General features: G+C 69.9%; 93 protein-coding genes and 2 pseudogenes (2 of these 95 only partly in view). 34 read left to right on the forward strand and 61 right to left on the reverse strand.

The features are described 5' to 3' along the window. From IE245_RS14285 to IE245_RS14300, 4 genes are all read right to left on the reverse strand, one after another. Positions 1-1776, reverse strand: partial view of an ABC transporter transmembrane domain-containing protein gene (locus tag IE245_RS14285; protein ID WP_189947243.1) — the 5' portion only. It extends 72 nt beyond the left edge of the window; the window shows 1776 of its 1848 coding nt (coding positions 1-1776); its start codon is at positions 1774-1776; its stop codon lies off the left edge, out of view. A 184-nt stretch (positions 1777-1960) separates the two neighbouring features. Then, positions 1961-3352, reverse strand: a complete 1392-nt coding sequence (locus tag IE245_RS14290; protein WP_189947244.1) for a Gfo/Idh/MocA family protein — start codon at positions 3350-3352, stop codon at positions 1961-1963. Positions 3353-3637: 285 nt separating this feature from the next. Beyond that, the gene (locus IE245_RS14295) at positions 3638-6562 is read right to left on the reverse strand and encodes an FAD-binding and (Fe-S)-binding domain-containing protein (protein WP_189947246.1); all 2925 of its coding nucleotides are present in this window, start codon (positions 6560-6562) and stop codon (positions 3638-3640) included. Between the two features lie 34 nt (positions 6563-6596). After that, positions 6597-7058 (reverse strand): MarR family winged helix-turn-helix transcriptional regulator, encoded by a 462-nt coding sequence (locus tag IE245_RS14300; protein WP_189947248.1) that lies wholly within the window; start codon positions 7056-7058, stop codon positions 6597-6599. A gap of 98 nt (positions 7059-7156) precedes the next feature. On the opposite strand from IE245_RS14300, the gene IE245_RS14305 reads away from it, so the two are divergent. The 3 genes from IE245_RS14305 (at position 7157) to IE245_RS14315 (ending at position 10504) form a co-directional block, all read left to right on the forward strand. Next, a complete protein-coding gene (locus tag IE245_RS14305; RefSeq protein WP_189947250.1) occupies positions 7157-8989 on the forward strand; it encodes an ABC transporter ATP-binding protein in 1833 nt (610 codons plus the stop codon). 287 nt (positions 8990-9276) lie between these two features. Beyond that, positions 9277-10152, forward strand: a complete 876-nt coding sequence (mltG, locus tag IE245_RS14310) for an endolytic transglycosylase MltG (RefSeq protein ID WP_189947252.1) — start codon at positions 9277-9279, stop codon at positions 10150-10152. 73 nt (positions 10153-10225) lie between these two features. Continuing rightward, on the forward strand, positions 10226-10504 hold the full coding sequence (locus IE245_RS14315) for a hypothetical protein (protein ID WP_189947254.1): 279 nt from the start codon (positions 10226-10228) through the stop codon (positions 10502-10504). Here the strand turns inward: IE245_RS14315 and IE245_RS14320 are convergent. Then, complete coding sequence (locus IE245_RS14320; protein ID WP_229851267.1) at positions 10494-11585, reverse strand: NAD(P)-binding domain-containing protein; 1092 nt, start codon at positions 11583-11585, stop codon at positions 10494-10496. The two genes, IE245_RS14315 and IE245_RS14320, sit on opposite strands and share 11 nt — an antisense overlap. Before the next feature lie 101 nt (positions 11586-11686). Here IE245_RS14320 and IE245_RS14325 point away from each other — a divergent pair, with 101 nt between their 5' ends. From IE245_RS14325 to IE245_RS14335, 3 genes are all read left to right on the forward strand, one after another. Next, positions 11687-12109 carry a secondary thiamine-phosphate synthase enzyme YjbQ gene (locus IE245_RS14325; protein ID WP_189947256.1) on the forward strand — a complete coding sequence of 141 codons (423 nt, stop codon included), beginning with the start codon at positions 11687-11689 and terminating at the stop codon, positions 12107-12109. An 84-nt stretch (positions 12110-12193) separates the two neighbouring features. Continuing rightward, complete coding sequence (locus tag IE245_RS14330; RefSeq protein ID WP_229851268.1) at positions 12194-13747, forward strand: recombinase family protein; 1554 nt, start codon at positions 12194-12196, stop codon at positions 13745-13747. Between the two features lie 88 nt (positions 13748-13835). Continuing rightward, entirely contained in the window at positions 13836-14486 is a 651-nt protein-coding gene (locus tag IE245_RS14335; protein ID WP_189947261.1) for a hypothetical protein, read from the forward strand. Positions 14487-14566: 80 nt separating this feature from the next. On the opposite strand, the gene IE245_RS14340 is transcribed toward IE245_RS14335, so the two are convergent. The 11 genes from IE245_RS14340 to IE245_RS36900 all read right to left on the reverse strand — a co-directional run bounded on the left by IE245_RS14340 (position 14567) and on the right by IE245_RS36900 (position 23620). Further along, positions 14567-15457 (reverse strand): aKG-HExxH-type peptide beta-hydroxylase, encoded by an 891-nt coding sequence (locus IE245_RS14340; protein ID WP_189947263.1) that lies wholly within the window; start codon positions 15455-15457, stop codon positions 14567-14569. 57 nt (positions 15458-15514) lie between these two features. After that, positions 15515-15676: a hypothetical protein gene (locus tag IE245_RS14345; protein ID WP_158718651.1), complete on the reverse strand. Its 162-nt coding sequence runs from the start codon at positions 15674-15676 to the stop codon at positions 15515-15517. Positions 15677-15768: 92 nt separating this feature from the next. After that, on the reverse strand, positions 15769-16488 hold the full coding sequence (locus IE245_RS14350; protein WP_189947265.1) for a 2OG-Fe(II) oxygenase: 720 nt from the start codon (positions 16486-16488) through the stop codon (positions 15769-15771). Beyond that, positions 16485-18368, reverse strand: a complete 1884-nt coding sequence (locus tag IE245_RS14355) for a radical SAM protein (protein WP_189947267.1) — start codon at positions 18366-18368, stop codon at positions 16485-16487. Before IE245_RS14355 ends, IE245_RS14350 begins: the two co-directional genes overlap by 4 nt. Positions 18369-18398: 30 nt before the next feature. Further along, positions 18399-19265, reverse strand: a complete 867-nt coding sequence (locus IE245_RS14360) for a nucleotidyltransferase domain-containing protein (RefSeq protein ID WP_189947269.1) — start codon at positions 19263-19265, stop codon at positions 18399-18401. After that, positions 19262-20185 (reverse strand): NAD(P)-dependent oxidoreductase, encoded by a 924-nt coding sequence (locus IE245_RS14365; protein WP_189947271.1) that lies wholly within the window; start codon positions 20183-20185, stop codon positions 19262-19264. The genes IE245_RS14360 and IE245_RS14365 overlap by 4 nt, the downstream gene beginning before the upstream one ends. Beyond that, on the reverse strand, positions 20182-20847 hold the full coding sequence (locus IE245_RS14370) for a TylF/MycF/NovP-related O-methyltransferase (protein ID WP_189947273.1): 666 nt from the start codon (positions 20845-20847) through the stop codon (positions 20182-20184). The genes IE245_RS14365 and IE245_RS14370 overlap by 4 nt, the downstream gene beginning before the upstream one ends. Positions 20848-20852: 5 nt before the next feature. Beyond that, positions 20853-21284 carry an NUDIX domain-containing protein gene (locus tag IE245_RS14375; RefSeq protein WP_229851269.1) on the reverse strand — a complete coding sequence of 144 codons (432 nt, stop codon included), beginning with the start codon at positions 21282-21284 and terminating at the stop codon, positions 20853-20855. Between the two features lie 29 nt (positions 21285-21313). After that, the gene (locus tag IE245_RS14380; RefSeq protein ID WP_189947277.1) at positions 21314-22183 is read right to left on the reverse strand and encodes an isocitrate lyase/phosphoenolpyruvate mutase family protein; all 870 of its coding nucleotides are present in this window, start codon (positions 22181-22183) and stop codon (positions 21314-21316) included. Further along, on the reverse strand, positions 22176-22862 hold the full coding sequence (locus IE245_RS14385) for a dTMP kinase (RefSeq protein WP_189947279.1): 687 nt from the start codon (positions 22860-22862) through the stop codon (positions 22176-22178). Before IE245_RS14385 ends, IE245_RS14380 begins: the two co-directional genes overlap by 8 nt. Beyond that, positions 22859-23620 carry a hypothetical protein gene (locus IE245_RS36900; RefSeq protein ID WP_229851270.1) on the reverse strand — a complete coding sequence of 254 codons (762 nt, stop codon included), beginning with the start codon at positions 23618-23620 and terminating at the stop codon, positions 22859-22861. The genes IE245_RS14385 and IE245_RS36900 overlap by 4 nt, the downstream gene beginning before the upstream one ends. Positions 23621-23926: 306 nt before the next feature. Here IE245_RS36900 and IE245_RS14395 point away from each other — a divergent pair, with 306 nt between their 5' ends. The 3 genes from IE245_RS14395 to IE245_RS14405 are packed head-to-tail and all read left to right on the forward strand — an operon-like array spanning position 23927 to position 26886. After that, positions 23927-25339 (forward strand): helix-turn-helix domain-containing protein, encoded by a 1413-nt coding sequence (locus tag IE245_RS14395; protein ID WP_189947281.1) that lies wholly within the window; start codon positions 23927-23929, stop codon positions 25337-25339. A gap of 59 nt (positions 25340-25398) precedes the next feature. Beyond that, the gene (locus IE245_RS14400; protein ID WP_189947283.1) at positions 25399-26400 is read left to right on the forward strand and encodes an asparaginase; all 1002 of its coding nucleotides are present in this window, start codon (positions 25399-25401) and stop codon (positions 26398-26400) included. A gap of 27 nt (positions 26401-26427) precedes the next feature. Continuing rightward, a complete protein-coding gene (locus IE245_RS14405; protein ID WP_189947285.1) occupies positions 26428-26886 on the forward strand; it encodes a PPC domain-containing DNA-binding protein in 459 nt (152 codons plus the stop codon). Here IE245_RS14405 and IE245_RS14410 read toward each other — a convergent pair. Beyond that, positions 26873-27448, reverse strand: a complete 576-nt coding sequence (locus IE245_RS14410) for a nucleotidyltransferase domain-containing protein (protein ID WP_189947492.1) — start codon at positions 27446-27448, stop codon at positions 26873-26875. The genes IE245_RS14405 and IE245_RS14410 overlap by 14 nt on opposite strands. A 378-nt stretch (positions 27449-27826) precedes the next feature. On the opposite strand from IE245_RS14410, the gene IE245_RS14415 reads away from it, so the two are divergent. The 7 genes from IE245_RS14415 (at position 27827) to IE245_RS14450 (ending at position 36202) form a co-directional block, all read left to right on the forward strand. Beyond that, a complete protein-coding gene (locus IE245_RS14415; RefSeq protein ID WP_189947287.1) occupies positions 27827-28513 on the forward strand; it encodes an ATP-binding protein in 687 nt (228 codons plus the stop codon). Continuing rightward, on the forward strand, positions 28510-30051 hold the full coding sequence (locus IE245_RS36905) for a restriction endonuclease fold toxin-2 domain-containing protein (RefSeq protein WP_229851271.1): 1542 nt from the start codon (positions 28510-28512) through the stop codon (positions 30049-30051). The genes IE245_RS14415 and IE245_RS36905 overlap by 4 nt, the downstream gene beginning before the upstream one ends. 32 nt (positions 30052-30083) lie before the next feature. Then, entirely contained in the window at positions 30084-30527 is a 444-nt protein-coding gene (locus tag IE245_RS14425) for a hypothetical protein (RefSeq protein ID WP_189947289.1), read from the forward strand. A gap of 60 nt (positions 30528-30587) precedes the next feature. Then, entirely contained in the window at positions 30588-31808 is a 1221-nt protein-coding gene (locus IE245_RS14430; protein WP_189947291.1) for a damage-control phosphatase ARMT1 family protein, read from the forward strand. Positions 31809-33298: 1490 nt separating this feature from the next. Continuing rightward, entirely contained in the window at positions 33299-33874 is a 576-nt protein-coding gene (locus IE245_RS14440; RefSeq protein WP_229851272.1) for a hypothetical protein, read from the forward strand. A gap of 2 nt (positions 33875-33876) precedes the next feature. Continuing rightward, complete coding sequence (locus IE245_RS14445) at positions 33877-34992, forward strand: MAB_1171c family putative transporter (RefSeq protein WP_189947295.1); 1116 nt, start codon at positions 33877-33879, stop codon at positions 34990-34992. A gap of 22 nt (positions 34993-35014) precedes the next feature. After that, positions 35015-36202, forward strand: coding sequence for an amidohydrolase family protein (locus tag IE245_RS14450; protein WP_189717058.1), 1188 nt, complete (start codon positions 35015-35017; stop codon positions 36200-36202). A gap of 54 nt (positions 36203-36256) precedes the next feature. Here IE245_RS14450 and IE245_RS14455 read toward each other — a convergent pair whose 3' ends face one another. After that, positions 36257-37117, reverse strand: coding sequence for a helix-turn-helix transcriptional regulator (locus tag IE245_RS14455; RefSeq protein ID WP_229851273.1), 861 nt, complete (start codon positions 37115-37117; stop codon positions 36257-36259). Positions 37118-37471: 354 nt separating this feature from the next. Between IE245_RS14455 and IE245_RS14460 the strand changes: the two genes are divergently transcribed. The 9 genes from IE245_RS14460 (at position 37472) to IE245_RS14500 (ending at position 44509) form a co-directional block, all read left to right on the forward strand. Further along, entirely contained in the window at positions 37472-37798 is a 327-nt protein-coding gene (locus tag IE245_RS14460) for a transcriptional regulator (protein WP_189947299.1), read from the forward strand. A gap of 1 nt (position 37799) precedes the next feature. Beyond that, complete coding sequence (locus IE245_RS14465) at positions 37800-38819, forward strand: hypothetical protein (protein WP_189947301.1); 1020 nt, start codon at positions 37800-37802, stop codon at positions 38817-38819. Next, positions 38819-39523, forward strand: a complete 705-nt coding sequence (locus tag IE245_RS14470) for an ATP-binding protein (RefSeq protein ID WP_189947303.1) — start codon at positions 38819-38821, stop codon at positions 39521-39523. Before IE245_RS14465 ends, IE245_RS14470 begins: the two co-directional genes overlap by 1 nt. Positions 39524-39641: 118 nt before the next feature. Continuing rightward, positions 39642-40208 (forward strand): WhiB family transcriptional regulator, encoded by a 567-nt coding sequence (locus IE245_RS14475; protein WP_189947305.1) that lies wholly within the window; start codon positions 39642-39644, stop codon positions 40206-40208. Then, positions 40205-41251, forward strand: coding sequence for a DUF2637 domain-containing protein (locus IE245_RS14480; protein WP_189947307.1), 1047 nt, complete (start codon positions 40205-40207; stop codon positions 41249-41251). Before IE245_RS14475 ends, IE245_RS14480 begins: the two co-directional genes overlap by 4 nt. A gap of 90 nt (positions 41252-41341) precedes the next feature. Further along, positions 41342-41566, forward strand: a complete 225-nt coding sequence (locus tag IE245_RS14485) for a hypothetical protein (RefSeq protein WP_189947309.1) — start codon at positions 41342-41344, stop codon at positions 41564-41566. After that, positions 41563-42240, forward strand: a complete 678-nt coding sequence (locus IE245_RS14490) for a plasmid mobilization protein (protein ID WP_189947311.1) — start codon at positions 41563-41565, stop codon at positions 42238-42240. The genes IE245_RS14485 and IE245_RS14490 overlap by 4 nt, the downstream gene beginning before the upstream one ends. Then, positions 42240-43997, forward strand: a complete 1758-nt coding sequence (locus tag IE245_RS14495) for a relaxase/mobilization nuclease domain-containing protein (RefSeq protein ID WP_189947313.1) — start codon at positions 42240-42242, stop codon at positions 43995-43997. The genes IE245_RS14490 and IE245_RS14495 overlap by 1 nt, the downstream gene beginning before the upstream one ends. Positions 43998-44104: 107 nt before the next feature. Next, complete coding sequence (locus IE245_RS14500) at positions 44105-44509, forward strand: hypothetical protein (protein ID WP_189947316.1); 405 nt, start codon at positions 44105-44107, stop codon at positions 44507-44509. A gap of 192 nt (positions 44510-44701) precedes the next feature. Here the strand turns inward: IE245_RS14500 and IE245_RS14505 are convergent, their stop codons facing one another. The 7 genes from IE245_RS14505 to IE245_RS36910 form a co-directional block, all read right to left on the reverse strand. Further along, on the reverse strand, positions 44702-45076 hold the full coding sequence (locus IE245_RS14505; protein ID WP_189947318.1) for an Imm10 family immunity protein: 375 nt from the start codon (positions 45074-45076) through the stop codon (positions 44702-44704). 35 nt (positions 45077-45111) lie between these two features. Continuing rightward, positions 45112-51594: an RHS repeat-associated core domain-containing protein gene (locus tag IE245_RS14510; protein ID WP_229851274.1), complete on the reverse strand. Its 6483-nt coding sequence runs from the start codon at positions 51592-51594 to the stop codon at positions 45112-45114. A gap of 220 nt (positions 51595-51814) precedes the next feature. Beyond that, positions 51815-55498: a LamG-like jellyroll fold domain-containing protein gene (locus tag IE245_RS14515; protein ID WP_189947323.1), complete on the reverse strand. Its 3684-nt coding sequence runs from the start codon at positions 55496-55498 to the stop codon at positions 51815-51817. A gap of 183 nt (positions 55499-55681) precedes the next feature. Next, a complete protein-coding gene (locus IE245_RS14520) occupies positions 55682-56422 on the reverse strand; it encodes an FG-GAP repeat domain-containing protein (RefSeq protein ID WP_189947325.1) in 741 nt (246 codons plus the stop codon). A gap of 888 nt (positions 56423-57310) precedes the next feature. Further along, positions 57311-57640: an esterase gene (locus tag IE245_RS14525; protein ID WP_189947327.1), complete on the reverse strand. Its 330-nt coding sequence runs from the start codon at positions 57638-57640 to the stop codon at positions 57311-57313. Between the two features lie 75 nt (positions 57641-57715). Continuing rightward, on the reverse strand, positions 57716-57928 hold the full coding sequence (locus tag IE245_RS14530; protein WP_189947329.1) for a hypothetical protein: 213 nt from the start codon (positions 57926-57928) through the stop codon (positions 57716-57718). 41 nt (positions 57929-57969) lie between these two features. Next, the gene (locus tag IE245_RS36910; RefSeq protein ID WP_229851275.1) at positions 57970-58668 is read right to left on the reverse strand and encodes an SPDY domain-containing protein; all 699 of its coding nucleotides are present in this window, start codon (positions 58666-58668) and stop codon (positions 57970-57972) included. A gap of 312 nt (positions 58669-58980) precedes the next feature. Between IE245_RS36910 and IE245_RS14545 the strand changes: the two genes are divergently transcribed. Then, complete coding sequence (locus IE245_RS14545; protein ID WP_229851276.1) at positions 58981-59157, forward strand: hypothetical protein; 177 nt, start codon at positions 58981-58983, stop codon at positions 59155-59157. A gap of 4 nt (positions 59158-59161) precedes the next feature. Here IE245_RS14545 and IE245_RS14550 read toward each other — a convergent pair whose 3' ends face one another. The 8 genes from IE245_RS14550 to IE245_RS14585 form a co-directional block, all read right to left on the reverse strand. Beyond that, the gene (locus IE245_RS14550; protein ID WP_189947334.1) at positions 59162-59650 is read right to left on the reverse strand and encodes a hypothetical protein; all 489 of its coding nucleotides are present in this window, start codon (positions 59648-59650) and stop codon (positions 59162-59164) included. Between the two features lie 60 nt (positions 59651-59710). Further along, positions 59711-60649, reverse strand: coding sequence for an SPDY domain-containing protein (locus IE245_RS14555; RefSeq protein ID WP_189947336.1), 939 nt, complete (start codon positions 60647-60649; stop codon positions 59711-59713). 120 nt (positions 60650-60769) lie between these two features. Beyond that, the gene (locus tag IE245_RS14560; RefSeq protein WP_189947338.1) at positions 60770-61612 is read right to left on the reverse strand and encodes a winged helix-turn-helix transcriptional regulator; all 843 of its coding nucleotides are present in this window, start codon (positions 61610-61612) and stop codon (positions 60770-60772) included. 23 nt (positions 61613-61635) lie between these two features. After that, positions 61636-62460 carry a large ATP-binding protein gene (locus IE245_RS14565; protein ID WP_189947340.1) on the reverse strand — a complete coding sequence of 275 codons (825 nt, stop codon included), beginning with the start codon at positions 62458-62460 and terminating at the stop codon, positions 61636-61638. Continuing rightward, positions 62457-63125, reverse strand: a complete 669-nt coding sequence (locus tag IE245_RS14570) for a hypothetical protein (protein ID WP_189947342.1) — start codon at positions 63123-63125, stop codon at positions 62457-62459. The genes IE245_RS14565 and IE245_RS14570 overlap by 4 nt, the downstream gene beginning before the upstream one ends. Beyond that, positions 63122-63598 (reverse strand): nucleoside-diphosphate kinase, encoded by a 477-nt coding sequence (locus IE245_RS14575; protein ID WP_189947345.1) that lies wholly within the window; start codon positions 63596-63598, stop codon positions 63122-63124. Before IE245_RS14575 ends, IE245_RS14570 begins: the two co-directional genes overlap by 4 nt. Beyond that, positions 63595-64371, reverse strand: a complete 777-nt coding sequence (locus IE245_RS14580) for a glycosyl hydrolase (RefSeq protein WP_189947347.1) — start codon at positions 64369-64371, stop codon at positions 63595-63597. The genes IE245_RS14575 and IE245_RS14580 overlap by 4 nt, the downstream gene beginning before the upstream one ends. Next, positions 64368-64985 carry a DUF4913 domain-containing protein gene (locus IE245_RS14585; RefSeq protein ID WP_189947348.1) on the reverse strand — a complete coding sequence of 206 codons (618 nt, stop codon included), beginning with the start codon at positions 64983-64985 and terminating at the stop codon, positions 64368-64370. The genes IE245_RS14580 and IE245_RS14585 overlap by 4 nt, the downstream gene beginning before the upstream one ends. A 236-nt stretch (positions 64986-65221) precedes the next feature. Between IE245_RS14585 and IE245_RS14590 the strand changes: the two genes are divergently transcribed. Then, on the forward strand, positions 65222-65893 hold the full coding sequence (locus IE245_RS14590; protein WP_189947350.1) for a uracil-DNA glycosylase: 672 nt from the start codon (positions 65222-65224) through the stop codon (positions 65891-65893). A 166-nt stretch (positions 65894-66059) separates the two neighbouring features. Beyond that, positions 66060-66836, forward strand: coding sequence for a hypothetical protein (locus IE245_RS14595; protein WP_189947353.1), 777 nt, complete (start codon positions 66060-66062; stop codon positions 66834-66836). Positions 66837-67030: 194 nt separating this feature from the next. Here IE245_RS14595 and IE245_RS14600 read toward each other — a convergent pair whose 3' ends face one another. The 14 genes and pseudogenes from IE245_RS14600 to IE245_RS14660 form a co-directional block, all read right to left on the reverse strand. Further along, positions 67031-67930, reverse strand: coding sequence for a DNA cytosine methyltransferase (locus IE245_RS14600; protein WP_373305330.1), 900 nt, complete (start codon positions 67928-67930; stop codon positions 67031-67033). A 115-nt stretch (positions 67931-68045) separates the two neighbouring features. After that, positions 68046-68225, reverse strand: a pseudogene (locus IE245_RS37935) (DNA cytosine methyltransferase); the annotation flags it as partial. 1 nt (position 68226) lies between these two features. Continuing rightward, positions 68227-68811 carry a hypothetical protein gene (locus IE245_RS14605; RefSeq protein WP_189947354.1) on the reverse strand — a complete coding sequence of 195 codons (585 nt, stop codon included), beginning with the start codon at positions 68809-68811 and terminating at the stop codon, positions 68227-68229. A 29-nt stretch (positions 68812-68840) separates the two neighbouring features. Beyond that, a complete protein-coding gene (locus IE245_RS14610; protein WP_189947356.1) occupies positions 68841-70013 on the reverse strand; it encodes a DnaB-like helicase N-terminal domain-containing protein in 1173 nt (390 codons plus the stop codon). After that, positions 70010-70240 carry a hypothetical protein gene (locus IE245_RS14615; RefSeq protein ID WP_189947357.1) on the reverse strand — a complete coding sequence of 77 codons (231 nt, stop codon included), beginning with the start codon at positions 70238-70240 and terminating at the stop codon, positions 70010-70012. Before IE245_RS14615 ends, IE245_RS14610 begins: the two co-directional genes overlap by 4 nt. Further along, positions 70237-72024 carry a type IV secretory system conjugative DNA transfer family protein gene (locus IE245_RS14620; protein WP_189947360.1) on the reverse strand — a complete coding sequence of 596 codons (1788 nt, stop codon included), beginning with the start codon at positions 72022-72024 and terminating at the stop codon, positions 70237-70239. Before IE245_RS14620 ends, IE245_RS14615 begins: the two co-directional genes overlap by 4 nt. 95 nt (positions 72025-72119) lie before the next feature. Beyond that, the gene (locus tag IE245_RS14625; RefSeq protein ID WP_189947363.1) at positions 72120-73184 is read right to left on the reverse strand and encodes a hypothetical protein; all 1065 of its coding nucleotides are present in this window, start codon (positions 73182-73184) and stop codon (positions 72120-72122) included. 99 nt (positions 73185-73283) lie between these two features. Continuing rightward, entirely contained in the window at positions 73284-74516 is a 1233-nt protein-coding gene (locus IE245_RS14630) for an ATP-grasp domain-containing protein (protein ID WP_189947366.1), read from the reverse strand. A 75-nt stretch (positions 74517-74591) separates the two neighbouring features. After that, a complete protein-coding gene (locus IE245_RS14635) occupies positions 74592-75854 on the reverse strand; it encodes an MFS transporter (RefSeq protein ID WP_189947367.1) in 1263 nt (420 codons plus the stop codon). A 5-nt stretch (positions 75855-75859) separates the two neighbouring features. Continuing rightward, a complete protein-coding gene (locus tag IE245_RS14640) occupies positions 75860-76603 on the reverse strand; it encodes a hypothetical protein (protein WP_189947369.1) in 744 nt (247 codons plus the stop codon). A gap of 168 nt (positions 76604-76771) precedes the next feature. Beyond that, positions 76772-77269 carry a hypothetical protein gene (locus IE245_RS14645; protein WP_189947371.1) on the reverse strand — a complete coding sequence of 166 codons (498 nt, stop codon included), beginning with the start codon at positions 77267-77269 and terminating at the stop codon, positions 76772-76774. 26 nt (positions 77270-77295) lie between these two features. After that, positions 77296-78072 (reverse strand): hypothetical protein, encoded by a 777-nt coding sequence (locus IE245_RS14650; protein WP_229851277.1) that lies wholly within the window; start codon positions 78070-78072, stop codon positions 77296-77298. Between the two features lie 99 nt (positions 78073-78171). Continuing rightward, positions 78172-78753: a hypothetical protein gene (locus IE245_RS14655; protein WP_189947374.1), complete on the reverse strand. Its 582-nt coding sequence runs from the start codon at positions 78751-78753 to the stop codon at positions 78172-78174. 137 nt (positions 78754-78890) lie between these two features. Next, the gene (locus IE245_RS14660) at positions 78891-79175 is read right to left on the reverse strand and encodes a hypothetical protein (RefSeq protein WP_189947376.1); all 285 of its coding nucleotides are present in this window, start codon (positions 79173-79175) and stop codon (positions 78891-78893) included. 259 nt (positions 79176-79434) lie between these two features. On the opposite strand from IE245_RS14660, the gene IE245_RS14665 reads away from it, so the two are divergent. The 4 genes from IE245_RS14665 to IE245_RS14680 all read left to right on the forward strand — a co-directional run bounded on the left by IE245_RS14665 (position 79435) and on the right by IE245_RS14680 (position 85520). Then, positions 79435-82467, forward strand: coding sequence for a Tn3 family transposase (locus IE245_RS14665; RefSeq protein ID WP_229851278.1), 3033 nt, complete (start codon positions 79435-79437; stop codon positions 82465-82467). 114 nt (positions 82468-82581) lie between these two features. Further along, positions 82582-83226 carry an ArsR/SmtB family transcription factor gene (locus tag IE245_RS14670; protein WP_189947380.1) on the forward strand — a complete coding sequence of 215 codons (645 nt, stop codon included), beginning with the start codon at positions 82582-82584 and terminating at the stop codon, positions 83224-83226. After that, positions 83223-84599, forward strand: coding sequence for an MFS transporter (locus IE245_RS14675; protein WP_229851279.1), 1377 nt, complete (start codon positions 83223-83225; stop codon positions 84597-84599). Before IE245_RS14670 ends, IE245_RS14675 begins: the two co-directional genes overlap by 4 nt. A 231-nt stretch (positions 84600-84830) precedes the next feature. Next, entirely contained in the window at positions 84831-85520 is a 690-nt protein-coding gene (locus IE245_RS14680; RefSeq protein WP_189947382.1) for a recombinase family protein, read from the forward strand. 48 nt (positions 85521-85568) lie between these two features. On the opposite strand, the pseudogene IE245_RS14685 reads toward IE245_RS14680, so the two are convergent. The 8 genes and pseudogenes from IE245_RS14685 to IE245_RS14720 form a co-directional block, all read right to left on the reverse strand. After that, positions 85569-85871, reverse strand: a pseudogene (locus IE245_RS14685) (hypothetical protein); the annotation flags it as partial. A gap of 21 nt (positions 85872-85892) precedes the next feature. After that, positions 85893-87398 carry a putative type IV secretion/conjugal transfer ATPase gene (locus IE245_RS14690; protein ID WP_189947384.1) on the reverse strand — a complete coding sequence of 502 codons (1506 nt, stop codon included), beginning with the start codon at positions 87396-87398 and terminating at the stop codon, positions 85893-85895. 25 nt (positions 87399-87423) lie between these two features. Further along, the gene (locus tag IE245_RS14695) at positions 87424-87876 is read right to left on the reverse strand and encodes a DUF6238 family protein (protein WP_189947387.1); all 453 of its coding nucleotides are present in this window, start codon (positions 87874-87876) and stop codon (positions 87424-87426) included. Positions 87877-87912: 36 nt separating this feature from the next. Next, positions 87913-89385 carry an SCO6880 family protein gene (locus IE245_RS14700; RefSeq protein WP_189947389.1) on the reverse strand — a complete coding sequence of 491 codons (1473 nt, stop codon included), beginning with the start codon at positions 89383-89385 and terminating at the stop codon, positions 87913-87915. A 135-nt stretch (positions 89386-89520) separates the two neighbouring features. Further along, positions 89521-90903 (reverse strand): SCO6881 family protein, encoded by a 1383-nt coding sequence (locus IE245_RS14705; RefSeq protein WP_189947392.1) that lies wholly within the window; start codon positions 90901-90903, stop codon positions 89521-89523. 27 nt (positions 90904-90930) lie between these two features. Further along, positions 90931-91620 (reverse strand): hypothetical protein, encoded by a 690-nt coding sequence (locus IE245_RS14710; RefSeq protein ID WP_189947394.1) that lies wholly within the window; start codon positions 91618-91620, stop codon positions 90931-90933. Then, positions 91620-91928 carry a DUF6112 family protein gene (locus tag IE245_RS14715; RefSeq protein WP_189947396.1) on the reverse strand — a complete coding sequence of 103 codons (309 nt, stop codon included), beginning with the start codon at positions 91926-91928 and terminating at the stop codon, positions 91620-91622. The genes IE245_RS14710 and IE245_RS14715 overlap by 1 nt, the downstream gene beginning before the upstream one ends. An 84-nt stretch (positions 91929-92012) precedes the next feature. Next, a complete protein-coding gene (locus IE245_RS14720; RefSeq protein WP_189947399.1) occupies positions 92013-93146 on the reverse strand; it encodes a C40 family peptidase in 1134 nt (377 codons plus the stop codon). 583 nt (positions 93147-93729) lie between these two features. Here IE245_RS14720 and IE245_RS14725 point away from each other — a divergent pair. Beyond that, the gene (locus IE245_RS14725) at positions 93730-94476 is read left to right on the forward strand and encodes a DNA-methyltransferase (protein ID WP_189947401.1); all 747 of its coding nucleotides are present in this window, start codon (positions 93730-93732) and stop codon (positions 94474-94476) included. Between the two features lie 94 nt (positions 94477-94570). On the opposite strand, the gene IE245_RS14730 is transcribed toward IE245_RS14725, so the two are convergent. Then, complete coding sequence (locus tag IE245_RS14730) at positions 94571-95503, reverse strand: DUF5655 domain-containing protein (RefSeq protein WP_189947403.1); 933 nt, start codon at positions 95501-95503, stop codon at positions 94571-94573. A gap of 179 nt (positions 95504-95682) precedes the next feature. Here IE245_RS14730 and IE245_RS14735 point away from each other — a divergent pair, with 179 nt between their 5' ends. Beyond that, positions 95683-96741: a PDDEXK family nuclease gene (locus IE245_RS14735; RefSeq protein ID WP_189947406.1), complete on the forward strand. Its 1059-nt coding sequence runs from the start codon at positions 95683-95685 to the stop codon at positions 96739-96741. Positions 96742-96798: 57 nt separating this feature from the next. On the opposite strand, the gene IE245_RS14740 is transcribed toward IE245_RS14735, so the two are convergent. From IE245_RS14740 to IE245_RS14760, 5 genes are all read right to left on the reverse strand, one after another. Next, positions 96799-99123: a UvrD-helicase domain-containing protein gene (locus IE245_RS14740; protein WP_189947408.1), complete on the reverse strand. Its 2325-nt coding sequence runs from the start codon at positions 99121-99123 to the stop codon at positions 96799-96801. Continuing rightward, positions 99120-105851: a DEAD/DEAH box helicase family protein gene (locus tag IE245_RS14745; RefSeq protein ID WP_189947411.1), complete on the reverse strand. Its 6732-nt coding sequence runs from the start codon at positions 105849-105851 to the stop codon at positions 99120-99122. The genes IE245_RS14740 and IE245_RS14745 overlap by 4 nt, the downstream gene beginning before the upstream one ends. Beyond that, positions 105848-111298 (reverse strand): hypothetical protein, encoded by a 5451-nt coding sequence (locus IE245_RS14750; protein ID WP_189947413.1) that lies wholly within the window; start codon positions 111296-111298, stop codon positions 105848-105850. Before IE245_RS14750 ends, IE245_RS14745 begins: the two co-directional genes overlap by 4 nt. Then, complete coding sequence (locus IE245_RS14755; RefSeq protein ID WP_229851280.1) at positions 111295-114354, reverse strand: SNF2-related protein; 3060 nt, start codon at positions 114352-114354, stop codon at positions 111295-111297. The genes IE245_RS14750 and IE245_RS14755 overlap by 4 nt, the downstream gene beginning before the upstream one ends. Positions 114355-114484: 130 nt before the next feature. Further along, positions 114485-115343, reverse strand: partial view of a serine/threonine-protein kinase gene (locus tag IE245_RS14760; protein ID WP_189947415.1) — the 3' portion only. It continues 317 nt past the right edge of the window; the window shows 859 of its 1176 coding nt (coding positions 318-1176); the start codon falls outside the window, past its right edge; the stop codon is at positions 114485-114487.

Consider the following 115343-nt stretch of genomic DNA (forward strand, 5'->3'; position numbering starts at 1 on the left):
GGCCGTTCCGTCGGTCGATCCGTCCGCCGATCCGTCGCCCGTCTCCCGGGTGACGACCGCCCGGTAGCGCGGATCGCCGGTGAGCAGTTCGCGGTGGGTGCCGTGGGCGACGGCCCGGCCCCCGTGGACCAGGACCACCCGGTCCGCCAGGTCCAGGAGCAGCGGCGAGGAGGCCAGCACCACGGTGGTGCGGCCCGCGCGCAGCTTGCGCACGCCCGCCGCGACCCGCGCCTCGGTGTGCGAGTCGACCGCCGAGGTCGGCTCGTCGAGGACGAGCACCTCCGGGTCCGTCACCAGCGAGCGGGCCAGCGCGAGACGCTGCCGCTGGCCGCCGGAGAGCGAGCGGCCCCGCTCGGTGATCCGGGTCCGCATCGGGTCGCCGTCGGTGTCCACCGACGCCTGCGCGAGTGCGTCGAGGACGTCCCCGCACTGGGCCGCGGCGAGCGCCTCCTCCGGCCGGACCGCGTCGGACGACGGCACGTCGAGCAGCTCGTGGAGGGTGCCGGACAGCAGGACCGGCTCCTTGTCCTGGACCAGGACGGCCGTCCTGGCCGCGTCCAGCGACAGCTCGTCGAGCGGCACCCCGCCGAGACGCACCGAGACGTGGTCGTCGCCCGGTTCGGCTGGATGCCCGCCGAGCCGCTCGGCGAGCCGGCCGGCCGCGTCCGGGTCCCCGCACACCACGGCGGTGAACTGCCCGGCGGGCGCGATGACCCCGCTCACCGGGTCGTACAGGTCGCCGGCCGCCCGCCGGCCCCGGGAGCCCCCGGCCGGTCCGGTCGTCCGGCTGAGGGCGAGCACCCGCGCGGCGCGCTTCGCGGAGGGCCGGGAGAAGGCGTACGCCATCGCGATCTCCTCCACGTTCCGCAGAGGATGATGGGTGAGCGCCACCGCGCCGTAGACGGTGACCAGCGCGCCGACCGTGATCCGCCCGTCGAGCGCGAGCCCCGCCCCGTACGCCACCACGGCGATCAGCAGCAGCCCCGGAAGGAGCACCTGGACGGCGGCGATCAGCGCCCACATCCGGGCGCTGCGCACGGCGGCGCGGCGGACCTCCTGCGAGGCGGCCCGGTAGCGGCCGAGGAACAGCTCCTCGCCGCCGATCCCGCGCAGCACGCGCAGCCCGGCGACGGTGTCGGCGGCGAGTTCGGTGGCCTTGCCGGCCTTCTCGCGCTGCTCGTCCGCCCGCCGGGTGGCGCGCGGCAGCAGCGGCAGTGCGGCCAGGGCGAGCGCCGGGACGCCCACCGCGACGACGACGCCGAGCGCCGGCTCGTACACGATCAGCCCGACGCAGACGGCGAGGAGGGTGAGGACGGCGGCGGCGAACCGCGAGAACGCCTCCACGAACCAGCCGATCTTCTCGACGTCGGCCGTCGACACGGAGACGACCTCTCCGGCCGCGACCCGCCGGGTCAGCAGCGAGCCGAGCTCGGCGGTCCTGCGGGCGAGGAGCTGCTGGACCCGCGCGGCGGCGGTGATCCAGTTGGTGACGGCCGTGCGGTGCAGCATGGTGTCACCCACGGCGATCCCGGCGCCGAGCGCCGCGACCGTCCCGCAGCCGGCCGCGAGCCGTCCGCCGTCGCCGTCGACGACGGCCTGCACGGCGATGCCGACACCGACCGGCAGCCCGGCGATCGACAGCTGGAGCAGCAGCCCCCACAGCAGCGACCTCACCTGCCCGCCGAGCTGCATGCGCCCCAGCCAGAGCAGGAGGCGGGTGCCCGAACGGACGTCGGGCACCCCCGGGTCGGCATACGGAAGGTCTTGGATCTGCATGGCGTCCCACGGTCTCCGGGGGTGGCTGGGGGCGGGCCGTCGGTCTGCGGCGCCGCCGGGGAAACCGTTCCAGCCTGGCCCCCTCCGCCGGAGAGGGGCAATCGATTTTCGTGCCGGTGGATCCATAGGTCCATCGGTCCATCGGCCCGGTGGTCCAGGGGCAAGGGGTCCGCGGGCCGGCGGCTCAGGCGGGCCGGGGCGAGTCCATCCCCGAGCGGGCCCGGCGCCATTCGCCGCGCGTGAAGTCGGGGATCTGCTGCGGCGCGCCGTTCGCCCGGATGGAGGCGTGGCTCAGCGGCACCGGCGCGGTCCACGTCGCCGCGTCGTACACGTCGAAGTCGGGCACGAGCCCCAGCCGCATGCACTGCATCAGCCGGAAGACCATGATGTAGTCCATGCCGCCGTGCCCGCCGGGCGGGTTGGCGTGCTCCTTCCACAGCCAGTGGTCGAACTCGTCGGCGTACGCGGAGAAGTCGGCCCACCGGTCGTCCGTGTGGTCCGGCTCGATGTAGATCCGGGCCGGGTAGTCCTCGAAGACGCCCTTCGTGCCGCCCAGGCTGTTGATCCTGCTGTACGGGTGCGGGGTGGACACGTCGTGTTCGAGCCGGATGACCCGGCCCTTGGCCGTCTGCACCATGCTGATGGTCCGGTCGGCCCCGATGTACGACTCCTTCCAGCTCGGGTCGCCGGCCGGCACGTGGGCGGCGCGGTACTCGGCGAGCCCGAGCGCCGGCGTGCCGAAGCTGCTGATGCTGACCACGCGGTCGCCCCGGTTGACGTCCATGTAGTTGGCGACCGGGCCGAAGCCGTGGTTGGGGTAGAGGTCGCCGCGCAGCCGGGTGTGCCACCGCCGCCGCCAGGGCCCCTCGTAGTACGTCGGCGAGAACATCAGGCCCCGCAGGTCGTGGTTGTACGCCCCGGCGCCGTGCAGCAGCTGCCCGAACTTCCCGGCGTGCGCCATCCGCAGGACCCGCAGCTCGTTCCGCCCGTAGCAGCAGTTCTCCAGCTGCATGCAGTGGCGCCGCGTCCGCTCGGAGAGGTCGACCAGGTCCCACAGCTCCTGCAGCTCCATGGCGACGGGACATTCGACGCCGACGTGCTTGCCGTTGAGCATCGCCGCCCGGGCCATCGGGAAGTGCAGCTCCCAGGGCGTGGCCACGTACACGAAGTCCAGGTCGGTGCGGGCGCACAGCTTCTCGTAGTCGTCCTCGCCGTTGGTGTAGACGGCGGGGGCGGGCTGCCCGGAGGCGGTGACCTTGGCGGCGGCCCGTTCGGCCTTGGCGCGCACCGGGTCGCAGACGGCGACCACCCGGACGCCCGGGACGACGAGGAAGTTGTCGATCATGCTGCTGCCGCGGTTGCCGAGGCCGATGATGCCGACCCGGACGGTGGAGCGGCCCTCGAAGGGCACGCCGGCCATGGTGGCGCCCTGGCGCTTCGGCGCCGCGGCGGCCCCGGCCGCGGCGTGGGCGGTACCGGCGGCGAAGGCACCGAGGCCGAGGCTCGCGCCGGCGGCTCCCGCCGTGGTCCTGAGGACCGACCGGCGGCTCGGGTCGTGGGGAGACTGCTCGTTCATGGAACCTCCAGAGGCTGTCCGGGCGGCTGGTTCATGAATCCCGCTCAGGACCCTGGCCCCTGTGACCTGTGGCGCGCAAGGATGCCTGTTTGGACTCCTGCGGCGGGTCGTTGGACTTTACTGTTCCGGATCTCCCGCCGATGCGCGGCACCGGACGGTCGGTAATCGAACATGGGGAGGGCCCCTCACCTGTGAGGGTGAGGGGCCCTGTTCCCGTTGACGGCCGGGTCTGACGTCCGGGTCTGACGTCCGGGCCTGACGGCCGGGTTCGACGGCCGGGACGGCTCAGGGGCGGGTCGCCTCCTCCAGGGCGAGCAGCGCCGAGCGGTAACGGCGGCCGGTGGCCCGGTCCATGCCGATCTCGCACATGCGGTTGGCCGAGAGGTGGGCGTCGAAGGGGCGGGCCGTGACCTCGGCGGCCTCCCGGGCCGTCGCCGAGGCCGTCAGCTCCGGATGGAGCATGCCCCGGTCGCCGGCGAAGGCGCAGCAGCCCGCGTCGACCGGCACGACGACCTCGTCGGCGCAGAACTCCGCGAGCTCGGTGAGCCGGTCGGCGTCCCCGAGGTGCAGCATCGAGCAGGTGGGGTGGACGACCGCCGAGCCCACCGTCCGGCGGGCCTCCAGGCGGGGGAGGAGTTCCCCGGCGGCCCACACCAGGGAGTCCACCACGGTCAGTTCCGCGTGCAGCGCGCGGTTGTCGTCGGTGAGGTACGGGACGACCTCGCGGGCGATCCCGAGGGTGCAGGAGGAGGCGTCCACCACCAGCGGGAGCCGTCCCCCGGCGGTCCAGCCCCAGGCGGCTTCGACGATCCGGTTGGCCATCACCTCGTTGCCCCGCGCGTACCCCTTGGAGTGCCAGATCGTGGCGCAGCAGGTGCCGACCACGTCGTCCGGGATCCACACGGGCTTCCCGGCCCGGGCCGAGACGGCGACGACGGCCTCGGGGAGGGAGGGGCCGGGCGTGCCGTCCGGCGGGCCGAAGACGCGGTTGACGCAGGCCGGGTAGTAGACGGCGACGGCCGCCGGCCGGTGGGTGCGGGGCAGCCGGCGGGGCGCCGCGCCGGGGATCTCCGGCAGCCACTCCGGTACGAGGTCGGGCCGGACGGCCTTGCGGGCGAGTCCGGTCACCCGCTCCAGGAGGCCGTCCCCGACCCGGTCGGCGGCACCCACCGCGAGCCGCGCGGAGGCCTCCACGGCCCGGAAGTGCCGCGCGGCGAGGGCGGCGATCCGCTCTTCGCGCGGGGAGTGCCGCTCGTGCCGGAACCCCTTCATCAGCGCGCCGGTGTCGATGCCGACCGGGCAGGCCAGCTTGCAGGTGGAGTCGCCGGCGCAGGTGTCGACGGCGTCGTGACCGTACGCCTCCAGGAGCCGGCGCTCCACGGGGGAGTCGTCGGCCTGCCGCAGCATCTCCCGGCGCAGCACGATCCGCTGCCGCGGGGTGGTCGTCAGGTCGCGGCTGGGGCAGACCGGTTCGCAGAACCCGCACTCGATGCAGGGGTCGGCGACGCGCTCCACGGACGGGATGGTCTTCAGGCCGCGCAGATGGGCCTGCGGGTCGCGGTCGAGGACGATCCGGGGGGCGAGGACCCCGTCGGGGTCGATGAGTTCCTTGGTCCGCCACATCAGCTCGGTCGCCTTCGGGCCCCACTCCAGCTCCAGGAAGGGGGCGATGTTGCGGCCGGTGGCGTGTTCGGCCTTCAGCGAGCCGTCGAACCGCTCGACGGTGAGCTTGCAGAAGTCGTCCATGAAGGAGGCGTACCGCTCGACGTCCGCGGGGTCCGCGGCGTCGAAGGCGAGCAGGAAGTGGAGGTTGCCGTGGGCGGCGTGACCGGCGACGGCGGCGTCGAAGCCGTGCCGGGCCTGCAGGTCGAGCAGCTCGGCGCAGGCCTCGGCGAGCCGTGCCGGGGGCACCGCGAAGTCCTCGGTGATCAGGGTCGTCCCCGAGGGGCGGGAGCCGCCGACGGCCGTCACGAAGGCCTTCCGGGCCTTCCAGTAGCCGCCGATGGTGCCCGCGTCCCGGGTGAAGGCGTTGGCGGCGGAGGCCACCGGGGCGATCAGGCCGAGCCCGGCCAGGACCTCGTCCGCCGCCTCCTCGTACGCGGCGAGCGCCGCCTCGTCCGGCGCCCGGAACTCCACGAGCAGCGCGGTGGTGTCCTTCGGCAGCTCCGCCCAGTCGGCGGGGACGCCGGGCACGCTCACCGAGGCCCGCAGGGTGTTGCCGTCCATCAGCTCGACGGCGAGCGCCCCGGCCTCGGTGAAGCGCGGCACGGCCGCCGCGGCGGCGGGCAGCGAGGGGAAGAAGAGCAGCGCGGTGGAGACCAAGCGGTCGAGCGGCAGGGTGTCGAAGACGACCTCGGAGAGGAAACCGAAGGTGCCCTCCGAGCCGATCATCAGGCCGCGCAGGATCTCCACGGGGGTGGCCCCGTCCAGGAAGGCGTCGAGGCGGTAGCCGTTGGTGTTCTTGATCCGGTACTTGGCGCGGATCCGGTCCGTCAGCTCCGCGTCGGCCTCGATCTCGGCCTTCAGCGCGAGCAGCCCCGCGCAGAGCCGGGGCTCGGCCCGGGCCAGCTCCTCGTCGGCGGCCGGATCGGCCGTGTCGACGACCGTGCCGCTCGGCAGCACGAAGGTGAGCGAGGCGACCGTCCGGTAGGAGTTCCGGGTGGTCCCGGCGGTCATCCCGGAGGCGTTGTTGGCGACGACCCCGCCGATCGTGCAGGCGACCGCGCTGGCCGGGTCGGGCCCGAGCACCCTGCCGTACGGCGCGAGGGCCGCGTTGGCGCGGACGACGGTGGTGCCGGGGCGGATCCGGGCGCGGGCGCCGCCGTCCAGGACCTCCACGCCGACCCAGTGCCGGCGGACGTCGACGAGGATGTCCTCGCCCTGCGCCTGCCCGTTGAGACTGGTCCCGGCGGCCCGGAAGACCACCTCGCGGCCCTTGCCGTGCGCGTAGGACAGCACGGTCGAGACGTCGTCGACGTCCTCGGCGACCACGACCACCTGCGGCAGGAACCGGTAGGGACTGGCGTCGGACGCGTACCGCACCAGGTCGGAGACGCCGGACAGGATCTTCTCGGGCCCGAGGAGCGCCCCCAGCTCCTCCCGCAGCCGCCGCGGCGTGCCGCGCGCCTGGAGGTCCGGGACCCGGTCGGGGGCCGGGGTCCGCTTCCGGCCCGGGCGGAGGGCCCGCGGGTTCGGTTCCAGCAGCGGCATGGCACGGCTCCCCTCGGCGCGGGCTCCGGCGGCGTCAGCAGCCGCCCTCCGGGACGGGCCCGGCCAGGGCGGTCAGCAGGCCTCCGAGCACCTCGCGCTGTTCGACGGTCAATGGGGCCAGGATGTCCTCTGCGGCCGCCCGGCGCGCGCTGCGCAGCTCCCGCAGCGTGGCGCGCCCCTCGTCGGTGAGCTCGATCCGGATCACCCGGCGGTTGCTCGGATCGGGCACCCGGCGCACCCGCCCGGCCGCCTCCAGGCCGTCGACGAGGCTGGTCACGGCGCGGGGGACCACTTCGAGGCGGGCGGCGAGGTCGGCCATCCGGGGCGGGGCGTCCCCGTAGTGGGCGACCGTCCGCAGCAGCCGGGACTGGGCCGGGGTGATGCCGACCGGCTCCAGGTGGCGCTTCTGGATGCGGTGCAGTCGGCGGGTGAGCCGCAGCAGCTGCTCGGCGAGGAGCCCGTCGGGGTCGGGGGCGGACGGGGCGGGGGTGTTCATGCGGGAACACTATCAGGACCACGCTCATTGTGAACATAGGTAAGTGTGAGCTACAGTCCGAAGTGCACACCCTCGCACCCGATCCTGCGAAGGAGCCCATGCGTCCCCACGACGAGTCCACCTGGACACCACCGCCGCGCGATCCCGCGCAGCCGAAGGAGCCCGCCCAGCTGCGGCGCATCCTCGGCCTCTTCCGTCCCTACCGCGTCCGCCTCGGGCTCGTCGGCCTCCTGGTCGCCGCCGCCTCGCTGGTCTCGGTCGCCTCCCCGTTCCTCCTCAAGGAGATCCTCGACACCGCGATCCCCCAGGGGCGCACCGGGCTGCTCAGCCTGCTCGTCCTCGGCATGATCGGCACCGCCGTGCTCACCGGCGTCTTCGGCGTGCTCCAGACCCTGATCTCCACCACGGTGGGCCAGCGGGTCATGCACGACCTGCGCACCGCCGTCTACGGCCGGCTCCAGCGGATGCCGCTGGCCTTCTTCACCCGGACGAGGACCGGCGAGGTCCAGTCCCGGATCGCCAACGACATCGGCGGCATGCAGGCCACCGTGACCTCCACGGCCACCTCCCTGGTCTCCAACCTCACCGCCGTCGTCGCCACCGTCGTCGCCATGCTCGCGCTCGACTGGCGGCTCACCCTCTTCTCCCTGCTCCTGCTCCCCGTCTTCGTCTGGATCAGCCGCCGGGTCGGCGACGAGCGGAAGCGGATCACCACCCAGCGCCAGAAGCAGATGGCCGCCATGGCCGCGACCGTCACCGAGTCGCTCTCCGTCAGCGGCATCCTGCTCGGCCGCACCATGGGCCGCGCCGACTCGCTGACCGAGTCCTTCTCCCGGGAGTCCGAGCGCCTCGTCGACCTCGAGGTGCGCTCCTCCATGGCCGGACGCTGGCGGATGTCCGTCATCGGCATCGTCATGGCCGCCATGCCCGCCCTGCTCTACTGGGCAGCCGGCTTCGCCGCGCAGGCCGGCGGCGCGATCTCCCTCGGCACCCTGGTCGCCTTCGTCTCGCTCCAGCAGGGCCTCTTCCGGCCCACCGTGAGCCTGCTGTCCACCGGCGTCCAGATCCAGACCTCGCTCGCGCTCTTCCAGCGCATCTTCGAGTACCTCGACCTCCCGGTCGACATCACCGAGCCCGAAGAGCCCGTCCGCCCCGACGCCGTCCGGGGCGAGATCGGCTTCGAGGGGGTCCGCTTCCACTACGACCCCGAGGGCGCGGGCCGCCCCACCCTGGACGGCATCGACCTCACCGTGCCGGCCGGGGGCAGCCTCGCCGTCGTCGGCCCCACCGGCTCCGGCAAGTCCACCCTCGGCCACCTCGTGCCCCGGCTCTACGACGTCACCGACGGCCGGGTCACCCTCGACGGCGTCGACGTCCGCGACCTCGGCTTCGACACCCTCGCCGGCGCGATCGGCCTGGTCTCCCAGGAGACGTACCTCTTCCACGCCTCCGTCGCCGACAACCTCCGCTTCGCCAAGCCCGACGCCACCGACGAGGAGATCGAGGCCGCGGCCCGCGCCGCCCAGATCCACGACCACATCGCCTCGCTGCCCGACGGGTACGACACCCTGGTCGGCGAGCGGGGCCACCGCTTCTCCGGCGGCGAGAAGCAGCGCCTGGCGATTGCCCGCACCATCCTGCGCGACCCGCCGGTGCTCATCCTCGACGAGGCGACCAGTGCCCTCGACACCCGTACCGAGCGCGCGGTCCAGCAGGCCATCGACGCCCTCTCCGCGGGCCGCACCACCCTCACCATCGCCCACCGTCTCTCCACCGTCCGCGACGCGGACCGGATCGTCGTCCTGGAGGCGGGCCGGATCGCGGAGAGCGGCACCCACGAGGAGCTGATGGCGAAGGACGGCACGTACGCCGCCCTGGTCCGCCGCGACGAACAGGCGAACGCACGAGCGGTTGTTCCCGCGAACGTGTGATCGTCCCCGGATTCATTGCTCAACTCCCGTGCGGCGTCGGATGATTACGGTGCGCAAGCGACGGGCTGCAGACCGCGACTGCGCTGTCCCACGAAACACCTGTACGAGGAGAAGCACCACCATGAACGTCATCACCGATCTGCTCGCCGGCGTCCTCCACTTCCTTGGCTGGCTCGTCTGACGCACGCAGCTCCCGGCGCCGCCGGCTCCCCGTCCCAGGGGGCCGGCGGCGCCGCCGTGTGCGCGGGCTCCCCGGAATCCCCGGACCGCCGGGTTACGGTGCGCCCATGCCGTACCGGCCGACCTCCCCGTACGCACCCCGCCGCCGCCCCCGGCTCACCCGCCGCGGACGGCTGGCCGTCATCGCCGGGGCGCTGCTGGCGCTCGCCGTCGCGACCGCCGTCCCCCTCCTGCTGCTCCTCCCGCGCGACGAGCCCGCCACGCCGCCCGTCCCGCCCGCGCCGCCCACGCTGCTCGTCCCCGAGGGCTGGCGCTCCACCCAGGTGTACGAGGCCGTCGACCGCGCCCTCGCCCTGCCCGACGGCACCGCCCGCAAGGCCGCCACCGCCCCCGCCGCGGCCCTCGGACTCCCGCGCGAGGCGGCGGGAAACCCCGAGGGCTACCTCTTCCCCGCCACGTATCCGCTCCCCGAGGGCACCACCGCCGAGGGGCTGCTCCGCTACATGGTCGCCACCGCCGATCGCCGCTTCGGCACCCCGGCCACCGCCGAGGCCGCCCGGGCCCAGGGCCTCACCGCCCACCAGGCGCTGATCGTCGCGAGCATCGTCCAGGCCGAGGCGGACACCCCCGAGGACATGGCCAAGGTCGCCCGCGTCGTCCACAACCGCCTCGCCCGCGGCATGCCCCTCCAGATGGATTCGACCCTCAACTACGCCCTGGACCGCAGCACGGTCGACACCACCGTCGAGGACACCCGCAACACCAGTCCCTACAACACCTACGCCCACAAGGGCCTCCCGCCCGCCCCCATCGGCAACCCCGGCGAGCAGGCCATGGCCGCCGCACTCCGCCCACCGGCGGGCGACTGGCTCTACTTCGTCACCGTCACCCCCGGCGACACCCGCTTCACCGCCGACTACGCGACCCATCAGGCGAACGTCACCGAGTTCAACGAGAGGCGACGACAGGAAGGCGGCGACTGACCGGCGGTGGAATTGCCCCGATATCGTCCGATTCCCATCGCATCGAGAGGGCGGCCGGCTCGTTGGGCAGCGCATGAAGCAGCTCAGACGACTCAGGCGGCGTCGCTGGATCTGGTCTCCCATCACCTCCTGGCAGGCGAGGCGGGTGGCCCGGGTCAGCGGGGTGGACTTCGACGACGCCTGGGTGGAGATCCGGCTGACCACCCACCCGGACGAACGTCACCTCGCCCTCGCCCACGACGTCCTCACCCAGGTCCTCCTCAGCCGGAGCGCCGTCCTCCTGGAGGAGGGGCCCGGGTACGCGCCCGAGCGCGAGTGGCGGCGCCCGCGCGACGGCTCGCTCAGACCGTGACGGTCTCCCGCGCGCGCTCCGGCCCGCGCGCCAGCAGGCGGCGGATCTCGGTCACGGCGGCGCGACCGGCCCGGTTGGCGCCGATCGTCGAGGCGGAGGGGCCGTAGCCCACCAGGTGGACGCGCTCGTCGAGGACGGCGCGGGTCCCCTCCAGCCGGATGCCTCCGCCCGGACCCCGCAGCCGCAGCGGGGCCAGGTGGTCGATGGCCGGCCGGAAGCCGGTCGCCCACAGGATCACGTCCGCGTCGACCGTACGGCCGTCCGCCCAGACCGCTCCGGTCGGCGTGATCCGCTCGAACATGGGCTGCCGGTCGAGCACGCCGCTCGCCAGACCGGCCCGGACGGCGTCGTTGAGGGGCAGCCCGGTCACCGACACCACGCTCCGCGGCGGCAGCCCCTGCCGGACCCGCTCCTCGACGAGGGCGACGGCCGCCCGCCCCTCGGCCTCGCCGAACGACCCTTCCCGGAAGACCGGCTCGCGCCGCGTCACCCAGGTCGTCCCGGCGGCGTGTTCCGCGATCTCCAGGAGGTGCTGCGTCGCCGAGGCGCCGCCCCCCACCACGATCACCCGCCGCCCGGCGAAGGCCTCGGGGCCCGGGTACCGCGCGGTGTGCAGCTGGCGGCCGAGGAAGGTCTCCTGCCCGGGATACCGGGGCCAGAAGGGCCGGTCCCACGTCCCGGTGGCGCTGATCAGCGCCCGGGTCGCGTACGCCCCCTCCGAACTCTCCACCCGCAGCAGCCCGCCGGCGCCCTCCCGGACGGCGGTCACGTCGACCGGCCGGTGCACCCGCAGCCCGAACCGCCGCTCGTACGCGTCGAAATACCCCGCGATCACCTCGGACGAGGGCCGGGCGGCGTCGGCGCCCACCAGCTCCATCCCCGGCAGCGCGTGCATCCCGTGCACCTTCCCGTACGTCAGGGACGGCCACCGGAACTGCCACGCCCCGCCCGGGCGCGGCGCGTGGTCGAGCACCACGAAGTCCCGCTCCGGCTCCAGCCCCACCCGCCGCAGATGGAACGCGGCGGACAGCCCCGCCTGACCGGCCCCGACCACCACCACGTCCACCCAAGATTCGTTCACGCTTCTACCAACTGTGCCGGGGTGCGGGATCTTCCCCACCAGCCGCCGACACCCCGCCCCGAGGCCGCGCGCCACCGCCGTCCGGACGGCAGGATGGCCCCATGTCCCAGTCCTTCACCACCCGCGTCCTCAGCCTCACCACCGGCCCCCGGGAGACGGTCACCGACCTGACCCGCGCCTGCGAGGACTTCCTGACGGAGACGGCCATCGGCCGCGACGGCCTCCTCAACCTCTTCGTCCCCCACGCCACCGCCGGCCTCGCCGTCCTGGAGACCGGCGCCGGCAGCGACAGCGACCTCCTGGCGACCCTCCACCACCTGCTCCCCGCCGACGACCGCTGGCAGCACCGCCACGGCAGCCCCGGCCACGGCCGCGACCACGTCCTCCCCGCCTTCCTCCCGCCCCACGCCACCCTCCCCGTCATCGCGGGCCGCCTCAGCCTCGGCACCTGGCAGTCGATCTGCCTCGTCGACACCAATAAAGACAAAGACAACCGTCAAGTGCGGTTGAGCTTCCTGGGCTGATCGAGCTGATCAAGATCGTCCTGGGTGTGGCCGCCGATTCTCCTTACGCTCCGGCGAAACGGGAGAAAGATGCGCGATACCACCATGGACGAGATCGAGCGGCCGTACGACGGCTGCGGAAAGTGCCTGCTCGGAGTACGCCGGCTGTCGCGGGTCAAGGCTGCCACGACCTCGCCGGAGCGGCAGCGGGAGGACGTGCTGACGGCTGCCGCCGCCATCGGCGGGCACATCATCGACTGGGCGGACGACTGGGAGGTGTCCGGCGCCACCGACCCGATGACCCGACCGAAGCTCGGTCCGTGGCTCCGCGACGAGCGGGGCAAGTACGACGGGCTCGTCGCCGCAGCCGTCGACCGGCTCGGCCGCAACGTGGTCGACTGCCTCAACACCGGCTACAAGATGCGTGACGAGGGCAAGCTCCTCGTCACGTACGGGCACGAGGGAGTCTGGAACCTCGACGACCCGAACGACGAGAACCGCTTCACCATGGAGGCGTGGGGCGCGCAGATGGAGCTGCGCGCCATCCAGCGGCGCAACCGCGACGCGACCAAGAAGATGCGCGCCGCGGGCCGCCCGAAGGGCAAGCCGTCGTACGGCTTCCAGTACGTCCGCAACGTGCCGAACGGCCGGGTCGACCGCGTCGAGCTCCACCCGCACGCGGCCGGGGTCCTTCGCACCGTCGCCCACCGCATCCTCGCCGACCCCGCGAACGTGTCGGTGAGCAGCGAGACCGCTCGCCTCAACCGTCTTGGCGAGCTCTCGCCGACCGATCACCTCGCCGTCATGTACGGCAAGCCGGCCGGTGGGCGCCCCTGGTACCCCACGAGCCTGCGCAACATGCTGCTGTCTGAGGCGGCCATGGGCTACCTCGTCCACCAGGGCAAGCCCGTCATCGACCGGACGGGAAACCCGGTGCGCCTGAGCGAGGGTTTGTGGAACCGCACCACGCACAACGCTTTGAAGGAGGTGCTCCGTGCCAGGGACACCCCGTATCGGGGTCGCAAGACCAACCGGTCGTACCTCCTGACGGAAGTGGCGCTGTGCGGCCAGTGCCACAACCGTCTCTTCACCCAGACGTCCGCCGATGCTCCGCCCCGCTACGCGTGCACCGCCCGGAACAAGGGCTGGAAGCGCGCGCAGCATTGCCGCCCGGCTCCCAATATGCGCGTCGCGAATCTCGACGCCCTGGTCGAGGGGTGGTTCCTGGAGAAGTTCGGGCACGGTGCGATCGTGGAGACGGTCTACGATTCCGGAAACGGCGTTGCCGATCGCATCGCCGAGGTCAAGGCCAGCCAGCAGCGCCTGCGCGCCGACCGTGAGGCCGGCCTCTACGACCAGTCCGACGACGCCGAGTGGTATCGCGAGCGCTACATCGAGCTCTCCCGCGAGCTGAAGGAGCTGGAGAGCGAGCCTCAGCGACCGCCCGGCATGGTGCAGCGCCCCACTGGCGAAACGGTGGAGGACCGATGGATGAAGGCCCCGGATGTCCAAGGCCGCAAGGAGATTCTGCTGGACTTCGGGGTCAGGGTGACGATGTTCTCGGCATCTGCCCCGGTGCGGTGGGTGCCGGGAATCCTGCACGGTCCCGAGCAGGACCCCCTGAGCCTGAGCGGCAGTTTCCGGACTGCAGGCCTCTGAAGGCCTCTGACGGATCGCGCGGCACTGTCAAGTCCGGGCATCGGGCGCATCCTGGTGGTCCTCAATCGAGCGAACGCCAGGAGCTCAAATGTCGAACCCGGAAACCGCACTGATCACGGGTGAGTTGCACATTGCCTACCAGCACGGTCGGTCTACCGACGAGCCCACATGGGCGATCCTGACCAACGACGAGGCGAAGGCTGCGGACCTGGCCGCCCGGCTCGGAGGAAGGATGAGGGAAGCGCAGGGGCAGGCCGGAGCCACCGAGGTGCTTCTGGGCCGGAGTGCCGTCGAAGCGACACTCGCCGGCCCGACTCCACTCGTTCGCAACTCTGTCCGACGGCGGGGGCCCGCTACCGTCCGAATGGACCAGGCGGGTTCCGCGGTTTTGACTCGGTCGGAGGCTAGCAAGGCCAAAGGGCGCATAAGGACTTGCGACGAGATGGTCAAGGCGCGGGCAGGCACCGGCTCGCGCCCTGCAGTGTCGCTGATGCTCAGCATCGCAGGAGCGGAAGACCTTGGTGTATTCCGACTGACCTCGGAATCCTGGGACTTTTCCGAGGCCGTGCGAACGCTGTCGGCTGAGGTAGTTCCTCCCGGTGGTCGGGTGCGCGTCGCGGTGCGTATTCAAACGAGTCGCATGACGACCCGGTCGGGAATGTCGGTGGTGTTCGTCCAACCTCAGCTTGCCGTTCTCGATCCGTTCTCGGAGAACGTTCATTGGTCGCTGGCGGCGTGACGCGGTCCGGGCCCCGTTCCCCTGGGAACGGGGCCCGTGGCCAGTCGAGCTGGAGGCATTGCCGGAACAACCGATGGCGGTTACGCCGGTGACACGACCCCGCCCACGGCCCGGTTGATGCGATCACGGATTGCTTCAGTGGGAACGAACGAGAGTGCCCCCGCGAGCGAATCGAGTACGGAGACGAACCGGCCCTCCTGTTGGCGCAGGTGGGTGTCAAGGAAGCAAGCCACAGCACCCGTGGCGCCGCAGCAGGCCCGCCGCGCGTACAGCACTGTGAGGGAGAAGGCCCAGCAGGCATGCAGGAAGCCGTATACGGGACGAGGGGTTCCTCGCCAGGGGGAGAAGAAACTGACGTCGGCGGGGAGGCGCACGTCGTGTGCGGCCAGGGCGTCGTTGAGCCAGTTGTGGGCGGCCTCGTGGATCAGGTCGCGGGCCAGGACCTCGGGGTGGGTGGTGTAGTCGGTGAAGACGGTTCCGGGGAGGCGGGTGAGGGCCCAGCTGTGGAGGGTCTCGTCGAGCCGGCGGCGGTTGAGCAGGCAGATGACGGGGGCGTGCTGGGTGAGCAGGGTGCCGAAGCCGTGCTCGGTCGCGGAGGCGAGGGCGGCACGCACGAGGGCAAGGGCCTCGGGTGGGGCTGGGCGGGTGTCGGGGCCGAGGAGGTAGTACGCGGTTTCGGAGATCTCCGAGCGGAGCAGGTCCGCGGGGTGCGGGTTGAGCACGATGTGCGGGCCGGTCGACAGGTGGGTCAGGTCTCGCACCGTCGTACGGCGGGACCAGGCGAGGCGGTCCGCGTCCCGGGCGCGCGCCGCGTGTTCGGCGCCTTCGAGGAGGTGGTGGGCGACGGCGTAGTCGAGAGCGGACGAGCCGAGGCGGTTGCCGAGCACGGAGGCGATGCGGTTGGTCCGTTGGCGCTGGTGGTGGGCGATGCCACCGAGGGCGACCAGGGCTTCCGGGAAGAGAGCGCTCATCTGGGGCTCCGGGAGTGGAACGGGGCCGGACCGGGACGGGCCCGGCCCCGTGGCGGGTCAGGACTCGGTGGTGGGCTCAGCGGCGTCAGGCTGCACCGTGGTGGCCAGCCAGGTCTCGGTGGCCGCGTTGGAGGTGTGCGCGGTGGTGCGCACGGGGTCGCTGTCACGCAGGGACGCGACCGCCTCCAGGAACTCGTCGAACGTCTTGTCGTCTGCCACTGCTCGCTCTCTCTCCTCAGGTAGGGGCGGTGGGTCGGGGCGAAGGGCTGGTGCGGGCGGGCCGCGGGGGCCGGTCACGGATGCACGGCTCCTTACTCGGAGACGAAGAGCGTCAGGAACTTGCGAACGCGGCCGGCGCGGACCGGTTCGGTGCCGTGGACGAGTTGGCTGCCGAAGACCACGAGAGTGCCGGGAGCGGGTGCGACGCTCCATCGGGTGCGGGGCATGGCGCGAAACCAGGGGGAGGACATGTCCGTTCCGTCGTGTGCGAAGAGCATCCCTGGGGCGTAACCCAACCCGGTCGGCGCCTCGTCGGTGGTCCAGACCGAGTCGCTGCCTGTGGTCTCCACGTAGAACGCCCCGCCTGTGTCCTGGATGTCCGTGAGCGTGACTGTCGCGGCGGCGATCTGCCGAGGATGGGTGAGGGGATCGGGGGCGATGCCGTCCGCATGCGGGGTGATGTACTGGCCGGCGCCGTACTCGAGGTAGATCCACGGCCGGTGGCCGGTGACCGACGGCAGGGTGCGCGTGATGGCGGCCATGTGGAGCTTGAGGGCCTGGTCGAGGAGGGAGATGGCCTCGTACGGGATGTCGGTCATCTCGATCCGACCGACTGGCTCGTAGACGTCCTGCGCCTCGGCGGGGGAATGACCGGGGATCTCATGGATGGTCGTATGGCGATCCGCGCCGTACCGGTCGCGCCCGAGGGAGCCGAGCGCGTCGTCCATGACGTCGTTGAGGCGCTCGATCTCGTTCGACTTGAGGAAGCTCTCCACGGTCCGGATGGACAGCGTCTCGGCGATGTGGATCACTGCGCGCCTCCATCGCTGGAGTGGGCTTCGGTCGCGCAGGCGCAGAGGGTGGACGGCGGGGCAGAGGCGGCTTCGGCCAGGGCCTCCGTGAGTACGTGCACGGCGTCGGTAAGGTTCTCGAAGTACTCGGCAGGCGTGGTGCCGGCAGAGGGTACGAGATGGAGGTCGAGCGTCGGATACACCCGGCCAGTGGTGCGGCACGTGAGCTCGTTGCGGCCGAGGACCAGCGAACACGCTCCGGGCAGGGAGGACTCGGCTCGGCTGGCGGCGCGGCACAGGCGCGCGGCTGTTCGGGCGTACTCGGCGCGGTCGCGCGGCAGGATGCCGACCGAGAGGAATCGGGGCTCGGCTGCGGGGAGGTCGGCGTAGGCGTGGCCCTGGCAGCTGTCATAGGTGACGGTGTTCCAGCCTGCGGTGAGCGCGTCGACGACCGGACGGACGCCGGGCTCGATGCCCTCGTACCACTGGGGGTGTCGCGGGTCGAGATCGTCCGCCTCGTGCACGCCGGGGAGGCCGACCGTGTTGATGTTGCCGTGGGCGCTGACCTGGAGGCGCGCGGGCGGGCGCGGTGCGGCGGGGTCATCCCAGCGGGCCAGGAACGCCCCGACGTGGTGCATGTCGTTGGGGCGGACGGGACGCCAGTGCAGCCGGGAACAGGAGGCACCGGGCGGGAGATCCGGCTGGGCGAGCAGGGCGGCGACGCCGTCGATCAGGCGCATACGGTGGTCGCAGTACGCGTCCTCGTCGCCCGCGGCGGCGAAGCGGAGGCGGACCGCGGGGCAGCCCGCGCCGCAGGTGTCGCGGTAGCCGCAGGTCGTGCATTTCGTGATCAGGGAGCGTGCCTGCCGGAGCAGGGGAGAGCTGCCCTGGGCGCCGGCCACGTCCGCCTCAGCGTGTACGGCACCGAGCGCGGCGAGGCCGGCCTGCGGCCAGGGCAGCTCATCACAGCTTCCCAGGCGGTCATCGGGATAGAGGGTGAGGACGTGGGCGCACTTCAAGTCGGAGAAGTGACAGGAACGGGTCTGCAGACCCCGCAGGCGGCGGATGACGGAGACGACGGGCTCCAGCTTGAAGCGGCGGAACAGGCCGTCGGCGACCCAGTGGTGGGCGGCCTCCAGCACGAAGTCGGCGTACTGACGCGGCGTGACGGCCCAGGCCGGGCCGGTGGGGCCGACGGCCCGTCGCTGGAGTGCCCGGCTGGTCGGCGTACGGGATCCCGCCACTGTGGTCGAACGGGTGACCGCCGCGTCGAAGCACGGCACCAGGCTGACCGTCGTCACAGCGGGAAAGGAGGCGAGATGCTCCATGACCTCGGAGGCCCGGCCGAGGACGTACGGGGTGACGGCGCAGATGACGCCGACGCGGCGTTCCCGACGGCCGAGGAGTTCCAGGGCTTCGATCACTCGGGGGTATGTGGGGCTGCCGTCGTAACCGACGCGCCACGAGTTCCCGAGCGCGTCCCCGTCGAGGGAGATGCCGATCTCCAGCTGGGGGCAGTGCCGCTCGAACAGGTCCAGCCAGGCGTCGTCGAGCTGGAGGCCGTTGGTCTGGAGGCTCACGCGGATGACGTTCGGCTGTGCGGCGAGCGCGTCCAGGATCTCTGCGATCCGTTCCCGGCCGGCGGTCAGGGGCTCCCCGCCGTGGAGTTCGACGCTGAGCGGACGCCCGGAAAAGATCGAACCGAGGCGGTGGACCTGTTCTGCGCTGATCCGGGCGCCGCCCGGTGACTCCTTGCGCTTCTCGAAGCAGTACAGGCAGTCGATGTCGCAGGTCTCCCCGCGGAGCTTGAGGATGACGGAGACGGCAGTGTCCGGCCCGGTGCTCGACAGCGGGGCGTAGAGACTCTCCAGGTCGATGGAGGCGGTGGGGGTGACGGGCATCAGAGGACTCCGGAGGAGGAGAGGCGCGGTCTACGCGCCATCGGTGGAGACCGTGGACAGCCACCCGAGAAGCTGTCCGCCGGTGATGGGGATGTGGACGTCGCCATGGCGAAGGAACCATCCGTCGGCATACCGCTGGGGCAGCCAACCGGCGTCAGGGGCATTCAGACTGGGAGGCTTCTGTAGCGGGTCGTCGACGGGCCAGCAGTCCAGGAGCGCTCTCGTCACGCTTCGCTGAACCGGACGGAACCACTCCCACCTCTCTGCGCGGGCCGGGTCGATCGACGGGCGGGGCTGCGCGCCGGCAAGCAGCGGCAGCCACTTGTCGCCAAGGACCGGGTGGCCGGCCGCCGCGCAGCCGAGCGCGGTGAGGCAGGTCTCCAGCTTCCGGCACACGACGCCGGCCGATTCGGTCAGGCCGTCTTCGACGAGGCCGGTCAGGTCCTCCGCGAGACTCGCCGCGACTTCGGCTTGGTCGGCGACCGCCCAGTGTCGGTAGCCCTGGCGCTCCTCGGGAGCGAGTACCGGATCCCAGCCCCCGGAGCCGTATGAGAGGGCGGTGCGCAGACACATGAGGTCGTGCATCGAGGCGCGTACCCGGCGGAACGATCCGAGGTCGTCGCGGCGCACGTCGAAGGAGCGGAGCAGGTGCCGGAGTTCCTCCGCCCGCTGCGGCGCCGTCGCCTGGAGGTCGACGCGGACGCCGTCCACGATGCGTGACTCCCACGTCGGAAGGTCGCCGTCCACGATGCCACGCAGGTCGATGTCGCTTGCCGCGTGGGCGAAGCCGCAGGCGAGGGCTCCCTCCAGCCAGACCTCGCCGGCCTCGCCGGACGCGACCAGCGCCTGGGCGACTCTGTCGGCGATCTCCCGGCGCAGTCGAGCCGATGGGTTCACTGGTGGCCTCCTTCGATCAGGATCTTGTCGTCAGCGGTGATCTCCTTGAGGAGATCTATGGCCCATATGTCGAGCGCGCCGCGCACGTCGGAGCGCTGGGCCCCGATGTGGGGTGAGGCCAGGAGGTTGAGCGGTGTCGTGGAGCCGGTGAGGAGCGGCAGGTGCTTCCGCTCGACCGGATCGAGTGCAAGGCCCGAGAGCCTTCCGTCCGCCAGTGCCCGCAGGCAGGCGGCGACGTCGAGGGTCTCCAGCCGCCCTGCGCAGATGAGTAGAGGCCGCTGCGGTGTGACGCGTGCGAGGAAGTCCTCGCCGATGAGCTGTTCGGTCGTGGGGCGCAGTGGCAGAGCGATCACGTGTACCTGCGACTGTTCCACGAGGGCTGTCGGCGACAGCTCCCGCAGACCGGGCGGGTTCGACGGCCACGCGGCGAAGGCCGTCCCGCCCATGAAGGGGGCCAGGGCCCAGTCGGCGGCCAGCCCCACCGGGCCTGCGCCCCAGATACCCGCGGCCAGGGTGCCGAGTGACGCTCCCATGCACGCCTGCTTCTCGTGCCGGCCGAGCAGGAGCGCGTGCTGCCCCAAAGGGATCCGTCGGGCCAGGGAGAGGGCAGCGGCGAGAACCCACTCGCCCACGGCGTCCGCGCCGGCCTCGGCGTTGCGGTGCAGCGTGATGCCACGGTGCCGGAGGGCGTTCACGTCGATGTGGTCGATGCCGGAGCCGGTCCGTACGATGTGCCGCAGGCGGGGGAGCGCGTCCAGCTCTCTCTCGCCGAGACGGACGCCGGAACGCAGGACGAGCACGGCCGTGTCGGCGGGTGGAGGCGAGTCCAGGTCCGGCAACTCGTGTACGAGGACATCGGGCAGGGCGCGGCGGATCGCGCTCGCGTCCGCCGCACCGCGCAGCACCAGGACAGCGCTCATCCGGGGAACTCCGGCTTCTCGTACCGGCCGAAGGCGAGATCGCCCTCGCCGACGACGACGGTCACGGGCGAAGGCGCGCCGAAGTACACGTCGCAGGCGCGCTTCACTCCCGGGAGCCCGTCCCAGGCCCGTGGATTGACCGCCGTGTCCGCGTAGTCGTCGACGAGCAGCACACCCGTCGGCATCAGGCGGGTGACGCAGTGCGTGAGTCCCGTGAGGGTCGAGTCGTAGAAGTCGCCGTCCAGGTAGGCGAACGCGATCTCCTTAGGCAGCTCATCGGGAAGGGTCTTGTCGAACCATCCCGGATGGATGACCGGTGCCGGCCTGCCCCAGGCCGTGTGCGTGGCCCGCACGTCGTCCGGGGACGACCGGAGCTCGCCCGCCGCCAGGTGGCCCGAGTCCTCGGCGCCGGGCGCGGGCATGCCCTGGAAGGAGTCGTAGACGTGGATCTCGCGGTCACGGTCGCCCAGCGAGTCGAGCACGCTACGCATCCAGAGGGCCATCGCGCCCCTGTAACAGCCGAGTTCCACCACGGCGCCCGGCACGCCGCGGACGGTCAGGTTGGCGAGCTCGTCGGCGATCACGCGGAGCCGGTCGGCACAGACCGTCCCGGCGTGCTCCCGCAGCAGCCACTCCCGCAGATCCTTCAGCCTCGGATCCATGAAGGTCACCACCTGTCCACGAAGGGGTCGGCAAGCTCCCCGTTCAATGCCGCCGACAGCGGGCGGTTGATCCGGGGCAACAGGTACACGTCGCCCAGACGTTCCAGCGGAACCCACTCGAAGCCCACCTGGATGGGGTCCGGCGGTTCCGGCATGCGCGGCTCTGCGTCGTCCACCTGCTCCGCGAGGAAGTTGAACTGAACCTTCTGTACGTCTCCGAACTCGCCCTGCCACGACTCGGGGACGTACTCGACGACGCACAACAGACGCCGCGCCACGACCTGCAGGCCGGTCTCCTGCGCGACCTTGCGGTTCACGGCCTGGCGCAGGTCCTCGCCGACCTGGGCCTTGCCGCCGGGAAGGTTGTAGTGGAACCCGGCCTCGTCGTCGTACGACAGCAGTAGGACGGCGCCGTCGCGCACGACCGCCGCCTTCACGGAGACACTGATCCGAGGCAGCTCGGGTGTCAGACGCACGACAGCGCCTCCGGCTCGCCGACGCGCATCAGGTCGCCGACCTCCGCCAGAGACCCCGCGACGGTGGAGCGGAAACTCCCTCCGCGTCGGAACTGACGGGCGGCGGCGCGCATACCCGCGAGGGCGGCACGGCTGAGCTGGTTCGCGTAGATGCAGAGGTGGAAGCCGGCCTCGCCGAGTTCGGCGGCGCTCAGGTCGGGGAACGCCGTGGGCACGCTGACCAGCGGCACGCCGTGACTCCACGCCCGCCCGATGGCCCGTGCCTGATCACCGGTCGCGTCCTTGGAGTGGATGAGTACCGCATCCGCTCCGGCCTCGGCGTACGCCTCGGCACGGGCGATCGCCGTGGCCATGTCCTCGCCGGCGATCAGGGCCTCGGTGCGGGCCACGACCACGAGGCCGTCACCGGCGATCTTCCGTATGCGCCCCACCTGCTCGCACAGCAGGTCCCGGTCGGCGAGGCTCTGGGCCCGGTGGGCGGCGAAGCTGTTGCACTTCGGGTACGCGCTGTCCTCGACACACACCGCCGCGGCTCCGGCGCGCATCAGGTCGTACGCGAACCGCTCCGCCGTGCGCCCCGAGCCGCCCGCGTTGTCGATGTCCACGACGACGGGCAGTTCGGTGACACGGCCGAGCGAGGCGACCACGTCGGACAGGTCCCGGGGGCCTAGGACGTTGGCGTCCGGCAGCCCGGAGGCCGCGGACACCTCCAGACCGCTCACCCACAGGGCGTCGAAGCCCGCTTCCGCCGCGACGTGCGCGGCGAGCGCGTTCACTGCACCGATCGCCAGGAGCGGGTGCTTCCGCTCGCTGTCGGCGAGGGCCCTGCGCAGATGCATCGCCTTCGTGCCGTCAGCCATGGTTCTCTCCTCCTTCCGTGCGGGCGGCGACCGGCGGCACCAGCTGCCGTTCACGCAGTACGTCCCAGGCGGCGAGCAGCACCTCGGACCTGGGCCGGCGGGCGTCCAGGCGGACCACGTCGCCGAGGAGCGGGAACTCGTCGGGCTTCGTGACCACGGCCTCGTAGGTCTCGCGGACCCGGCTCTGGACGTCGTGCACGTCCCAGTCGGCCCGGACGGCGTCACCCTGCCGGGCCTGCGCCCGGCTCATCGAGGCGTCGGTCTCCAGGTCCAGTACGAACGTGAGATCGGGGGCCGCGGTGAGCTGCGCGGCCAGCGCCTCGTACGTCTCCGACACCCTCATGTCGTGCTTCACGGCGAAGAAGGCCAGCTCGCTGAGGAGCCAGCGATCCGCGATCACGGGCCGTGCCGGCCGCTGGGGGAGCACGAGGCGATCCAGCGTGGCCCGCTTGTCCGCCGCGATCGCGGACAGGTAGGCGTCACGGTTCCCGGCGTTCGGCTGGTACTTGCCGGTGACGATTGCGGTGGCCTGGTTGGCGGCGAGGAAGTTGGTGGTGAGCATGCACAGCGGGGTGACGCCGTAGAGCCCCTCCCAGAGCCGGAACAGACCCTTGCGCAGCGTCGTCTTGCCGGTGCCGTCGAGCCCCTCGATGACGATGAACGGATAGCGGTGGTTCATTCGACCTGCCCCGCTCCCGTGCCGCCGGCGTACTTGGTGAAGCGACCACGCCAGCGGGCCGTGGTGGACACCAGGTCCACCAGCCGCAGCTCCGCCAACTCGTCGATGAGGCGGGGCAGCTCGGGCTCGACGCAGATTCCGGCCTCGATGGCCCGGCAATACGCGGCGCGGACGTCCGGGTCGTCGTCGGAGTTACGCAGCGCCTCCTCCAGCACCCGCGTGGCCATGCCGTGGGCCACGACGCTCACCGCGGTACCCAGGGCCTGTTCATGGAGCGGGCTCGGGTGCGGCTCCAGCGTGATGTGGTGCACCCCGCGGTGGCGGATGACCGTGAAGAAGCCCACCCACCACGCGGCGGCGTCGCTGACAGCGGTCACGGCGTCGGACCAGGCCATCCCGGACTGCTCCGCGAGGATGTTCTGGGCGGCGGTGTTGGCGGCGCGGTGAAGCGCCCCGTGCTGGTTCCGCGACTCCGCTCCGTGCCGCTGGGGCAGCTCCCACCAGAAGCCGAGCCCGGCGGCCTCCAGCAGCGCCATCGCGGACCCTTCGGTTGCCGGCAGCGGAGACGGGCGCTGGGCCGGCACGGAGACATCGGCGCCCGGCACGTCCGGCAGCACCTTTCCCTCGGCGACGGCAGCCCGCCATTCGTCGAGGTGGAGATGGAGCCGCTGGGTCAGCAGCCCGTCCGCCAGCGTCTGCCAGGCATGGGCCAGAGGCGGCGAACCGGGTGGCCGGGGCGGCAGGGTCCAGGAGGTCACAGGTCGGATCCTCACGTCCGGGGAGTCGCGGCACGCGGCTCCGGTCGGTGGTGCTCCACCACGATGGCCGCCACGAAGGCCCACGCTCATGAGTGTTTATGAGCGCCACCAGCGGAACGTGTCCGGGTGGTCGCAGAGCGAGGGAGAATGCCGACCATGGTCGACAGCGGACAGCGGCGGTGTACGCGTTGCGGTGCCCTTCTCAGTCGCTTCAACGCCGGTACACGATGCGCCTCGTGCCAGGACGGGTCGGCCGCCCGACGGGCCGACCCGGCCTTCTGGCGTGATCCGACGGTCCGGCGAGCCGTGGCCGCATGGGAACTCGGCACCGTCGTCAAGCTGTTCAGGAAGCACACGGGCCTCTCCCAGGCCGGCGTGGCGCGGATGGTCAGCATCGACCAGGCCGAAGTCAGCAGACTCGAGCGTGGGCTCAAACAGATCCGCGACCGACGGCAGTTCGTTCAATGGACCGATGCATTGGGAGTTCCGGAGGAACTGCTCGGGCTCCTCCCCACAGCCGATCCGCACACCCCAGATGCCACGAGCCGGCCAGGAACGGCGGACACCGGAGCCCGTGGGTACGTGGCGCTGCCCGAAGGCCCAGGCCAGCTTCTGTTACCCGCTGGCCGGTCCGTCTCGACGACGGCGCTGCCAGTGCTGACCCTTCCCGCGGCCTCCTTCATCGGGGACAGCCTGCGACTCGACTCCCGCCCGGAACTGAACGCCTGGCGCACCATGCCGATGCGCGCGCTCGTCGTCGCGAACCGCACGGTGGACGGGGCGGTCCGGCAGTTCGTTACCGACGCCAGGCCGAGCGGCGTACGCGGCATCGCCTCCGATCCGGTCGACGTCCCGGCCGCGTACGAACTGGACGACCTGACTTACGGCATCCTGTGGGCCATGTCGGGATTCGAGGCGGCCCTGCTCGGCGACGACCAGGCCCTGCACACCTCGCTGGCTTCGCTCACCGCTTCCCCAGGCTCGCCGCTCGCCTCCGACCACGGCCTGACCGAAGTGTCCACGATGCTGATCGGCTCGGAGACCGCAGCCCGGTACATCCTGGGTCACCGTGACCACCTGGGCGACGCGCCCGTCTTCTGGACCAGGGAACAGCGCGGCGAGGAGGCCGCCACCTGGCTGTTCTTCCGGCACAAGTACCGCTACCTCGAACGAATGGCGCCCCGGCGTCCAGGCGGTACCAGCGGCCGGGGGTTCTGCGTCCCCGAGACGGCGGTCGCCTCCTCGCCGGCGTACGAGCGCGTCCTGATGTTCCTTGCCATCGCGCTCATGGAGTCCTTCGGTATCCGTACCTGGGTGACGGACGACGGAGGCTTCGCACACACCGACGGTTTCGTCCTCTCTCACGGGCGCCGAGCTGTCATCGCCTCATGGGTACGGACCGAGGGGGCGTCCCACCTCGCGGTCACCGCGCGGCCGGGGGCTTTGCGGACGTTCGCCGACGTGACCGGCCACGTCAGCCACCACTCGGCCACGGCGGCCGAGCAGGCCGGACAGCGCCTCGCGGCAACGGCGGAGTACCTCGGTCTCGACGCCTCCTGGCTCGGACGCCGGTGCGCGCAGTTGTCGGCCGCCAGCACGGAGCGGCTGGCCCGGCCGCGCAGCCGGCTGCTGGGCCTCGAAGGGCTGGAGGCTGCCTGCCGGTTCGTGGCTGAACAGCTGGTGATCATTCCGCGTACCCGTACGGCGCCGACCCGATAGCCTGCGTGAACCACTCGCGAGGCCGCGCTCGGCGGCGTCCGGACAGGGGAGCAGGGGACATGACGGAGTCGGTCAGGAACGTGGCGGTCTTCTCTCTCGGCGGCACGATCGCCATGACCACCGATCCCACCACCGGAGGCGTCGTACCCGCGCTCTCCGCCCACGAACTCCTCGCCGCGGTACCCGCCCTGGCCACGAGCGGCATCGGCCTCAAGGTGCGGGACTTCCGACGCCTACCCGGAGCCTCCCTGACCTTCGAGGACCTCACCGCACTGTCGGCCGCGATCACGGCGGAGCTGGAGACCGGAGACGTCCACGGCGTCGTCATCACCCAGGGCACCGACACCATCGAGGAGACAGTCTTCCTCCTCGACCTCTACCACGGCCACGAGCAGCCGGTCGTCGTCACCGGCGCGATGCGCAACCCCACCCTCCCCGGCGCCGACGGCCCGGCCAACCTCTATGCCGCTGTTCTGGCAGCCGCCGCCCCTGGACTCAGGGGCGCCGGCTGCCTCGTCGTCCTCGGCGACGAGATCCACTCGGCCCGGACCGTCCGCAAGTCCCACACCACCAGCCCAGCCGCCTTCACCTCCCCGTCGTGCGGACCGATCGCGCGGGTCGCGGAGAACCGGGTGCGGATGGCGGGCGGCCTACCGCCCCGCGGACCGCTGGTCGGCGCCCCCGACCGGGAGGCGCGTGTCGGGCTCTACGTCGTCACCCTTGGCGACGACGGTGCACTGCTCGACCTGTGGGACGGCAACTGCGACGGGCTCGTGGTCGCGGCCTTCGGCGTGGGCCACGTCCCGGAGCGTCTTGTGGAAGGGCTCACCAAGCTCGCGTCCCGCGTCCCCGTGGTCCTCGCCTCCCGTATCGGCAACGGCCCCGTCCTGTCCGACACGTACGGCTTCCCCGGCTCCGAGAAGGACCTCCTCGGACGAGGACTCATCGGCGCCGGCGACCTCGGCCCGTACCAGGCCCGGCTCCTGCTCCAGGCCCTGCTCGCCCAGGGCGCCGACGGGGCGGCGGTCCGAGAGACCTTCACTACCGCCTTCGCCCGCTGACCCCACCTCTTCAGGAGACACCCACACATGCGTGCTCACGAGCTGACCGTAGGCCGTACCTTCGGCGTCACCTTCGACCACGGGGAGGACTTCTTCGAGGCGCTGTCCACCTTCTGCCAGGACAACGGCGTACGGCAGGGCTACATCCCCTCGTTCATCGGCGCCTTCGCGGAGGCCGAGATCGTAGGCGCCTGCGAAAAACTCGCCGACCCGGACGCACCGGTCTGGGCCAAGACGTACGTCACCAACGTCGAGGCGTTCGGCGCCGGCACGCTCGCCCACGACCCGGTCACCGGCGGGATACTCCCGCACATCCACGTCTCCGCCGGCCTGAAGGCCCAGTCGGCCGACGGCAGGACGAGCCACCTCCTCAGCGCCAAGGTCCAGTTCCTCAGCGAACTGATGGTCGTGGAGGTCACGTCGCCCACAATGACCCGGCCCCGGAATCCCGACCTCTACGACGTCCCGCTGCTCACGTTCGGCTGACTGGCAGGAGCCGGCGGAGCCAGTGGTGGCCAGGCGTGATCACCCTGATCGCGTCCGCCAGCCAGGCGCGTGCCGGAGCATCGAGCAGCGGCAGCACTGCGGCGAAGTCGGTCTCGTCCTTGTCCCGGGTCGCCTTCGCCTTGTAGAAGAGCTGCACCTCGGGCGCGAGAAACGGGATGCCCGTCTCGGTCGTGCGTCCGAGCCGGTCGATCGGGAGACGGATCTCCGGGTCACGCCGCGAGACCCACTGGGTGCCCTCGGCCTCGTCCAGCATGAGCTGCACCGACCAGGGCGCCTTGGGCGTGCGGCGGCACCAGATGTCGTGGAGCGGCGGCCGAAGGACCTCGCCAGGACGCCACGGTCGAAGCTCCCCCTGGCCGGGCGGGTCCGCCACGTACAGGTCCCAGTCGGCCAGCAGGGCACGTACGAGGGCCTGGTCGCGCCGGAGGACGAGGACATCGAGATCGCCGTGTGCGCGCAGCTCGCGGCCGACCGCGAGTTCGATCGCGTAGCCACCAGCGATCCACCACGGGAAGTCCGCCTTGGCGAACAGCGTGGCCATATCCTCGGGACGATTCGGCACCCAGCGTCCCAACACGTCAGCACTCACCCGCCCATACTCCCAGCGATCAGAGGGGCGGAGGCGAAGGCCGGCGGCGGGTCGGCCGTCTCGCTGGAGGGCCATGTCGCCCGTTCGCACCCCCTGCGCTCATAAACGCCCATGAGCATCAGGAACACCAGCATCCATCGTTGAGTGCGTGACTCGCGACCGGCCTCGTGGCCGGTGCTTGAGCCACGATCCTTCCGGGGCCGCGTTCCCGAAGCCAGGTGCTTCCTGCGGCCATATGCCTCTCAGCGGCGTACTGGCCGTACTTCCGCGACCGCGTCGCAGCCCCCGGGAGAAGGCCATCGCTGTCACCCATAGGAGGTCCGTCGCCCGATGATCAGCGCGCCATCCGCCGCTCTCGGCCTCGTGTACCGCTGGACCGACCGCACGCCCAACCCGACGGGCGAAGCCCGCGTGGTCCTGCGACGTGTCCTCAGGGACCTGGGGCTGTCCGGGGACGTCGTCAGTGACGGCGTCCTGGCCGTCTCGGAGCTCGTGGCGAACGCGCACGAGCACGCGTACGGCCCCTACGAGGTACACGTCCGCTCGGCCGCCGGGCGGTACATCTGCGAGATCCATGACGGAGACCCGGTCCTTCCCGGGGGCCTCTACCGCAGTGCCACGTCGTCGTCGGACGACGAACCGGCCGAGGAGGAGGGCGGGTTGCTCGTCGAGCGTGGCCGGGGTCTGCGCATCGTGAACGAGCTGGCCCAGGGGCAGTGGGGGTTCCACGTCACGGAACGTGGCGCCAAGGCCGCCTGGATCGTGCTGGCCCCGGCGTTGCCGGACCCGCCCGACGGGAGTGACGCGGACGGCACTCGGGCATCCCGGTCCGGGAACGAGTCGAAGCTCCGGCAGCTTGACAACACATCAGAATCCCACGATGGCAGCGGTCAGGCCCGCTTCCGGCAGGAATCGGACACAGATGCTCCACGTGCCCGGTGTGGCGGAGCTCCTCCCCTCGCCGACATGTACGGTCCATCGAACAGCCTGGTGGCCAAGGGCACAGGGGAGTCTTGAATCTTCAGCACAAGGCAGGGAACTACGTCAACGCTTCGTGGACCATGGTGCGGCTGCGGGACCTGATCTACGACATGCTGGGTCTGCTGTTCACGGAGCTCAGCTCCCATGGCGGGATGGCGGGTGACGACAACGCCGGCCGGGCCTTCGCCGCCGTCTACAAGCCGGCCGTGAAGACCGTCTTCGAGGCGGCCGGGCTTGCCCACCAAGTGATGGCGAACGGAGCGGGCGCCATGCTCAAGGCCACCGAGGAGTTCCTCAAGCAGGAGAGCGCGATCGCCGCGTCCCTGCTCGGCCAGAGCGTGGCGCCCGACATCGGGGCGCAGCCGGCGAGGCCGGACTGCAATCCGCGCGCCAGCCACAACGCCGAGGATCTGCCCGAGGTCGTCGGCGAGACCAGCTGGACCGACCAGTACCTGCTCAGCTCGCGCTTCCACGGTCAGCGGGACAAGCTCCGCAAGACGGCCAACGCCTGGCGTTCGGCGGCGGGCATCCTGGACGACGCCTACTGGGACTCCGAAAGCGCCTGGCGCATTGCGACCGCCCAGCAGCTCGGCGAGACCACCGCAGCCGTCCAGACCTTCTTCACCGTGTTCGTCGGTAAGACCCCGCCTCCCTCCGCGGTCGGCGAGGACGAGACCCTGATGGCGAACCTGCCGTCCGCCTGCCGGATGATCGCCCATGCCTGCGACGCGTACGCGGATCACATCGAAACGGCGCTGAAGCGGATCCCGGACGAGGAAAGCCCGCTCTTCGGCGAGCCGCTTGCCATCTGGGAGCGGCCGCTGTTCGGCGGCGAGGGACACGACGGCGGCCTGCACGAGCTCGTCACCGGCGACATGCGCATCGCGCGCCTGGGCAACATCCCGCCGGCGCTCGACAGCTCACAGGCCAAGGTCCCCATGCCGCAGCCGGACGGGGGCGGCTTCCTGCCCCTTCCGTCCCTGCCGCCCTTCCTCGCGCCGCTGATCCGGGTGCCCCTCGTGGTCCCCGTGGGCTACCGTCCACCGAACGGCCCCCGCGTACAGCCGATGCCTCCGCCGACGCCGCCGGACCCGCGCTTCCCGCTCCTCACCGCCCCCGAGCAGCAGAACTTCCAGACGTGGTTGAACTCGCTGCGTGCCGGAGACGTGTCCGGCGGGAAGCCCGCCGAGGTCGCCTACCAGAGGCGGGTCGCTGGATACCCCGAGTACGAGGTCCCCATCCCGCTCGGCATCAGCGCCAACAGCACCCTGATGGTCGACGGCTTCCGTGACCGCGACGGCATGGCGATCGAGGCCAAGTACGTCAACAACCCGAACAAGCCGTGCTACCGCTCGCTCGACGAACTCCGCGCGAACCACCAGTCCGGCAAGAAGGACTTTCTGTACGACAAGGACCGCAAGGAGCTCACGAAGTACAACGCCGCTCTCAACGACCCGCGCAACAAGGAGATGCGGGGCGTGGAGACGGTCACCAACAACGCTGATTCCGTGGCCTACTGGCGCGTGATGATGGCGGCCTACGGCGTCAAGGGCTACGCCCGGTACGTACCCTGACCAACGGCAGCACACGATGAGGGAGCGAACGCGTGGACGCGTCCGAACTGGCCGAACTCCGCACCATGTACGTCTTCGGCCCTGCCGAGGGCTCCACATGGGGCCTGACCTACGAGGGGATCGAGACCAAGCTGCGCGAACGGAAGACGGACACGTTCGTCCGTATCGACGAGGCGGACGAAGGTCCCGCGCGCGGGTCCATCATGCACTTCGGCATCACCGTCGGCGAAGACGAGCTGGAGGGCATGGCCAAGCTGTCCCCGGAAGGCATCGCCATCGAGGACTGCACGGCCCATGCCGCAGCGGAGTTCGTCAAGTGGATGTGGGGCGTCGTCCCGGACGGCAGCAGCATCACCTTCAACACGGAGTGGGGCCTGGAAGCCGACCTGCCCGACGCGCTCGTCCCCCACGTGCCCCGCCCCCGCCTCGTGGCCACCTTCCTCGCTCATCTCGAAGCCACCGGCGGGCTGGACTGACAGCGAGCACACCCCTGGGGATCACGGCCACGTGAGTGACATGCGAAGGGCTTGGACACCATGAATGAGAAGACCTCCCGCGCCTTGGACGACGAGTCAAGTCGCGACGTCGGTCCTATGGGTGCGCCGGTCATCCTGAGCAACGAGCCCGGCTCGTTCGCCTGGAGTGTGCTGGCCAAGCGCCACCCTGCCCTCATCCAGCAGATGCGAGACGCCTTCCCGTACGGCCGCCGGCAGCACGAGGCCCTCGACGCCCTGCTGGACGAGACCACCAACGGCGTCATCGAACCTCTCGCCGCCGCGGATCACGATCGTGAGTGCTGGGCGGACTGGGGGAAGGAGTACTTCGGGCGCTCGTGGTACGACGCCCCGTTCCTGTGGGCGGAGGGCTACTTCTACCGCAGGCTCCTCGGCGCGGTCGGGTACTTCGGCACCGGCCCATGGCAGGGAGTCGATCCGTTCGCGCCGTTCAAGCGGGCCGAACTGCGCGGCGAGGCCGTGGAGGAGGAGCTGCGGGCCTTGGACCCCCTCGCCGATGCTTCGGTCGAGGAGCGGGCTACGGCGCTGCTGTACGCCTCGCTCTGGGGCAACCGCGCGGACCTCGGCTTCAGCATCTCGGCGGGGGAGCCCGGACCGAGTGACTTCACGACCTCTGCGCTGGTCGCCGACGAGAGCGCCACGCTGTGGCAGCTCATGCCCGCCGGCACCTCGGCCACCGTGGCAGTGGTGGCCGACAACGCGGGTCGTGAGCTGATTCCCGACCTCGTCCTCATCGACCACCTCCTCGAGCACGGGCGTGCCGAGCGGGTCGTGCTGCACGTCAAGCCCTACCCGTACTACGTCTCCGACGCGATGACCGCGGACGTGGTCGATTGCCTCCGACGCCTCACCGAGGCACCCGGAGAAGCCGGCCGGATCGGCGGCCGACTCTGGAAGGCCATGGCGGCAGGAAGCCTCGAGGTCCGCACCCACCCGTTCTTCTGCGCTCCACTGCCGTACGAGGAGATGCCCGAAGACCTACGCGTCGAGTTCGCGAGCGCCACGCTCACCATCCTGAAGGGCGATCTCAACTACCGCCGACTGGTGGGCGACCAGCTGTGGCGCCCCACGACCCCCTTCGCCGAACGCACCGCGTACTTCCCGGGGGCCGTCGCTGTGCTCCGGACCTTGAAGTCCGACGTCATCGTCGGCTTGGAGCAGGAAACCGTGGATACTCTCGAACTGGCCGGGGACGCCTGGCGTACGAGCGGTACCCACGCGTTGGTCCAGGTGCGATCGTAGATCTGGGCGAGGGCTTCGGGCGCTGCGGTCGGTTCCGCCCTACCTCGGCGTCGCGGCCGTCAGGCCATCCGTGCGGCAGGCGTGCATGAACGAGATCCAGGACGAGGCACGGAATGCGATTGCCTGACGATCTGGATTCTTCGAGTCACGGATGACGGCCTGATCCGGCGGGGGTGAGGAATTCGACGCAGTTGTTGTTGTGGCCGCTGGGACGAGGAGTGGGACGCCGAGACGGGCGGCGTCCATGACGATCCCCGACTCCTTGCCCACGCCCGGCCGGCGGGCGACGAGAGCCGCGCCGGCGGCGCCGTAGAGGAGCCGCAGGACCTGGTCGGCGACCGGACCGGGCACGGTGCGGAGGCGGACCTGGGGCCGGTGCCAGCGGGCGAGGACGGCGTCGCCTCCATCCCCGTCGAGCAGTACCGCCGCAGCCCTTGAGGCGGCCCCATGGCGCCGGGCGGAAACCTTGCCCCAGAGCTCTCTCCACGGCGATCTGGATGACAACGCGCTCGGGGTCTGAGCTGGTGTGCGCCCATATCGCCCTGCGTAACCGGCAACGGTGTCTGCGACTTCGGCAGCATTGGTGCTGCGACTTCGAGTGCGGCCTACCGACCTCCGTCCACCTGGCATACCGCAACGCGCACTTGGTCGCCGCCGGCCAGGATATCGGCGACTTTCCTGCTTGATTTGCGATCAGTTAGTTAGACGATGCCAGTGGCAGGGTCGATGGTCACTCCGACCGGGGCCATGTGCGGTCCGCCGACAGGCCGCAGTGTAGTGAGCGTGCACGGCTGGTATTCGATCCACAACTTCTTGTAGTCATCGGTTTGCTCAGGGAGGGCCTTCGGTGTGCCGGAAAGCGCAATGACCATGACTGCCCGATACGCCCCGGAGCGACCGGCGCCACACGTGGTCATCGGGTGAGTGTTTCATGAAAGTGTGGGCTATTTGTCTGATTCCATCCAGGCGTAAACATCTCGGATTCGTAACAGCTCGCTATTGCTGCTCAGCGTCTGAGGTGCACGCGGCGAGATCGTAAAACGCCAGGTCGGGGGTGCTTGATGGCATATTGATGGCCGTTTTGAGCGATTTACGCCGACTGAGTGGATCGCGAGTTGGGGTTCGTGGTTCGTCCCCGCGATCACGTACCGTCCATCAGGTTCCCGAGACCTGGCCGAAGGTGCCTCATCCGTAGGTTCGTGGTGTTCGCGTATGCGATATCGGCATGAGGTGGAGTGGTCTGGCGGCCGGGGCGGCCGAGGTCCGTTGGGGCCTCTTGGCGCTTGCAGGCGTATACGACCAAGGTCGGTTGGGCTCAGAGATCAAACGTCAACAAGGGGGATTCACCCCTGCTCGGGGGAGCGATCACCAGACGGTTGGAGGATTACCCAGTGTGGTCAGAGAGTCGTGCCCGAGGCACGGTGGAGCAGTCGGTTCCTTCGCAAGGCGGAGGCGGTCGAGCCGGGCGACTCAGTCGTTGGCGGCCGGCCGTGAACCGCACCGTGGAAGGTGACCTGCATCGGCTGGTTCGGCGTGAGCTGCAGGACCTTGGGATCGCGCCGCCACTCGATATCGAGGAGCTGTGCCAGGCGCTCAGCCGACGCCGGGGCCGACCTCTGTACCTGCGGGAAGCCCCTCTGCCGAAGCCGGGTCCTTCGGGAATGTGGGTCGAGTACGACGACTACGACGTGATCCTGTACCAGCAGGAAACGACCCGTATGCACCAAGAGCACATCATCCTCCATGAAGTAGGCCACATCTTCGTCGCGGAGAACGAAGAAGCCGTCAAGGCTCGGCCGGAGGCGGATCCTGCGGTCGCCGCCGAGGAGGAGACCGCCGTCTTCGTCGAAGGCTGGGCCGCCATGCTGCCCGTCTTCGCGCCCGAGACCATCAAGCGCGTGGCGCGTCGCTGCTCGTACGGCGACAGCGAGGAGTGCTCCGTCGAGCTGGTGGCCACGATCATTCTGGAATGGTCGTCCCTGCTGGCCGGCGCAACGCCGCTGTCTACCGACCCCTCGCTGCGCCGTGTCGAGGCGGCGCTCGGTGACCGGCGAGGGTGGCTGTAGTCGTGGAACTGCTCCTTCTGGTGCTTGTCGCCGCCCTCGGCTGGAAGGTCTACCAGCTGAAACGCTCTCCCCACGACGCACCCCTGCGCTCCGTCACGCTCTGTCTTCTCTGCGCCACGCTCTCGTACCCCGTCGCCATGCCGGGAGGCGCCTCCGGCGTCGACACGGTCGCCGGCCACGGAGCGGCCAAGCTGATCCAGAACGTCCTGCTGCTCCTGACGGTCTACTTCCTGATGTGCTTCTACCTCTTCTCGGCTGCCGACGAAGAGGCGGGGCGCCGGCGGGCGCGCAAGGAAGCGGTCGCCGTCGGCCTCGTCGTGATCGCGATCAGCGCGGCGGCGCTGACGGTCCCGCACGAGGTCTTCGCCGGCAGTTTCAGCACGGCCGACATGACGGTCCCGCAGATCGCCTTCTTCTACGCCGGCGCCGGCCTCTACCTCATGTACGCCCTGGGCATGGCGTACCGCTGGACGACCCAGTACGCGCGCATGTCTCGTCGGCCGCATTCCACCGGGCTGTGGATGACGGCCGTCGGCTTGGGCGCGATGGCCGTCGCCTGCGCGATCCGCGCCGTCATCGTCGCCGTTCGATGGGGCGGCGGCGAGGTGCCTCATCCCGTGATGGCAGCCGTCGCCTTCCTCCTGGTCGCATCCATCCTGCTGTTCGCGGCCGGTATCACCTACTCCGGCGCGCGAGCACGGCTCTCCTCCCTGCGGCTCTGGCTCCGGCATCGACGTGACCACCGCCGCCTCACCCCCCTGTGGGAACTGCTGACGGAGGCGTATCCCGACACTGTGCTGCGGCCGGCCTCCCCGGCGGCGCTCGACCGCTGGCGTGCCCGCGGTGTGCACCGCCGCTACCACCGTCGCATCGTCGAATGCCGCGACGGCCTGGTGGACATCAGCCCGTACCTTCTGGACGACGGCGACGACAGCGCGATGCTCGACCTCGACACCGACGAACTCGCGGCCCGACTCTGGAGGGCCGCCGGACGAATCGAGGAAGGGATTCCGGCGCCGCGCCGTGCCGTCCCTCTCGCGATGGCGCTGGGAAGCGACCGCGAGTCGGATGTGAAACAACTGATAGAGGTGTCCGACGCTCTGAGGAACGCCGTATGACCCCCACGCCCAAGGAGCCAGCATGCTGATCACCGGCGGACGAGTCCTCGTCGGATCGGGGACGTACCTCGAAGACGGGGCCGTCCTCGTCAAGGACGGCTTGATCGCTGCTGTAGGACCGCGCAAGGAGGTCGAGGAGCAGGCCGGCGCCGACACACCTCGGTTCGCGTTCGACGGGACGATCATGCCGGGCCTGATCGACGCTCACGTCCACTTGGTCTTTGACGGCAGCCCCGACCCGGTGGCCGGCCTCCAGACCTCGACGGACGAAGTCCTGCTCGAAGACATGCGCCATCGCGCGGAGCAGCTTCTGCGCAGCGGCGTCACCACGGCCCGCGACCTCGGCGACCGCGGCGGGCTGGCCCTCAGGCTGGCCGCCGAGATCAGCGAGGGCCGAACTCCGGGGCCGCGGATCGTGTCCGCAGGCACGCCGGCGACCACAGTGGGCGGGCACTGCCACTTCCTCGGAGGCGAGATCACCGGTGAAGCCGAGGCCCGCGACCTTGTCCGTCGCAATCTCGCGGCCGGCGCCGGAGTCATCAAGGCCATGGTCACCGGCGGCGGCCTGACGAAGGACGGTCCCAAGAGCCACGAGTCCCAGTTCACCAAGGAAGAACTGGGCGCCCTCGTCGACGAGGCCCATCGGGCAGGCGTTCCCGTCGCTGCCCACGCGCACGGAGCCGATGGCATTGCCGCCGCCGTAGAGGCGGGGGTGGACACCATCGAGCACTGCACCTGGATGACCGGCGGCGGCCTCGACTTCCGGCAGGACGTGGTGCAGCAGATCATCGACCGGGGGATCGCCGTCTGCCCGGCGGTCAGCCCTCACTGGCAGATGCTTCCCCGAATCTTCGGAGAGGAGCGAGCCGCCGCGATGTTCGACATGGTGCGCCGGATGGCCGACGCGGGCGTACGCCTGGTGGCCGGCACGGACGCCGGCGTGCAGCGTGCCGGATTCGACGGACTGGTCCCGGCTCTCTCGTTCTACGCCCACCTGGGCCTGACGCCCGCCGCGATCATCGACATGGCGACGTCCGAAGCGGCCACGGCGCTGGGGCTGGACACCACGACCGGGCGGATCACTCCCGGGCACCGTGCCGACCTACTCCTCGTCGACGGCGATCCGCTTTCGGACCTGGGCGCGCTGAAGAACGTCCGTGCCGTGTTCGTCGGCGGAGAGCACTACGAGCCGACGTCGGCGGCCGAGTAGGGGACGCCTGCCCAAGTGCCCTGCCTCCCAAGCTGAGAAGCCGGAGTCAGGGCACTACTCGTTGTCGGTGGGGCCGGCCTTCTTCTCGAACTCGGTCGCGAATTCGTTCAGGATGGAAAGGACCTCTGCGGGTAGACCCTCGGAGCCGAGGCCGCGGGCGCGGACGCGACCCACCTTCCCGCGCTTGGCGGCTGACATCAGGCGCAGCCCTTCATAGACCTGGCGCACGACGGCATCGTCAGGCTCGAAGTACAAACGCGCGACACCGAAGAAGTCGGCGAGCCCCTCCAGAACAACGGGAGCAGGGGTTCCGGCAGAGCCCGTCCGGAGGGCTGCCATCATCTCGGGGCTGGAGACCTCCGCCCCGGCGTACGCGTTCACGGCCTTGGCGATCTCCGCGTCCCCTGGCGCCGTTCCCTCGGGATACGAGCGTTCGAGCAGCAAGGTGATCTTCCCGGCCAGCGTACGAGGGGGCTCCTCGGTCTCGGGAACGAAAGCGGCCTCCCGCTGTACTTCCTCGCCGCGAGCCTTGGCCATGGAACGTTCCTGCGCCCGTCTCACCTCGTCCACGGTGACGCCGTACGCCTCGGCCAAAGAGGGGAGGTACTTGTCCTTGAGGCGCCGCACTCCTTGTTCCGCGCCGGCCACTGGGCCGTCGCTCTTGGTGCCGATGACCGCCGCCATCTCGTACCGGTGCAGGCCGGCGTCGCACCGCAGGTCGGTGAGGTCGGGCAGGCCGTCCCGGGGGAACAGAGAGTCCACCGGTTGCTTGAGCACCTGGGCCAGGGCGGACAGCTTCTCCTGATCCGGCGTGGACGAGCCGAGCTCCCACCCTGCCACCGTCGAATCCGCGACACCCAGGGCGGACGCCACGTCGGACTGAGAGATCTCGGCAGCCCGGCGCACCGAGCGCATGCGAGTTCTGTCGAAGCGGCGAGCTGGCATCAGACCTCGTTTTCGGGAGAGCCGAAGAAATTTCGAGACGTTGACCTTTCGAGCTGGTCAAGATAGCTTCAGGCTACCGAAAAACGCAGGGATGCGCACCCCTGCCCTCAAGGGCAGGCGTGCGCAGAGGCAGAGCACAGGAGAGGTGGACGATGCAGGCGAACGACCCGTGATGAACGCCAGCAATAAAGAACCGGCGCCCGGGAGCTGCTAACTCCCAAGCGCCGGGCCGACACCTCAAGAGGTGTCCAACACATCACGCGGGCGGCGGGGCTTTTGCACGAGAACCACCGCACCGCGCTCCTACGAACAACGGAGTATCGCATGCTCGCCATGCCGAGTGGAACTCTGGCCTGTCCGGAAACCGGCCGCCAGCACCGCCTCGCCACCCAGCTCGCCCACATGATCCCGGGCGCGGCCACGGTCCGGGTCGGTCTCGACGACCCGAAGCAGAGGTGGCCCCATCTGCACGCCGTCGTCAGGAACGAGTCCGGGAGGATCCTGACGCCGAACCGTACGACCGCCAGGGTCGCCGCCCGCTGGATCCTGCGGGCCTGGCCCGAGGCGGACTGGACCAGGCCGCACGTCTTCGACCTCGCCGACGCCACCCTCACCCGCAGCGACTCGGTCGCCGCCGGCCGGGGCCGCTGACATGGCGCGGATACGAACCATCAAGCCGGAGGCTTTCGTCTCCGAATCGCTCGCCGAAGTGAGCGTCGAGGCCGAGCGGACCTTCTTCGGACTCCTCACCCAGTCCGACGACCACGGCCGCCACCGCGACAACGCCGCGATCATCGCCGGGCTCCTCTGGCCCCTCCGGGCCGAGCACACCTCGGTCCATGTCGAGGACGACCTCCACCAGCTCGCGAACGCCGGCCTGATCTGCCGGTACACCGGCTGTGACGGTCGCCGCTATCTCCACATCGTGACCTGGTCCGAGCACCAGAAGATCGACAAGCCGAGCCAGTCGCGCATCCCGACCTGCCCGGCGCACCAGGCCGCTGCCCGGTGCGCCCCCTGCAAGGGCACCTGCAGCAAGCGGACCGAGGACTCGTCCATCACTCGCCGAGGGCTCGCCGAGGGTTCGCCGAATACTCCTCGAACCCTCGATTCGGGTGCTCCGGCCACCGCGTCCCCTCAAGACCGCGCAGGCGAGGCTCCCGCTGCCCACCAGGACGCCCTCGACGGCATGATCGGAGCCTCACAGCACGAGGCGGAGAAAAGCTCAGGTCAGAGCGCATTCACCGAGGGTTCTCCGAACCTTCCCCGAAGCGTCGGGGAGGGCTCGGCGCCTGGATCTAGGATCTTGGATCCTGGATCCCTTGTCCCTACGGGGCGCACGGCGCCCGCAGCTGGCGTCTCGGCCAACCAGCTCGTCGGCGAGTACGTCGCCGCCTGCGACGAGCGCCCGCCCAGCGACGTGATCGGACACCTCGGCCGGATCACCAAGAAGCTCCTGGGCGAAGGCATCGCCCCGGAGCACATCCGCGCCGGACTGGCGAACTTCGCGGCCAACCCCAAGCACCCCAGCGTGCTGGCCAGCATGGTCAACGAGGCCATGAACGCACGCCTCAGCGGTTTGGCACGGCCGGGAATCCGGCCTAACGTCCCCGCCCACCAGGCGTGGACCAACCCGACCGACGCCGCTGCCGCCTACGCCGAGGAGCTGTGATGCGCACCCGTCACCGCGAACCGCAGACCCTCGGCGAGGGAACCTTGGACCGGATGGCCCGGATTCTGGCCGCCCGCAACATCGACTCCGCCACCGTTGCCGCACCGGCCCCGGAGCCCGAGACCGTCTCCCCGCTGGAGGCCCTGTCGGCCGGTGTGCCCCCGCGCTATCGAGCAGCCGTCGCCGACCACCCCCAGGTCCTGAACTGGGTCCGGACCGTCGCCGAGGCTGCCGTGGCCCCCAACCAGGGAGCCCGACGGCAGGTCACCACCGGACCCAGCCTGCTGATGGCCGGCGTCGTTGGCGCGGGCAAGACGCACCAGGCGTACGGCGCGGTCCGGGCTCTGGTGCAGAGCGGGGTCGGTGTGCGCTGGCGCGCGACCACCGCCGCCGACCTGTACGCCGACCTGCGGCCCCGGCCCGGAGCCGACAGCGAGCGCGAGTTGGCCGCCGTCAGCCGCTGCCCGCTGCTGATCATCGACGACCTCGGCGCCGCCAAGGCCAGCGACTGGACCGAGGAAGTGACGTACCGGCTGTTCAACCGCCGGTACAACTACGAGCTCCCGACCCTGATCACCACCAACCTGCGCATCAGCGATCTCCGGGCCCAGCTCGGCGACCGCGTCGCCTCCCGGCTCGCCCAGATGACCACCCGGGTCGAGTTCGAGCAGGTCGACCGCAGACGGCACCGCCTCGCGGCCTGACCAGCCCCAAGTCACCACGCCGGGCCGCGCCCGCTGCGCGCCGCCCCGAGCCCTTCCCCGACCCAGCGCACCTCTCCGCCGACGCCCCTGCGCGCGGAGAGCGATCGGAGCACTCCGCATGACCCCCACGACGAACAGCCCCACTCGCCACCGCCTCCTCGGTGACCAGACCTGGCGGGCCGACGCCGTCTGCCAGAGCACCGAGTACAACCCGGTGGACCCCGAGATCTTCTTCCCCGAGCCGGACGAGACCGACAAGATCACCGAAGCGAAGGCGCTGTGCAACCAGTGCCCGGTCCGCCGCACCTGCCTGGACGCGGCGCTGGAAGGCGGCGATGCCGACGGCATCCGAGGCGGACTGACCGAGGAGGAGCGCCAGCCGCTCCACGAGAAGATCGCCGACCGCCTCGACTACAGCCGGGTCAACGACACCATCGCCGGTCGCGACATCCACCTCACCAAGGCCGAGCGCCGCGCGGTCATCCGCGCCGCCTTCCGCCACGGGGTGCCCGAGCAGCGCCTGGCCCGACTCCTGAAGATCAGCGAGGAGCATGCCCAGAAGCGGTACCGCGAACTTCGCCGCGCCCTGCGCAACCGAGATCTGAAGCAGACCGAGACGGCCACCGCCACGCCCGAGGCCGGCGGTGAGCGCCTGGGCCGCGACGACTTCGGGACGGCGGCGTGAGCGCCACGACCGCGCCGAAGACGGCGCACATATCCGGCTGGGACCGCGCGGTCGTCATCGCCCTCGGCGGCGCGGGCTGCGCCCTGTCGTACGACGCCCTGCAGCAGATGGCCGTCGCCATCCACATCCGTGGCTTCCTGACCTACCTCTTCCCCCTGGTGATCGACGGGTTCATCGCCTACGGCGTCCGGGCGCTCCTGGTCCTGCGCGACGCGCCGCTGCGCGCCCGGCTCTACGTCTGGACGCTCTTCGGCACGGCCACCGCCGCCAGCATCTGGGCCAACGCCCTCCACGCCGTCCGGCTCAACGAGGACGCGGTTGCCGGCACCGGCCTCCGGCTAGGCGACACGGTGGTCGCGGCGCTGTCCACCATCGCCCCGCTCGCCCTGGCCGGAGCGGTCCACCTCTACATCCTCATCGCCCGGAGGCCGGTCAAGGGCAGTGACCGCGGGGACCTCGGTCAGGCCGGTCAGCCGGGTCAGGTCAACCGGGGTGAGGCCGTTGAGGCCACCCGGACTGACCGGGTCGGTCGGCAGCAGCCGGTGGCCGGTCAGGTCACCCCCGGTCAGCCGGTCACCACACTGACCGACCGACCCCCGCTGCCCCTGGACAAGAAGGCCCCCGCCCCCCGGTCACTGACCGGGGACACGACCCCGGCGGACAGCCCGACGCCGGTCACCGGTCACCCCGGTCACCCCGGTCAGCCGGACATGGCGCGGCCGGTCACTGACCGCGCCGAAGACACTGACCCGGTCACCGGTGACCAGAACAGCCTGGCGGTGGATTCCGGTCAGCCGGTCACCCAGCCGCCGGTCACTGACCGGGGTACCCGGACACCCGGTGACCGGCGGCCCGACCCGGACACCGAGGAGCTGCTGAAGATCGCCCGGTCGGCGGTCAGGACCCAGGACAAGCTGACCCGCAAGGTGGTCGCCGAGGCGATCCGCGGTCAGCAGATCCCGCTCTCCAGCGACACCCTGACCACCCTGATGGCCCAGCTCCGCGCCCAGCACGGACAGCCGGTCACCTCCACCCGCCCCTGACCGAACCTCCACGGAGCGGGTGACCGAGCCGGTCACCGACCGGTCACCCGCTCCGGACACCCCTCCCGAACAGAAGGTGGAGCACACCTGATGCGCACTCACCCGGCCACGTCCGCCGAAGTCGAGTCCTGGCTGACCGTCCTGCACCAGCGCGGCCACCTCCACCGCGCCCAATCCGGCCCCGATACCACCTGGATCGTGCAGCGCGGGCAGCACGACCGCCCTTGGACCCTCCACCACCCGGTCCTCGCCATGGACTGGATCGAGGAACTCGTCCGCGAAATCCAGCAGCAGAACCCCGAGACGAGCCGGTGACCACCGACGACCCGGCAGCGACCCCGGCCGGAGAGCAGCGTGACCCCACGACGGCTCCTGGCGGAGCAAGCTATCGCGTACGACGGTCCTACGGCCCGTCGTACGCACTTGCCCCCGCTCCGGAGGGCGGGGGAAGCCCGGCTGGTCCCCGAGCGAGGGCGCACGGGGACCAGCCGGGCAACCGGCACCAGGGGGCGCCGGTCACCGAGGGAGAAGCCGACCACGACGACCACCGCGAGCAGCCGCGCCCGCGTCCGAGCCCGCGCCCGCCGGCCTTCCCCGACCGCACACCGCGCCGCCGCCCCCGTAACCCGAGCGAGCGCACCCGCAAGACGACCACCCGCCTCTCCGACGACGAGAAAGACGAGATCGACGCCGCCGCCGCACAGCGCAACGTCACCGTCGCCCGCTTCCTCGCCGCCGCCGGCCTCGCCGCCGCCCGCGGTTCGACCGCCCTGCACACCAACGAACAACTCGACGCGGCCATCGACGAACTCGCCGCCCTGCGCACCGCCCTGGCCCGGATCGGCAACAACATCAACCAGATCGCCTACATCCTCAACAGCGGCAGCCGCCCGCGGGTCGGCGAACTCGACCACGCCCTCATGGCCCTCATCCGGCTTCTCGCACGTCTCGACGACGCGGCGAACGACCTGGTGACCAGGAGGCTGTGATGGTCCCCGACATCGGACGCGGCTCCCGCACCCACGGACTCCTCGTCTATCTCTACGGCCCCGGCCGACGCGAGGAGCACACCGACGCACACCTCGTCGGCTCCTGGGACGGCTTCGCCCCTGACCCCGGCCGCGACCCCGACCCGCAGGTCACCCTCGCCCGTCTCACCGCCGCCCTCGACCTCCGGGTCAAGCAGGCCGGCGACCGTGCGCCCGCCCAGCACGTGTGGCACTGCTCGGTCCGCACCGCCCCTGGCGACCAGCGGCTCTCCGACGAGGAATGGAACGCCGTCGCCCAGCGCATCGTCCACGCCACCGGCATCGCCCCGGACGGTGACCCCGACGGCTGCCGGTGGATCGCCGTCCGCCACGCGGAAGACCACATCCACATCGTCGCCACTCTGGTCCGAGGAGACCTGCGCAACCCGCGGTTGAACTACGACTTCAACAAGGCCCAGACCGAGTGCCGGCGCATCGAGAAGGAGATGGGCCTGCGCCGCCTCAACGCCGGCGACGGCACCGCAGCGAAGAACCCCACCAGCGCGGAGAAGTTCAAGGCCGAACGCACCGGCCGCCCCGAGACCTCCCGCGAGACGCTCCGCGAAGCCGTCCGCCAAGCCCTCGCCGGAGCCGCCACCGAAGAGGAGTTCTTCACCCGCCTTCACGAGGCGGGCCTGCGCGTGAAGATGCGCCACGCACCGTCCGGTGACGCCCTCGGCTACAACGTCGCCCTCCCCGGCGACCGCAACCGCCACGGCGACCCGATCTGGTACCCCGGCTCCAAGCTCGCCCCCGACCTGTCCCTTCCGAAGATCCGCCACCACCTGGCCGACGGCCTCACCGACCAGGCCGCGCCCCCCGCTGCCGAAGGCCGACCGGACTGGCCCCCACCCGCCCGAGCGCGCCGCAGCGCCACCGGTACCGCCGAGCACGCCGCCAGCCTCCTCGACCGCGACGACGACGAAGCCGCCGCCCACCTCGTCGGCGTCGGAGAACTCCTCGACGCCCTCGCCCAGACCTCCCCCGCCGCCACCCGCGCCGAGCTGGCCGCCGCCGCCCGATCCTTCGAACGTGCGACCCGCAGCCACGTGCGAGCAGAGCGCGCCGACACCCGAGCCATCCGCTCCGCCGCCCGAGGCGTCATCCAGGCCGGCGGCGCCCTCGGGCGCGGCGAAGACGGCGGCACCACCGCCATGCTCGTCTCTACCCTCGTCCTGGTCGCCCTCGCCGCTGCCCGCTGGCACTCCGCCCACGGCCACGCCCAGCAGGCCCACGCCGCCCGGCAGACAGCCCAACACCTCCGCACCGCCTACCGCCTCGCCGCCAACATCCCCATGCGAGCACTCCACGACCAAGGCCGCGCCCTGCCCGAGGCCGACCGGCGGAAGTACGAGAGCACCATCCGAACAGTCCTGAAGGAACAGGACGTCCGCACAGAAGGCGCTTCGACGAAGACGGACGCCTTGGCCGCCACCCTCGCCCAGGCCGAAGCAGCAGGACACGATCCCGAGGTCCTCCTCCAGCAGGCCATCGACATGCGCGAACTCGACACCGCCGCGGACGTGAACGACGTCCTGGTCTGGCGCCTGCGCCGGATCGCCCAGCTCCCCGCCCACCCAGGGGAAGCTACTCATCGCCAGCAGGCCAGCACCCGGCCGAACAGGCTCTCGGCCAGCCCCACCAGCGGGCGGAACGTATCCGCAGCGGCGCCGCGCCCTGCCGTCCCTGCCCCGCGCAGTCGCCCGCCGCGCCGCTGACCAGTGCGCCCGGAAGGCCGGTCACCGGCCGCCGGATGCCTCGAAATGCCTGGGCAGGCGGTTCCACCGGCTGTTACGGCTGAAAACAGCAAGCCCTCGACCGGGAGATGACGCTCGTGCTCAGAACCACCGACCACACCACCGAGCCGGCACCCGTGCTGCCCGCCCTCCTCGCCGGCACCGACCCCCTGCTGCACCTCCAGAACGAGACGCAGCCGGCCGACGGCCCCGGCGCGACCCGCTGCCTCAGCCACCCGCACGAGCTGGCCCTCGGCGGCATCCCCACGATGTGCTCGGGCTGTGAGGCCCGACGCGACTGGCTGCTCATCAATCACGGCCGCAACGTCTGGGTCTGCTGCCGGTGCGGTGACCAGTGGCTCGAACCCGAGATCAGCCGCGCCGACTTCGACGCCTTGATCGGCGCCCCGGACGTCACGAACTACCCCACCGTCGAGCAGGCCCTCACCGCGCTCGGCTTCGACGGCGCCTTCGCGGGCATCTACCTGAAGTAGACGAGCGAGAGGGCAAACGCCGAGGGGCGCCACCGATACGTCGGTGGCGCCCCTCGGCGTTCAAGGTGGTCAGCCGCGCCGGGTGCTTTTCGGCAGCCCGCCCCGGAAATCCGCCAAGAGCGCGCTGATTCTGCTGGCCGGCTACCAAACCCCCGCAGCCCTGCGAAGGATCGGCCGGTCGCGGCGAGGAGGCTAGAAGTTCATCCTTGGAACCTTCACGGGATTTCCGTATGTAAGTACCTTTTTGAGGCCTTCTCGCAGGGAATCGACATCGATTTTCGAGTCAATGCCCAAGGTGATTACATTCGAAGGCAATTCCAGCTCGTCGATCGACTCCTCCCTGAAGATGAGAGTAAGCCTCTCCGGGAGGAGTTCTACTTCCTCGAGGCTGCCGTAGTCAACCACTTCCTCGCCGGTAACTACGCAGTAGCTGTCTAGCTCGAGATCGATTTCCTGCCGACCCGGCTCTTCCAGCATCCGCTGCAGATCAAAATACTGCCCATCTTCACCGACGCCTTCCGAGATGTAGACGGTAAACGTCTGGCCAGGAATCCCCAAGAACTCCATATGCCGAATGATCCAGTCAGGAGTTTGCGGGTTGCTCATTCGCTCGTGCTCCAACTCTTCTTGCCCCACCTGTAATCGAAGGTAACGCCAAGCTCTTTTGATGCTACCTTCATAGCGCCCCGACAGTTGCTGCAAGGACGTCTCAAGCCGTAGATCGTGATTGTATCCCCCGGCTTCACTCGAGCCAGGTTGGCGTAGGGGTCGTTGTTGATTTGAAGGGCTTTGCCCCCTGCCATACGAATCACGCGGCGCTCCGTGTGCACCGCCTGTCTGGCCATGCCTTCACCCAGAGCAGATTCCGCAGCTGTAGTGGCACCACTCCTCACCGTGTATGCAAGTGTAATCACACCATCGTGACTCACTTCCACTCTCGCCCAATGGGTCGTAGGGGAAGTGGGGCCAGTCAGGGTGCCTTTTCTGTTTTGCGCTGCCTTGCCTGTCCATGTGGGCTTCCCGGATTTGCTAGCTATTTTCGCCGCGAAAACCAGGCCAAGACCAGTGCCTACATCAGCCATGCCGGCCGAATTGGGCGCTCCGAGCGATTCTACAAACCCCGGGGGGCTGTAGAACAGGGTGAAAACGAAGTAGTCGTGCTGCTCATCCGTGCATTCTACGAGTTCCTCGCAAACTCCTGCACCTGCGACCGCGATGTGCTGACTGGGCCATAGGCCGTCGTACATCCGGTTGTTCAATACTTCGTCGTACGTCTTGGAGAATGCTTCTTCGAAGCCCTCCGGTTCGGCGCCGGGGGCTCCAACAGTGTTGAACCAGCTGGTCTCAGCAGGGGCGGAAGAGGCCACGACGTGGTCAGAACTTTCGGGCGCATCTTCGTGACCGCCCAGCATGCCACCGTAAGGCGCCTTGCTGCCACTATTCCCCGGGCTTCCCGGGTTGCCGCCGCTTACTGTGTTGTTGGGTGGCGGTGCGCAGGATCCTCCGTTTTCATGGCACATTTCCCTCAGGCCCGTGGGGTCGGAGGAGGTGGCCGGATGCTGGTTGGCGTAGCTGTAGCCGTTGAGGGACTGGTGCTGGTCAGCCGACAGAAGCGGGTCGATGCTGATGAACTGGCCGATCCCAGGATCGTATTGGCGTGCTCCGACGTGTGTGAGACCTGTGGTCTTGTCGTCGATCTTGCCGAGGAAGCCCTTATCGTCGGGCCACGCAGCGCCTGTCGGAGTACCGCGTTCGGACCCGAAGGGACTCATATAGCGCTTGCTGAAGGACTGGGTGGCGTCGGCAGAGACGGCCAAGCTCTGGGTGCCGTGATGGTCGCCGGCGAGGTAGGTGAGTTTCTGGGTCCCGCTTGCGTTGGATCGGAGAGCGATGCTGACACCACTGGCCGTGTAGTAACGCTGTGCCCATGTGGTGCCGTTGGCCCTGAGGTGCAGTTCCGTGGCTCCGGCGTACAGGATCCGTTCGCCGCCCTGGGTGGTGCGGGTCAGGAGGTTACCTTCGGCGTCATACAGGTAGTCGGTGCTCTTGCCGGACTCGGTGAGCTTGCTGAGCTTGCCCTCTGGGGACCAGGTGAGGTCCTGGGTTCCGGTCTTGCCCGGACGTTTGGTGGTGTTCCCGGCTGTGTCGTAGGTATAGGTGCGTGTGGGGGTGATGCAGTTGGCCGTGGTACTGGTGCCGGTGAGGGTATGGGGCTGGGTGCCTGTGTAGCAGTACTTGGTGTTGGTGTCGCCAGTGGTCTTGTGGACCGTCTCGGTGTCGCGCTGGCCGGCCTGGTTGTAGGTGTAGCTGGTCCAGTACGGGGCCGGGCCGGACAGGCCCGAGGCGCTGCGCGGGTCAGAGCAGTTGCGGGAGCTGGGGGTCCATGCGTGGGTGAGGCGGCGGTGGCCGTCGTAGGTGAAGCACTGGGTCTCGGCCGCTGAGGTGCCCCCGAGGGTGGTGGGGTCGGCGATTGCGGTGACGTTGCCAGCCTGGTCGAAGGTGTAGTTGAGGTCCTGCAGCATGTACGGGTGGGTCTGGTCCGTCACGCGGCTGCGGGTCAGGCGGCCGGTTCCTTCCTCGAAGGTCTGCGTGACGTACAGCTTCTTGTGTTCCTCGGAGTCGGCCGTACCCATGATCAGTTGCTGGGCCTGGCCGAGGGCGGAGTAGTCAACCCCCAGGAGGTACCCAGTGGAGCCGCCTATCGATGTGAGATTGCCGAGGGTGTCGTAGTCATAGCCGATGACCTCGGCCTGCAGACCGCCCAGAGCCGGTTCCTTGGTGTTCTGCAGGGTCCCGTCGATGTTGTAGTAACTGGAGTACTCCAGCGTGGTTGGTGTGCCTGCCTGGACGAACGGATCGTTCGCGGGGAGCTGGAGCTTGCTTCCGACTGGACGGGCGAGGGTGTCGTAGGCAGTGATGCTCTTGATGTACGCCTGCCCCGTTTTGCCACCGACGTAGCGTATCGAGGATGTGGGCAAGCCCTTGAGTAGGGTGTCGTACGTGTAAGCGGTGAGCTGGGTGGCGTCACTCTTCGTGCCAGACCAAGTACCCACCAGTCGGCCGAGCTCGTCATAGTCGGTCAGGACGGACTGGCCTCGCGAGTCAGTGGTCCTGATGACCTGGTCGAGCGTGTTGTAGACGGTGGTGGACTTACCCTTGTCCGGGTCGTTAGACGTCGTCTGCCTGCCGAACAGGTCGAACCCGTAGGACCACGTCGCTCCGTCCGGCCCGGTGATCGACGTTTGCTGGCCGTCCAATGTGTAGGTGAACTTGGTGGACGTGTGCGAGACGCCGAGACTGGCGCCATAGTCTTTATCGGCGGGATCGGGGCCGGCATATTCGCGGGTCTCGATGGTCTGGCCGCGGATGTCGGTGATGGCTCGGGTCGCGGAGCCGCCCTGGAGTGCTGTGGTGGCGGTGGAGTCGCCGGTGTAGCTGGTGGACGTGGACCACTTCGGCTTGCCGTACACGTAGAGCGTGCTGGTGGTCGCCCGGCCGGCGCCGTCGAAGACCATTTCGGTCTGGTTGGGAGCCTCGCCATACTCGGCGCGGGCGTACGTGCCGGTTGGGGTCGTTGCGGTGTCGAAGATGTCGGCGTGGGTTTGATACGCCAGGCCGCGGGTGTCGTAGCGGGTGTCGGTCAGCAGCCGGCCTCCGTGGGGGGTCGGCGACTGGGTCTGTAGCGGACGCAGCAGGGAGTCGAAGATCGCGTAGGTGGTGTTGTAGGTGGTGCCGTCCTTCTTCAGCGTCGCGGTCGACACCCAGGACTGCTCGGTGTTACTGAGGGAGTAGGTGAACTTACTGTTGGGGCTGTAGCCGGCGGTCCTGTTCCGGTTGGGCAGCCACACGTCGGTGAGCCGCCCGAGAGCGTCGTAGGCCAGCTCTGTCTTCTTCACATTCGCGTCGAAGACCTGCTGCGGCTTTCCACGCCTCGGATCCAGGAAGGTGGCCGACCGATAACCCTTGGGGTCCGTGGTGATGGTCTTGGTCAGCGGGCCGGCAGCAACGGGAGTGAAGGCTGTGCTCGTGGTCTTACCGTCGGCGTCGGTCACGCTGAGCGGTCGACCGAGTTCGTCATAGGCGGTGGTGCGTGTCTTCTGCCAGGTCACAGCCCCTTCGGGCCCGTAGCCCTGTGCGCGGCCGGTCCATGTTGCAAGGCCTTTGGTCGGCTTCATCGTCGCCGACCAGGTGGTGGCGCCGTCGTAGGCGGCGGCCTCGTCTGTCAATACGTCGCCGCGGCGGGTGGAGTCCGTCGGCAGGTCGATATCAGCGTCGGCCACACTGCACGTCCGGCCTACTACGCGGGTCCGCGAGACCAGAGAGGTCAGTCCGAGGGTGTCGTTGCGGGCGTACCAAGTGCGGGCACAGGTCTCGTCACCAGCGGTGCTGTAAAGGCCCGAGTCGTATTGAGTTATTGGCATCCCGTAGGCGTCGTAGCTGGTCGCAACGGCCCGGTGGCGCCAGGTGCCCGGCACGGTCAGGTACGTGTACGTGGTGGACTGCTTGGTGCGGACATACCGGGCGGCGTGGTCGCCCGAATCCGGTACCCCGGTCTGGCGCGCGGTCTCCTTCGACCACGGCTGGTGGGCGGTGACCGAGATCGGCTGGGTGCCGTTGTAGACGACCTGCTCGCGCAGCTGACCTGCGTACGGGTCGCTGTCGGTGAGGTTGGCGATGCCGACGGTGGGCTGGGCCAGTGGAGTGACCGTTACCGACTTCGTGGTGCCGTCCTTCTTCTTGTCTCCGTCCATGCCCTGCATGTAGAGCGAGACCGTCTTGGAGCGGGTCCTCTGCAGGGCGCCGGTGTAGACGGTGACCTGGCGGTAACCACGCCAGTCGGACCAGGTTCGCTCGTCCTTCGGCGTGAACGGCTCGTCGCTGTAGTGCCAGGCCGCACCTGTGTACTCGTAGGCGTTCTCCACGGCCTCGTTGTGTCCGGCGGGGTCGGAGACGGAGACCGCGAGCACGCGGTACTTGTGGAACCAGTCCACCGACGCCTCCGAGGAGCCGTTGATGTTCCAGTACTGCGGATAGCAACTGCGGGTGTTGGTGTCCTGAGCCGCGCCCAGCACCTCGCTGCGGACGCACTCGGGCGACGAGAGCGTGACCGTGGTGATCGCCCCGGTCTCCGACGTGATGGTGGAGATACGGGGACGGGTCAGCGGCAGGATGTCATCGGTCGCGTCGACCCGGTTGGGTCGCATCTGGTACGTGAACGAGATCGGGTCCAGCCCGATGGAGGTGGTGCCGGCCTTGCCCGTCCGCTTGATCGACTGCAGCGTGAGGACCTGATCGCTGGTGTCGCCAATGTCGCCACCATCCAGGTACTGCTGGGTCAGCGCCCAGGAATCCACCGGGTCGTAGGCACTGGCTGCGGCAGTCCAGGAGTAGGTGTTCACCGCGGTGAGACGCTTGCGGGAGAAGAACGCCGGTGCCGTTGCCAGGCACTCGTCGTCCCCCTTGGAGCAGATTGAATCGAAGGGAACGTCGGGCCAGTTGTCGGACGTCTCCTTCGTCAACGAACCACAGTCCGACGCGGTGCACCGCTCGGCGTACCCGAAAGTCACCTTGGCGTCAGCGTCATCGGTGAACAGCGCGCCCTTGCGCAGACCGTACTTGATCTCTTTCAGGTAGCCGCCGCGGACGTAGGAGGCCTCTGCGGTGGTGGCTTTGTTCTTTTTGTAGTAGTTGCTGTCCTTGGCGTACCAGTAGGTGGAGGCGTTGCCGTTGACGTCCTCGACGTAGTCGAGGTTCCAGCGCCATGCCTGCGTCAGGGACCGGTCCGCGAAGCTGCTGCCGCCCGAGTAGCCGGGTTCACCGGAGTCGTCACCGAAGACTGGCACCGTCCAGGTGGAGTTGGTCCGCTCGGTTGTGGCGCCGTCGAGCTTGTCCAGACCGAAGATGTACTTCGTGCCGTCACCAGTGGTGACAGTCCAGTACTCGCCGTCGTCGTCGCTGTTGTCGGCGCCGATGGACCGGGTCACCTTCGAGGCGTCGTCGTTCTCCAGACGCCAGGTGCCCGTGGCGGTGTCCTTCACCAGGCGGGAGGACTTGCCATTGAGGACGAGCCTGGCGTTGTCGTACTTCCAGCACAGGTCGAAGACATCCGCCTGGCCGTCGTCGTCACAGGAGCCGTAGCTGCGCTCGATGTAGGACTCGGTCAGGGAGAAGCCCTCACCGACCGAGGTTCCCTGATTGTTCGTCGTCGCCGTACGCCCATCGATGCTCCCCGAGTCGTACGACAGCGACAGCGACGGCGCCGGGCCGGCCGCAGCGGGCGGCATCGTGAAACCGTACGACCACGTGAACGACCCCGAGCTGCCGCCTGCCTCCCACGAAGAGGACTCCGCCAGCCCCGTCGCCGAGTAGTCGCCCGTGCCCGACGGTGACTGGCCCCCGCCGCCCCCAGCCGTCGTGACCGCCAGCACCGTCGCGCTGGAGGCTTCGGAAGCCAGCTGCGTCGAGACGCCACCGGCAGTCTCGGGCAGTGCGACCTGGGCCGAGACGGACTGCTCACGCACATCGTTCGCCGACTTCAACGGGGTCTGCTCACGGCACTCCGCCTTCTCCGGAGTCGTCAGCACACAAGCTGGCAGCTGGACCAACTGCAGACGCTGCGCCCAGCCGCCGCCCACCTTCGAAGCGAAGCCGGAGTAGTCGACGGAGACGCTGACCCGGCCGGCGGCGTTCGCCTCTACAGTCAGCAGGACACCGGTGATGCCGGCCGTGTCCGCCTCCTTCTGGTCCAAGACCGTGAGCCGGGCCGTAGAAGCTGCCGCTCCGGCCCGATTCCCGGCCTCCGACTTGACGGTCACCGGCATCCCACCCGGTGCAGCCTTGCCTGCCCCGCCCTTGGCAAGCGCGATGGTTGCCTCACCGGGGGCGGGCCAGGCGCCCCTCTGCTCCGCCAGGGCACGGCGGGCCTGCTCGGTGTTGGTCGCCAGATCCTGCGCGACCTTCGCCCGGGCCTTCTTTGCCCCCGGCGAGTCGACCGCCTTGACCTTGCTCACCCGCTGATCAGGCAGTCCTGGACGGCCCAGCCCCCCATTGCCGTCCGCGGCCTGCGCTATCGGCACCAGCCCCATCGGAACCATCAGTGCCAGAGCCAGCGAGTGGACAAGGAGCCGTTTGCGGCCCCGTCTCTCACCACCAGCCTGGATTCTTGTAGTGCCTATGTCAAAAGCCATCTGCTCCGCCCCTGCTCGTCCAGAATTAATTTCGTCACACGTCATAGCCGAGGCCGCACACGGCCGCGGCTGCGGGCAGCAGCAGGGACGCCCGCCGCTGCCCGCACGCTCAATTCGTTCAGTCCCTCACGGTGTTACTGATTTGGTCGGAGCTGGCCATCGCCCCGGCCCACACCCGCACTTCCGCGATCTTGGCAGGTAGGTAATGTGCCCAGCCGCCCGAGGTGTAGCCCTTGCCGAGTGTGAAATCACCTGAACCGAGCTGCGCGGTGAACTGCGTCTCACCGTTCTCGTTATGGCCCAGGTAGAGGCTGATGGTGCCCGACTGTGCGTCGTGAACACCGGTCAGACGGACCAGACCATTCAGCTTTGCTTCATCTGTGGAGACGACCGAGGAAAACGTGCCATTGGCGTTCAGTCGTCCGAAGTGCCACTTGCCGACCAAAGTGACGCTGTCCTCATAGGGGTTGACATCCTTGCCGACCATCTCGAACCAGAGTCCCCATGCCGAGCCGTCCGCCGTACGCTGTCCCAGTACCTGGCCCACAAAAGGGTTCTCCAGGCTGGCGTCCTTGGTGGCCAGCTTGTCTTCGTCCAGTTCCACCTGGGTGGTGACCGTGAACGAACCCGTGTCGTCCACCAGTGGGCCGGCGGCTGTGGCGGAGTCATCCACACCGTCGAGGACGATCTCACCGTTCACCACCGCCGCACCGCCGGCCAGGGTCAGCGGCCTGCCGTAGCCAGAGGTGGTGTCCGGGATCGTGGTCCCGGAAGCGGCGTCGGCAGACCAGTTCGCCACCAGTTCGGCGCCCGCGTACTGCTGCGAGATCAGAGCCCGCGCCTGCACGGGGATCTCTTCGTCGATCAGTACACGCTGCCAGGCGGACACCTCGTCAATCGAACCCTTGAAGGGTGCGGTGCGGGTACCTGCCCAGAGGTGCCGGCCCATGTTGAACGGACCGGTGGCGGACCAGGAGCCGGCCACCACCTTCGTGCCCTGTAGCTTGCCGTTGACGTAGAAGCGGACTTCCTTCGTGGCAGGGTCGTAGCTGCCCGCCAGGTGCGTCCACATCCCGATAAGCGCAGCGTCCTTGCTTGCCACACCGATGTGTGCAGCGCCGTTGTCCGCGTCCTTCTCCTTCACTCCGAACGCCCAACGGTCGCTCGTCTTGTCGTAGGAGAGGAGGAACGGGCTGTACTGTGCGCCGTCCTGGGAGAGGACGGCACTGTTCTGGGACTTGCCGTCCAGACGCACCCACGCTGCCACGGTGTACGCCAGCCCGGTGTTTACCACGGGCGTGGTGGTCGTCGCGTACGCTCCGGTGCCGTTCAGCAGCAGCCCCAGGTCGTTCTTCGGGGTTGCCAGCGGCGTTCCCTGTGCGTTGTGCGTGACCATCCCGAGCCGTCCGCGACCGTCACGCACAGCGCCGCCGGCAAGGGTTGCGTCCTGGCGTATCCCGCCACCACCGAGAGCACTGTCGAGCGCAGCACCGCCATCGGTCTCGTCGAAGTGCCAGCGTGCAACCGGGTCCTCGCCCCGGGCCACCTTGAAGATGAGCGTGCCCTCCCCGCCCCAGCGGCCGAGGCTGTCCTTGGCACGGACGTAGATCGTGTAATCGCCAGACTTCGTAGGTCGGTAGCTGGCGGTGAAGAGACAGGGCATACCCGGTTGACACGTGTTCGTCCAGGCAACCGACTGGCTCAGCCGGTACTGGAAGTCCGTGACGTTGTCATCACCGGCCGCGGGCGCGAAGAGGAAGTTGGCCCTGACTCCCGGTCCGCCGGAATCCTTACAAGGCTCCTCCGGGTCGACTCCGGGATCGTCTTCGGACAGGCACTCGTTATATGGGCCGCGCAGCAGGATCTTCGGCGGCTTGGGAGCCGAGGAATCAACCTTGAAGTAGCAGAACCCCGACGTGCTACTGGACCGGTATTTTGCCCCTCCGTTGTAGAAGGAGTGCGTCCATGCCTGGTACCGGTACAACTTCCCGTCGGTGAGGGCGGACCACACGAGCGCGGCGCGCTGCCCGTCCTGGAGGTAGCTGGTCGAGGGCGCCACGGAGCCGTTCCCGGCAGGCGTTTCGCTCCATGTACCGTCGGAGTTCTTGTGGTCCAGGTCGAAGTAGATCCGCAGCTGGGCCTCCTGCTCACCGCCGGCCTTCGTCTGCGCGACCGCGTTGAGCGTCGGCTTCGGATCGGACACCACCGCCGGGTCGGCCTCGGACCTGTTGCAGACCGTGCCCGAACCCGCCTTCACACCCACTCCTGTGGGCCTGTCGGGAATACCGACGAAATCCACCGCGAGAACAGCGTCGTTCCGGAACCGCTTCCACGCCGAGGCGTCAGACTCGTCCTGCGCCCTCAGCTGCAGGGTGAGCCGGGAGATGCTGCCCGCCGCGAAAGCCCGGACGGTCGGGGTGAGATTCTCGTTGGGCTCCTCGGGGTTGTCGTGGAACTCGATGGGAGCGGTGGGCGAATTGGGGTCGCACAGGGAACCACGGCCAGCCGAAATGTTCCTGTCGACCATCCAGTCGAGTTCCTTGGGCCGGGAGGACCATGTGGTGGCGGAGGAGATGTTGTTCGTCCGGACCAGGTCCACCCAGCGGGGGTCGCACTGGAAGGCCCACGGCTCGGTGACGCGGAAAGTCGCGTCCAGGACATGCTTGCCCTTGAGCTTTTCCGGCGAGAACTCGAAGTACAGCCGCTGGACGTAGCCGGGACCGCAGTAGTAGCCGTTCCAGCTGCCGCACTTGCCGACGCCCTGGCCCCGGTCCTGGTCGCCGTTTTCCCAGTTGTACGACTCGTAGCCGTCCGAACGCAGCAGAGTCCGCTCCGCCCCTCCCCAGGTCACCGTGGGGTCGATGTACAGAGGGAAATGCTCTGCCTCCGTTCCACGGAGCATGTCCGCGTCCGGCACGACGGACAACAAGTCAGAAGTGACCTTCACGTCCATCGTCGTCACCGTGTCACCACTCGAAGGCATCCCGTTCGACGGCTCTTCGGCGTCGCCGCCAGAGGCGGGCTCCGGCGACGTTGGCTCTGTTTCGGATCCGAGGACGGCTGCGGACTGGCTGACCGGGGCCTCGGTGCTCTCTGTGGCATCGCGGGTGCCCGCCGAGTCCCACATCTGAGCCGGCGGTGCACGGAAGACACGGTTGCCGTCCACGTCCACCGCGGCCAGGTTGCCCGCCTGCCCCTTCACGATCTGCAGGCCCTCGGCCTTCAGGGAGTAGTCGATCTGCTGAAGCTTCGGATTGGCCGCAGCTTCGGGGGTCTTCACGACAAGGAGGTGACGGAAGCCTTCCGTCGAAGCGATCACCTGAAGGTCGACCCCCTCCAGGACCTCTCTGTAGACCGCGCTTGCTCCGTCCAGCTCCGGTACCGGAAGCTCCTCCAGCCAACCAAGGGCCAGAGAACGGCCTTCCTCCTCGATCCTCACCAGCGGCTCATCAGCCCCACCACCGGAGAACTCCATGTCCACGGCCGACGCCTTGGGCGCGACCGTCCCATCGGTTCTCCGCTCCAGCGTCGCGTCGGGAGCCTGCCATCCGCCACCAGGCGCGGCGGCGCGGACAGGTACGGCGGACTCCTCCAGGGTGAAGCTGTAACCGTCCGGGTTCGCGTAGACCGTCGTACGTTCAGAACGCTCGCCTGCCACCTCGACCCGGACGCCCGTCCCCTTGGCATCTGCCAGGGCCCGCTGCGCCTCCGTCAGCTCCCCCGTGGCCGTCGTGGCCGCAGGCGCGGTGGCTGACGCCGCCGTCGCGTCACTATCCAGTGCCGGTACAACCGACAGAACCATGGCCGCGGCAACGCCTGCTACCGCATAGGTTCTCCCTCTGCCGCGCACGGAGCCAGCAGCCAGTCTCCATCTCACACTCATCCCCACCCCAAAAACAGTTCGATCAAGGCATATGGCATATCGTGGACGTTCAGCACATCCGCGTTCCCGCGCAGTGTGGAATGCGGAGCGTCCCCGCAGCGGTCACCAGTCCGCGGTGCCGATCTGCATGCGCCCGTCCAGCCCCGTCGTCTTGCCGGGGTAGAGGAACAACTTGCCGCTGGCCGTCTCGACGCCCACGAGGTCGTCGTCCGCGCTCCCGACGACGGCTCCTCCGGCGAGGTCGCGCATGCTGTTCCAGCCCCCGTTACCGATTTCGACCCGAGGACTAAGGCCTGTGCCGGTGCCCTTGTACCACCAGAGTTTGCCGGTCGAGGTCTCCGCCGTGACGACGTCGCTCCTGCCGTCGGCACCGAGATCCATGGCGACCAGATCGTGCATGCCGTTCCAGCCACCAGTGCCGATCTCCACGCGACCGCCGCCGCCGATCGATCCGGCACCGTTACCCGGGTAGAGCCAGAGCTTTCCCGTGGAGTGCTCGACACCGACGACGTCAGCCTTGCCGTCCCCGGTGAACTCACCACTCACCAGGTCATGCATGCCGTTCCAGCCACCACTCCCCATCTCGACCCGGGTCGTAAGCCCCTTGCCCACACTCGGGTACAACCAGAGCTTCCCGGTGGCCTGCTCCACGGCAATGAGGTCCACCTTGGTGTCGCCGTTGAAGTCACCACCCGCCAGGTCATGCATACCGTTCCAACCGCCGGTACCGATCTCCGCCCGGGCGGCACCCGCATACATCCACAACTTGCCGGTGGACCGCTCGACTGCCACCACGTCGTCGACCCTGTCACCGTCGACGTCAGCGACCACGACCTCAGCCATGTTCACGGTCGCCGCACTCGCCGCAGCCGCCACAGTGTCAGGATGTGCGACGCCGGGCATCGGCCCTGCCTCGGCTGCAGCTCCGGAGGCCACAACGGCAGGCACGGCCATACCCACAGCCAAGGCTGCGCCACCTGCGATAAGGGTCGCCTGCAGGCCCCTCAATGCCATACGGCCAAATCTAGATCTCCGAGCCACACCACACTCCATTTCCACATCACAGAAGAGAAAGTCGATATCGACACAAGGAGAGATACAAACGCTTGATCGAATCACTCATGGATGACGCTCGTCCACAGAACTGAGCACTTGCCGGGCAGAGTTAGTCATGTCAGGGAACGGACCTACTCCAGCGCCCTGTCATTCCCGCGGTCGATGGCGGAACGATCGCGTGAGCCGGAGGTCAGCAGCCGGCCGGGCGCCAACCCCGGCCATGACAATCCGGCATGGCTATCACGGACAGCCGACCTTGCTCGGCAGTCAGCAGGCGTCCCGCCTTCCACGAGTCCCCAGACTGGCGCGAATGCAACGCCGCGCTGACTCCACCGCCAAGTCCTGAACCGGCAGGCCCACCCGTTCGGGGCCACCGTACGCGGCAGCAACAGGCCTCAACGGACAAGATCGTGAGACAGAAGCAACGTGTCCCCCGAATGAGATCGGCGGGAAAGCCCAGGTCATCGCATCAGAATGGGACATTCCGAATGGGGCCTACAGCGGCCTGGACGCTGATGCCCAGGTGGGCGGCGACCTCCGGGTACCCCCAGAGCGGCTGGTCGGCCACGATGTCCTCCTTGTTCCTCGGGGATGAGCGTACGCACGCGCGGGCGGGACGGCATGACGAAGCCGCCCCTGCCTGGTCGGCGAGAGGCGGCCTGGTGCGCTTGTCGGTCAGACCTCGGCAAGGCGGTTCGAGAGGTCGAGGGCGTCGGTCGCGAGCGTGAGGGCTGCGCAGAGGCCGGTCACCTCGTGGAGGGTCGGGCGGACCAGGCGCGGCCAGTCGTCCGGGGCGGCGGGCCAGGAGGCGAGGTGCACCTCGGTGGTAGCCAGGCCCAGGTGGGCGCTGACGTTCCAACCGGCGCGGGAAGCGGGCTCCCAGTGGAGGCGGATGCGGCCGAGGGGGAGCTTCGGCGCGTCGGCGGGAAGCCAGGTGACGTCGAGAGGGCCGTTGCAGTGGGGAGAGACGCGCTGGATGAGCGCGCCGCGGACGCCGTCCGGCATGGGGCATACGGCGAGGCCGTGCAGCGGGTGTGTGTGGCGAGATGGAAGCCTCCGAGGGGTAGGGGAGGAGAGAGGTCAGGACCAGGAGAGGGCGTTGCGCACCGACGGGGGGAGGTAGTCCTCCTGGCCGTCGTCGACGATGAACGCCTTGCCGTCCCGGACGGCGACCTCGGCCGCCACGTAGTGGGCGAAGGGCCAGTCAGGGTTGACGGCGAGGCGGATCGGCAGCGTGGGGTCGAGGTCCTGGAGCTGGCTCAGCAGGTGGCCGACGGTCAGGTGCTGGGGCACGGAAGCCTCCGGGGGAAGTACGGGCGTACGGGGTGGGAGCGTCAGGAGGCGTCGAGACGGAGCAGGTCCCGGAGGACCTTCGGCCCCTGGGCGTGGCTGGCGAGGTGCCGCTGGCGGCATTCGGCGACGTAGACCTTGCCGGGCTGCTTCATCTCCCAGCCGCAGGAGCAGACGGCCTGGGTGTACGCGCGGCCCGAACAGTCGTCGTGGAGCGGTTTGCCGGAGCTGGTGTGTTTGTGGTCCGCCGGGCAGAGGGTGCCGTCGGCATGGTGGTTGGTGAGCGGAGCGTGGAATGCCATGTTGAGGCCCTTGGGCGGAGTAGGAGGTCCGGGCCTCCGCAGGTGGAGGCCGGGAGCTTGGTCATTCGAAGGGTCGGCGCCGCCATGCCACCGGTTCAGCGGGAGGAGTGGGCGACGAGGGGAGATGAATCCGGCCACCGCTTCGGCGGGGGTATGGGTGCGGAACTCCTGGTTCCACGCGTCGCCTTCGGCGGGCAGCACCTGGACGGGCCAGACGATGTCGCGCGTCCAGGCGGCGGGGTCCTCGGGGAGCCAGCCGACGTAGACGCGACCGTCCGGGCTCGTCGCGTGGACGTTGGCCTCCGGGGTTTCGACGACCACCCAGTCGAGGCCGTGGAGGAGTTCGAGGACCGGGGTGGCGCAGTGGTCCGAGGAGAGCCAGTGGCGGTCTTCCACGGAGGGGCGGACGACAGAGGGCAGGAGGGTGGCGGAGACGTTCACGGTTGGAGGATCCCTTCGTTGACCTGCGGTTTTTCCGACACCCGTACGTTGACATGGGGTGTGCCGAAGTCCGTAGTCGTTTCCGGGAGTGACCCGTCTGCCGTGGGCGAACTGGTCACGGGCAGCAGTCCAGGACGCCGGCGGCGCGGGAATGGAACGGCGGCCGGAGTTGTCGTAACCGGGTTACGGCAGCGAGCCGTACAGGACCGGAGGGGGAGCAGGGATGACGGAGCCGATCAGACACTGGATGGGGCCGGGCTGGAGCGCAAGATCCGCGCCGCCGGGCGGCCGTGGACCGTCGGCGACATCGCGATGGTCGCCGACGGTCAGTGGGGCGTCGGAGCGCAGTCCGACCGGTGGCCGGACGAGGAGATGATGGTGGGGCACCGGGTCGCGGACGGCCGGCGCGTCGAGCTGACGGTGGAGGAGTTGGCCCGCGCGGTGGGCGTCCGTACCGAGGACGCCGACCGCGACGAGGGCCTCGCCTGACCGGTCAGCGACGCGGCCCCGAGGTGGGCGCCGACGGCACGGCGGCAGCCGCAGGAACGGGCTGGTCGGGCAGCCGGCCCGGGGCGTGCGGGGCGAGCCCCGATCGGGCGATGGCGGCCCGGGACAGGCTCGCAGCCGGGCCACGGTCCGCCGTCGAGGAGGCTTCACGTGCCTCGACCACGCGCCGGATCGCCTGCACGTGCGCACCGCTCTCCGCGAGCGCGACGCGAAGGTCGGCGGCCGAGCTGACGATCCGGTCCAGCTCGTAGTACGCCGGCACGTACCCGGGCTGGGTCAGGGCGTGCAGCCGTTCCTGGTGAACGGCCGCCGTGTTGTCGGTGATGGCCAGGGCCGTACGGATGTGCATGGCGGAGCGCAGGAGCGGGACGTCGCAGGGGCGGCGGACCGCGAGGACCTCCAGGACTTCGATGGGCTGGGCCCAGGCTTTCTCGATCATGGAGGTGGCCTGGTCGAGCGCGGTGGTGTCGGGCATGAGAGGGCTCCTGGCGTGCGGAGGGGCGAAGGGGGGCGTCTGGGTGGGGCCGGGTGGGAGTCAGCGGCTGTGTCGGCGCGGCGGCGAAGCGACCGGCGGCCGGGCTGCGGCGGCGGGCGCAAGGGTGGAGGACCGCATGCGGGCCGAGGACGTGGTGCGGCTCTGAGCCGCCATCACGCGGAGGTCGGCGGCTGTCCGTGGAGCGCGCGCGGCGCGGCGGACGGCCTCGGTGACGGCGGTACGTCGCACGTCGAGCGGGGTCGGAGCACGAGAGCCCTGAGGAGCGGCAGCCGGGGCGACCGGGGTCAGCGTGACCAGGTGTTCCACTTCGCGGTGGATCATGTGCCGCTCGCGGATCACCGGGGCCGAACTCGCCATGGCCGCAGCCGTCGCAGCGATCAGATGGGACGGAGTACGGGACGTGAACACCGCCTCCGCCCGCGTACCCCAGCCCCGGGGACCGGCCCACAACGTGACGGTCTCGTCGCCCCAGCGGGGATGGCTGGTTCGGATCAGAGCGCCTGCTTGTCCGTCGGGAGCCCTGACGGTGACGGTGCCGTGCATGGCAGGCTCACGGCGCCAGCCGTCGTCGAGGAGCAGTTGGAGGGAATCGGTCCAGTAGACCGACGGGTCTGCCAGGAAGCGGCCGTTGGTTTCGTACGGGTCGGACGCGGCGTAGTCCTCAGCAAGGGCGGCGGTGAAGGCACCCACCAGCTCGGGCGGGGTGACGTGGTTGAAAGTGGCCGTCCAGCGGGGCAGGGCGACGGCCTCCTCGGAGGCGGTGATCTTCCACAGCTCGAAGTCGTCGCCGAACCAGCCGATCCGGATCCGCTGGTCGGGCGAGGTGACGAGGAGCTGGCAGGGGCCGTCGTCGAGGTAATGGTGCGGCCAGTGGGCCACGGGGGCGAAGCCGGCGTCACCGGCCCCGTTGGAGCCGGCAAGGTACAGGGGACTGACCAGTACCTCTTCATAGCGGGACGGGTCGGAAAAGGGGGACATAGTCGAAGCTCCAGGCGCGGAGGGAGGAGGGAGGGGCCCGCGCGCGCAGCGAGTTGGACGGCAGGAGCGCGCGGACGCCGTGTCGACGGAGGGGCGCCGCGGTTCTCGGCACCACCCGGCTCACCGTGACCGCCCCGGAGTGGACTGGGCGGTCACGTAGGACGGCACCCGCGGTTGCGGCTGGGGGGCGTGGCTGAACAGGGAGGCCGGCACAGCGGTGCTCCGGCGCAGGGCCGCTGCGGTCCGGGCACCGTCCGCCCCCAACGGGACGCTGGGGTGGGTTCGCTGGGCTGCTGCGACGGGGGCGGGAGGCGGCGGGGCCCATTGTGTGGGCAGGGCAGCGCTCCAGTGGCCGACGACCGCGTAGACGGGGCCCAGTGCCCGGCCTGCGTCGGTCAGGACGTAGGGGGCGCCGTGGCGCGGGTCCGTGCGGGTGACCAGGCCGTCGGCCTGGAGCCGGAGCAGGCGCTGCTGGGTGTGGCTGTAGTCCAGGCCGGTCTGCTCGGCGACGTGGACGAACCGCATCGGGCCGTTCACGTCGAGAGCCTGGACCATGGCGGTGGTGTGCCGCAGCCGCAGGCGCTGCACGGCGTCCTCGACGCGCTCGGCTTCGGCCATCGCGCCGGGTGACAGGTAGGCGCGGGACCAGTCGGCCAGCGTGCGGTAGACCGGTATCAGGGACTCGCCGAGCGCGCTGAGCCGGTACGGGGCTCCACGACGTTCGTCGGCCCGGACGACCAGCCCGTTGGAGTGCATCGTGGCCAGCCGCCTGCCGACGTACTGCTCGCTGATGAAGGGGAGCCGGGCGGCGGCATCCCGTACACGCAGGGGGCTGCGCTCCTGGGCCAGGGTCATCACCATCCAGGTGGTCCAATTCGGCCCCATCAGGGCGAGTGCGTCCTCGACGTGCTGCGCGTCGATCGATGCGAAGGAGAAGGCGGGGGGCTGAGCGGGAGTGGGCATGGAAGCGTCCTGTCGGGATGGAGTCAGCGAGAGCGGGAGGCCGTGCTGGCCGTCCCGGCGACGGGCGCGGCGGTCGAGTCGGCGACGAGACCGGGGCCGGCCGGAGGGCTGCTGCGGATGAGGGCGGCGTTCACGCGCGGTGCCGCCGTACGCGCTTCCCGCAGGGCGACTTCGCCTCGCGGAGTGAGTGAGAGGAGCTGTCCGGGCCGGTACAGGCTCTCGCTGGTGTCCTGGTGCAGCAGTCCGTCGGCGACCAGCCGCTGAACGGTCTCGGGCCAGACCCGAGGGGCGGCGCTCGGGCGTCGACTGTTCGAGAGGTAGGCGTAGCCGTAGAGCGCGCTCTCGTGGAATCGGAGGCCGCCGGCCTCGGCGGCTTCGAGAGCCCTGAGCCGGCGATCACCCGCGATGGCCCAGTCGTCGTCCCGGCCGGCATCCTGCTCCCGGTCCGCCTCGCGGGCCTTCACCGTCGAGCGCTCGGTGCCGGCTTCGGGCAGAAGACGCCGGTACGCGGAGACGGCCTCGACGAGACGGTCGTAGGCCCGATCCTGCTGAGCGATGAGGTCTCCGAGCCTCGGGATCGAACTCCGCAGGCTCGCGTACGAGACGCGTGCACCGCTGAGCTTGCCGTCCCCGACGGGTCCGAGTAGCCGGAGAGCGTCCTTGGCGGCGTCCGTCACCTGGTCGTGCCGGGCATCAAGTTCGTACGCGGCCCCGATCACCCGTGTCGCAGCCCGGTACAGCGGACTGCCGGGGCGGTACGTGGTGTTGAGCGTGGTGACTTCCGAGACGCCGAGCGTCTCGGCGACGAGGTGGAGACCGGGCTCCTCGTTCGGGTCGTAGGAGTTCACCGGGCCGTCTCCATCCGGGCGAGCAGGGAACGGACCAGGGTGGGCAGGTTGTTCGGTCCGTCGTCGGTCCGGACGTGGTCGCTCGCCTCGTCCAGGACGTACGCGGCGTCTTCGAGCAGGCCGCTGGAGATCTCCGTGCAGGCGTCGGTGATCCGGGAGGCGGCGAGCAGCGACTGGGAGAGGACCTCGACGTAGTCGTTCGGTGAGAGGCCGGCGGCCTCGGCGGCGGTCCGGATCGCCGCCAGCTCCAGCGCGTTGAACGCGAGATCGAACTCGCCGTCCTGGCCGGCATCGCCGGACACGGCGAAGGCCGGGTCCCGGGGCTCGGAGGGGATGCCCACGCGGGTGCATATCTGGTCGACCGAGGCGGTCAGCTCGGTGAAGGACTCGGTGAGCCAGCCCAGCGCGGCGGCGTAGGAGGCAAGGGTGAACAGTCCTGCCGGCGTGGCCGGGCGGGGCACGGCGGCCACCAGCCCTTCGAGCCGGTCGTTCAGCTCACCGACCACCCGGGGTCCGGCGGACAGCGGGCCCAGCACAGGGTGCAGGTAGGAGCGGCTGGCGGCCGTCGGGTACTCGGCGGTCACGATGCCCGAGACGCTCTGCGCGGCCTCGGTGAGAAGGCCCGCGAGTTCGTTACGGGACAGGGGGGCGCGGTCGTCGGTCATCGCGAGGGGGCCTTTCGGGAGGCGGCGGCCGTGGCGGGGACCGCCGGGACGGGAGTTGCCGGGGAGGCTGGCGGGCGGCCGGCGGTGAGGGAGGAGCGGGACCGGGCGGCCTGGACGCGGGCCTCGGCGGCGGAGGCCGCCGCGGTGTCCTGCGTCGGGGCGGTGCGTAGGTGGGCCGTGCGGTAGACCGCGTAGTCCTTCCGGCTCCCGGCGGCGACCAGGTAGATCTCGCGCTTGTGGTTCGAGGTCGGAGGGGCCGGGCGGAACTGGATGACCAGCCGGTAGGACACGGACGGGTCGACGTAGACCTTGTGGTAGCCGGCGAGGCGGCCCTTCAACGGCAGGCAGTCGTCGCTTCCGTGGACCAGGTTCTGCAGTTCCAGCAGCGCCAGGTCGCGGATGGTGTCCGGGAGTTCCCGCAGGTCCGCGATGGCGTCGGGGTGCGCGGCGAAGGCGAAGCGGGCACGGCTCACAGCAGCTGTCCTTGGGCCGGGCGGCGGCCTGGTGCGGCTGGCGGTGTGCGGGGGGCGGCGACGCCGGCCTTCGGTATCGCGGGGGTGTCGGCCGACCGGGAGAGGGCGGCGCGGGCCCGGAGTACGGCGCCGTCGGCGTAGCGGTACTCCGGTGGCTCGGGCAGCGGGCCGTCTCGGTCGTCCAGCCAGGCGTGGGCGGCGTCCTCGTCTGCGAACGCGCCCTCGCGCATCGTGTACGTGCCGGCGGCGTGGTCCCACATTTCGTGGAAGACCCGGATCGGCGCTTCGGAAGGCTGGGTGTCCCGGGTCAGTGTCCACGTCTCGCTCGGGTCGAAGTCCGAGGTGTGGGTGTCGAGGACCTCGTACCGGGTGCCCGATCCCCGGATCTGTTGCTCGACCTGGAGAGTGAGATCGTCGGCAGGCTTCACGGCGTCGCCGTGGATCTTGGCGATCTTCTCGGGCGGGCAGCCGCGCTCGACCAGCCACGCCTGGGCGAAGGACACCGTGGCGTGGTAGCTCGTTTCCAGGGTGAACGTGAACCGGCTCAGGTCTCGCGCGACCGCGATCGCCATGATCTGTGGCTCGCCGGGCACCCCCCACGTAACGGACTGATCGTGGGCGACGACGAAGCTGTGGGAGCCGTTGGGCGTGGTGTGGTGCTGGGACAGCGCCCTCAGGTCGCCGGACCAGAATCGCTCCACTGCGTCCGCGGAGGCGGGATCGGCGGGGGCGAGTTCGTCGAGATCGAAGTCGAAGTCGAAGTCGTCGTTCATGCCTCCGCCTCCGTGTGCTCGGGAGCGGGAGTGGACAGGACCCGGTGGTTGGGCCGGGTCGGGCTCGTCGTGCACGCGGCGAACGGACCGTCCGGGGCGCGCAGGTGCACCAGGGCCTGGTCCAGGTGGTCGCGGTGCCACGTGGAGGGGCCTGCCAGGCCGGCCTGCGTGTCGGTGAGCTGCTGCCATGCGAGCCAGAGGGCGTGGAGGCGGGCGACGGCCTCGGGGTGGTCGTGCCACTGCGCGCACCACGGGCGCGTTGTGCTGATCTCCCGGCCGTACACCGGCAGGAGGAGGTGGTTCACCCAGTTGCTGAGGGCGGCGAGTTCGACGGCGTACGCCTCGCCGCCCAGGGCGACGATGAACACTGAGGCAGGGCCGTCGGTCTGTTCCGGGTCGTCCGCCTCGGCTTCCGCAGCTCCGTCCTCCTGCTGGTCGGCAGGAGGCACGGGGTCGGGTTCGGAGCCGAGGCGGTCGAGGATGACGCCGTGCCGCTTGACCTCCGCGATGGTCTGGGCGAGGGCGCTGGCGAGGTCGTCGAGGTCTTCGTCGGAGACCCGGAACGGCTCAGGACCGGAACCGGGGGCAGGGGTGGTCGGGCTGGTGTCGGACATGAGAGCGTGCTCCATCTGTGAGACGGCGACATGCCCGACAGGATCTGGAGAAACCGCGGTTTGGCCCGGCCGGAAAAACCCGGTAGAGCGCTACTATTCGGCCGCTGGTGAGGCATTTTGAAAACGGCCGGAGCTGTTTCCCTTCCGCGCTTGATCCGGTTTCGGATGGGGGAGGGACAGGTGGGGTGTTTGGAGGCCGGCTACTGATGTCAGATGGGCCTGGCACACTGCGGTCCATGACGTCACGCGATCATCTTCGTTCCACGGCTCCTCGGGCTCTGCGCGATCCCGAAGCCCTGCAGGCACGGCTGGAGGCTGTGCGGACCGTACCTGCCGTACGTCCTTTGAACGACTGGGTGGAGAATTTGCGCGAACGTCTCGGGGACGGCGAGTCCGTGCCGTGGTTCGATCCCGCGTCCGGGGGCGTTGAAGCGCGCAGCTTGTTCCTTCTGGAGGCGCCCGGCCAGAAGTCCATGGGGGCGGAAGCTGCCCTGCGCCGTACGGGCAGCGGCATGATCTCCATCGACAACGACGATCCGACCGCGCAGAACTGCTGGACACTGCGAGACGAGGCGGGTCTGCCCTATGAGCTGTCTGTGCACTGGAACGTCGTGCCGTGGTACCTGGGCACCGCGGACCGGATTGCCGCACCCGGGCGGACGGAGATACAGCGCGCGGCGCCGTTCCTGCATGAGGTGATCTCGATGCTTCCCGCGCTGGAGGTGGTCGTCCTGATGGGGCGCAAGGCGCAAGCCGGCTGGGCTGCCTATCAGGAGCAGTACGCGCCCAAGGTCCACACTCTCGCCACATGGCATCCCAGTCCGCGGGTGTTTGCCTCCCGGCCTGCGGCCCGCCAGGAGATCCTGGACACGTTGCGTCAGGCGGCTGATCTGCTGCGTTCCGCCTGAGACCGAACGGCGCAACCCGTGAACGCTCACGGGGCGCGCGAGCCCTGGGCGGGGACGTCGGTCTTCCCCTCCCCGGGCGCGGTGCTCTGGCGCTGGGTGCGGTCCGTGAGGTGAGGCTCGCTGGCCTGGGGGCAGTTGTCAGTCGGGGGTGGCAGGATGCCCGGTCATGGGAACGAGAGATGATAGTGACGAGGCATACGTCGTCGATCTGTGCAACCGGATCCTCCACGAGAGCGCCTTGACGCAGCACAAGTTCGACTGGCTGCTGGGAGATCCTGGAACCAACGGCCGCCGGGTCAAGCTGCCCGTCGACGCCTACTGGCCCGGTCACGAGCTCGTTGTCGAGTACCGCGAACTGCAGCACGACCAGCCGATGCCTCACTTCGACAAGCCGGACCGGCTGACCGTGAGCGGTGTCCACCGGGGCGAGCAGCGGGCCCTGTACGACGCCCGACGTGACACGGAGATCCCCGCACACGGGCTACGGCTGATCGTCGTCCGCCCGGCCGACCTCGACGCGGACAGCCGCGGACGGCTGCGCCGCAACGAGAAGGCCGACCTGGAGTCGCTGCGGAAGCTCCTGGCCCGCGACAGCGACGAGGACCGCGTCACCGACGCCTTCCGCACGTGGCTGTTGGCCGAGGGCTGGACCCCGGTCGACCCCACGGACCGCTGGACCGACCTGGAGGCCGTACGCGACCACGAGCGGCTGATCTGCGAAGCCAAAGGCCGCACCAGCGAGAAAGGCATCGACGCCGACATCGCCTACGGCCAGCTGCTACGCCGCATGACGAGCCAGGACCCTCACATACGCTATGCGCTCGTCGTGCCCTCGCCGTCAGTCAAGGCTGCCGAACGAGTCCCGCTCCATGTCCGCGAGCTGCTGCGCATCGATGTGTACGAGGTGATGGACGACAACAGGGTGTGCCAGGTGATTCGGTAGGCGGTCGCCGGGACGTGTCTGCCTGCGCAGCCAGGTGCCCCACGTCGGGTTGCTGGGCATCGATGAGGCCAGTCTCGTGTCCGCCACGGTGCCGGAAACGTCTGGTGCTCTGTGCTGCGTGCGTTCTCCCGTCTTCATCGATGCCGACAGCAACCGTTGGCACACCGGACAAGAACAGTCATTGAGTGGGGGATTCAACAGGCTCCATCGCCCGTGCAGCGTGGGCAGCGCGGGAACGGCGGGGCCAGCAGCTGCAGGGCCCGTGCCGCCTGTTGGGGAACGACGCCGTTGCCGAGCGCGGTGAGCTGCGCCGGACGTCCGAGTCCCGGGGTGGCGGTGACCCAGCCGCTGGGAAGGCCCTGCATCCACTCGACGAAGTCGGCGCGCAGCCGACCAGCCGCGTCGGTGGGCGCCGGCGCGGGACGGGTGAGCCTCTCCCATCGGGTGATGGCGGCTGCGTACGGTCCCCATCGCCGCTCGTTTCCCCGGCTTCCGGGCACGGCTCCGCCCACAGCGGCAGGAACACCGTCGGCAGGGGCGGGCGCCGTTCCTTGCCGGATCGACGGCCCGTGCCGGTCATCCGCCGGGCGGGGGAGAGCGAGGCCGCCGCACTGGGCAGAGTCATGTCCCCGTTGCCGTGCCGCTGGTTGGGCGAGCCCTTGACGCCGTCCGACGCCTTCGGGGTCGGCAGGAGCCACTCGACCTCGTCGGCCAGGTTCGGACCATGCCCCCCGCTCTTCCTCTTCGCGGGATGCTGGGAGCCGCCGTTCCTGCCGATGTTGCTGGTCGGCGTCTTGAGCAGGGTCTCCGGCGGGCCAGGCCGCCAGGAAGGTCCGCTCGCGCCGGTGCGGGGCTCCGACGTCGGAGGCGCGAAGCACGAGCCACTTCGCGTCGTACCCGAGTTCGGCCAGGGATCCGAGTACGGCACCGAGTGCCCGCAGAGGAGGCTGACCTGCGGTGTCTCCCAGACACCACGGGCAGGGTTCCACGTCGCCAGGGGAACCGGCGGGCGAGGTGAGGAGGCCGCGCACATTCTCGATCACTACCAAGCAGGGTCGGAGGGCCTCGACCGCACGGGCGACGTGCAGCCACAGCCCCGAGCGGGTGTGGGAGTTGAGTCCGGCCCGGCGGCCGGCGACCGAGACGTCTTTGACAGGGGAAGCCGGCCGTCAGGACGCACACCCGGGGGACGGTGGACCAGTCGACGGTCGTGATGTCACCCAGGTTGGGGACGCCGGGCCAGTGGCGGGCCAGGACGCGCGAGGCGTTCGGATCGACCTCCGCGTGCCAGGCCAGGGTGCCGCCGAGAACGGCCTGCACCCCCAGGTCGAGGCCCCCGTACCCGGAACAGAGAGACCCGATCAGCGGAGGGGACGGGACGGGGGCCACGTCACCGGCTCCGCACGATCCGGGCCGCAGGGACAGTGGGCGTCGTCGCTCGTGCGGTGACAGCCAGCGCGGTTGGGCGCGAGGGGGTGGTGGTCCGGCCGAGGGCGGCTCGGAATCGCGAGGACGGCGGCGAGAGCGCCGTCGAGGCGGCGTGCAGGGAGTCACCTGCCTCTCGTAGGGCCGTGTACGCCGTCTCGAGCATCTCGTCGATCACCCGCCCTGCTGCCTTTCGGGCGTCCTGGGCGTCGGGCCGATCCTGCAGGTGCTCGGTCTGCTCCAGGAACACGAGCTGCTCCGCCACTTCCCCGAGGGCGGACGCCGCTTCCCCAGCAGGCCGTACGGCGGCAGAGAAGCTGGAGACGGTCCGGGAGGTGGCCGAGCCGGGCGAGTTATTGACGGTGCGGAAGAGGACCTCGTCCCCCAGCTCGGAGATCAGCTTGCCGAGTTCGGAGATCTGCTGGGCGACGGCGACATTGCTGGGGAGGCGGTGAGGGTCGCCGGGGACCGGGAGCTTGCCGCGCTGGGCGTCGAAAGCCCAGGCCATGGCACGTACGGCCAGGGCATCGGCGAGGGCATCTTTGTTCATGAGGTGCTCCATGCGTAGAAGGGAGGGCTTCAGCGGTGGCCGCGAGAAGTCGGCCGAGCGGTGGTCGATGCGGAGACCGGGCTGGCGCGGGCGGAGGACGAGGGGGTTGGGTGTGGTGCGCTGCGGCTGCGGGCGGCCTGCACCCGGGCCGTCGGCGGTCCCTCGGGGGAAGCTGCGGAGGCCGGCGGTCGGGGGACCGGCAGGCCGTTCGCGGCCTCCCAGCGGGTGCGGACCTCGCCGAACGGGACGAGCGCGTGCAGGGCGTGGTTGATCAGCCGCCCGGGACCGAGGGCTTCATCCTCGGCCAGAGCCTGGACGGCACGCGCGGAGACGGCGGCGGTCCGGGCGAGCGAGGAGCGCATCACCTGCTGGCCGAGCCATTCGGCGTCGCCGGCCCCCACACCGCCGCAGATGAGGGCGAACCGGTCCCGCGTCAGCGTGCCGTCGGCCAGCAGCCCGCGCCGCTGGGCCTCCCACAGCAGGGTGAGGCGATCGACGGGCTCGCCCCGGTGGTGCAACGCCCCCAGGCACCGGTAGAGCTGCCCGTGGGCCGGGTCGGCGAAATCCCCCGACCGCAGCCAGTCCACCACCTCGCCCATGGCCCCCGGCCGCTCGACGAGGACGGCCAGGAGGAACGTCTCGTCCTCGGCCACCCGAGCGGCCTGAGCCGACGGAACGGCGGACGGGACGACAGCCGGCGGGGCGGCGGGCGCGACCGGCCGCGGTTCGGTGCCCCACCGCCGGGCGAGATCGGTGAGCACCTCCGTCAGGACGTCCGCGTGGTGCAGTGTGCCTTCGACCTCGCCGCGCAGCGCACCCGTGCGCGCCTCCTGGTGAAGTCGAACCGCGTGCTCGGTGACGGTGCGGTGGATCGCCCCCTCCAGCACCATGCGGCCATACACCGGAGCGTGCGCCGGACGCGGACAGGCCGAGATCAGCAGGTGGGCGTACGACGCGGTCAGCCCCCTGACATGGAGGCCGGCCTTGGCGACCGCGTCGGTCACCCACGACAGCGGCACCGGCCCCTCGCCCTCCACCGCGGGGTGGCCGTCGCCCCGGAGCTTGCGCAGCGCGGCGAACAGGGCCTGGTGAACCGGCCGGTAGAAGTGGTCAGGCGCGAGCCACTCCAGGTGCGCGAGCTGGCCGGGGTCGAGGAGCACCGCGCCGAGGACCGCCTGCTCAGCGTCCATCAGCGGGTTCACCGTCGGCCTCCCGCACGAGGGCCGACCGGCTCGTCCGACCGGGCACGCAGAGCGGCGACCGCATGGTCGGCGGCGGCCAGCGCCTCGGCGAAGCCGTCCAGCACGGCGACGAAGGACGGATCGGAGAGCGGCACCGAACCGGTCTCGCCGACCAGCCACCACCGCCCGTCGTACAGGGCGGCCGGCGACTGCGCAAGCCGCGCGGAGGGAAGCGGGGACGCCTTCATGCCGCACGCCCGAAGTCGTCGTGGCCGACGGTCTTCGCCAGGGCCCGCTCGGTGATCGCCTTCGTGGCGCGGGCGGAGGCCGGCCCGACCACCTTGGCGGAGGGCTCCTTGTACCAGGGCCGGATGCTGAGCATGGCGATGCGCAGACCGGTGGCCAGTAGCAGCACCTTGCCCTTGGGCAGGGCGCGGATCGCGTCCGGGGGCAGGATCCGCTCGGTGCGCATGCTGACCGAGGTGGACTTGCCTCCCTCGCTCGTGGAGACCGAGACGGTCTGGACGTCGTGGTCGCCGACCTGTCGGCTGAGGCGGTCGGCGAAGTCGGCGTCGTCGATGCCCGATCCGACGATCTTGACGGTGGCGGCGGACCAGAGGGCGTCCATCCCGGCCTCGCCCCAGCACCGCTGGCCCTGCCGGTAGGACTGCAGGATCGTCACCGGGATGACACCCCGGCTGCCCAGGTGCGAGTACAGGTCCGGCAGATCGCTGATGCGGCACACGTTCGCCGCCTCGTCGAGGACACACAGGGCGGGCGGGTCGAGCCGTCCGCCGGAGCGCTCGGCGACGATCACGGCCGCGCGCATCACGGCGTCGGCCGCCGCTGCGATGATCGCCGACGCGCTGCCGCCGCCGTCCTTGCTCAGCAGGTACAGCGTGTCGCGGGAGGTGGCGAAGGCGAGGGGCTTGAACTCGGGGAGGTCCTCGTTCGGAGTGACCCAGGCGGCGACGTCCGGGTCGAGCAGGCAGCTCGCGTACTGCCTCGCCGTCTCATAGATGCCGTCGCGGGTCTCGGTCGCACCGGAGACGGTGCCCTGGAGCTGGGCGGCGACCGCGTCGTGGCCGGCGTCGGTGAGCAGGTCGACCGGGGTCCGGTCAGCGGGGGAGGCGAGCCAGGCCAGCACGTCGGTGATCGGCCACCGGTGGCTTGCGGCGGCGAGGAACAGGGCGCCGAGCGTGTTGGACGCGGCGGTGGACCAGAAGTCGGAGCCGCTCGACTCGTCCACGCTCGCCGCGACGAAGTGCCCGGCAAGGCGTTTCGCCCCGGCCAGGTCGCGGGCGTCGGCGAGGATGTCCCACCACATCTCGCGCGGGTGGTGGGCGATCTGCTGGGGGTCGAGCGTCCAGACCGTGCCGACCTCGGCGCGGGAGTCCACCGTCGCGGTGAACGCGTCGTTCGCCGCCTTGTTGGAGGTGAGCAGGACCGGGCCGGGGGCCGCGAGGATCGCGGGGATCGCCAGGCCGGACGTCTTGCCGGAACGCGGGGCCATGATCGCGACGATCACGTCCTCCCACGAGGCCCGGACCTCGGCACGGCCCGGGTCGAGGGTGCCGAGCAGGATGCCGCGGTCGGCGGGAGCGACCTCCTTGTCGTCCCGGTCGCCGAGGGACGGCCGCAGGCTCTTGGCCTTGGCGGTGATCTCCTTGTCCAGCAGCGGCGCCAGGTCGCCCTTGCGGGCGAGACCGGTCTTGGCGCCGGCACGTCGGCGCAGCCACAGCACCAGGCCGGTGGTGAGCAGGGCCAGGGTGAGCAGGGCGGGAACGACGCGGGCGCCGGCCAGCAGCGCGGTGGTACTCAGGGCCGGCCACAGCATGTCCGGGTGGAGCAGGGCGTCGGTGGCGCGGAACGGGGCCCACGGGCCGCTGCCGACGAGGGAGTTGGTGAGGTTGCCGGTCAGCCAGGCCAGCGAGCCGAAGGCCATGGCGGCGCCGAGGACGCCGAACAGGAGGTAAAGGAGCGCGTCGGAGCCGGTGGTCGTCGACGGCGCGCTGGTGCGCGTGGAAGGCACGGGCGGTTCCTTGGGGTGCGAGCGGGCGGGGGCGGGGCGCGCTCGGCTCTCGTGCAGGCCACGGGACTACTCCTTACGGATTGGGCGGGAACGTTTCAGCGGGAACGAGGGGAGGTGCGGCCCGCGGACGGAGGCGATGCGGCGGGCGGCGGGGTACTGGTGCCGGGGCGGACCTTCGCCGCGACGGGCGAGGTCTGGCAGGCGGCGGCCTGGCGCCGGGCGTCGGTGTCGACGGTCTCGCCGACGTAGCCGACGGCCAGGCCCGGGTCGATCGCGATCCGGTGCCCCAGGTCGGTCAGCTGGCTCGCGGCAGCGGAAGCGGCCAGCTGCCGGTCCGGGCCGGTGATGTGCGACGCGAGGCTGTAGGAGGCGGGGTTGCCCGGGTCGGCCGGGGCGGTGAACCCGCAGGAGCGCAGGACGCGGTGCGCCGATTCGGGCAGGTCGGTGCGTCCGTCGGCCCAGACCAGGCCGTCGGCCCAGGTGTAGATCTCGACGTCGGTGCCGTAGGTGTCGGCCAAGTTGCCCATCGGGGATCCTTCCGCAGAACGGGGCGGGGTAAGAGAAGTGGAGGAGGGCACCGGCACCGATGCTGTGCTCGCGGAGAGCCGTCGGTCCGGTTCCGGGACATGGGCAGGGCGAGGCGAGGCAGCCGGGCCGGCACCGAGAACGTCGTCGAGCAGTTCCCGCGTCCGAAGGACGCTGATCATCTTGTGGTGCCGGGGATCGGTGCGCTCGGCCGGGAACGCGGCGACGCCGTCTTCCGCGGCCTCCAGCTGTTCCCGTACGTCTTCGAGTAGGCCGTGGGCGGCGGCCAGCCGGGTCCAGGTCTCCATGGCGGGGTTGTGGTGCGGGTCGTCGAAGGCCAGGCGGACGCGGACCCAGTCGGCGGCAGCGGCGACGAGTTCGGTCAGCTGGGGCAGAGCACCGACGAGCGCGCCGTTGACCTCTTCGATGATCCCGGCCACCTCGTCGGGCGAGGCGTCCTCGGTGAGCCGGGCGATCATCCCCGGCACGGAGTAGGGGTCGGCGGCGGCCGACGGGAGACGACGCACCTGAAGGGGCGGATCGTCGATGGGCCTCCGGCCGCTGTGGGCGAGCCGGATGTTGTGCTGCATCGCGGCGCCGATCGCCTCGCCGATGCTGGAGTAGTACTCGGGCACGGGTCCTCCTGAAGGGTGGCGCTGACGGGCCGGGGGGAGCACGCGCTCCCACCCGAGGAGACGAGTCCGGTCTTGTGGCGGAGGAACGCGGCGGCCGGGTCACGGAGCGACCGACAGGACCAGGCCGTCGCTGAGGGACGCGAGCCGCTCGTGGGCGGCGGCGGGACTGTCGGCGGTGACGACGAGGAATCCGACCCGGCCCGTGTCGAGGTCGCCCGCCGGCGGCAGCACGACCCGCTCGCCGACCTCGCGGAACCAGGCCACCTGGTGCAGCCACGGATATGCCGGGCCCGGGGCGGCCTGAAGGCTTCGGGCGGAGAGGGTCCCGCTGGCCGGCGGGTAGAGGATCTCGATCGCGGCGGTGGAGTGCGTCGTACGCACCAGGTCGGGATCGTTCCCGCAGGCGACGTCGGCCGCGATCCGGGGCAGGTCGAGGCCGGTGGCCAGGCGGACCAGCTCACCGATCAGATCGCCGCCGATCCGCGCGTTGACCTCGATGATCCGCGGACCGGACGAGGTGAGGCGCATCTCGACGTGCTGCACGCCGGAGGTGATCCCCAGGGCGCGGACGGCCTGGGCGGCGACGGGAGCGACCTCGTCCAGGAGCGGGTCACCCGCGTCCACGACGTGGCCCACTTCCTCGAAGTACGGGGCGAAGCCGACCTCCTTGCGGGTCACGGCCAGCGCGGTGGTGACACCGTTCCGCGTCACGCACTCCACCGATATCTCCGGCCCGGACAGGTACTCCTCGACCAGCACCCCGCTGCCCTCCGGGCCCTGCTCACCGGCCCCCGACGCGGCGAACTCCCAGGCGGAAGGGAGGTCTTCTGCGCGGTCGACGCGGACCACGCCAATGCTGGCGGCGTGGGAGGAGGGCTTGAGCACGACCGGGAAGCCGGTCAGACGCGCGGCGAGCGTCGCCTCGGCGAGGGTGTCGACCCGGGTGGAGATCGCAGAGGGAACGCCGTGCTCGGCGAACAGGCGGCGGCTGGTCGCCTTGTCCCGGCAGGCGGTCATCGCCTGCGGGCTGTTGCCGGGCACCGCGAGGCGGGCGGCGAGTTCGGCGGCCGGCACGAGCGCGTACTCGTCCCAGGTCACCACGCCCGCGACGGGATGCCGGGCGGCGAGCGCCAGGCCGGCGGCGACCACGGCCTGCGGATCGCGGGTGTCGGCGACCTCGTGGTCGACCACCGGGTACCCCGGCACGGACGGCGGCTTGGTGTCGATCAGGGCGATCGGGTACGCGGCGGCGGCCCGCTCGACGCAGTAGCCGCGGTACACCGCATCGGTGCCGCCGACGATGATCAGCAGAGGACGGGTGGAACGGGACACGGGAGCCTCCAAAGGGCTGTCAGGGGAAGAGGGGGAGGGGAAGGAACAGGGTGTACGGGGCCGTTCAACGGCCCGTCACAGGACGCCCACGGGGGAGGAGGTCTCCTCGCGGTGCGCCGGGGCCGTTGGGCGGGGCGGTTCGCAGGCGTCCTGGCGCCGGCGCAGGCCGGCGAAGCACGCAGCCAGTGCCAGGCCCTGAACGGCGGCGCAGCCGAGGAGCAGGTGCGGCAGGCCGGAAGCGGGGACGGCCGCGACCAGGGCGCCGGCCAGCGGAATCGGCAGCAGCACCAGGATCATCGTCACCGCGAGCGTGGAGCCGTACGCCTGGGCCGGGATGAGCCGGGCACGCAGCGTGCGCAGGACGACGACCATGACGCCCTCGCCCGCCATGACCACCGCCATCGTCACCGTGTACACGGCGAAGGACGGCGCCAGCGCGGTCGCCAGGCACGCCGACGTGGCGGCAGCGGCCGACACCACGCCGACCCACCAGATGCCGAAGCGGTCGATCGCCCGGCGGCTGACCCACACGGCGACCAGGGAGGCCACGGCCGCAGCGCTCCACACCGCCCCCACGGCGGCGGTCGAGGCGTGGAAGTGGCGGACGACCGTGATCGGGGCGGCAGCCTGCAGCAACCCCGTGGCCAGGTTGGAGGCGGCGAGCCCACCGATCAGCCAGACGAGCGCCGGCGTACGGCGGAACGTCGCCCACCCGGTCCGCAGACTGCTGGACACCGCGCTGCGCTCCATCCCGTTCACGTCCCCCGATGCGCTCACGGCGGCGATCATGGCCAGCAGGGCGACGACGGCCAGCAGCACGGCGGGCGACATCAGCAGCAGCACGCCTCCCAGGAGCGGGCCGACGAGCACCGCACCCTGGTCGATGCCAGTCTGTACGGCCTGCACGCGGTGGGCCTGCCCGCCCATCCGGCGGCTCGTCTCCGCCCCGAGCGTCTCCACCGCGACGAAGGAGACCTCCGCGAGCAGGCCCGAGACCGCGCCGAAGACCAGCACGACACCGGTCGTCACCGCCCCCGCGCTCGGCAGGGCGAACAGGAGGCCGCCGACCAGAGCGACCACGGTGGCGCGCACCAGGTTCGACATCCGAAAGACGAGACCGGCACCCCACCGGTCGACCAGCGAGCCGGAGAAGGCGAAGGCACCCAGCCGAGGCACCCACTCCAGAAGAAAGGCCAGACCCGTCACGGTGGTTGAACCGGTGGTGACCAGGACCAGGAGCGGGATCGCGTAGGTGGCCGTCGCACTGGCCATGGCGTCGGTCGCCCGCATGAGATACGTACGGGACAGACCGGCGGAGGACGCGGCGGAAGAGAGCATCCCGATTACCGCCGGGGGCCGGAGAGGTGTGACGGACGGGCGGACGAACGGAGTTCCGCGACATCGCTACCGAAGGCCACGGTGGCGACGTCGGCCTGAGCCGCCGCGGGCGAGACGGCCAGCGCCGCGCTCCGGGAGGCGGACGGGTTCGAGGAGCGCGTCGCCGACTCGGCCTCGGGCCGGGACGGTCCGCCGACACGACGCAGCTCGTCCTCCGAGTCGACGAGCTCCGACTGCGCCGAGCAGACGAAGTCCGCCGCGAAGCCGAACCGGTCGGCCAGCCGGTACGCCTCGTCGTCGAGGTCGTTGATGTGCTCGCCGGTGGCCTCCAGCGCTTCCCGGACGCGCTCCAGGGCCCCGTGCTCGGGGTGGAGGAGCTGGTCGACCGCTCGCCGAAGGCCCTCGCCGTTCTCGGCCGACCTGATCTCGTCGGTGATCTGGAGAAGTGCGGCACCAGCGGCGTAGGGCTCAAGGGGGTTCGCCGGGGGGCGCATCCGGGCCTTGTCCAGGGAGGGTGCGAGGGCGACGTCGTAGCGGGCGGCGCGGAGCATGTCGGCGGCGTGGCTGGCGATGGCGACCTGGTCGGCGACCGGCGTGGTGGTGGGAAGCCGGTGGCGCCGGCCGTGCCAGTCCTGGATCTGCTGGAAGCCGGCGTGCTTGAGGAGCATCGCGGACAGGTCGTCGGCGGCACCCCTGGCCACGACGCTGCCGCTGAACTCGGAGGAGATGGTGATCGAAGGGGTGGGCACACGGGCTCCTGGACGTGGGGAAATCGGATCGACAGGGGAGAGGATCCGCAGAATCCGTGATTTGGCCCGGCCGGGGATCACTGATAGAGACCGCGAGCCGCACCGGGGCCTCCCTCGGGCGATGGGAAGCGAGAGACCGGTGCCCCGTCGCAGCGGGGCACCGGACGGCTAGAAGTAAGGGTTCTCGGTGGGGCGGTCGGCGTCGGTGGCAGCCTGGATTAGCTCGGGGAGGTCTTCGGGCTCGGAGGAGCGCTGGTCGATCCACCAGCCGGCGCGGGTGATCGTGCGTGCGGACTCCTCGACGGCCTCCCAGTCGACCTCGCTGGTGAAGCCTTCGACGACCAGGGCGGTGTAGGCGGCGGCCAGGATCTGGTGGCGGCAGCGCACACCCCAGGAGACGGCCCGCTCGGTTCCCTCCAGCGGAGGCATCCGGTACTGCTGCGACCAGGCTTCGGACGCGGCATGCTCCTCAGCCCGCTTGGTCTCCAACCAGGCTGCCTTGTCCTGCTCGTTGGCCTCCTTAGAGGTGCGCCAGCAGGCGGTGCACTCCTGTGTGGCGAGCCATTCGGCGAAGCCTGTGCGGCGGTCGGCCGGCCGATCGGACAGGTCACGGTTGGAGTGATGGCCGCAGGAGTGATCGATCGGCCAGATGGTCTTCACAGCCATGGGGCTTATTCCTTAGGGGTGTTGGGTCAGCGGTTGCGGGAGAAGGCGATGCGCGGGTCGACAGGCTGGGCCGCCGTGACGGGGATGGCGGGGGCGGCCACTGGTCGCTTGCCCGGGAGGCCAGCGACGGCTGGGCTGGAGGCGAGCGCGGCGGCGCTGATCGGAGAACGGCGGGCGTCGGCACCGCGGTCGCGGTCGCGGTCTGGGGACGGGTGCGGCGCGGGTGCGGCGCGACGGTTCGCGACCTCCTGGGCGAGACGAGGGTGCACCGCGACCCGGACATCCGAGCGGTACAGATCCAGCGTGGCGCCGGCGACCTTCCCCAGGGCCTCGTCCCGGCCGGTGGCAGGGGGCAGCGTGTAGATGTCCAGGCGGGGGTCGTGTCGCCAGCCGTGGTCGAGGAGGGCGAGTCCGGTGATGCCGGAGGCGCGATCGTCGAGGGCCGCGATGATGCCGAGCTGCGGATGCTCGGCGAAGGCGACCTCGGGCTCGCCGAGCGGGACTCGGCTCGGGGCAGGGCCTGCGCCGGGTGCGAGGGAGGGCTCGAACACGGCGTCCGCATCGACCCGGAAGTCGGCGTTGCGCAGCAGCTCGACGGCCCGGGTTGCGCGGCCCTGCCCGTCACGCTGCTGGTCGGTCAGGGCGTACAGGGTGGGCTCGCCGGGGACGGGGCGGAAGTCGAGTCGTTCCAGCATCCAGGTGCCGGCGGGGAGGTTCTTGGGGTTCGCGGCGACGATGCCGTAGTCGGGGTGGCGGCCGACGGTGACGTCGGCGAGCAGTTCTTCGGCGGAGTTGGGCAGCACGGCTGATCCATCCGGTGCGGGCTCGATGACGGGAGAGAGCGAGGGCCGGAACGGTTCTGCTGGTGCGAGGCATACGGCGTGTTCCGAGACGGGAAGAGGTCAGCGACCAGGGGCGGTGGACGAGCGCGAGGGAGGCAGCGCGGCGCGAGGGGGTGATTCCGCCGCCAGAGGTGTGCGGACCTTGTGTGATCCGGCCGACGGGGACGGCGAGAGAGCAGCGCTCACCCTGGGTGGAACGGGGTCGGCGGCGTGCTCTTGTGAGGAGCGGTACTGCTCGCGGCGTGGCGGTACGCCGAGCTGGTCCAGGCACGTGTCGACGGCGGCGAGCAGGCTTGAGACGCTGCCGCCGTGCCGGGCGTCTGGACCGTCGGGCTCGGAGTCGTAGATCACCTCGTACACCGGGGGTCCGGTCTCCCGGTGGCGGACCACCGTCCAGCTCTCGGGGAATCCGGGGTTCTCGGAAGGCGGTTCCTGCGGCGGCGAGATGATCATCGAACTGCCGTCGGGGAGGGCGACGTCGACGATGTAGTCGCTCAGGCCGTGCTCGACGGTGACCTCCAGGCCCCGCCGGCGGAGGGGACCGGTGAGGTAGCCGTACCCACGATCCTGTTTCGGATCCGCGTCGAGGAGGGGCGAGAAGGAGCTGGTCCGTGCGGTGACCAGGGGGTGGTCTGGGTTCATGGGATTTCTCCGTGGCGAGACGTCCCGGCGGCCGACGCCGCGGTGAGCGCAGACCGGACCGCGTCGGGCGGGCGGTGGTCCATGAGGATCTGGTGATCGGGCGGTTTGGTCCGGCCGGGACTCGGTGCTACGGGCGGTCAGCGGGAGCGGTGTGGAACCGGTGCGCCGGGTGCCGGCGGCGCTGGGGGAGAGGCGGGCGGGGTTCCGCGAATTCCGGAGGCGGAGCGGGCGAGAGCCGCACGCGCCCGCGTCGTGTGCGCGGAGTGCTCGGCGTCCGCCCGGCGGGACAGGTGGTCGGCGGCCCGGACGAGGGCGGGGCCGCGGATGGCCAGCTCATCGGCGTAGTGCCAGCCGTCAGCGTTCCGTTCCTCCTTCGCCCGGTCCTCGTAGAGCTTGCGTGAACCGGGCATGGAGGCGTCCATGAGGACCAGGATGTCGTCCCACTCGCGCTGGAGCTGCCCTGCGTGTTCCAGGGTGGCGTCGATGCCGCGCAGCCAGCGGAGGTCGTCGCTGATGGGCCCCTCGGCGTAGTCGGGGTGCTGGTAAGAACCCTGTCACCAGCCGCAAACCGCGGTGATCTTGTGAGGACGTCACCTATGTGGGTGAGTCCGGGGCTGTACGGCTGCGGTGGATGAAGCCCCGCGAGGACGATCAACAATCGTGGCCCGTACCCCGTTGGACTTGGACGAACTGGTCGAGCACTGGACGCTGCTGAAGGACGAGCACGAGCTCGTGTCCGGCAAGCGCGGTGCGACGCGACTGGGCTTTGCCGTGCTGCTGAAGTTCTACACCCAGTACGGGCGGTTCCCCAGGAGCCGGTTCGAGCTGCCGGGTGAGGCGGTGGAGTTCGTCGCCCGTCAGGTGCGGGTGCCCGCGTCCGCGCTGGAGGCGTACGAGTGGACGGGTCGGACGATCGAGTACCACCGCGCGCAGATCCGCAAGCACCTGGGCTTCCGCGAATGCAGCGTCGCGGACGCGGAGAAGCTGACGGCCTGGCTCGCCGAGCACGTCGCGTGCAAGGAACGACGGCCGGAGCAGGTACGGGTGGAACTGTTGGCTCGCTGCCGCACGGAGAGCATTGAGCCGCCGACTCCGGGGCGGTGTGACCGGATCGTGGGCGCCGCGCTGCGAGTGGCCGAGGAGGCGCTGACGGCACGGATCTCGGCGCGGTTCACGTTGGAGAGCACGGAGCGGATCGTCGCCCTGGTCGCCGGCGCCGACCAGGCGGACGATGCCGTACCTGGTGAGGCCGGTGCCGGTGCCGGTGCCGGTGAGGGCGAGGACGGCCCGCCGGTCCTGGGGAAGATCAAGGAGGCTCCGGGGAATGTAAGTCTGGAGACGATGCTCACCGAGATCGACAAGCTGCTCGCGGTGCGGGCGGTCGGGCTGCCGCCGGACCTGTTCGCCGACGTCGCGCCGAAGGTGGTGGCCGGGTGGCGGGCGCGGGCCGCGGTGGAGTCCCCTTCCCACCTGCGCACGCACCCGCTGCCGCTGCGGGTGACGCTGCTGGCCGCCCTGCTGTACGAGCGGGAGCGGGAAATTACGGACACGCTGGTCGAGCTGCTGATCTCCACGGTGCACCGGATCGGGGCGCGGGCGGAGAAGAAGGTCACCGAGCAGCTGGTGAACGCTTTCAAGAAGGTGTCGGGCAAGGAGAACATCCTCTTCAAGCTCGCCGAGGCGTCGATCGGCGAGCCGGAGGGCACGGTCCGCGAGGTCGTCTACCCGGCGGTGTCCGGCGGTGAGCAGACGCTGCGGGAGCTGGTGCACGAGTTCAAGACCCGCGGCCCGGTCTACCGGCGCACGGTGCAGACCACCTTGAAGGCGTCGTACACCAACCACTACCGGCGCGGGCTGATCAAGCTGCTGGACGTGCTGGAGTTCCGCTCGTCCAACCACACCCACCAGCCGGTGATCGAGGCCCTGGCGCTGGTGGCCCGGTACGCGGCGGCGGGCAACACCACGTACTACCCGCTGGGCGAGACCGTGCCGGTACACAAGGCGATGGGCGGGGACTGGGCCGAGGTCGTCCACCGCATCGACAAGCGGGGCCGGCGCCGGGTGGTGCGCATGGTCTACGAGGTCGTCGCCTTTCAGGCCCTGCGCGACCAGCTCAAGTGCAAGGAGGTCTGGGTCGTCGGCGCCGACAAGTGGCGCAACCCGGATGAGGACCTGCCCCAGGACTTCGCCAAGCGGCGCGAGGAGAACTATCGCGAGCTGCGCAAGCCGCTGGACCCGGCCGTCTTCATCGACGAGCTGCGCGAGCAGATGACCACCGAACTGATGCTGTTGAACAACCAGATGCCACGCTTGAGCTGGCTGGACATCGCCGAGCGGAAGTCCGGGGCGATTCGGCTGACTCCGGCCGAGGCCCAGCCCGAGCCGAAGAACCTGCGCAGGATCAAGGGCGAGGTACAGCGCCGGTGGGGCATCGTGCCGCTCATCGACATGCTCAAGGAGGCCGTGCTGCGCACCGGCTGCCTGGATGCGGTCACCTCCGTCTCGGGCGGCGGCAGCCTCTCGGCGGAGGTCCTGGCCGAACGCCTGCTGCTGGTGATCTACGCCTACGGCACCAACACCGGGATCAAGGCCGTCGCCTCCGGCGGCCACGGCCACACCGAGGACGAACTGCGCTACGTACGACGCCGCTACCTGTCCGCCGAGGCCGCGCGCGCCATCGCCATCCAGATCGCGAACGCCACCTTCGCCGCCCGCAGCACCGACCTTTGGGGCCAGGGCTCGACCGCGGTCGCCTCCGACTCCACCCACGTGCGCGCCTACGACCAGAACCTGTTCACCGAGTGGCACTCCCGCTACGGCGGCCGCGGGGTGCTCATCTACTGGCACGTGGAGAAGAAGTCCCTGGCGATCCACTCCCAGCTGATCAACTGCACCGCCTCCGAGGTCGCCGCTATGGTCGAGGGCGCGATGCGGCACGGCACCACCATGGACGTTGAGGCCAACTACACCGACTCGCACGGCCAGTCGGAAATTGGGTTCGGCATCACGAGGCTGCTGAACTTCGACCTGCTGCCGCGCATCAAGCGGATCAACAAGGTCAAGCTGTACCGGCCGGTGGCCGGCGAACCGGACGCCTACCCGCGGCTGACCCCGGCGCTGACCCGTCCGATCCGCTGGGAACTCATCGCCCAGCAGTACGACCAAATGATCAAGTACGCCACCGCGATCCGCACGCGGACCGCATCCACCGAGGCGATCCTGCGCCGCTTCACCCGCAACGCCTCCCACCCCACCTACGCGGCGATGCTGGAGGTTGGCCGCGCTCAGAAGACCATCTTCGTCGCCCGCTACCTGCGGCTGCGGGACCTTCAGCGGGAGATCGAGGAGGGCCTGAACGTGATGAAGTCCTCCAACGGCGCCAACAGCGTGATCGCCTACGGCAAGGGCGGAGAGATCGCCTCGAACCGGCGCGACGAGCAGGAAATGTTCGTCCTGTGCCTGCGCATCCTCCAGTCCGCCCTGGTCTACGTGAACACCCTGATGCTCCAGGACATCCTCGGCGAACCGGAGTGGGCCGACCTCCTCACGCCCGCCGACCGGCGTGGCCTGACCCCACTGTTCTGGTCCCACGTACGCCCATACGGTGAGGTGAACCTCGACATGGACGCCCGCCTCAACCTCACCGCGGTCACGGTGCCCAGCCCCCGTACGGCGGGCGATCAGGAGCCGTCCGGGCAACGTACGGGCGGGTGAGGCTGTCCAGTCCCGTCTCCGATGCAGTGCCGGTGGCTGACTACCAGCAACTTTCCAAAAGAAATTCTGCAAAAATACTTTTGCGGACTCTCTGGGCCGCTCTACCCTCCCGTCATGGTCAGCGAAGAGCAGAAACGCGTACTCGATCCCGAGCGAGATGCATCAGCCCTGAAGGCCCTCACGCACCCTCTGCGTATCCGGCTGCTCGGGATGCTGCGGCAGGACGGCCCCGCCACCGCGAGTGAACTCGCGGTCAGGACCGGGGAGTCATCCGCTTCCACCAGCTATCACCTGCGGGTTCTGGCGAAGTACGCGTTCGTCACCGAGGCCGAGCACCGTGACGGGCGGGAGCGCCGCTGGCAGGCGGTGCACTCCGTGACCTCCTGGAACAACAAGGCAATGGAAGCCACACCGGGCAGCCGCGCCTACGTCAGCCTGTCGCGCAGGGCCCAGATCGAGCACCTGGAGGCATCTCTCGCCCGGCACGAGGCCGACATCGCCGACGGGCGGCTGGGCCAGGAATGGGTGGAGCCGTCCGGAATCAACGACCTGATGCCCCGCCTGACCCCGGAGTCGCTCACCGAACTCTGGGAGGTGCTCGACCGGAAGCTGGAGGAACTGACCACCCGCGACGCACAAGATCCGCGCGCCGCGCAGGTCGTACTCCTCACCGCCGGATTGCCCCTGGCACCGCGCGACCCCGGCGCTGAGGAGGACACCTCAGCCCCTGCGGTGACAGATGCCGAGGACGCGTCATGACCGGGCCGCTGGACATACACGCCGCACGCCACCGCTACATCACGGTCTGCGTTCTGTTCTGGCTGCCACTGGGACTGAGCATCGCTCCCCTGATCCTGCTGTTCACCGAGCGCGGCATGGCCATGGCGGCCATCGCGGGCTTCTTCGCCGCGCACTCCCTCACCGCCGCCGCACTGGAACTGCCCACCGGAGGACTGTCCGACGTCCTCGGTCGCCGCACTGTTCTGGCCGCCGCCGGGCTGTTGAACCTGGCCGCCTTAACCCTCGTGGGCCTGGGTACTGCTCCCTGGCTGCTCGGCCTCGGTATGGCCCTGATGGGCGCGGGCCGTGCCCTGTCCAGTGGCCCGGCCGAAGCCTGGTACGTCGACACCGTCCAGGCGCACTCCGGCCCCGACGCCGAACTGCGTACCGGGCTGGCCCGTGGCGGATCTGCGACATCCGCCGCGCTCGCCACCGGCACCCTGCTCGGCGGTGCCCTTCCCTGGCTGCTCGGACTCGGCCCTGCCCTTGGCGTGCGACTGAGCGAAGCGACGTCCGAGCTGGTGCTGCCCCTTTCCGTCCCGATGCTGCTGGGCGCGGCAATCGAGATCGTCTTCGTGCTGTACGTCGTGACTGCTCTGCGGGAGCTGCCCCGGCCGGCAGCCACCCTGCCCTACGTACTCCGCGGCATCCCGGCCACCATCATGGGCGGACTGCGGCTGGGGGGCCGCGACGCGCTGGTCCGCCGGGTGCTCCTCAGCGCTGGCGCCGCCGGCGGCGCCCTGGCCGCGATCGAACTGCTCACGCCGGGCCGTGCCGCGGCCCTCACGGGCGCATCGGAGTCGGGGGCGGTGCTATTTGCCGCGCTCGCCTGCGCCGGATTCATCTGCGCGGGTATCGGCAGTCACCTCGCACCGCTGACCGCCCGGCTTGCGGGCAGTGGCGAGCGCGCGGTCATGGTCAGCCTCGGCGTGAGCGCGAGCGGCTTGCTTCTGCTCGGCGCCACCGCGGCGTTCGCCGGAGCGGGCTCCATGGTCATCGCGGCCGTCGGCTATGGCCTGGTTTACCTCGGGCTTGGCGCGGCGGGGCCGAGCGAGAACGACCTCTTGCATCGCCGGGTCGCAAGTTCGGGCCGGGCCACCGCACTGTCCGTCCAGTCTCTCGCCCTGCAACTGGTGGCAGCCCTCACCGGCTTGATCATTGGTGTCCTTCCGTCAGGCCCGATGCCCTGGCTGCTGGGAGGCACCCTGCTGCTGGCAGCAGCTCTCCTGTGGATTCACCGCAGCGGGACCACACGCCGGAATCCGGCGGCAACGCCTCAGCCACACACCGTGTCGTCCTCTGCGACGAGCACCGCTGGCTCCGACCCCCATCAGCAACATGCCGACGAGTAGCGTCAAGACCAACCCGAAGACCGTACAAGCGTATGGGTGACCGCAAGGCGCCGCGCGGTTCGAGCACACTCGGTACGTTCGCGCGGCGCTCATCTATCGACCGATTCTTGAACAACATCGACAACCGGCCGTTCCCGGCCTTCCGAGGCCCGGAACGTGTCCGAGAAACGGTGTCAGAAAGTCAGTGCGCTCAAGAACTCGGGCGGCCCCGTTTTCCGTACACTCCAGACCATGCCGTCACCTCCGGAGCCGCTCTACGACGACCTGCTCGCCCCCTTCCCCGCTCTGCGGGCCGGCGCCCTCGTCGGCTACGCACGTGTGTCCACCAAGGGGCAGATGCTCGACCGTCAGATCCACGCGCTCACCGAGGCCGGTTGCATCCGGATCTTCGCCGACAAGAAGTCCGGGAAGAACACCGAACGCGAAGAACTGTGGAAGGCCCTGGACTACCTCCGTGAAGGCGACACCCTCGTCGTCCCGTCGCTGGACCGGCTCGGTCGCTCCATCCAGGACCTCATCGCCATCGTCTCCGGCCTCCGAAATCGTGGCGTCGGCTTCACCTCGCTGCACGAGGCGCTCGACACCACCACGCCCGGCGGTCGGCTCGTCTTCCACGTCTTCGCCGCGCTGGCGGAGTTCATCCGCGAACTCATCGTCCAAGGGACCAACGAGGGACTGGACGCCGCCCGCGCCCGCGGCGCCCGGCTGGGCCGCCCGCCGGCTATGACTGAGGAGCAGATCCGTCACGCCCGTGACCTACTCGCCCGGCCGGGAAACACCGTCACCTCGATCGCAAAGCTGCTGGGCGTCTCCAGGAAAACCATCTACAAGTACGTGCCCGAGCTGAAGGGCGGTCGACTCACGGTCGCCGAGGCGACGGCCACAGCCGAACTGCCCCACCCTACGCAGTCGACGGAGTAGGCGGGACGCCGTTTGCGGCTGGTGACACGGTTCTTACCGGCACCCCTAGTCGGCGCTCCGGGCGGTCGCGCGGACGCCGGCCAGGACCTCGGGGCCGTGGTCGAGGAAGACCTCGACGTGCCGCCACGCCTCGGCGTCGCGTTTCACTTTCCCGTCCTCGTACCCGTGCTCGTCGACGGGCCAGCCGTCGGTGTCGCAGAAGGAGTCCGAGACCGCGTCCCAGTCGTCGGACGCCTTCCGGATCCCGGCGACGGCAGCAGCCAGCGCCGGGATGTGCCTCCGCCACGCCAGGTCGACACTGGCCGCCGGCTGGTTCTCGGCAGGGGTGGGAGAGCTGGGGGAGACGGGCATGATCGTTCCTTCGGCCATGGTCTAGGCCGACATTCGGGCGTCGGTGTCGAAGAGTTCGCGTTCGGCCGGGTGGAGGATGTGCTGCGTGATGAAGGACCGGCCGGCGACCTTCCACAGGCCCCGGCCCTTGGTCAGGGCGGACACCGCCTGGGTCTCGACTCCGGTCAGGCCGAGCAGGGACGCGGCGGCGTCGAGCTGGTCGGGCTCCTGCCGGTAGATGATGCGCGTGGAGCAGTCGGCCAGGAGACCCTCGGCCAGCACCCGGCCGCGCGAGCCGGCGTCGCCCGCCGAGAGCAGGTCACTGAGCCGGTGGATGACCATCAGGTTCGCGATGCCGAGACCACGGCTCAGCTTCCACTGGGACTGCATCCGCTCCAGCAGGCCGACGTGTCGCATCACCCGCCACGCCTCGTCGTAGATCACCCAGCGCCGGCCGCCGGCGGGGTCGGCGAGGGCGGACTCCATCCACGCGCTCGCGCACGTCATGGCGAGGACCAGCGCGGTGTCGTCGCCGGCGCCGCCGAGGCGGGAGAGGTCGATGGACAGCATCGGCGCGGTCGGATCGAACGCCACGGTGCTCGGGGCGTCGAACATGCCGCTCAGGTCACCGTGCACCAGGCGGCGCAGGGCGTGTGCGACGTCCTGGGCGGCCGTGCCCAGGTGCCCGGAGGAGTTGCCGAGGGCCTGGTCGAGGCGCTGGGGCGAGCCGAGGACGTAGGCGATCTCGCCGAGCAGCGGCACCGTGCCGCGGGCGGCGGCCTCGGCGACGACCAGATCGAGGGCGAGGTCCAGGGCGGTGTGCTCCATCGGCAGCAGATCGCGCTTAAGGACGGTGCGCGCCAGGCCGGCCAGGAGCAGCAGGCGCCGCTTTCGGACCTCGCTCGCCCAGTCGTCCTCGCTGACGGAGACGGGCCGGGCCGGTGCGTCCAGCGGGTTCAGCCGTCCCGGGAGGCCGGGGCCGAGCGCGATGCTGTAGCCGCCGAGGGCCTGCGCGACGCCGGTCCACTCGCCCTTCGGGTCGCAGGGGATGTAGATCCGGTAGCCGTGGGCGATCGACCGGGTGGCGATGGACTTCGCCAGCGCGGACTTGCCCATGCCGATGATCCCGGCCAGGACGGCGTTGGGGTTGGTGAAGCCCTCGATCCGGCCACTGCCGTACAGCGAGAACGGGTCGAAGCAGAAGGCGGCCTCGGCGTGGACGTCGCGGCCGATGAAGACGCCTTCGGCCCCCAGACCGCCCTCGGCGACGAACGGATAGGCCCCGGAAGCGGTGGCGGTGGTCATCCGGTGGGCGGGCAGGTTGAGCTTGCCGCCGCGGGCCGAGGCCGGACCGGGACGTCCTGTCGGCGGGTAGACCGGCCGCAGCCCCGGATCGGCGGTCTCCTGGACACGGTGCTTCGAGGGAGCCCCGGCGAGGCGGGCCTGGCGGTGGGCGTCGGCGAAACCGGCTCGGGCTGCCCGCCGCTGGGTGCGCGATGCCTTGTGGGGCACGAACAGGTGGGAGGCGCTGGCGCGGGTACGGGGCATGAACGTTTCTCCGAGTGGGGGCGGGTCAGCGGCGGGTGAGGCCGGTGAACGGGGAGTGCAGGTCGGCCGGGGTCGTCCGGCGGCGGACCAGGCGCGCGGTGCGCTGATGGCGCTGGCAGACGGTCAGCTCTGGCGCCCCTTCGGGCAGGCCGGCCCGGCACGCCTCGCGCTCGGGCACCTCGCCGGAGTCCGGGCGGGGAGCTGAGTGGTAGGCGGCGTGGAGGTGGTCGGCGGCCTGCCAGATCCGGGTACGGGCGGCGCGCAGGTGGTCGCCCTCCGCCGGGAGGAGCCGGTCGACACGTACGGCGTGGGCGTCGAGCAGCCCGTACAGCGAGACGAGATGGGAGTGAAGGGCATCCAGCTCGGCGCGGGTGGTGACGAGCGGACCGCCGGGGAGGTTGAGCGCGCGGTGGAAGTCGAGCGCGGCGGTGGCGAAGGGCACGAAGTCCTGCGCGGTCGTGCTGGGAGTGCGGGACACGAGAGTGCTCTTTCAGCGATGCGGGGAGCGCCGGGGCTACGCGGCGAGGGCGAGCGGCAGGGCGGCGGCGGTGAACGCCTCGGCCTGCTGCCAGGTCAGCGGCCGGAGGTCGAGCTGGGCGCCGACGGCGGCGGTCTCCACGACCGCGCACGCGGTGCGCAGTTCCTCCTCGGAGTCGGCCGACACGGTCAGCAGACCGGTCAGGGCGACGTCCGCGTGCCCGGCGATGAGCTGCCGCTCGCGCGCCTTGATGTCCTGGTACTCGATCGAGTCCGCCTCGGAGTCGACCTGCCCGCGCCGGGCCCGCTCGGCGGCGTCGGCGATGACGCTGGCCTTCTTGCGCTGGACGTCGCGCAGGGCGGCGTCCAGCCCCTTCGGCTCGTAGGAGAGCGACAGCGTGCGCCGGACCCCGCCGGTGAACAGGAGCTGGTGCAGGAAGCCCGCGGACGTCTCCGTCCGAGGCCAGTTCTCCACCCAGTAGGTGGCGTGGACGGCGGAGTCGGTCGCGATGTGGTCCGCCTTCTCGACGACCACGACGGGGCCGGCGGCAGCCGGTTCGGCCTCGGGGCGGCCGGTGGCCGACCAGCGATCCAGGGAGGCGAGGGCCTTGGGGTCGTAGGCAGTGCGGACGACGGCGGCGATCTCGCGGGCGGTGAGCCAGCCGGTGGGGTTGAGCCCGGCGGTCCGCGCGGCCTGGTCGAAGGTGGAGGTCAGCTGTGCCAGGACGCTGAAGGATCCGGTCAGGCCGCCGCCGGCCTGGTTGATCAGCCGGCGTGCTGCCTTGGTGTCCAGTGACAGCGCGACGTACGCCTCGTGCGGGGCGGCGGCCGGGCCCGCGCTCTGGATCAGCTCGTTGTAGATCGCTCCGGCCACCGGGGTGTCGGGGCGGCCGTGCTCCTCCCAGTAGCGGCGCAGGCTGTCGCCGGAGTCCGGGACGGTGCGCTCGATCACCTGGATGCGGGCGATCTGCCCGGTCCGGGCGAGCGCGGCCAGGGCCCGTCCCCAGCCGGAGACGTTGGCGTGCTGGGTGCCCGGGTCGAGCAGGGCGTAGGCGCGGGAGGAGACCTTGACGACGGCGGTCAGCGTGCCGTTGTGCGGGTCGTGGATCGCGCCGTACCGGCCGTCCGGGGCGGTGGCCACGCGCAGGCTGGCTGCGGTGCCGGGCAGGTGGAGCAGTCCCTCGCGGGTCGGCCGGCGCGAGGGGCGGGTGAGCCAGAGGAGCTGGCCGCGCATCCGGCGCAGCGCGTACCGGACGACGATCGGGGTCCAGTCGGCCAGGGCACGGCCCCGGTGGCGGACGAAGACGAACAGGGCGATGACGGCCCACAGGGGGATGAGCGCGAGGGCCCCGACCACGCCGCGGGCGAGGATCACGGCGAGAAGGAGAAGGCCGGTGAGTCCGGCGACGAGGAGCTGCGGGGCGGTCAGGCCGAGCAGGACGCCGCGCCTGCTGCGGTGGGGGAACTTCACGGTGGCCGAGGGGACTTCGGCCTGGTGCTTACCGGACATGAGGGTTCCAGACGGTGGAGGTGAACGAGAGACGGGGCGGGCGGCACTCTTCTGGAGGACAGGGCGGGCTCCTTCGACGGTCGAGTCGGGAGGGGGCGGGCTGCGGAGGGGCAGCCCGCCCCCGGTGGGGGAGGGTCAGGAACCCTCAGGCGGCTGGGTGGGGAACACCCAGGGCGTCGGCGCCGGCGAGCCGGTGGCTGCCGCCGAGGGCCCGGCGGGCGGCGTGGTGCCGATGTGGCTCACGCCGTTGCCCGGAGCCGACGTGCTGGGGGGACGACCGGAGCTGCCGCTGACGACCTGGGCACCTGGCTGGGAACCTGCCGCTTCCTCTTCGCCGGGCCGGGTGATGAGCGGCGGGATGCCGGGGCGCTGGATCAGGGCCCGTCCCTTATCGCCGGTCGCGTTCGGGTCCTCGCCGTAGCGGAAGCGGGTCTGCGGCTTGGGCGGTCCGGCGTCGATGCCCTCCTTGCTGAGGTTGCCGCCAGCAGGATTGATGCCGGAGGCGACACCGTCGGCGCCCGCGCCGGGTACCTGGCTCGGTCCCTGGGGAGCGGGGGTTCCGGTCCCGATCCGCATCGCCAGGCTGCCGGCGGTCTTCGCCGCGCCGGCGGCGACGGTCATGCCCGCGACGCCGGTGCGGTGCAGGTCGTCGTGGCCGCCGCCGTCGCTCGCCCAGTGGACGAACTTGTACGTCGCGTACGGGCAGAGCAGCACCAGGACCATGACGACGATGCCGGCCATCGCGTCCGACAGGGCCGACAGGCCGTCGTTGGCGTCGCTCTTGCCCATGGCGGAGACGCCGATCAGGAAGACAACGGTCATCAGGAGCTTCGAGACGATCAGGGTGGCGGTGGCCTCGATCCAGCCCCGACGCCAGCGCTTGGCGACCTCCCAGCCGCCGCCCGCGCCGGCGAACACGGCGAGGGCGACCATGATCAGGACGCCGACCTTCCGGGCGACCATGACGCCCCAGTACAGGAAGGCGCCGATCGCGCACCCGAAGGCGACCAGGGCGGGAACGCCCCAGCCCAGGCCGTACATCGCCCCCAACTGGTTGATCTTCACGACGCGGCGGATCGCGTCGTCGACCGAGGTGTTGGCGGCTTGGAACAGGCCGTCGGACAGGGCGTCGACCACGGTGATGGCGACGGTGGTGAAGGCGATGGCGGAGAAGCTGAACAGGACGCCGGTCATGGTGCCGATCGCGGCCTGGGCCAGGGCCCGCTCGTCGCGCCGCCAGGCCGCGAACATGAGCTGAATGCAGAAGATGCCGACGGTCAGCGCGAGCCCGATGGGCAGCAGAAGTTGGTAGTTGTCCCGGAACCAGCCGGCGTTGAGGTCGATGGCGGTCGTCTCGTTGACGGCCTTGGCGGCGAGGTCCGCCGCGCTGGCCGCCAGTTCTCCCGCCGACTTCGCGATCCACGCGCCGATGCCGTCGGTGACGGCCCCGGCCGGGTTGGTGACGAAGTCGACGGCGGTGCAAACCTTGTCCATCATCGGAAGGCCGCAGACGTCCATGGTGGTACCTCCTTTCGTGAACGGGACTCAGGGCGCGACGGACGGCATGACGCCGGCCAGGGTGCAGGGCTGGTGGGGGCGGCACTGGACCGCGAGGGTGGTGGAGCGGCTCTCCGCGCCGCCGGCGGGCGAGCCCTTCCAGGCGATCGCCTGCTTCCCCGAGACCGTGACGGCGTAGACGTACGCCTGGGTGATCGCGCCGGGGTCCTCCTGAAGGGCCCGGGTGAAGGCGTTCGGGAAGTGCCCCTCGTTCACGGTGGCCGTGGCGAACTGGCCGTTGGCGGCCATCTCCTTCCACAGCACCGCCGAGGGGATACCTCGGTCGACGGAGGTCGCGTCGGCGTACTTGGTCTCCGGGGTCAGCCACGCGTGCAGAGCGCGCCGCAGTTCGGCCTGCGGGTACGCCCGGGTGTCGTACGACCACAGCGCCGCTGCGGCTGCCTTCCCGAAGGCGATCGGGTCGGTGGTCCTCGGCGGAACCGGCAGGGCGCGGGGGCGGGTGATCACCGTGGGCGGCCCGGACGGCGTGACGGCCGAGGAGGAAGCCGGCGGCGAACTCGGACGCGGGACAGGGGCCTTGGCGGGTGCCCTGCTGTCGCGGGTGAGGTAGGCGGTCAAGCCGGCGAGGGCGAGGAGCACTGCCAGGACGACGGTGCCGAGCAGCGCCCGGCGGCGCACGCGAGATGCGCCGCCGGGGTTGGAGGAGTGGGAAGGCATCAGTGGACCTGCGTCCCCAGCGTGCTGAAGAACGCGACCACGCCGTTCGCGGCGCCGAGCAGGAGGGCCGCGCCGGCGCTCACCAGGACGCCCTTCTTGCCGTTGGCTTCGGCCTGGTGGCCGCCGGAGTGGTGGCCCCAGGCCCACACTCCCGCGCTGACGGCGAGGGAGCCGACCACGGCGATGAGCCCGAAGAGGTTGATGGAGCCCATCACCTGCTTGAGGACGTTCAGGCCCGGCAGCCCGCCCTCGTTCGGCTTGATCCCGGGGTCGTAGGCGAGCTGTATGACCTGTTCGGCGAGATACATGGGAACTCCAGTTCGAATGAAGGCACGCCGAAGCCCGTGAAGGTGGAGCGGCGGTGCGAGAAAGGGGGAGGGGGGAGATGCCGGTCAGACGACTCGGCGGACCGCGAGAATCCCGGACTTCCAGGCGGCGACGGTCGTGATGCGGACGACGTCGCCGGTGCGCGGAGCGTGCACGACCAGGCCCTGACCGATGGCCATGCCGACGTGCTCGGGTACGGCGGCCGTTCCCTCGGTGAAGATCAGGTCACCCGGCCGGAGGGCGTCGGCCGAGACCGGCTTGCCCTCCTTGACCTGCGTGTACGTCGTACGCGTCAGGGTGACCCCGGCGGCCCTGTACGCCTGCTGCATCAAGGAGGAGCAGTCGCACCGGGCCATCGCCTTGTCGCCGTGGGAGTCGGTGCAGGTCCCGCCCCACTGGTACGGCGTGCCGAGCTGTCCGAGCGCCCACCGGATCGCCGTCTGGACCTCCCGCGGAGCGGTCGCGGGGATGTTGTACTCCTTGGGGAGCGCGCCGGCCGGGATGGTGCCGAAGTCGGTGTCGTCCCCGTCGGCGGCACAGCCACCCGTGGCGCCGGGCGCAGGACCGTCCGGAACCGGCGACGGTGACGCACCACCGCCACCGGTTTTCGGCAGCAGGGGCTCGATGGCCTTCTGCAAGGCCGTGGCCAGTGGCTCCCATTTGGCGTACGCCTCGGGGAAGCCCGACTTCTGCACCGCTTGGGCGGCCTGCGTGACGGACAGGGACTCCCAGCCCGAGACCTGCCGGAGTCCCTCGTAGAACTTGGTCGAGGCGTGCACCGGGTCGAGGATCTCGTTCGCCGTGCCCCAGCCCATCGACGGCCGCTGCTGGAACAGTCCCAGCGAGTCGCGGTCGCCCCAGGTCAGGTTCCGCAGGCCGCTCTCCTGCAGGGCGGTGGCCAGGGCCACGACCTGCCCGCGGGCCGGGATGTTCATCGCGACGCCGGTGGCCTGGATCGTCTTGGCGAAGGGAATCTGCTCGGCCGGATTGTCCAGCCCCGGCACGGAGACCGACGCCTTGCCGCCACCATCCAGGATGGCCTTCACCTGGTCGGCGACCGCCGCGGTGGCCACGGACTGCGCGCCGTCGGTCGGGCAGGAGGCCGACGCGGTACCGGCGCCGAAGGCGAGGACCGGCACGACCAGCAGCATCGAGCCCGCTGCGAACAGGCTGACAACGCCCTTGGTGGTCTTGTTCACTGCCTCCGCCGTTCACCGAGGCGGCGGGGCCGGCCGGGTGACGGCGTCGGGTCGGGGCGCGGGGGTATCAGGACATGCTGCATCGCAGCGGCTCCTCGGTGTTCGTAGGAGACGCGGTGCCGGCTTCTCGTGCAAAGCCGCCGGCACCGCGCCGATGTGCATCCGCCGCTCAGGCGGGCCCGGGGTCAGAGGAGTCAGCAGCTCCCGGACGCCGGTCTCAGGTCACGCGCGGCAGCCAGCCGCGCTCGTAATCTCAGGCGGTACACAAGGGCCTCCGGACGGCATCGGGAAACGCGTGGGCAACGTGCCTTCCTGCTGGCCCGATTGGACGAGACAGCACGGATAAGCACAGGTCAGCGGGGTGGAGCGAGGCTCCTTCCCGGCGACACGGCGAGACAGTAGACCGCGATTCCGGCCGCACCAAACGACCTCCGGCCCCGGCCCCGAGCCACCGCCGCCTCGTTAGGTCCGGCCGGAATCCACGGCTAACCTCCGGCACAACCCCGCCAGAGACGAGCGCCGTTGCGCGCTTTCCGGCATGGGTTCCACGTCCCTCCGCCCCCCCGAAGAGAGGCCCTCCCCCATGAGCTACACGTTGCACCGAGGCGACGCCCTGACCGTCCTGAAGTCCCTCCCGGACGCGAGCGTCAACGCGGTGATCACCGACCCGCCGTACAACTCCGGAGGCCGTACGAGCTCGGAACGCACCGGACGCACCGCGCGCGCCAAGTACGTCACCAGTAACTCGGCACACGACCTCGCCAACTTCCCCGGCGAGAACCGTGACCAGCGCTCGTACCGCTCCTGGCTGACCGAACTGCTCACCGAGGCGTACCGGGCCTCCACCGAGCACGCGGTCGCCATGGTCTTCACTGACTGGCGCCAGGAACCGACCACGACCGACGCCCTGCAGATGGCCGGCTGGACCTGGAGCGGCACCATCCCGTGGATCAAGCCTGCCAGCCGGCCCCGCAAGGGCGGGCCGAAGCAGGACTCCGAGTTCATCGTCTGGGGCGTCAAGGGCTCCCTCGACAACACCCGCGACCTCTACCTCCCCGGGCACTACATCGCCTCCCAGCCCCGCAAGGACCGGGTCCACATCACCCAGAAGCCCGTCGAGATCATGCAGCAGCTCGTCCAGGTCTGCCCCGAGGGCGGCACCGTCCTCGACCCGTTCACCGGCAGCGGCTCCACCGGCGTCGCCGCCCTCCGGGAAGGCCGGAACTTCGTCGGCGTCGAACTCTCCCCGCACTACGCCGACGTCGCCGAACAGCGCCTGCGTGCCGAACTGGAACAGGACGACTTCACCCTCGCCGGACCGGAGAGCTGATCATGAGAACGAGAAGCCGGGGCCGGCGGACCACAGACGCCGAAGGGCGGCTGGAACATCGAGAACCGATGTTCCAGCCGCCCTTCCGCTTGTCTCAGGCCGCCTCGAACGCCCGCCGGATCAACGGCGCAGCCTTCTCCAGGTCTGCCGCCGAGGCGACACGAACCTCCAGGTCCCCCGTCCCGAGATGCCCGATACCGCGCATGTCCCGGGTGAAGCCCTCCTCCAGCACGACCGTGTCCGGGTCGAGTCTGAGATAGACCAGGATCACCTCGTGCTTCGGACGGAACACGACCGAGGCCACGTTCACCAGCCGCCGGTAGGCGACGTAGTGCTTGAGGGGCACCACCTCGACCTCGCCCCACGCCGTCAGCGCCTCGTCCACCTCCGCGAACAGATCCTGAAGGCAATCCGGAACAAGACCGGCGCCCGCCGGCGCCGGAGCCGCCGGGGCCACCGCAGCGTCCTCGGCCCCCGCGTCCCGAGCGCGGCTCCGCCGGGGCGCCGCGCTCGGCACGCCGAGCGAGGAGTCCACCAACAGCAGGCTCAGCAGCCCGCCCTCGAAGACGCGGTAGCGCACCAGGTCGATCCGCTCGGGCACCCGCTGCACGGCCACCCGATCGTGGTGCGAGAAGCCGGCCGCGATACAGACCATCCGTGGACGCCGCCAGTCGACGGACTCGGCCGCCTCCGCGCCCAGCACCTTCCGGACGAGCGCCTCGAACTCGTGCTGCGCCGACTCCAGCCACGCCATGTACGAGACCGCCTGCGACAGCACCCCGCTGTCGGAGCCCTTCTTGAACTCGATCACCACCGGACTGCCATTCTCATCCAGCCCGAGCGTGTCGATCCGCCCCCGATGCCACGGCCCGGTCGCGTACTCCGACGCCAGGAACCGGATCCCGAGCATCTGCTCCAGCCCGGCCTCGACCCGCCGCTGCAGCTCCACCTCCAGCGCCACCGTCGCCCCGGACAACTCCACGTCCCGCCCGTCCGCGTCCTGCCGGAACAACATCAGCTCGGCCACCGACGCCCCCTCCCGTGATCTCTGCAAAGACCAATCAACGGGTGGCTCCGGCTATTCCGCCGCTGGGTATCGGTAGGTGGGATGCTGGCCGAAGGCCAGGTGGTTAGCGTGTCGGGCGTCTGCCGAGTGGGCCATGAGATGATCAAGCGGGGCCTGCTTGGTGATGTAGGGGGTTGACCATGGTCAAGGGCGCCGCGCTGCGGGGATATTTGTTGGAGGAAGCGCTGGCCTGGCTTCTGCGCTCTTCCGGCTATCGCCTGCTGGTGCATGAGAGCCAAGATCCCGAGGAACTGGTGACCGACGGGAACACACTTCGGGTGCGGGGCCGGGGCGCGCTGCATCAGGTGGACGCACTGGGGGAGTTCGCGTTCACGCCGGCATTCTCGATGCCGGTGCGGCTGTTCCTGGAGGCGAAGTTCTACCAGGAGCGCTGCGGACTGGAGATCGTGCGTAACGCTCACGGCGTGCTGCACGACGTGAACGAGAACTTCATGGTGCACGCCGGCAGAAGGCCGCGGCAGCGGTATCAGTACGCGTACGCCCTGTTTTCGACGAGTGGGTTCACGGCGGACGCCCAGAAATACGCCTTGGCGCACCAGATCTCGCTGGTGGATCTGTCCGGTGCCTCGTTCGCGTGGCTGCTCGGGGCGATCGGAACCACTGCGTGGACGCTGGAGCAGGCACAGTTTCACCTTGGGGCGTCCGGGACATTCCCGGTGACGTGGGTGCGTACGGAACTGCGCAAGGAGCTGGGGACCTGGACTGCGTCTGCGGGACTGCTACCGACGGCAGCGCCGGCGTCTGGCAGGTTCAGGGATGAGGCTGCGGTGGCGATCGCTGGCTTCGCAGCCGCGCTCCAGCAGAACAGCGGTGCCGAGTTGCTGCTGGGTTTCCCGTCGGCGCCGTTCATCCTGCCGCTGGCTGCTAGTGATCATCTGGCGTTTACGACGTACGCGGATGCCCAGCCCGACCATGCAGTGCGCATTCGACGACGCGGCAGTGGCGGTTCGGCGGAGTGGACGCTGTCGCCGCTGGGTGAGGAAGGCGCTTACGAGCTAGCCTTCAAACTGCCGAATCATGTGGAGGAGTGGATCAGTGACATCGATGGGAAGGAGCGGCGACGCACCATGGAGGTGAAGGAGCAGTTCCTCTCCGCGATCACGATCTACCGGATGAATAGCGGTGGCGTGCGGGCCTATCAGCTGCGGTACGAGGCGAGTTCCCTCTCGCATTTCTGATCCCACCGAGCATAAGGATGTCGGCCTCCCCGAGGACAGAGGAGGCCGACATCTGTGTCAGACCGGCAAGTAGGGGCTGGGCTTACCGTGCCAGCTGATGTTCAGGGCGTCCCGGGCCCGCGTAGTCGCCACGAACAGCAGGGAACGGGCTTTGCGCTGCTCGCGCTCGTACCGGGGCGGATCCTCCGTGCGGTAGCGGTCGATGACGTGTGTGCGGGGGATGATGCCGTCACTGGCGCCCACGATGGCGAGGCGTTGGTACTCGAGGCCCTTGAATCGGTGCATGGTGCCGACGTGGACCTCGCCGTCGCCCTTGGGACCTTCCTTGGTGAGTTCGGCGCAGGTGATGCCGGCCTTGGTGACGAGGTAGTACATGGTCTGGCTGACCATGTCTCGGTCGGCGACGCAGACAGCGATGTGGCCGCTCGGGTCTCTGGGCGAGCCGTTCTCGTCGGTGGAGAGCTCGCTGCGCCACGCGGCCAGGGTGGTGGCGAGGCCGGCGAGCTCGTCGTCCCATGTGTCGTACGGCGTGAAAGCCGGGGCGGGGCCGTGGAGGACGGAACGGTATCCGGCGAGGTTGTCGGTGCCGTCGTCCAGGTCGTCGTAGCTCACCTTCTGCCCGCGCTTTACGGGGTCGACCACACGCAGGGCCTCAGTGAGGATCTCCTTGGTGGTGCGGTAGCTGAGGGTCAGGCGCGAGGAACGCCCGCGGATGTTGATACCGAGGGCGCCGAGGGCCACCTGGTGGTCGTAGATGCGCTGGTGGGTGTCGCCGGCGATGAACATGTCGTTGGGCAGGTCGGGGTCGGCCATGGCCCGGAGCATCTTCCAGTGCGCGGGGCTGAGGTCCTGGGCCTCGTCGACGACGATGTGCTGGTAGCGGTGGTTGAGGTAGCGCATGCCGGAGCTGTTGTCGCGGTGGATGAGGTCCTTGCCGCCGACCTCCTCCTTGTACTCGCGCCGGGCCCTGATCTTCGCGGCGCGCTCCATCTCGAAGCGGGCAGCGCGTTCCGATGCCTGGCCCCAGGTCTCCACGCCGAGCTTGTCGAGGCGGGCGGTGAACTGCTCGACGAGCTTCCAGATGTGGTTGCGCTCGGGCCGGGTCAGAGAGCGGCCCCGCCCGGCACGGCGGGCCTGGAAGTAGGCGGAGCGGGTGGGGACGGACTGACCGAGGATGACCTGCTCCCACTCCTCCAAGAGGAATTCGGGCTCCCAGCGGCGGTCGTCGAGTTCGGCGAGGAGCTGGCGCATCTCGTTCAGCGCCACGTGGTCGTAGACACGCTGTCGGCCTCGGCCGGGTGCGGTGTTCTCGCCCAGAACGCGCGCGGCGAGCTGGTCGATGTGAGCGATCTCGACCCGGGCGAGGAGTTCGGGCTCGATGAGCGACGCCAGACGCAGGCGCAGGTCCGTGGTCAGGTTCTTGGTGAACGTGGTCAGCAGGATCGCCTTGTTGCTGCCGGGAGGAAGCTGCTCGGCCAGGTGTTTGACCCGGTGCAGGGCGACGATCGTCTTTCCGGTGCCGGGCCCGCCGGAGACGCGAGCAGGGCCCTTGTAGTGGCGATGGACGATGCGCTCCTGCGTGGGGTGGAGGAACACCTTCCAGGCCCGGAAGTCTCCCTCGTCGATGGCCGCCTGCACGGCATCGTCGACGGCGGTGACCTTGGTACGGCTCAGGGCCGCGGCGAAGTCACCGAGATCGGGCTCGTGGCCGAGCTCGACGGGCTGGGTGATCTCCTTGCGGACCTCGTTGATGGACATACCGGCGGCGAGGCCGTAGAGGACGTCCTTCGACAGCAGCGGGGCGCCCTCGACGAGCTGGTCCAGCTCGGCGCTGTCGGTGACAGCGAGGGCCAGCTCGATCAGCTGGTCCGCGACACCCAGCTCACGCAGCTGATCGGCGCCGTACGCGGCGAGCAAGGGAGAAGCCTCGGTCTCCGCAGTGGGCAGAGGCTGCGGCGTCGGCTCGGGCTTGGCCGGCACCGAGGCCCGGTCCGGTTCGGCCGGGGTCAGAGTGATGCCGGCGCGGCGCAGGGCGCTGTCGCCGACGACCGCGAGGTCGACGAACTCGATCTCGCCGGTGACGCGGTTGACCGCGACCTGGAGCTCTTCGTAGACATCCTTGCGGTGGCGGACGGCGATGACCAGCCAGCTCTCGGTGCCGTCCGTGTCGACCCCGGTCGGGGTGAGCAGGGCGCGGTAGGAGTCGTTGACCCGCGCGGACCAGATACGCGAGTCGCCCTTGAGCTTCTTCAGCTTCAGGCCCGGCTGGTTCGGGTTGTTCCGGAAGACGTGGCAGAAATCGTAGAACTGGGCCTTGACCGAGCGGTCGAGCTTGTACAGCTCCTGTTCGGCCTTGCGGTACAGGCTGAGCCGGGCGGTCATCGGATAGTGCCTTCCGTGTCGGGGAGCTGTTCGAGCAGGGTGTCGAGATGGTCGACCCATGCAGCGGCGGTCCGGACCGTCCAGCCGTCCTCGGCGTAGGCGGCGTCGCGCCGCTGGGACTCGATGTCCTCGTCGCCTTGGTGGGCGGCGACGACGGCAATCTTGAGGCCGGGAGTCTGCCAGGCGAAGTCCGCCTGCCAGCGGCTGTTGCCGAGTTCGAATCCGAAGACTGGAGCCTGCTTGCCGCGGTCGGCGAGTGTCTCGGCGAGGCGAAGGAGGTCTGGTGCCTCGTCGGGGTCTTCGCGCAGGATCTCCAGGATGTCCTCGTCCCAGACAGCGTCCCGGATGATCTGACGAAGGGCGGCTTCGGCCGGCGAGTCGACGCTCGGCTGCGAGACCACAGGCCGTACGGCAGGCGTGGGCGCGGGTACCGGTGCAAGGGCGGCGGAGAGTGAGTCGAGTTCGCCCAGACCACCGCAGACGGCGAGGACTTCGACCTCGAAGTCCGCGGCGCGACTGGCGGCGAGCTGTACTCCGTCCCCACCGGCGAGGGACAGGAACTGGGTGATGTTCGTCCAGTACAGCCAGGACCGCCACCGCAGCTTGTGTTCGTCCGTATCGAGGATGGCGTCGCTGTCGTCGAGGACCGTCAGGGCGGTCCACCGCAGGTTGTCAGGGTCTGCGGCGTCCAGCGCGAACACAATCGGAACGCCGTGCTCGTCCTGGGTGCGGAACACGTGGACCGGACCGATGCCGCCAGTGTCGGATACGACCGGCTTGTCGTCCCGTCGGGCGGCTCCGAAGGTGCCGAGCTGCTCGCGCAGCGCGGCGACGAGCTCACTGCGCTTGCCGGTGGCAGCCACGGGGGCCGTGGCGGGAACGGCGGTGAGTCCGGTGACCAGGGCGCGGGCCCGCCGGGCCCAGTGGGTCGCATCAGGGTCCCGCAGATAGGCGATGAGCGTGTCGATCGGGTTGGCGAAGATCGCTTCGCCGAAGTGGGCACGGTTGCCGCCGTACTGCTCGTAAGCGGCCTTGGCCTGCTCCTGGGCGGTGCCCCGGTACGGCGGCCAGACGGGCTTGGTGCGCCCCGGACGCTGTTCGAACAGGTCGATGTCGGCCCAGGTGATCTGGAAGACGATCTTTCCGTCGGCACGGAGCAGGGTGCGCTGGGACGCGTTCTTGGCGATGAGGTTGTGCTCCCGGCTTGCGTGGAAGCGGAAGCCTTCCAGATAGACGTGCACGCTCTGCACCGGACCGCCGACGCGGGTGAAGGTGAAGTCCGTCCGGGTGCCTTCGAGCTGCCGCTGGGCGGTCAGCCTCCAGTGCATCACGTCCGAGCCGTCGGTGAACCGTAGATGCCCGCTGGCGTGGCCGTCCTCGTCCAGGGCCGCGTCGTCGGTGACCTTCACCCAGTCCCGCAGGGCGGTCAGAAAGCGTGCCTCCAGGTCTGATTCGACCTGGGCGTCCAGCCCGACCAGCCCGGTGTGCTCCACATCGCTGATGTCCCAGCCGTCCTCGCCGTCTCCCTTGAACAGCAGCGACTCCAGCATGCTGAGCGCCGCCTGTCGGGACACGAGGTCCTGGAACTGCTCGGGGGTGTAGCGGTGCAGGCAGCGGTGGCAGGCGCGCCGCTGCTCTTCCGCGCACGGACATGCCTTGAGCTGTTCGTACGCGCGAGCAAGGGTGTCTCGGAAGGCATGGCGATCGGTGAGCCGGTCCAGGTAGCCGGTACCGCCAGGTAGAGAGTCGAAGAGCACCAGGAACCAGCGCCGCTCGCCACTGGCGACGTCTGGCATGGAGGCCACCGTGGTGTCCAGGTGCTGCGGGTCACCGCCGAAGTGAAGATCGACACCGAGCCGCAGGGCGGCCCGGAAGGAGTGCACCCGTGCGTCCACGTCGGCTGTCGCGGCCGGGATGAGGATCCGCAGGGCCTCGGTCTCCAGCTGGTGGGCGAGCAGCACCTGCTCCTGCGTGACGCCGTCCTTCTTCCCCCGACGCAGCGGACACCACGGGCGGTGGTGCTTGAGCTGCGGGGCACGAGCCGCTGCCGATTCCATGGCATCGGCGTCGTGGTCGAAGACGGGACGGCCGTCCGCGCTCGCGGCCCCGCAGGCGGTGCACACGTGGAACGGGTTCAGCCGGACCAGATGGCCGGCGAAGTCGTCACGGGCGGGAGCGTCGTAGCGGACCGGCCCGACGTTGATCCGGCGGATCATGGCCGTGCGGCAGTAGTCCACGCCGAAGGTTTCGCGGTCGTGCCGCCAGGATTTGCCCCGCTCGATCTTCTCCACAGGAATGTCCACCGCATCCACGATGGTGTACGAGCGGCGATCGCGATCGTCCTTGTCGTCGCGGATCCGGGCATCCTCACGCTTGTCTCGCGACGTCACGGTGGCCGGCTCCACGACGTGGAACAGGCAGGAGCCGTCGTCGGCGATCTGGCTCGTCGTGCACCGGGGGCACGGCGAGCGATCGACGGTGGCGTTCTCGGTACGCACGTACCCGCAGCCCGGACACACCCGCCAAGTCCGCCACTCCTGACGCCCGCCCGTCGACAGTTCCAGGCCGGTGATCTCGTGCCGGTAGCCGTTGACGTAGAAGGTGTTGCCCGGAGCCAGTTCCTGGATCGCGAGGCGGCGGGGCCGCTCGTAGGAGAGAGTCTCGGACGTGAACACCACCTTGTCCGTCTTCGGGTCGATGCCGTCCTCGCCGTACAGGGTCGCCGACAGCGTCGTCGTCGAGTCGATGAGGGCGTAGTTCGGAAGCAGACCCAAGTCGCACAGGGCGCTTTGCGCCGAGATGTCGCCCAGATGGAGGAGCTGCCTGCCCACCCCGCGCCGTTCGGCATCCAGCTCCGCCTTCTGGCGGGCCTGGTCGGGGTCGCTGTCGTGCAGCTCGCCGTGGGCCTCGTCGATCTCGCGCAGCCGCGCCCGCAGAGCGTCCTCGGCACATCGCCACTCGCGTTCCGCCTTCTCCACCGTACTGCGCAGGCCGTGCGTCGCGAAGGCATCCAGATCGGCCTTGGCCTGCTCGCTGACGCCCGTCGGGAACAGCCGCAGGAACCCCTTGACCAGCTCCTCGCCCTGATCGAGGGCCAGCTCCACCAGGTCGGTCAGATAGCCGGACGGGCCGAACAGACGAGGCGCCTTGTGCGGCAGTGCGCGCAGCACGATGCCGTCCGCGCGGACGAGACGGCCGGCCGCTGCGAGGTCGAGCAGATGTGCCAGGTACTGGCGCCGCAGGATCTCGACGGCCGACAGGTAACACCCGGGCGGCGCGATCGTGCCCGCGATCAGGTCCTTCGGCCGCTCGAGGAAGTACAGGTCACGGCGCCGACGGTCGGGGATGGTCAGCAGGAAGGCATTTCCGGTACGGCGTCCGGCCCGGCCGACCTGCTGCGCGTACGAGGCGGGGCGGCGCGGCAGCGCAGCCAGCACGACGGCGGACAGGTCCCCGATGTCGATACCCATCTCCAGCGTGGGCGTGCAGGAGAGCACGTTGGGGTCCTTGAACCCGCTGCCGTGCTTGAACGCCTCCTCGACCTTCTCGCGCTGGTGACGCGTCAGCATGCCCGTGTGCTCGGCAGTGACCACCTGGTAGGTGCCCGCGCCGAGGTAGAGCCGACGGTAGTAGTCGTTCCTGTAGTCGCGGTCGCGGTGGTGTATCCCCAGGCCCTCGGGCCGGTCACCGGCTACCAGGCGCCCTCGGCGGCACCGGTAGGAGGGGCAGGGCTGGCCGTGCCACTGGTCCAGCAGGGACGGGTGGACCGTCTGCTCCCAGAAGCACACCGGGCACCGCACGTACGAGACCCGCACCTGCTCGTCGTCCAGCAGCCGGGCCTCGATGTTGCCGGGCTTGAGCCCGTAGACCCGCACTGAGGTGTCGTTCGGCGTGCGTACCGACAGCAGCCCCATCGAGGCGAGTTCGGGCAGCAATCGGCTCCATAGCTCGGGTGCCAGTTCGCGCGGTAGTTCCAGGCACCGCCCGGCCCACCGCTCGTACCAGGACAGCCGACCGGTCGCGAAGTCGAATTCGCTGTCGTTCTTTGGCTGCCCGAGGAGGAACACGGGGGCGGCGATGCCCTTCGGGAAGGCCCGCATGCCCGGTGCCCGCTTGCCCCAGATGTAGTACCGGCTGGTGCCCGCCTCGTCGATGTACTTGTCCAGCCATCGGTGTGCGACTGCACCGCGGGTGCGCAGTCGCTCCAGGAAGATGCGCACAAACGCCAGATAGCGGGCGTCGTCCTGTGCCGCCAGCGGCAGCCCGTCCCGTACGCACTCCTCGTGCAGCTGCTTGACCAGTGCGATCACGGCTGCCGGGTCGTCGATGCGGACCTGTGCGGCGGCTGTCCGCGTCAGCTCGAGCGTACGACCGTTACGGGACCGGAAGCCGAACTCCATCAGTGCTTCGAACGCCAGCCGCTGACCGATCAGCCGCCACGTCTTCAAGTCTCCACCGCGGCCCTGGCCGGACAGGAGTCGGTCCACGCCCTTGAAGCCATGCAGGTCCGGTGGCACCACTGCAGAGAGGGTGTCTCTGTCCGTCGTGGCGGTGACGACGTTCGCGATCAGGTCGTTCAGCGCGGTCGGCTCGTCGTGCCGCAGATGATCGGTGAGGAGGGCGCGGAGAGAGAAGGTGTACGAGCGGTTGGCTACGAACCCGGCCCGGTGCGCGGCATCCTGCACCGAGTCGTTGAACATCAGCGTCTTGTCCTCGTGGAGCTTCTTGTTGAGTTCCCCGCCGGTGAACAACTGGGTGATGGATGCTGCGGCCATCGCGGCGGCGCCCGTACCGAGGTAGCGGATCGCGTTGCGCTCACCGCACGCGGGACACCAGTCTTCCTTGGCCGCCGTGTTCGCGGTCTCCCCGAAGTTCACCAGTACGAACGCCGAGTCACGGGCCGTCAGTCGGGGCTCCTTGGTCTCCCGGTCGTAGTCGTTCAGCGGGTCAGGCAACCGCAGCCGCTTACGGGTGCCGTCCAGCACCATCAGCAGCCCGCCGGCACCTTGTGAGGCAGCCGAGCCTCCCTTGCCGCTGGTCGCCGTCAGCAGTGCAGCCCCGGAACCCTCCCGGGCCTCCCGGTCCGTCGCGGCGATCAGGTTCCGCACCCGGACCTTGTCCTGACCGAGCGACGCCCGCCGGATTTTGTACGTGTCGAACTGGACGTCGTGGTCGTCACTCTCCGGGGAGAACACTGCCCAACCCGACCGCCCGCAGTCACGACAGTAGATTGCCGGCAGGAACAGGTTCGCGTTCTGCCCCGACGTCGCCGTCGTCACCGGCGCCATACGGCCGCTGTCGGCCACGCTCACGTCGGCCGCGCCAGCCGTGTCCCAGCGGAACTCCGCCTTCGGCCAAGGCAGTACGCCGCGCAGCAGCCGCGACACCGAACGTGCCCACTGGTGCACCTCGACGTGCACGAACGGCCGGGGCTCGGAGGGGGAGGACTTCGGGTCACGGGCGTACGACAGCAGTGCGACGAACCGCGCCAGCGCCTCGGCGGCCTTCTCCGGTTGCCGCGCCACGGCTTGGGACCAGCCGGCCGCGCCCGCCCGCCACATCACATCCAGAACCTCGGCGCTGGTCTTCACCCCGCCGCCGAGGGCCTGCATCACCGCGCGAGTGAACAGATGCCGCTTGAGGTTCCCACCGAGCACGAAGGGATCGAGGTCACGGACGTCCGTTACCTTCTCGATCAGGTCCAGCAGCGCCTCGTCGTTGGTTGCCGGATCGGGCAGCGCCAGCAGCTCGTCGGGCGTCGGCATCGGCTGCATCGTCACCTCGCCGAGCGGGATGAACTCCTCGACCGTGAGCCGGTTCTCCCCGACGATGGAGTCCTTCGTGAACTCCGTGCCGAAGACATGGGAGGCTACCTCCAGCAGCTGCGCCGTGCCGTCCGCGTGCGTGCCGGAAGCGAGCGTCGCCGACGTCGCCACCGGGCAGATCTTCCCCAGCGGGCGGCCTTCCTCGGCTGCTCCCACGGCGGCGGCAAGCCGACGGAGCAGCATCCCGACGTCCGTGCCCTGAGCGCCGTCGTACGTGTGGAACTCGTCCACGACGACGTAGCGGATGTCCGACTCCCCCCAAAGGGGGGCGTCGTCCGCTCGCTGGAGGAGAAGGTCCAGCATCTTGTAGTTCGTTATCAGGATGTCCGGCGGGGACATCTGCATGTCCGAGCGCCGGGTCCGCACCTTCTCGTACTGCGTCGCCGCGCGCTCACCGATGTACAGGCCGGCCGACAGCTTCCCCAGTTCGGCGTTCTCCGTGAGGAGCTCGTTGATGCGCTGTGCCTGGTCGGTGGCCAGGGCGTTCATCGGGTAGAGGAAGACCGCCTTCACCCCGGTCTTGCCCGCGGCCCGCTCCCGACGGCAGTGGTCCAGCACGGGGTACAGGAACGACTCGGTCTTACCGGAACCAGTCCCGGTGGTGACCAGCGTCGGCTGCGGGGTGTGACCGTGGGCCGAGGTCAGCCGCCCGAAGGCGACCGCCTGATGCACGTACGGCTTGAAGCCCTCCCGCTGCCATTCCAGATGCTTGCGCCACTCCTCGCCGGCCACGGTGAACGGGGTCCGGATCCGCAGATACGGGCCACGGAACATCCCCGACGTCTCGTCCCCGAGGAACCTGTGCAGCGCCTCACGCGCGCCCTCGTCCGTGAGCGCGTACGTCGTCGACAGATACTGCAGCAGGCTCTCCTTGAGCCCGCGTGCCTGAAGCGTCGGTCTCACGGCTTCGGCACCTCCTGCTTCTCCGGATCCCACTCGCCACGGGCGATGGCCTCGTCGAGCCGCTTCTGGAAGTAAGCGTGTGCCGCGAGCATCTCTGCCTCGCGATCAGCCTTGTAGAAGGGGGCGGTATACCCCTCCGGCACAGGTGTGTTGGCGGGGTTGTCCCGGTACGCCTCGAACTGTGCCCAGCTCTCCTTCGTCTGCCGCTGACCGATCGTGCGGGCATTCCCCGCGATCTTCCAGCCCTCGGCGTCGAACCAGGTCACGGCCTCGTACTTCTGCAGCACGGGGAAGCGGCCTCGGTACGCGGCGATGAGCGCGTCGGCGTCCATGCCGAGCCAAACGGCGACCAACGCGTCGATCTCGACCAGGGCGGAGCGGCGAGCCCGCTCGGTGCGGAGGGGCGTTTCGGGACGCCAGTCCGGGGTGACCTCGTGGAGCGGTTGGAGGTCGGGCCAGTCGCAGGCCCAGGGTTCGTAGGCGGGCCAGGTGGGGTCGTAAAGCTCGGCCCAGAGGTCGGCGTAGGCGTTGGTGAGGCAGTTGAGGCGGAGGGTGCGGAGGAGGAGGGCGGAGGAGAGGGGGTGTCCAACCGCAGGGGCCGGCAAACGCTGCGCTTGGGCAACGTCCAAGTTCGCGATGCCGGAGATCCGCAATGAGTAATCGAGCGGCAAAGCAGACCAGAAGCCCGCAATAAGAGCCGTGTTGTGGTTGTCGGACGCTTTCCCGCTGCGGACGCCGTCGATGTGTGAAACGCCAGGGGGAACGATAGCGACGTAAAGCGCTCTTTCGGTGTCAGGTGCGATCATTTTGCGCCATGCGAACCTGTGGAAAATTGTATAGCGACGCTTCGCGCGCTGTCTCAGCACGTCGTCAATTTTGACAGCGTCAACGTTTTCCACGGATGATCCACTGGTGCCCGCGGCGATTGCTCGTGCTTCTGAGGTCGCCTTTTCATTTCCGCGGAGCCGTTCCAAAGCTCGGTGGTCAATCCACCGTTCCTGCTCGGCGAGATAGGCATGGCTTCTGCCGTGCGCCCGTACATAAGCAGTGTCTGGAACGAATTCCGATGCTAGGCTGACAAGATTTGCGCCGTACGGGTCGTTGCTATTGGCGTCATGCCTCTTGAATATCGGAGTTGCGATGCCTAGTTGGGTGCCCTTAAGAATCACCTGGCGCCAGCTGTCTGGCTGGTACTCCTTGCCCGTACTGGGGTCAGGGCGGTTGTAGTCGATCAGGTTGTCCTTCTTGGCGCCGCTCTCGTCGTATCCGCGTGTGATCTGCGGGGACAGGAAGCCAAGCCGCAGTGGATAGTTCGCCAGCGCGTCGATCGCTGAGGCTTCTCCGGTGCTGACAGGGAACAGTAGACGAGCCTGCTCCACGGGCTTGTCCACTTCGTCGAGCAGCCTCTGCCACGTGGACAGTAGACGTGAGTTTACCCGGATGACACGCGCCAAGTGCGGGCGCTCGTCATAGGGTCCGCCGCGAAAGCGAATTCCGGGGCCCTCTCCGGAACCATCATGCTGAGAGGACAGGCGTAGGGCGTCAGCCGAGACGAGCCAAGAGAGATGATCGAATCCGATCTCTCCCGCGGTGCCGTAAATGTGAACGCCAAAGTGACTCGACTCCCCAACGGGTTTCTGGAAGAACCGGTGCCCGGGGTTGAAGAAGTCACCGTGCACCCGCAGCCGTCGGTACGCCGCCTCCCGAAGGAGACCTTCCTTGTCTCCCGTGAAATGTGTATCGGGATGCACCATCCCCGCAGTTCCGCCAGCGGACGCGTGTGCCCAGACCTGAGACATGAACGCCCGGTAGAGGTCCGGTTGAGTGCCAGTCAGAAGGGTGTACATCTGTGGGGAGCTGAACAAGGTGACTTGCGCAGTTGTGTTCGTAAGCTCGCCGAGCACGTATCGATGCGCATCATCGGACGTGAGTACCTCGCGACGCCGACGGTCTTTCTCGGTTGCCGACGCCTTGTCCGCCAATTCGAACCACGGCTCACGCTCTGCGAGTACGACTGGCTCGTTCCAGCGGGGCCGCACCCATGGCGGGTTCCCCACTTGCAGGTCGAAGCCACCGCCCCGAGCGAAGACCAGGGCGAACTCCAGCTCCCAGTGAAGGAAACCTTGGTTCTCCGCGATGTCGTGTACCTCCCGGAGCCACGGAAAGCGGTCCTCCGGGTTGCCGGCGTCCATGCCCATGAAGCTCGGCAGCGTCTCTTCGAAGCTCTTGAGCGCGTCGAGGTCCTTGAAGCTGTCGATGAGGGTGCCCTCGGGCACGTCGGCCGTGCCGAGCATGGCCTCCAGGAACTCCAGCCAGTCGTCCAAGTCCTTGAGCGGGACGATCGCCCGACGCTCTGGCGCCTTCGGCTTCGGCGCTGAGGTCTGGGCCCCTCCCCGCGGCTTGATCTCCTTGACCTCCACGACCGAGTCATCGGCGCTCAGCTCAAGGTCCTCAAAACTGGTCTGCTCTGGACCGAACGCAAACAGGGCCGTCGCCTCGACGAACCGCGGAACGGGTGTGGCTGTCGGCACGGCGACCGGTTCCGGATCGGCCAGAGGCGCAGGCGGCTCCATAACCAGAGGCGCGCCGTCCAGCAGGCGGCTGAGGCTGTCCGCTCCCGTCACCTCCAGCCGTGCCGCGTACTCCCCGGCCGTCCCATCGAGCAGCCCGGCCTTGTCGACGGGCCAGAACCACAACGCGCACCAGGCGTCCATGATCTTCTTCAGGCGCCAGTACGGAGTGTCCGCGGCGTTGAAGAGGTCTTCGAGGACCTGCTCCTTCGTAACCGCCTGGTCAGGGCGGTGGAGGAAGGCGTACTCGGGGTCGGTAGAGTCAGCGCCCCAGACGTCTATCCGGCGGGCGATTGCCTGCTCGGACAGTTCCATGCGCTTTGCGACGAGCGACCAGAGGAATTCGACCCGCCGGGCGGCGTCCCGGAGGCGGGTGAACTGAGACAGCGGCTCTTTCTTCGCCCTGCCGGCCTTGTTGCGCTTGGGGCGCTGGAGAATGCCCTTCTTCCATGCCGCGAGCTGTTCGACGCCCTCCTTCGCCAGCTCCTTGGCCTCCTTCGAGCCCGCGACCGCGGCCCAGCCCGGGCTCGGCAGTAGGAACTGGTGGACCGCGTCCTGGGGCAGTGGCTGGGGCTCGCCGTCCTTGAGGAAGGGCAGCGAGGTCGGGGCCAGGGCTCCCTTGGCCTTGAGCCATTCCTTGCCGGTGACGTCGTCAGCCGCGTAGATCGCACGACGCGCACCGATGAGGCTGTTGCCTCGGCGGAGGTGGAGGCCGAACCAGGGGGCGCGCATGCCCGGGTGCATGGTGTTGAGCCAGAGCGATACCTCGGCGAGCTCGACACCAGTGGCGTTCAGGTCGACGCCGTACGCATTGTGCAGAGCGATGTACGCCTTGGCCTTCTGCTTCTCGGTGAGGGCGTCCGCGGTCGGGATGGTGACGCCCAGCTCGTCCTGCCGGCGGCGCAGGTACTCCTCGGCGACCTGGTTGATCGCCTCGTTAAGGAAGGCACCGGAGCCGAGGGCCGGCTCGCAGATCTTGTACTTGAGCAGCTCCGACGCGCGGGTCTTGATGACGTTGTCGTCGGCGTCGCGCTCCTGGTCGAGGCGATGCTTGAGCGTGAGCTCGACCGTGACCTGGGTCAGCGACTCGGGCGTGTAGTACGAGGCGGAGGTCTCGCGGTCGCGGCCGGCGAGGCGGTAGACGAAGGAGCCCTGCTCGTACTTCTTGACGCCGCGCAGACCCTTGCGCGCGTCGTCCTCGTCGTAGTGGACGAGGGTCTTGTCGGGGTACTGGTCCTGCTTGTGGGAGGGGATGAGCCAGGAGCCCTTCTCCGGGTCGCCGCCCTTGGCGACCTCGCACAGTTCCTCCTCGGCGATGATGCCGGTGTACGACATCAGGCCCTCGTAGACGGCGCCGAGCTGGTTGATGCCGAGGTTGCGGTAGGAGATGAACCCGCCCCGCTCGCCGCGCTTGCCTTTCTTCATGGTGAGCAGGCGCAGTACCTCGTGCAGAGCGGCGTTGCGGAGGCGCAGGTCGAGCCAGCGCGGGGCGTCGTCCTCGTCGCTGCGGGGGTCGACGACGCCCCTGCCGATGAGGCGTACGGAGCCGGGCTCGAAGAGTTCGCTGCGCAGGGGTTCGAAACGCAGGCCACGGTCCTCGCTGCGGCGGGCGGCCTTGGCCGCGCGGGTCTCCTCGTCGTCGCCGGGCTGGTCGTCGTCGTCCTCGGTGCCGTACGGACGGTGGCCGAAGTTGACCTTGTTGAAGAGGACGTCCAGGGATTCGTGCAGGTGGAAGCCGTTGCGGGCCTCCTCCTCGACGAGCTCCTCGTCGCGTTCGACGAGTTCACGCAGGCGGGCCATGGAGTAGCCGGCCTCGTAGCTTCCGTCGTCTGCGGGGAGGATGCCGAGCTCGGGACGGGCCTCGGCGTAGAGGAGGAACAGGATCCGGTAGAGGTAGCGGAGGGATTCGCGGGTGAGTTCCCGGGCGAAGGGGATCTTGGGGCTTTCGATGTCGGCCGGGGCAACGCCGTTCTTCGGCTCGGCCATCCGCGCGAGGACTTCGTTGGCGATGATTTCGACCGAGCGCTGGAGCCCGTGGCGCAGTTCGCCGGAGACGCCGGCGGCGTTGGCGCCGGAGGACTTCAGCAGGGCGTCGATGGCCCGGCTCTGGTCGTTCTCGCCGGGCCGGAGCACGTCTAGGCTGAACAGCGCGGCGATGGTAGCGAGTTCGCCCTGCTGGGTGCGGTCGTTGCGTTCCAGGGCCGCGTCGAGGTTGACGGCGAGGTAGCGGCCTTCGTTCCAGGATTGGCGGTCGGCGAGGACGAGCACGCCGCCGCACAGCAACAGGACGAAGCGGGGGCGGGGCCCGCCGGCCTCGCCGAGTTCGCTCTGGAACAGCCAGGACGCCAGGGTCTGGCCGGTCTCGTACGTCTCGCTCGCACTGACACGCAACGGGTGCAGCAGTCGGCCCGGTCCGGTCGCGTCGAGGGCGGCGTCGTTGTCGGCGGCCCAGCCGCAATCCAGGGCGATGATCCCGTGGCCGTGGTAGGCCACAGGCAGGGAGTGGTCGCGTCCGGCACGGTGGACGGTGATCTCGGTGGGAGTGGCCTCGAAGCCGAGGGCGTGCAGGATCGTCTGGTGCCACTCGGCGAGGCGCTTGCGCCACTCGGGGTTGTTGTGGGTGTTGAGTCGGATCTCGTCCCCGGCGTCGCGCTCGGCGGCGTCTGCGAAGTAGCCGCGTACGTCTTCGGAGAGGTAGGCGCCGCGCAGCGAGCGGAGCAGCTCCCGAGGTGTCTTCCGTGGGTCGTTCTCATCTCCTTCGCGCAGGGCCCAGGTGGCGAACAGGCCCTTCTTCAGGTCGGTTCCGAGCTGCTCGGCGAAGTAGTGCGCGGCGAAGTACTCGCCGCGGTTGCTGAAGGAGTCGAAGTCGCTGCTCATCGGTCGGTGCCTCCTTCAGCGGCGTTGAGCGGTTCCAGGACGGCGAGCAGACGCAGCATCGGCTCGCCCGTGGTCTGCAGGGACTTGAGCAGGCTCAGCCGCCTGCCAGCGCTGAGGTTCACTCCTCGTTTGCCCGTCCCGTCAGAGGAGAACAAGGCTTCCTGCTGCCAGTGCACGACGCGCTTGCGGGACGGGGCGAGGATCTCCTCGATCTCTTCGCCGTACGCCTCCCTCAGGCCCCGGAGGTGCTGCTCCGCCCTGCTGATGGCGCCGGGGACGAGCTCCGTCAGACCGTCGAGGTCGTGCGGTGCGGCGCGGCCGGGCATCGTCGGACCCAGGCCGTAGTCCTCCAGCACCTCCGGGGTCAGAGGTGTCACCTGAAGGTCGTTCGGGTCGCCGTGGATGGCCATCCACTCGACGATGGTGGGCCGGCCCAGCGCGTTGGAGCAGATGCCCTGGACCAGGAAGGTCGGTGAGTCCACGGAGGCGGCGAGGACGGGGGCCTGATGGCGGCCGACTTCGACGAGCACCTTGTCGGTCAGCCAGTCCAGGACCGGGTGGACGTCGGTGACGTAGGAGACGTTCGGCCACTGCGACTTGGACGACTCGCGGGCTGCCTTCAGGCGCCGGTCTGCGAGGTCCTTGGAGAAGGTGATGCGCATCCGTCCCGGTTCGGCCTTCCGGGGCATGATCCGCTGCTCGTCGAGGTACGACTTCGGCAGCGCCTTCAGTCGGTACAGCAGGTCGCGCGGGGGTTCGAAGGCGATCGTGCCGTCGTCGTCGCGGCGCAGCGAGAGCTGGTCCTCGGGGTTGGGACGGCAGACCTGACGCAGTGCCTCGTCGAAGTAGTCAGCGGTGGACGAGAACAGGCGTGGCACGTAGGCCCGCCGGACCTCGGGGTGCTCCGGAACGGCGCCCACCTGGCCGAGCAGTCCGGAGAGGAATGCGGCGCCCCCCTGCTGGGACTGCTTGATGGACTCCTCGACGGTCCGGCCGGCGATCAGGTCCTGGGTGAGGCGGTTCTCCTCCTCCTTGGCCCGGTACAGGCCGGTGACGGCCTCCACCGAGCCCTCGATCTTGTGCGCTTCCTCTTCGCGCTTGAGTAGCTTCTCGCCCACGAGGCGGTCGTCCAGCGTACGAGGTTCCCCGGTCGTCTCGTCCGTCCGCCAGGGGATGTTGCTGGTGAGGATGAGAGCCCGGAACTCAGGCTGGTGTTCCTGGCCGTAGCGGTCGATACGGCCGTTGCGCTGCTCGATGCGGATCAGGGACCACGGCAGGTCGAAGTGGATCAGCCTGTGGCACTGCTGGTGGAGGTTGACGCCTTCGGAGGCGACGTCGCCGGTGAACAGGATGCGTACGGGGTCGTCGCGCAGCCCGAACTTCTCGACGATGGCCTGCTGCTCCTCGTCGCTGGTGGCGTCCCCGTGCATGACCTGCACCGCGCCGCCGAAGGACAGCCAGGGCTTGTTCTCGTCGGGGCTGGCACTGCGGGGGAAGCCGAGCGCTGCCGGGACCGTTTCGGCGAGCCACTTCAGGGTGGGGATGCGCTCGGAGAACACCACCACGCGGGTCTCCGAGCCGGGGCCGACGCCCATGGTGCGCAGCTCGTCCAGGAGGGCTGCCAGCTTCGCCGAGTCCCCGTCCTGGATGCGCTCAGCCACGTCTCGAAGGTCCAGCAAGGCCGCTCGCTCCGCCTGCCTGGCTGCCTCCCGAGCCGCCGGGTCGACCGGGCGTGCTGTCCGCTGCCCGCCCCTGTCGGACTCGGCGGCCGGTTGCTTGTCCAGCGTCGCCAGCCGCGTCTTCACGGTCTCCAGCAGTGCCTTGTGCGAGGACAGGAAGGACTTCAGGAGCTGGTAGGGCACCAGTTGGTGCCGACTGACCGACGGCTGGTCAGGGGCGGCCGGAATCCAGCGTGTGGCGAGTTCCTGGAAGACGGCGAGTTCCTTCTCACCGGCCGCTACGTGGATCGGCTGGGAGGGTCCACGATCCGCCCAGGCGCCCTTCAGCGAGTCGCGGACCTCGGCCGTCGTCTTCGTACGCCGGATGTAGAGGTGTTCGAGGTCCTTCACCTCGTACTTGGACGGGTTGGCGATGGCCGCCTCATCCAGCATCTTGATCAACTCGGCGAACGACTCGGCACGACCGTTGTGGGGCGTGGCCGACGCCAGCACCAGCGCATCGGTCTTCCGGGCCAGCAGACGGGCGAGCTCGTTGTTCTTGGTGCCCCGGTTGACCAGATTGTGGGACTCGTCGATGACGACGGTGTCCCAGTTGGTGTGCTCGAGGTGGTGCGCGTAGACGTCGCTCTTGAGCGTGTCCACGGAGATGATCGCGCGCTTGAAGTACGCGAACGGGTTCCGGCCGGCCGGAATGTCCTGCTGGATGCGCTGGATGCCGGTGGAGTCCAGACGGACGAGCGGGATCGCGAACCGGGTCCACAGCTCCCGCTGGAACTGCTCCAGCACATGCTGGGGGGTCACGACCAGGATGCGCTCACCGCGCCCGCGCCGGATCAGCTCGGCGAGCAGCACCCCGATCTCGAGGGTCTTGCCCAGACCCACCACGTCGGCGATGAGGATCCGCGGCTGCGGGTTCTTCTCCAGCGACAGCGCCAACTCGGCGGGCCGCAACTGGTGCACCTGTTGGTCCATGAGGAAGCCGTCGGCCAGCGCGAGCCCATGCTCGGTCTGCGGCAGGAACGTCTTGCGCATCACCGCTTCAAGGAACAGGCGGCCTCGCCGGTGGTTGGGGGAATCGTCCGGGACGAGCCGCGTCTCCCGCGGGTCCAGCACCTGGATCGCGTCGAGCCGGCTGTAGAAGACCGCGTCCGTGCCCCGTACGAAGGACGAGATGCCGGTGACCTCCACCATCCACCCGTCTTCGCCGACGTCCTTGGAGTTCCGGACGAGCCACAGCTCATCGCGGATCAGTACCTGCGACCCCGGGGCGTAGCCGGCGGGTCCGGTGGTCCGCCGCGAAGCCGCCGCACCCTCCGGCGCCCAGGCGTCCCACGCCGCATCACCCTGGCCGCCCACGGCTTCCGCCTCGACGCTCAACGTCCGCTCCGATCCATCACCAGCGGCCACCGACGGCCGCCCACACTCCAGGCGCCTGCAAACAACGGACTACGCCGTCCGGGCACGCCATTCCGACAAAGACTCTCACCCGACACTGTCAGCGCAGGAGTCACAGAACGGGATCGGCGGCATACAACGCGCGCAGCTCGTCCGCGATCCGCTTCGATGCAAGGGGACGCCCCCTTGCCAGCGCCGGCTTCGGTGGGTCGCTCCGCCTCTCGGAGCCCGGGGTCGGCTCGGGCAGGAGAACCTCAGGCTCGTCCGGATCCGGCTCCGGTTGGTCTGCTTCGGCCTGGGATACGCGTGCAGGGTCGTCGAGCGGGCTTGCTGGTTCGTCGTGCTCGATGCGGTCAGCCTGCTCGTGGATAAGCTTCTCGAACGACACCGTCAGCGGCTCACTCGGCGCCGACGAAGCCCCGCCCCCGTGGGTGTGGGCGATCAGCGCGAGCCGCGCGGCGGCCGGTGTCGTCCCGGAGTCGGAGAGAACCATCGCGCACGCATCGGAGACCGCCTGCAGAGTCGGCCGCTCCTCCGGCGCGTAGGCGAGCATCGACTCCAACAGGGGCACCAGCGGCGCAGGCACACCAGAGAGATCAGGAGCGATCTCGGCATTGGTCACCTGTGCCGCAATCGCCTCCCAGCGTGATCCGTCATACGGATAGTGGCGAGCCGCCGCATACAGCAGGACCGTGCCCAGCGCGTACACATCCGCTGCAGGTGACACCTGCGGATGGCCGCCGGCCTGCTCAGGCGGCATGCACCGGACCGTGCCGATGATCATGCCGCTGTGCGACAGCGTCTCCTGCGAGGCATCCATGAACGCGCCCAGCCCGAAGTCGATGATCATCGGTCCGTCATCACCCAGGATGACGTTCTGCGGCTTCAGGTCTCGATGGAGCAGCCCTGCGGAGTGGACTGCCGACAAGCCCTCGGCGAGCAATGCCCCGAGGCTGGCCACCAGAGGCAGG

The sequence above is a fragment of the Streptomyces roseolus genome (genome assembly GCF_014649855.1).
Taxonomy (GTDB): domain Bacteria; phylum Actinomycetota; class Actinomycetes; order Streptomycetales; family Streptomycetaceae; genus Streptomyces; species Streptomyces roseolus.

What these genes read in the sequence shown, in the direction of transcription:
- IE245_RS14290 (WP_189947244.1), bottom strand. Translation starts at nt 3,352, where the DNA reads ATGAACGAGCAGTCTCCCCACGACCCGAGCCGCCGGTCGGTCCTCAGG.
- IE245_RS14295 (WP_189947246.1), bottom strand. Translation starts at nt 6,562, where the DNA reads ATGCCGCTGCTGGAACCGAACCCGCGGGCCCTCCGCCCGGGCCGGAAG.
- IE245_RS14300 (WP_189947248.1), bottom strand. Translation starts at nt 7,058, where the DNA reads ATGAACACCCCCGCCCCGTCCGCCCCCGACCCCGACGGGCTCCTCGCC.
- IE245_RS14305 (WP_189947250.1), top strand. Translation starts at nt 7,157, where the DNA reads ATGCGTCCCCACGACGAGTCCACCTGGACACCACCGCCGCGCGATCCC.
- mltG (WP_189947252.1), top strand. Translation starts at nt 9,277, where the DNA reads ATGCCGTACCGGCCGACCTCCCCGTACGCACCCCGCCGCCGCCCCCGG.
- IE245_RS14315 (WP_189947254.1), top strand. Translation starts at nt 10,226, where the DNA reads ATGAAGCAGCTCAGACGACTCAGGCGGCGTCGCTGGATCTGGTCTCCC.
- IE245_RS14325 (WP_189947256.1), top strand. Translation starts at nt 11,687, where the DNA reads ATGTCCCAGTCCTTCACCACCCGCGTCCTCAGCCTCACCACCGGCCCC.
- IE245_RS14330 (WP_229851268.1), top strand. Translation starts at nt 12,194, where the DNA reads ATGGACGAGATCGAGCGGCCGTACGACGGCTGCGGAAAGTGCCTGCTC.
- IE245_RS14335 (WP_189947261.1), top strand. Translation starts at nt 13,836, where the DNA reads ATGTCGAACCCGGAAACCGCACTGATCACGGGTGAGTTGCACATTGCC.
- IE245_RS14340 (WP_189947263.1), bottom strand. Translation starts at nt 15,457, where the DNA reads ATGAGCGCTCTCTTCCCGGAAGCCCTGGTCGCCCTCGGTGGCATCGCC.
- IE245_RS14355 (WP_189947267.1), bottom strand. Translation starts at nt 18,368, where the DNA reads ATGCCCGTCACCCCCACCGCCTCCATCGACCTGGAGAGTCTCTACGCC.
- IE245_RS14365 (WP_189947271.1), bottom strand. Translation starts at nt 20,185, where the DNA reads ATGAGCGCTGTCCTGGTGCTGCGCGGTGCGGCGGACGCGAGCGCGATC.
- IE245_RS14370 (WP_189947273.1), bottom strand. Translation starts at nt 20,847, where the DNA reads ATGGATCCGAGGCTGAAGGATCTGCGGGAGTGGCTGCTGCGGGAGCAC.
- IE245_RS14380 (WP_189947277.1), bottom strand. Translation starts at nt 22,183, where the DNA reads ATGGCTGACGGCACGAAGGCGATGCATCTGCGCAGGGCCCTCGCCGAC.
- IE245_RS14385 (WP_189947279.1), bottom strand. Translation starts at nt 22,862, where the DNA reads ATGAACCACCGCTATCCGTTCATCGTCATCGAGGGGCTCGACGGCACC.
- IE245_RS14400 (WP_189947283.1), top strand. Translation starts at nt 25,399, where the DNA reads ATGACGGAGTCGGTCAGGAACGTGGCGGTCTTCTCTCTCGGCGGCACG.
- IE245_RS14405 (WP_189947285.1), top strand. Translation starts at nt 26,428, where the DNA reads ATGCGTGCTCACGAGCTGACCGTAGGCCGTACCTTCGGCGTCACCTTC.
- IE245_RS14410 (WP_189947492.1), bottom strand. Translation starts at nt 27,448, where the DNA reads ATGGCCACGCTGTTCGCCAAGGCGGACTTCCCGTGGTGGATCGCTGGT.
- IE245_RS14415 (WP_189947287.1), top strand. Translation starts at nt 27,827, where the DNA reads ATGATCAGCGCGCCATCCGCCGCTCTCGGCCTCGTGTACCGCTGGACC.
- IE245_RS14430 (WP_189947291.1), top strand. Translation starts at nt 30,588, where the DNA reads ATGAATGAGAAGACCTCCCGCGCCTTGGACGACGAGTCAAGTCGCGAC.
- IE245_RS14450 (WP_189717058.1), top strand. Translation starts at nt 35,015, where the DNA reads ATGCTGATCACCGGCGGACGAGTCCTCGTCGGATCGGGGACGTACCTC.
- IE245_RS14455 (WP_229851273.1), bottom strand. Translation starts at nt 37,117, where the DNA reads ATGCGCTCGGTGCGCCGGGCTGCCGAGATCTCTCAGTCCGACGTGGCG.
- IE245_RS14460 (WP_189947299.1), top strand. Translation starts at nt 37,472, where the DNA reads ATGCTCGCCATGCCGAGTGGAACTCTGGCCTGTCCGGAAACCGGCCGC.
- IE245_RS14465 (WP_189947301.1), top strand. Translation starts at nt 37,800, where the DNA reads ATGGCGCGGATACGAACCATCAAGCCGGAGGCTTTCGTCTCCGAATCG.
- IE245_RS14470 (WP_189947303.1), top strand. Translation starts at nt 38,819, where the DNA reads ATGCGCACCCGTCACCGCGAACCGCAGACCCTCGGCGAGGGAACCTTG.
- IE245_RS14475 (WP_189947305.1), top strand. Translation starts at nt 39,642, where the DNA reads ATGACCCCCACGACGAACAGCCCCACTCGCCACCGCCTCCTCGGTGAC.
- IE245_RS14485 (WP_189947309.1), top strand. Translation starts at nt 41,342, where the DNA reads ATGCGCACTCACCCGGCCACGTCCGCCGAAGTCGAGTCCTGGCTGACC.
- IE245_RS14495 (WP_189947313.1), top strand. Translation starts at nt 42,240, where the DNA reads ATGGTCCCCGACATCGGACGCGGCTCCCGCACCCACGGACTCCTCGTC.
- IE245_RS14500 (WP_189947316.1), top strand. Translation starts at nt 44,105, where the DNA reads ATGACGCTCGTGCTCAGAACCACCGACCACACCACCGAGCCGGCACCC.
- IE245_RS14505 (WP_189947318.1), bottom strand. Translation starts at nt 45,076, where the DNA reads ATGGAGTTCTTGGGGATTCCTGGCCAGACGTTTACCGTCTACATCTCG.
- IE245_RS14510 (WP_229851274.1), bottom strand. Translation starts at nt 51,594, where the DNA reads ATGGGGCTGGTGCCGATAGCGCAGGCCGCGGACGGCAATGGGGGGCTG.
- IE245_RS14515 (WP_189947323.1), bottom strand. Translation starts at nt 55,498, where the DNA reads ATGGTTCTGTCGGTTGTACCGGCACTGGATAGTGACGCGACGGCGGCG.
- IE245_RS14520 (WP_189947325.1), bottom strand. Translation starts at nt 56,422, where the DNA reads ATGGCTGAGGTCGTGGTCGCTGACGTCGACGGTGACAGGGTCGACGAC.
- IE245_RS14525 (WP_189947327.1), bottom strand. Translation starts at nt 57,640, where the DNA reads ATGCCGGACGGCGTCCGCGGCGCGCTCATCCAGCGCGTCTCTCCCCAC.
- IE245_RS14545 (WP_229851276.1), top strand. Translation starts at nt 58,981, where the DNA reads ATGGTCGCCGACGGTCAGTGGGGCGTCGGAGCGCAGTCCGACCGGTGG.
- IE245_RS14550 (WP_189947334.1), bottom strand. Translation starts at nt 59,650, where the DNA reads ATGCCCGACACCACCGCGCTCGACCAGGCCACCTCCATGATCGAGAAA.
- IE245_RS14555 (WP_189947336.1), bottom strand. Translation starts at nt 60,649, where the DNA reads ATGTCCCCCTTTTCCGACCCGTCCCGCTATGAAGAGGTACTGGTCAGT.
- IE245_RS14560 (WP_189947338.1), bottom strand. Translation starts at nt 61,612, where the DNA reads ATGCCCACTCCCGCTCAGCCCCCCGCCTTCTCCTTCGCATCGATCGAC.
- IE245_RS14570 (WP_189947342.1), bottom strand. Translation starts at nt 63,125, where the DNA reads ATGACCGACGACCGCGCCCCCCTGTCCCGTAACGAACTCGCGGGCCTT.
- IE245_RS14580 (WP_189947347.1), bottom strand. Translation starts at nt 64,371, where the DNA reads ATGAACGACGACTTCGACTTCGACTTCGATCTCGACGAACTCGCCCCC.
- IE245_RS14585 (WP_189947348.1), bottom strand. Translation starts at nt 64,985, where the DNA reads ATGTCCGACACCAGCCCGACCACCCCTGCCCCCGGTTCCGGTCCTGAG.
- IE245_RS14590 (WP_189947350.1), top strand. Translation starts at nt 65,222, where the DNA reads ATGACGTCACGCGATCATCTTCGTTCCACGGCTCCTCGGGCTCTGCGC.
- IE245_RS14595 (WP_189947353.1), top strand. Translation starts at nt 66,060, where the DNA reads ATGGGAACGAGAGATGATAGTGACGAGGCATACGTCGTCGATCTGTGC.
- IE245_RS14605 (WP_189947354.1), bottom strand. Translation starts at nt 68,811, where the DNA reads ATGAACAAAGATGCCCTCGCCGATGCCCTGGCCGTACGTGCCATGGCC.
- IE245_RS14615 (WP_189947357.1), bottom strand. Translation starts at nt 70,240, where the DNA reads ATGAAGGCGTCCCCGCTTCCCTCCGCGCGGCTTGCGCAGTCGCCGGCC.
- IE245_RS14635 (WP_189947367.1), bottom strand. Translation starts at nt 75,854, where the DNA reads ATGCTCTCTTCCGCCGCGTCCTCCGCCGGTCTGTCCCGTACGTATCTC.
- IE245_RS14645 (WP_189947371.1), bottom strand. Translation starts at nt 77,269, where the DNA reads ATGGCTGTGAAGACCATCTGGCCGATCGATCACTCCTGCGGCCATCAC.
- IE245_RS14655 (WP_189947374.1), bottom strand. Translation starts at nt 78,753, where the DNA reads ATGAACCCAGACCACCCCCTGGTCACCGCACGGACCAGCTCCTTCTCG.
- IE245_RS14660 (WP_189947376.1), bottom strand. Translation starts at nt 79,175, where the DNA reads ATGGACGCCTCCATGCCCGGTTCACGCAAGCTCTACGAGGACCGGGCG.
- IE245_RS14670 (WP_189947380.1), top strand. Translation starts at nt 82,582, where the DNA reads ATGGTCAGCGAAGAGCAGAAACGCGTACTCGATCCCGAGCGAGATGCA.
- IE245_RS14675 (WP_229851279.1), top strand. Translation starts at nt 83,223, where the DNA reads ATGACCGGGCCGCTGGACATACACGCCGCACGCCACCGCTACATCACG.
- IE245_RS14680 (WP_189947382.1), top strand. Translation starts at nt 84,831, where the DNA reads ATGCCGTCACCTCCGGAGCCGCTCTACGACGACCTGCTCGCCCCCTTC.
- IE245_RS14690 (WP_189947384.1), bottom strand. Translation starts at nt 87,398, where the DNA reads ATGCCCCGTACCCGCGCCAGCGCCTCCCACCTGTTCGTGCCCCACAAG.
- IE245_RS14700 (WP_189947389.1), bottom strand. Translation starts at nt 89,385, where the DNA reads ATGTCCGGTAAGCACCAGGCCGAAGTCCCCTCGGCCACCGTGAAGTTC.
- IE245_RS14705 (WP_189947392.1), bottom strand. Translation starts at nt 90,903, where the DNA reads ATGGACGTCTGCGGCCTTCCGATGATGGACAAGGTTTGCACCGCCGTC.
- IE245_RS14710 (WP_189947394.1), bottom strand. Translation starts at nt 91,620, where the DNA reads ATGCCTTCCCACTCCTCCAACCCCGGCGGCGCATCTCGCGTGCGCCGC.
- IE245_RS14715 (WP_189947396.1), bottom strand. Translation starts at nt 91,928, where the DNA reads ATGTATCTCGCCGAACAGGTCATACAGCTCGCCTACGACCCCGGGATC.
- IE245_RS14725 (WP_189947401.1), top strand. Translation starts at nt 93,730, where the DNA reads ATGAGCTACACGTTGCACCGAGGCGACGCCCTGACCGTCCTGAAGTCC.
- IE245_RS14735 (WP_189947406.1), top strand. Translation starts at nt 95,683, where the DNA reads ATGGTCAAGGGCGCCGCGCTGCGGGGATATTTGTTGGAGGAAGCGCTG.
- IE245_RS14740 (WP_189947408.1), bottom strand. Translation starts at nt 99,123, where the DNA reads ATGACCGCCCGGCTCAGCCTGTACCGCAAGGCCGAACAGGAGCTGTAC.
- IE245_RS14750 (WP_189947413.1), bottom strand. Translation starts at nt 111,298, where the DNA reads ATGAGCAGCGACTTCGACTCCTTCAGCAACCGCGGCGAGTACTTCGCC.